This window comes from Amycolatopsis sp. FBCC-B4732, from assembly GCF_023008405.1.
GTDB classification, from domain to species: domain Bacteria; phylum Actinomycetota; class Actinomycetes; order Mycobacteriales; family Pseudonocardiaceae; genus Amycolatopsis; species Amycolatopsis pretoriensis_A.
The window spans coordinates 5,479,361-5,592,582 of record NZ_CP095376.1; the positions used below are offsets into that span (position 1 = coordinate 5,479,361).

The 113,222-nt window shown below is 71.6% G+C and carries 107 protein-coding genes and 1 pseudogene (2 of these 108 running past the window's edge); 54 read left to right on the forward strand and 54 right to left on the reverse strand.

What is annotated here, in order from left to right:
* Positions 1–1,008 carry the 5' portion of an amidohydrolase gene (locus MUY14_RS23545; RefSeq protein ID WP_247011877.1) on the reverse strand. 258 nt of this gene lie to the left of the window's left edge, so only the first 1,008 of its 1,266 coding nucleotides appear in the window; its start codon is at positions 1,006–1,008; its stop codon lies off the left edge, out of view.
* Between the two features lie 28 nt (positions 1,009–1,036).
* Here MUY14_RS23545 and MUY14_RS23550 point away from each other — a divergent pair, with 28 nt between their 5' ends.
* The 4 genes from MUY14_RS23550 (at position 1,037) to MUY14_RS23565 (ending at position 6,550) form a co-directional block, all read left to right on the forward strand.
* Complete coding sequence (locus tag MUY14_RS23550) at positions 1,037–2,542, forward strand: methyltransferase (protein ID WP_247011879.1); 1,506 nt, start codon at positions 1,037–1,039, stop codon at positions 2,540–2,542.
* A complete protein-coding gene (dtd, locus tag MUY14_RS23555) occupies positions 2,539–2,964 on the forward strand; it encodes a D-aminoacyl-tRNA deacylase (RefSeq protein ID WP_247011881.1) in 426 nt (141 codons plus the stop codon). The genes MUY14_RS23550 and dtd overlap by 4 nt, the downstream gene beginning before the upstream one ends.
* 287 nt (positions 2,965–3,251) lie before the next feature.
* Positions 3,252–4,280, forward strand: a complete 1,029-nt coding sequence (locus tag MUY14_RS23560; RefSeq protein WP_155542247.1) for a sigma-70 family RNA polymerase sigma factor — start codon at positions 3,252–3,254, stop codon at positions 4,278–4,280.
* Between the two features lie 617 nt (positions 4,281–4,897).
* Positions 4,898–6,550, forward strand: coding sequence for a fumarate hydratase (locus tag MUY14_RS23565; RefSeq protein ID WP_247011883.1), 1,653 nt, complete (start codon positions 4,898–4,900; stop codon positions 6,548–6,550).
* Between the two features lie 57 nt (positions 6,551–6,607).
* On the opposite strand, the gene MUY14_RS23570 is transcribed toward MUY14_RS23565, so the two are convergent.
* The 7 genes from MUY14_RS23570 to MUY14_RS23600 all read right to left on the reverse strand — a co-directional run bounded on the left by MUY14_RS23570 (position 6,608) and on the right by MUY14_RS23600 (position 12,481).
* Positions 6,608–7,288 carry a septal ring lytic transglycosylase RlpA family protein gene (locus MUY14_RS23570; RefSeq protein ID WP_247011885.1) on the reverse strand — a complete coding sequence of 227 codons (681 nt, stop codon included), beginning with the start codon at positions 7,286–7,288 and terminating at the stop codon, positions 6,608–6,610.
* Positions 7,289–7,389: 101 nt separating this feature from the next.
* Entirely contained in the window at positions 7,390–8,787 is a 1,398-nt protein-coding gene (locus MUY14_RS23575; RefSeq protein WP_247011887.1) for an MFS transporter, read from the reverse strand.
* A gap of 66 nt (positions 8,788–8,853) precedes the next feature.
* The gene (locus MUY14_RS23580) at positions 8,854–9,291 is read right to left on the reverse strand and encodes an SRPBCC family protein (RefSeq protein ID WP_247011889.1); all 438 of its coding nucleotides are present in this window, start codon (positions 9,289–9,291) and stop codon (positions 8,854–8,856) included.
* Positions 9,292–9,314: 23 nt separating this feature from the next.
* Positions 9,315–9,812 (reverse strand): hypothetical protein, encoded by a 498-nt coding sequence (locus tag MUY14_RS23585; RefSeq protein WP_315863292.1) that lies wholly within the window; start codon positions 9,810–9,812, stop codon positions 9,315–9,317.
* Between the two features lie 926 nt (positions 9,813–10,738).
* Positions 10,739–11,206: a hypothetical protein gene (locus MUY14_RS23590; RefSeq protein ID WP_247011892.1), complete on the reverse strand. Its 468-nt coding sequence runs from the start codon at positions 11,204–11,206 to the stop codon at positions 10,739–10,741.
* A 60-nt stretch (positions 11,207–11,266) separates the two neighbouring features.
* Positions 11,267–11,647 (reverse strand): DoxX family protein, encoded by a 381-nt coding sequence (locus tag MUY14_RS23595; RefSeq protein ID WP_247011894.1) that lies wholly within the window; start codon positions 11,645–11,647, stop codon positions 11,267–11,269.
* A 57-nt stretch (positions 11,648–11,704) separates the two neighbouring features.
* A complete protein-coding gene (locus tag MUY14_RS23600; RefSeq protein WP_247011896.1) occupies positions 11,705–12,481 on the reverse strand; it encodes a GntR family transcriptional regulator in 777 nt (258 codons plus the stop codon).
* A gap of 312 nt (positions 12,482–12,793) precedes the next feature.
* Between MUY14_RS23600 and MUY14_RS23605 the strand changes: the two genes are divergently transcribed.
* Positions 12,794–13,594 carry a trypsin-like serine protease gene (locus MUY14_RS23605; RefSeq protein ID WP_247011898.1) on the forward strand — a complete coding sequence of 267 codons (801 nt, stop codon included), beginning with the start codon at positions 12,794–12,796 and terminating at the stop codon, positions 13,592–13,594.
* Between the two features lie 40 nt (positions 13,595–13,634).
* Here MUY14_RS23605 and MUY14_RS23610 read toward each other — a convergent pair whose 3' ends face one another.
* Both MUY14_RS23610 and MUY14_RS23615 read right to left on the reverse strand, forming a co-directional pair.
* Positions 13,635–14,735 (reverse strand): nitronate monooxygenase family protein, encoded by a 1,101-nt coding sequence (locus MUY14_RS23610; RefSeq protein ID WP_247011899.1) that lies wholly within the window; start codon positions 14,733–14,735, stop codon positions 13,635–13,637.
* 14 nt (positions 14,736–14,749) lie between these two features.
* Complete coding sequence (locus MUY14_RS23615) at positions 14,750–16,366, reverse strand: acyl-CoA synthetase (RefSeq protein WP_247011901.1); 1,617 nt, start codon at positions 16,364–16,366, stop codon at positions 14,750–14,752.
* A 62-nt stretch (positions 16,367–16,428) separates the two neighbouring features.
* On the opposite strand from MUY14_RS23615, the gene MUY14_RS23620 reads away from it, so the two are divergent.
* The 4 genes from MUY14_RS23620 to MUY14_RS23635 all read left to right on the forward strand — a co-directional run bounded on the left by MUY14_RS23620 (position 16,429) and on the right by MUY14_RS23635 (position 20,460).
* Positions 16,429–17,217, forward strand: coding sequence for a crotonase/enoyl-CoA hydratase family protein (locus MUY14_RS23620; RefSeq protein ID WP_247011903.1), 789 nt, complete (start codon positions 16,429–16,431; stop codon positions 17,215–17,217).
* A gap of 81 nt (positions 17,218–17,298) precedes the next feature.
* Positions 17,299–18,276, forward strand: a complete 978-nt coding sequence (locus MUY14_RS23625; RefSeq protein ID WP_247011905.1) for a Zn-ribbon domain-containing OB-fold protein — start codon at positions 17,299–17,301, stop codon at positions 18,274–18,276.
* Positions 18,277–18,283: 7 nt separating this feature from the next.
* Positions 18,284–19,297, forward strand: coding sequence for a thiolase domain-containing protein (locus MUY14_RS23630; RefSeq protein WP_247011907.1), 1,014 nt, complete (start codon positions 18,284–18,286; stop codon positions 19,295–19,297).
* A complete protein-coding gene (locus tag MUY14_RS23635) occupies positions 19,294–20,460 on the forward strand; it encodes a thiolase domain-containing protein (protein WP_247011908.1) in 1,167 nt (388 codons plus the stop codon). Before MUY14_RS23630 ends, MUY14_RS23635 begins: the two co-directional genes overlap by 4 nt.
* Positions 20,461–20,527: 67 nt before the next feature.
* Here MUY14_RS23635 and MUY14_RS23640 read toward each other — a convergent pair whose 3' ends face one another.
* Positions 20,528–21,547 carry a YhjD/YihY/BrkB family envelope integrity protein gene (locus MUY14_RS23640; protein ID WP_247011910.1) on the reverse strand — a complete coding sequence of 340 codons (1,020 nt, stop codon included), beginning with the start codon at positions 21,545–21,547 and terminating at the stop codon, positions 20,528–20,530.
* A gap of 56 nt (positions 21,548–21,603) precedes the next feature.
* Positions 21,604–22,395, reverse strand: coding sequence for a transglutaminase family protein (locus MUY14_RS23645; RefSeq protein WP_247011912.1), 792 nt, complete (start codon positions 22,393–22,395; stop codon positions 21,604–21,606).
* Positions 22,396–22,430: 35 nt separating this feature from the next.
* Between MUY14_RS23645 and MUY14_RS23650 the strand changes: the two genes are divergently transcribed.
* Positions 22,431–23,012: a dienelactone hydrolase family protein gene (locus MUY14_RS23650; RefSeq protein ID WP_247011914.1), complete on the forward strand. Its 582-nt coding sequence runs from the start codon at positions 22,431–22,433 to the stop codon at positions 23,010–23,012.
* Here the strand turns inward: MUY14_RS23650 and MUY14_RS23655 are convergent.
* Positions 22,984–24,210, reverse strand: a complete 1,227-nt coding sequence (locus tag MUY14_RS23655) for a cytochrome P450 (protein ID WP_247011916.1) — start codon at positions 24,208–24,210, stop codon at positions 22,984–22,986. The genes MUY14_RS23650 and MUY14_RS23655 overlap by 29 nt on opposite strands.
* A gap of 231 nt (positions 24,211–24,441) precedes the next feature.
* On the opposite strand from MUY14_RS23655, the gene MUY14_RS23660 reads away from it, so the two are divergent.
* The 3 genes from MUY14_RS23660 (at position 24,442) to MUY14_RS23670 (ending at position 27,204) form a co-directional block, all read left to right on the forward strand.
* Entirely contained in the window at positions 24,442–25,599 is a 1,158-nt protein-coding gene (locus MUY14_RS23660; RefSeq protein WP_247011918.1) for a steroid 3-ketoacyl-CoA thiolase, read from the forward strand.
* Positions 25,600–26,301: 702 nt separating this feature from the next.
* Complete coding sequence (locus tag MUY14_RS23665; protein WP_247011920.1) at positions 26,302–26,472, forward strand: hypothetical protein; 171 nt, start codon at positions 26,302–26,304, stop codon at positions 26,470–26,472.
* A 3-nt stretch (positions 26,473–26,475) separates the two neighbouring features.
* Positions 26,476–27,204 (forward strand): Crp/Fnr family transcriptional regulator, encoded by a 729-nt coding sequence (locus MUY14_RS23670; RefSeq protein WP_247011922.1) that lies wholly within the window; start codon positions 26,476–26,478, stop codon positions 27,202–27,204.
* Between the two features lie 136 nt (positions 27,205–27,340).
* On the opposite strand, the gene MUY14_RS23675 is transcribed toward MUY14_RS23670, so the two are convergent.
* Complete coding sequence (locus MUY14_RS23675; protein WP_247011923.1) at positions 27,341–27,727, reverse strand: RidA family protein; 387 nt, start codon at positions 27,725–27,727, stop codon at positions 27,341–27,343.
* Between the two features lie 43 nt (positions 27,728–27,770).
* Between MUY14_RS23675 and MUY14_RS23680 the strand changes: the two genes are divergently transcribed.
* The 3 genes and pseudogenes from MUY14_RS23680 to MUY14_RS23690 all read left to right on the forward strand — a co-directional run.
* Complete coding sequence (locus MUY14_RS23680) at positions 27,771–28,568, forward strand: alpha/beta fold hydrolase (protein ID WP_247011925.1); 798 nt, start codon at positions 27,771–27,773, stop codon at positions 28,566–28,568.
* 66 nt (positions 28,569–28,634) lie between these two features.
* Positions 28,635–30,122, forward strand: a complete 1,488-nt coding sequence (locus MUY14_RS23685) for a hypothetical protein (protein WP_247011927.1) — start codon at positions 28,635–28,637, stop codon at positions 30,120–30,122.
* Between the two features lie 267 nt (positions 30,123–30,389).
* Positions 30,390–30,727 (forward strand): annotated as a pseudogene (locus MUY14_RS23690) (integrase core domain-containing protein); the annotation flags it as partial.
* Here the strand turns inward: MUY14_RS23690 and MUY14_RS23695 are convergent.
* The 4 genes from MUY14_RS23695 to MUY14_RS23710 are packed head-to-tail and all read right to left on the reverse strand — an operon-like array spanning position 30,724 to position 34,731.
* Positions 30,724–31,926, reverse strand: coding sequence for an amidohydrolase family protein (locus MUY14_RS23695; RefSeq protein ID WP_247011929.1), 1,203 nt, complete (start codon positions 31,924–31,926; stop codon positions 30,724–30,726). The pseudogene MUY14_RS23690 and the gene MUY14_RS23695 overlap by 4 nt on opposite strands.
* A complete protein-coding gene (locus MUY14_RS23700) occupies positions 31,923–33,338 on the reverse strand; it encodes a sodium:solute symporter (protein WP_247011931.1) in 1,416 nt (471 codons plus the stop codon). Before MUY14_RS23700 ends, MUY14_RS23695 begins: the two co-directional genes overlap by 4 nt.
* Positions 33,335–33,532, reverse strand: a complete 198-nt coding sequence (locus MUY14_RS23705; RefSeq protein WP_247011933.1) for a hypothetical protein — start codon at positions 33,530–33,532, stop codon at positions 33,335–33,337. Before MUY14_RS23705 ends, MUY14_RS23700 begins: the two co-directional genes overlap by 4 nt.
* 5 nt (positions 33,533–33,537) lie before the next feature.
* The gene (locus MUY14_RS23710) at positions 33,538–34,731 is read right to left on the reverse strand and encodes a M20 family metallopeptidase (protein WP_247011935.1); all 1,194 of its coding nucleotides are present in this window, start codon (positions 34,729–34,731) and stop codon (positions 33,538–33,540) included.
* 86 nt (positions 34,732–34,817) lie between these two features.
* Between MUY14_RS23710 and MUY14_RS23715 the strand changes: the two genes are divergently transcribed.
* Positions 34,818–35,852, forward strand: coding sequence for an Lrp/AsnC family transcriptional regulator (locus MUY14_RS23715; RefSeq protein ID WP_247011937.1), 1,035 nt, complete (start codon positions 34,818–34,820; stop codon positions 35,850–35,852).
* Positions 35,853–36,983: 1,131 nt separating this feature from the next.
* Here the strand turns inward: MUY14_RS23715 and MUY14_RS23720 are convergent.
* From MUY14_RS23720 to MUY14_RS23730, 3 genes are all read right to left on the reverse strand, one after another.
* Positions 36,984–38,360, reverse strand: coding sequence for a DUF1996 domain-containing protein (locus tag MUY14_RS23720; protein ID WP_247011939.1), 1,377 nt, complete (start codon positions 38,358–38,360; stop codon positions 36,984–36,986).
* Positions 38,361–38,634: 274 nt separating this feature from the next.
* A complete protein-coding gene (locus MUY14_RS23725) occupies positions 38,635–39,420 on the reverse strand; it encodes a zf-HC2 domain-containing protein (RefSeq protein ID WP_247011941.1) in 786 nt (261 codons plus the stop codon).
* A gap of 7 nt (positions 39,421–39,427) precedes the next feature.
* Complete coding sequence (locus tag MUY14_RS23730; protein ID WP_247011943.1) at positions 39,428–39,988, reverse strand: sigma-70 family RNA polymerase sigma factor; 561 nt, start codon at positions 39,986–39,988, stop codon at positions 39,428–39,430.
* Between the two features lie 230 nt (positions 39,989–40,218).
* Between MUY14_RS23730 and MUY14_RS23735 the strand changes: the two genes are divergently transcribed.
* From MUY14_RS23735 to MUY14_RS23755, 5 genes are read left to right on the forward strand one after another with little or no spacing between them, the layout of a single operon-like run.
* Positions 40,219–40,818, forward strand: a complete 600-nt coding sequence (locus MUY14_RS23735; protein ID WP_247011945.1) for a hypothetical protein — start codon at positions 40,219–40,221, stop codon at positions 40,816–40,818.
* Positions 40,802–41,599 (forward strand): DUF4142 domain-containing protein, encoded by a 798-nt coding sequence (locus tag MUY14_RS23740; RefSeq protein WP_247011948.1) that lies wholly within the window; start codon positions 40,802–40,804, stop codon positions 41,597–41,599. Before MUY14_RS23735 ends, MUY14_RS23740 begins: the two co-directional genes overlap by 17 nt.
* Positions 41,592–42,209, forward strand: coding sequence for a ferric reductase-like transmembrane domain-containing protein (locus MUY14_RS23745; RefSeq protein ID WP_247011950.1), 618 nt, complete (start codon positions 41,592–41,594; stop codon positions 42,207–42,209). Before MUY14_RS23740 ends, MUY14_RS23745 begins: the two co-directional genes overlap by 8 nt.
* Positions 42,209–42,439, forward strand: a complete 231-nt coding sequence (locus MUY14_RS23750; protein ID WP_086865695.1) for a ferredoxin — start codon at positions 42,209–42,211, stop codon at positions 42,437–42,439. The genes MUY14_RS23745 and MUY14_RS23750 overlap by 1 nt, the downstream gene beginning before the upstream one ends.
* A complete protein-coding gene (locus tag MUY14_RS23755) occupies positions 42,432–43,865 on the forward strand; it encodes an FAD/NAD(P)-binding oxidoreductase (RefSeq protein WP_247011952.1) in 1,434 nt (477 codons plus the stop codon). The genes MUY14_RS23750 and MUY14_RS23755 overlap by 8 nt, the downstream gene beginning before the upstream one ends.
* Before the next feature lie 298 nt (positions 43,866–44,163).
* On the opposite strand, the gene MUY14_RS23760 is transcribed toward MUY14_RS23755, so the two are convergent.
* A complete protein-coding gene (locus MUY14_RS23760) occupies positions 44,164–45,651 on the reverse strand; it encodes an MFS transporter (RefSeq protein ID WP_247011954.1) in 1,488 nt (495 codons plus the stop codon).
* Between the two features lie 75 nt (positions 45,652–45,726).
* Here MUY14_RS23760 and MUY14_RS23765 point away from each other — a divergent pair, with 75 nt between their 5' ends.
* The 8 genes from MUY14_RS23765 (at position 45,727) to MUY14_RS23800 (ending at position 53,215) form a co-directional block, all read left to right on the forward strand.
* Entirely contained in the window at positions 45,727–46,605 is an 879-nt protein-coding gene (locus MUY14_RS23765; protein WP_247011957.1) for a LysR family transcriptional regulator, read from the forward strand.
* A 308-nt stretch (positions 46,606–46,913) separates the two neighbouring features.
* The gene (locus MUY14_RS23770) at positions 46,914–47,357 is read left to right on the forward strand and encodes a helix-turn-helix transcriptional regulator (RefSeq protein ID WP_247011959.1); all 444 of its coding nucleotides are present in this window, start codon (positions 46,914–46,916) and stop codon (positions 47,355–47,357) included.
* A gap of 10 nt (positions 47,358–47,367) precedes the next feature.
* The gene (locus MUY14_RS23775; protein WP_247011961.1) at positions 47,368–47,778 is read left to right on the forward strand and encodes a VOC family protein; all 411 of its coding nucleotides are present in this window, start codon (positions 47,368–47,370) and stop codon (positions 47,776–47,778) included.
* A 151-nt stretch (positions 47,779–47,929) separates the two neighbouring features.
* Positions 47,930–48,187, forward strand: coding sequence for an AraC family transcriptional regulator (locus MUY14_RS23780; RefSeq protein ID WP_247011963.1), 258 nt, complete (start codon positions 47,930–47,932; stop codon positions 48,185–48,187).
* A gap of 34 nt (positions 48,188–48,221) precedes the next feature.
* A complete protein-coding gene (locus MUY14_RS23785) occupies positions 48,222–50,600 on the forward strand; it encodes an excinuclease ABC subunit UvrA (protein ID WP_247011965.1) in 2,379 nt (792 codons plus the stop codon).
* Between the two features lie 154 nt (positions 50,601–50,754).
* On the forward strand, positions 50,755–51,774 hold the full coding sequence (locus MUY14_RS23790; protein ID WP_247011967.1) for an acyl-CoA desaturase: 1,020 nt from the start codon (positions 50,755–50,757) through the stop codon (positions 51,772–51,774).
* Between the two features lie 9 nt (positions 51,775–51,783).
* The gene (locus MUY14_RS23795; RefSeq protein WP_247011969.1) at positions 51,784–52,845 is read left to right on the forward strand and encodes an MBL fold metallo-hydrolase; all 1,062 of its coding nucleotides are present in this window, start codon (positions 51,784–51,786) and stop codon (positions 52,843–52,845) included.
* 115 nt (positions 52,846–52,960) lie between these two features.
* Positions 52,961–53,215, forward strand: a complete 255-nt coding sequence (locus MUY14_RS23800; RefSeq protein ID WP_009075408.1) for a Smr/MutS family protein — start codon at positions 52,961–52,963, stop codon at positions 53,213–53,215.
* On the opposite strand, the gene MUY14_RS23805 is transcribed toward MUY14_RS23800, so the two are convergent.
* From MUY14_RS23805 to MUY14_RS23835, 7 genes are all read right to left on the reverse strand, one after another.
* Positions 53,216–53,815: a hypothetical protein gene (locus tag MUY14_RS23805; RefSeq protein ID WP_247011970.1), complete on the reverse strand. Its 600-nt coding sequence runs from the start codon at positions 53,813–53,815 to the stop codon at positions 53,216–53,218.
* A 120-nt stretch (positions 53,816–53,935) separates the two neighbouring features.
* Positions 53,936–55,063, reverse strand: a complete 1,128-nt coding sequence (locus tag MUY14_RS23810) for an alpha/beta fold hydrolase (protein ID WP_247011972.1) — start codon at positions 55,061–55,063, stop codon at positions 53,936–53,938.
* Positions 55,064–55,166: 103 nt separating this feature from the next.
* A complete protein-coding gene (hsaB, locus tag MUY14_RS23815) occupies positions 55,167–55,706 on the reverse strand; it encodes a 3-hydroxy-9,10-secoandrosta-1,3,5(10)-triene-9,17-dione monooxygenase reductase subunit (protein ID WP_247011974.1) in 540 nt (179 codons plus the stop codon).
* Complete coding sequence (gene hsaC / locus MUY14_RS23820; protein WP_247011976.1) at positions 55,703–56,614, reverse strand: iron-dependent extradiol dioxygenase HsaC; 912 nt, start codon at positions 56,612–56,614, stop codon at positions 55,703–55,705. Before hsaC ends, hsaB begins: the two co-directional genes overlap by 4 nt.
* A complete protein-coding gene (gene hsaD / locus MUY14_RS23825) occupies positions 56,614–57,459 on the reverse strand; it encodes a 4,5:9,10-diseco-3-hydroxy-5,9,17-trioxoandrosta-1(10),2-diene-4-oate hydrolase (RefSeq protein ID WP_247011978.1) in 846 nt (281 codons plus the stop codon). Before hsaD ends, hsaC begins: the two co-directional genes overlap by 1 nt.
* Positions 57,459–58,622: a 3-hydroxy-9,10-secoandrosta-1,3,5(10)-triene-9,17-dione monooxygenase oxygenase subunit gene (gene hsaA / locus MUY14_RS23830; protein WP_247011980.1), complete on the reverse strand. Its 1,164-nt coding sequence runs from the start codon at positions 58,620–58,622 to the stop codon at positions 57,459–57,461. The genes hsaD and hsaA overlap by 1 nt, the downstream gene beginning before the upstream one ends.
* A gap of 33 nt (positions 58,623–58,655) precedes the next feature.
* On the reverse strand, positions 58,656–60,254 hold the full coding sequence (locus MUY14_RS23835; RefSeq protein WP_247011982.1) for an FAD-binding protein: 1,599 nt from the start codon (positions 60,252–60,254) through the stop codon (positions 58,656–58,658).
* A gap of 197 nt (positions 60,255–60,451) precedes the next feature.
* Between MUY14_RS23835 and kstD the strand changes: the two genes are divergently transcribed.
* From kstD to MUY14_RS23865, 6 genes are read left to right on the forward strand one after another with little or no spacing between them, the layout of a single operon-like run.
* On the forward strand, positions 60,452–62,116 hold the full coding sequence (kstD, locus tag MUY14_RS23840; protein WP_247011984.1) for a 3-oxosteroid 1-dehydrogenase: 1,665 nt from the start codon (positions 60,452–60,454) through the stop codon (positions 62,114–62,116).
* Positions 62,113–63,249, forward strand: a complete 1,137-nt coding sequence (locus MUY14_RS23845; protein ID WP_247011986.1) for a Rieske 2Fe-2S domain-containing protein — start codon at positions 62,113–62,115, stop codon at positions 63,247–63,249. Before kstD ends, MUY14_RS23845 begins: the two co-directional genes overlap by 4 nt.
* Positions 63,246–63,503, forward strand: a complete 258-nt coding sequence (locus MUY14_RS23850) for a hypothetical protein (protein ID WP_247011988.1) — start codon at positions 63,246–63,248, stop codon at positions 63,501–63,503. Before MUY14_RS23845 ends, MUY14_RS23850 begins: the two co-directional genes overlap by 4 nt.
* Entirely contained in the window at positions 63,496–64,527 is a 1,032-nt protein-coding gene (locus MUY14_RS23855; RefSeq protein WP_247011990.1) for a ferredoxin--NADP reductase, read from the forward strand. Before MUY14_RS23850 ends, MUY14_RS23855 begins: the two co-directional genes overlap by 8 nt.
* 8 nt (positions 64,528–64,535) lie before the next feature.
* On the forward strand, positions 64,536–65,381 hold the full coding sequence (locus tag MUY14_RS23860; RefSeq protein ID WP_247011992.1) for a MaoC/PaaZ C-terminal domain-containing protein: 846 nt from the start codon (positions 64,536–64,538) through the stop codon (positions 65,379–65,381).
* A 57-nt stretch (positions 65,382–65,438) separates the two neighbouring features.
* Positions 65,439–65,891, forward strand: a complete 453-nt coding sequence (locus MUY14_RS23865; RefSeq protein ID WP_247011994.1) for a riboflavin kinase — start codon at positions 65,439–65,441, stop codon at positions 65,889–65,891.
* Between the two features lie 65 nt (positions 65,892–65,956).
* Here MUY14_RS23865 and MUY14_RS23870 read toward each other — a convergent pair whose 3' ends face one another.
* From MUY14_RS23870 to MUY14_RS23895, 6 genes are all read right to left on the reverse strand, one after another.
* Complete coding sequence (locus tag MUY14_RS23870; protein ID WP_247011996.1) at positions 65,957–66,841, reverse strand: DUF5134 domain-containing protein; 885 nt, start codon at positions 66,839–66,841, stop codon at positions 65,957–65,959.
* 88 nt (positions 66,842–66,929) lie between these two features.
* Positions 66,930–68,099 (reverse strand): lipid-transfer protein, encoded by a 1,170-nt coding sequence (locus MUY14_RS23875; RefSeq protein WP_247011998.1) that lies wholly within the window; start codon positions 68,097–68,099, stop codon positions 66,930–66,932.
* Positions 68,096–68,482, reverse strand: coding sequence for an acyl dehydratase (locus tag MUY14_RS23880; RefSeq protein ID WP_247012000.1), 387 nt, complete (start codon positions 68,480–68,482; stop codon positions 68,096–68,098). The genes MUY14_RS23875 and MUY14_RS23880 overlap by 4 nt, the downstream gene beginning before the upstream one ends.
* Entirely contained in the window at positions 68,479–69,387 is a 909-nt protein-coding gene (locus MUY14_RS23885) for a bifunctional MaoC family dehydratase N-terminal/OB-fold nucleic acid binding domain-containing protein (protein ID WP_247012002.1), read from the reverse strand. The genes MUY14_RS23880 and MUY14_RS23885 overlap by 4 nt, the downstream gene beginning before the upstream one ends.
* Positions 69,384–70,538: an acyl-CoA dehydrogenase family protein gene (locus MUY14_RS23890; RefSeq protein WP_247012004.1), complete on the reverse strand. Its 1,155-nt coding sequence runs from the start codon at positions 70,536–70,538 to the stop codon at positions 69,384–69,386. The genes MUY14_RS23885 and MUY14_RS23890 overlap by 4 nt, the downstream gene beginning before the upstream one ends.
* Before the next feature lie 5 nt (positions 70,539–70,543).
* Positions 70,544–71,593: an acyl-CoA dehydrogenase family protein gene (locus MUY14_RS23895; protein WP_247012006.1), complete on the reverse strand. Its 1,050-nt coding sequence runs from the start codon at positions 71,591–71,593 to the stop codon at positions 70,544–70,546.
* An 88-nt stretch (positions 71,594–71,681) separates the two neighbouring features.
* Here MUY14_RS23895 and MUY14_RS23900 point away from each other — a divergent pair, with 88 nt between their 5' ends.
* Positions 71,682–72,515: an alpha/beta fold hydrolase gene (locus MUY14_RS23900; protein ID WP_247012008.1), complete on the forward strand. Its 834-nt coding sequence runs from the start codon at positions 71,682–71,684 to the stop codon at positions 72,513–72,515.
* A 13-nt stretch (positions 72,516–72,528) separates the two neighbouring features.
* Positions 72,529–73,026: a nitroreductase family deazaflavin-dependent oxidoreductase gene (locus MUY14_RS23905; protein ID WP_247012010.1), complete on the forward strand. Its 498-nt coding sequence runs from the start codon at positions 72,529–72,531 to the stop codon at positions 73,024–73,026.
* On the opposite strand, the gene MUY14_RS23910 is transcribed toward MUY14_RS23905, so the two are convergent.
* Positions 73,010–74,395, reverse strand: a complete 1,386-nt coding sequence (locus tag MUY14_RS23910; protein WP_247012012.1) for a wax ester/triacylglycerol synthase family O-acyltransferase — start codon at positions 74,393–74,395, stop codon at positions 73,010–73,012. The two genes, MUY14_RS23905 and MUY14_RS23910, sit on opposite strands and share 17 nt — an antisense overlap.
* A gap of 64 nt (positions 74,396–74,459) precedes the next feature.
* Here MUY14_RS23910 and MUY14_RS23915 point away from each other — a divergent pair, with 64 nt between their 5' ends.
* A complete protein-coding gene (locus MUY14_RS23915; RefSeq protein ID WP_247012014.1) occupies positions 74,460–75,695 on the forward strand; it encodes an alpha/beta hydrolase in 1,236 nt (411 codons plus the stop codon).
* Between the two features lie 70 nt (positions 75,696–75,765).
* Here MUY14_RS23915 and MUY14_RS23920 read toward each other — a convergent pair whose 3' ends face one another.
* From MUY14_RS23920 to MUY14_RS23930, 3 genes are all read right to left on the reverse strand, one after another.
* The gene (locus tag MUY14_RS23920; protein WP_247012016.1) at positions 75,766–76,926 is read right to left on the reverse strand and encodes an SWIM zinc finger family protein; all 1,161 of its coding nucleotides are present in this window, start codon (positions 76,924–76,926) and stop codon (positions 75,766–75,768) included.
* The gene (locus MUY14_RS23925) at positions 76,926–80,204 is read right to left on the reverse strand and encodes an SNF2-related protein (RefSeq protein WP_247012017.1); all 3,279 of its coding nucleotides are present in this window, start codon (positions 80,202–80,204) and stop codon (positions 76,926–76,928) included. Before MUY14_RS23925 ends, MUY14_RS23920 begins: the two co-directional genes overlap by 1 nt.
* A gap of 76 nt (positions 80,205–80,280) precedes the next feature.
* The gene (locus MUY14_RS23930) at positions 80,281–82,326 is read right to left on the reverse strand and encodes an acyl-CoA dehydrogenase family protein (RefSeq protein WP_247012019.1); all 2,046 of its coding nucleotides are present in this window, start codon (positions 82,324–82,326) and stop codon (positions 80,281–80,283) included.
* Between the two features lie 146 nt (positions 82,327–82,472).
* Here MUY14_RS23930 and kstR point away from each other — a divergent pair, with 146 nt between their 5' ends.
* Positions 82,473–83,093: a cholesterol catabolism transcriptional regulator KstR gene (gene kstR, locus MUY14_RS23935; protein WP_247012022.1), complete on the forward strand. Its 621-nt coding sequence runs from the start codon at positions 82,473–82,475 to the stop codon at positions 83,091–83,093.
* A gap of 7 nt (positions 83,094–83,100) precedes the next feature.
* Here the strand turns inward: kstR and MUY14_RS23940 are convergent, their stop codons facing one another.
* Positions 83,101–83,931 carry an LLM class F420-dependent oxidoreductase gene (locus MUY14_RS23940; protein ID WP_247012024.1) on the reverse strand — a complete coding sequence of 277 codons (831 nt, stop codon included), beginning with the start codon at positions 83,929–83,931 and terminating at the stop codon, positions 83,101–83,103.
* 76 nt (positions 83,932–84,007) lie between these two features.
* On the opposite strand from MUY14_RS23940, the gene MUY14_RS23945 reads away from it, so the two are divergent.
* The 3 genes from MUY14_RS23945 (at position 84,008) to MUY14_RS23955 (ending at position 86,125) form a co-directional block, all read left to right on the forward strand.
* The gene (locus MUY14_RS23945; protein WP_247012026.1) at positions 84,008–84,709 is read left to right on the forward strand and encodes a class I SAM-dependent methyltransferase; all 702 of its coding nucleotides are present in this window, start codon (positions 84,008–84,010) and stop codon (positions 84,707–84,709) included.
* A gap of 52 nt (positions 84,710–84,761) precedes the next feature.
* Complete coding sequence (locus MUY14_RS23950) at positions 84,762–85,328, forward strand: hypothetical protein (protein WP_247012028.1); 567 nt, start codon at positions 84,762–84,764, stop codon at positions 85,326–85,328.
* A gap of 71 nt (positions 85,329–85,399) precedes the next feature.
* Positions 85,400–86,125 carry a hypothetical protein gene (locus tag MUY14_RS23955; RefSeq protein WP_247012030.1) on the forward strand — a complete coding sequence of 242 codons (726 nt, stop codon included), beginning with the start codon at positions 85,400–85,402 and terminating at the stop codon, positions 86,123–86,125.
* Here the strand turns inward: MUY14_RS23955 and MUY14_RS23960 are convergent.
* Both MUY14_RS23960 and icmF read right to left on the reverse strand, forming a co-directional pair.
* Positions 86,112–87,353, reverse strand: a complete 1,242-nt coding sequence (locus tag MUY14_RS23960; protein WP_247012032.1) for a hypothetical protein — start codon at positions 87,351–87,353, stop codon at positions 86,112–86,114. The genes MUY14_RS23955 and MUY14_RS23960 overlap by 14 nt on opposite strands.
* A gap of 155 nt (positions 87,354–87,508) precedes the next feature.
* Positions 87,509–90,772 carry a fused isobutyryl-CoA mutase/GTPase IcmF gene (icmF, locus tag MUY14_RS23965; protein WP_247012034.1) on the reverse strand — a complete coding sequence of 1,088 codons (3,264 nt, stop codon included), beginning with the start codon at positions 90,770–90,772 and terminating at the stop codon, positions 87,509–87,511.
* A gap of 144 nt (positions 90,773–90,916) precedes the next feature.
* Between icmF and MUY14_RS23970 the strand changes: the two genes are divergently transcribed.
* The 3 genes from MUY14_RS23970 to MUY14_RS23980 are packed head-to-tail and all read left to right on the forward strand — an operon-like array spanning position 90,917 to position 92,350.
* Positions 90,917–91,255 (forward strand): helix-turn-helix transcriptional regulator, encoded by a 339-nt coding sequence (locus MUY14_RS23970; protein ID WP_247025218.1) that lies wholly within the window; start codon positions 90,917–90,919, stop codon positions 91,253–91,255.
* Positions 91,248–91,694, forward strand: a complete 447-nt coding sequence (locus MUY14_RS23975) for an SRPBCC domain-containing protein (RefSeq protein ID WP_247012036.1) — start codon at positions 91,248–91,250, stop codon at positions 91,692–91,694. Before MUY14_RS23970 ends, MUY14_RS23975 begins: the two co-directional genes overlap by 8 nt.
* Positions 91,691–92,350 carry a DUF899 domain-containing protein gene (locus MUY14_RS23980; protein WP_247012038.1) on the forward strand — a complete coding sequence of 220 codons (660 nt, stop codon included), beginning with the start codon at positions 91,691–91,693 and terminating at the stop codon, positions 92,348–92,350. Before MUY14_RS23975 ends, MUY14_RS23980 begins: the two co-directional genes overlap by 4 nt.
* An 88-nt stretch (positions 92,351–92,438) precedes the next feature.
* On the opposite strand, the gene MUY14_RS23985 is transcribed toward MUY14_RS23980, so the two are convergent.
* The 4 genes from MUY14_RS23985 to MUY14_RS24000 are packed head-to-tail and all read right to left on the reverse strand — an operon-like array spanning position 92,439 to position 98,400.
* Entirely contained in the window at positions 92,439–93,002 is a 564-nt protein-coding gene (locus MUY14_RS23985; RefSeq protein ID WP_086861521.1) for an ATP/GTP-binding protein, read from the reverse strand.
* A gap of 28 nt (positions 93,003–93,030) precedes the next feature.
* Positions 93,031–93,747, reverse strand: a complete 717-nt coding sequence (locus MUY14_RS23990; RefSeq protein WP_247012040.1) for a DUF742 domain-containing protein — start codon at positions 93,745–93,747, stop codon at positions 93,031–93,033.
* Between the two features lie 7 nt (positions 93,748–93,754).
* A complete protein-coding gene (locus MUY14_RS23995) occupies positions 93,755–94,207 on the reverse strand; it encodes a roadblock/LC7 domain-containing protein (protein WP_247012042.1) in 453 nt (150 codons plus the stop codon).
* A complete protein-coding gene (locus MUY14_RS24000) occupies positions 94,204–98,400 on the reverse strand; it encodes a nitrate- and nitrite sensing domain-containing protein (RefSeq protein WP_247025219.1) in 4,197 nt (1,398 codons plus the stop codon). The genes MUY14_RS23995 and MUY14_RS24000 overlap by 4 nt, the downstream gene beginning before the upstream one ends.
* A 1,003-nt stretch (positions 98,401–99,403) precedes the next feature.
* On the opposite strand from MUY14_RS24000, the gene MUY14_RS24005 reads away from it, so the two are divergent.
* Complete coding sequence (locus MUY14_RS24005; RefSeq protein WP_247012044.1) at positions 99,404–99,841, forward strand: DUF485 domain-containing protein; 438 nt, start codon at positions 99,404–99,406, stop codon at positions 99,839–99,841.
* Positions 99,838–101,430 (forward strand): cation acetate symporter, encoded by a 1,593-nt coding sequence (locus MUY14_RS24010; protein WP_247012046.1) that lies wholly within the window; start codon positions 99,838–99,840, stop codon positions 101,428–101,430. The genes MUY14_RS24005 and MUY14_RS24010 overlap by 4 nt, the downstream gene beginning before the upstream one ends.
* A 21-nt stretch (positions 101,431–101,451) precedes the next feature.
* Here the strand turns inward: MUY14_RS24010 and MUY14_RS24015 are convergent, their stop codons facing one another.
* On the reverse strand, positions 101,452–102,018 hold the full coding sequence (locus MUY14_RS24015; RefSeq protein WP_247012048.1) for a TetR/AcrR family transcriptional regulator: 567 nt from the start codon (positions 102,016–102,018) through the stop codon (positions 101,452–101,454).
* A gap of 136 nt (positions 102,019–102,154) precedes the next feature.
* Here MUY14_RS24015 and MUY14_RS24020 point away from each other — a divergent pair, with 136 nt between their 5' ends.
* Positions 102,155–103,606 carry an MFS transporter gene (locus MUY14_RS24020; RefSeq protein ID WP_247012050.1) on the forward strand — a complete coding sequence of 484 codons (1,452 nt, stop codon included), beginning with the start codon at positions 102,155–102,157 and terminating at the stop codon, positions 103,604–103,606.
* Here MUY14_RS24020 and MUY14_RS24025 read toward each other — a convergent pair.
* The 5 genes from MUY14_RS24025 to MUY14_RS24045 all read right to left on the reverse strand — a co-directional run bounded on the left by MUY14_RS24025 (position 103,584) and on the right by MUY14_RS24045 (position 106,433).
* Positions 103,584–103,925, reverse strand: a complete 342-nt coding sequence (locus tag MUY14_RS24025; RefSeq protein ID WP_086857625.1) for a DUF3817 domain-containing protein — start codon at positions 103,923–103,925, stop codon at positions 103,584–103,586. The two genes, MUY14_RS24020 and MUY14_RS24025, sit on opposite strands and share 23 nt — an antisense overlap.
* A 10-nt stretch (positions 103,926–103,935) precedes the next feature.
* Positions 103,936–104,328 carry a hypothetical protein gene (locus MUY14_RS24030; protein WP_247012052.1) on the reverse strand — a complete coding sequence of 131 codons (393 nt, stop codon included), beginning with the start codon at positions 104,326–104,328 and terminating at the stop codon, positions 103,936–103,938.
* A 65-nt stretch (positions 104,329–104,393) separates the two neighbouring features.
* Positions 104,394–105,302 (reverse strand): lytic transglycosylase domain-containing protein, encoded by a 909-nt coding sequence (locus tag MUY14_RS24035; protein WP_247012054.1) that lies wholly within the window; start codon positions 105,300–105,302, stop codon positions 104,394–104,396.
* Between the two features lie 122 nt (positions 105,303–105,424).
* Positions 105,425–105,907 carry a helix-turn-helix transcriptional regulator gene (locus MUY14_RS24040; RefSeq protein WP_247012056.1) on the reverse strand — a complete coding sequence of 161 codons (483 nt, stop codon included), beginning with the start codon at positions 105,905–105,907 and terminating at the stop codon, positions 105,425–105,427.
* 358 nt (positions 105,908–106,265) lie between these two features.
* Complete coding sequence (locus MUY14_RS24045) at positions 106,266–106,433, reverse strand: hypothetical protein (protein WP_166641399.1); 168 nt, start codon at positions 106,431–106,433, stop codon at positions 106,266–106,268.
* A 104-nt stretch (positions 106,434–106,537) separates the two neighbouring features.
* On the opposite strand from MUY14_RS24045, the gene MUY14_RS24050 reads away from it, so the two are divergent.
* The gene (locus MUY14_RS24050) at positions 106,538–107,311 is read left to right on the forward strand and encodes a crotonase/enoyl-CoA hydratase family protein (RefSeq protein WP_247012058.1); all 774 of its coding nucleotides are present in this window, start codon (positions 106,538–106,540) and stop codon (positions 107,309–107,311) included.
* A 731-nt stretch (positions 107,312–108,042) separates the two neighbouring features.
* A complete protein-coding gene (locus tag MUY14_RS24055; RefSeq protein ID WP_247012060.1) occupies positions 108,043–108,573 on the forward strand; it encodes a GNAT family N-acetyltransferase in 531 nt (176 codons plus the stop codon).
* Here MUY14_RS24055 and MUY14_RS24060 read toward each other — a convergent pair.
* Entirely contained in the window at positions 108,570–109,706 is a 1,137-nt protein-coding gene (locus MUY14_RS24060) for a CaiB/BaiF CoA-transferase family protein (protein ID WP_247012062.1), read from the reverse strand. The two genes, MUY14_RS24055 and MUY14_RS24060, sit on opposite strands and share 4 nt — an antisense overlap.
* Positions 109,707–109,719: 13 nt before the next feature.
* A complete protein-coding gene (locus MUY14_RS24065) occupies positions 109,720–110,871 on the reverse strand; it encodes an acyl-CoA dehydrogenase family protein (protein WP_247012064.1) in 1,152 nt (383 codons plus the stop codon).
* A gap of 96 nt (positions 110,872–110,967) precedes the next feature.
* Here MUY14_RS24065 and MUY14_RS24070 point away from each other — a divergent pair, with 96 nt between their 5' ends.
* The 3 genes from MUY14_RS24070 to MUY14_RS24080 form a co-directional block, all read left to right on the forward strand.
* A complete protein-coding gene (locus MUY14_RS24070) occupies positions 110,968–111,585 on the forward strand; it encodes a TetR/AcrR family transcriptional regulator (RefSeq protein ID WP_247012065.1) in 618 nt (205 codons plus the stop codon).
* A gap of 61 nt (positions 111,586–111,646) precedes the next feature.
* Positions 111,647–112,675, forward strand: a complete 1,029-nt coding sequence (locus tag MUY14_RS24075) for a hypothetical protein (protein ID WP_247012067.1) — start codon at positions 111,647–111,649, stop codon at positions 112,673–112,675.
* 109 nt (positions 112,676–112,784) lie between these two features.
* Positions 112,785–113,222 carry the start of a succinic semialdehyde dehydrogenase gene (locus MUY14_RS24080; protein ID WP_247012069.1) on the forward strand. Its footprint extends 1,173 nt past the window's final position, so only the first 438 of its 1,611 coding nucleotides appear in the window; it begins with the start codon at positions 112,785–112,787; the stop codon falls past the right edge of the window.

Here is a 113,222-nt window from a genome sequence, read left to right on the forward strand (position 1 = left end):
CAGCACCACGTCGGCGCCGAAGCGGGCGCGGAAGACCTCGGTGAGGGCGTCGTTGGCGGCCTCGTCGTTCTCGGTGATCGGGTAGGCGCCGGACCGCTCGACGGTCGGCGGCTTCGGCGCCCCCGCCGTGGCCGCCTCGCCGTTGACGATCCGCTCGACCGCGGCCAGCACCCGCTCGCGGACGGCCTGGTCGAAGGACCGGACGTTGACCTCCAGGACGGCGTCGTCGGCGATCACGTTGCTCGCGGTGCCCACGTGCAGCGAGCCGACGGTGACCACGGCGGAGTCGGTGGCGGCGATCTCGCGCGAGACGATCGTCTGCAGCTTGAGCACCACCGACGCGGCCAGCACGGCCGGGTCGACGGTCGTTTCCGGGCGCGAGCCGTGCCCGCCGCGGCCGTGCAGGGTGATGCGCAGCGTGTCGGTCGCGGCCATGATCACGCCGGGGCGGGTGAGCACCCAGCCCGCCGGGCCGGGCACCAGGTGCTGGCCGAACACGACGTCGGGCTTGCCCGCGATGTCGAACAGCCCGTCGGCCACCATCGCCGACGCGCCGCCCGCGCTCTCCTCGCCGGGCTGGAACACCACCAGCAGCGTGCCCGACCACGTGTCCCGCCCCTTGGCCAGCAGCGCGGCGGCCCCGGAAAGCCAGGTCGCGTGCATGTCGTGGCCGCACGCGTGCATGACCGGGACGTCCTTGCCGTGCTCGTCGGTGCCGCGGGCGGTGCTGGCGTAGGACAGCCCGGTCTTCTCCTCGACCGGCAGCGCGTCGATGTCGGCCCGCAGCTGCACGGTGGGCCCCTCGCCGTTGCGCAGCACGCCCAAAACCCCGGTCCCGGCGATGCCGGTGTGCACCTCGTAGCCGTCGCGCTCCAGCCGCCGGGCGAGCTCGGCCGCCGTCCGGGTCTCGGCGAAGGAGAGCTCGGGGTGGCGGTGCAGGTCGATGTACAGCGCTTCGAGCTCGGGAAGCGCCGCGTCGAGCGGGGCGAGGACGTGTTCAAGGGTCACGGAAGCCATCGTGGCAGCATTACCCACCGTGAGCACGCGAAGCGTACTGCCCGACCTGAACGACGACGTCTGCGCGCGGCTGCGCGAAGCCTTCCGCCGCACCGGCTACGACGCCGACGGCGTGGTGGCCGCCCTCGGCGGGGCCGCGCACGCCGCGCTGGGCCGCGGGGAGCCGGTGCCCGCCGAGCGCGCCAGCCGCGACGCCGGCGAACTCGGCACGCTGATCCGGCTGTTCCTGCTCGGCGGCACCGAGCCGGAGACCGCGGTCAAGGCCGCGTTCGCGCCGCTGGCCCCCGAAGACGCCGTCGCCGCGGGGCTGCTGACCGCGGTCGCCGACGGGTACCGCGCCGGGCTCGACGTCCGCCCGCACGGCGACGAAGAGGGCTCCTGGTGGGTGGTCTCCGACCTCGACGCCGACGTCCTCGGCAGCACCGTGCCCGAGGACCACGTGCTCGGCGTCGGCCACGCGTCGCTCTCGCTGATCCGCGCCACCAGCCGCAACCCCGTCGGCACCCTGCTCGACCTCGGCACCGGCAACGGCGTGCAGGCGCTGCACGCGGCGCGGCACGCCCGGCGCGTGACCGCGACGGACGTCTCCGAGCGGGCGCTGGCGCTCGCCGCGGCGACGTTCCGGCTGAACGAGCTGGACGTCGAGCTGCTGCGCGGCGAGTGGTTCGCGCCGGTCGCGCGGCGGAAGTTCGACCAGGTCGTCTGCAATCCGCCGTTCGTGGTCGGCCCGGCGCGGGTGGACTACACCTACCGCGACTCGGGGCTGGCCGGCGACGACGCGAGCGCGCTGGTCGTGCGGCAGCTGCCGGGCTTCCTGAACGACGGCGGCGTCGGCCACCTGCTGGCTTCGTGGCTGCACACCGGCAAGGAGGACTGGGCCGACCGGGTGAGCCGCTGGCTGCCCGCCGAGACCGACGCGTGGTTCGTGCAACGCGACGTCGCCGACCCGGCGCTCTACGTCGGCACCTGGCTGCGGGACGCGGGCCTCGACCCGCGCTCGCCGGAGGGCCGGGCGAAGGCGGCGGCGTGGCTCGACTGGTTCGCGGCGAACGACGTCCGCGGCATCGGGTTCGGCTTCGTCACGCTGCGGCGGGCGGCCGGGGTGGGCTCCCCCACGGTGGTCTGCGAGGACCTGCGGCAGGCCTACGACGACCCGCTGGGACCGGAGGCGGCGGGCTGGCTGGACCGGGTGGAATGGCTGCGCGAATCGGGTGATTCATTACTCGATGTCCGTTTTGTGGTGCCCGACACGGTTTTGCTGGAAAGCGTCGAGGAACCCGGCGACGAAGGCTGGGCGACGTCGATCCGGCGCCTCCACCGCACCGACGGACCGGGCTGGCAGCACGAAGTCGACGAACTGGCGACGCGGCTCCTGGCGGGGTGCCGCGGCACGCTGCCGCTGGAGGACCTGATCGAGCTCCTCGCGGCCGCGCAAGGGCTCGAAGCTTCGGAGCTCGCGGCGGCCGCGTTGCCCGTCGTCCGCGAGCTCGTCCGGCACGGGATGCTCGTCCCGGCGGGGAAGTGAGGGCCGTCGCGGCCCGCGTCACCCGGGCCGACGTCACCGTCGAGGGCGAGGTCGTCGGCGCGATCGACGAGCCGGGTTTGCTGGTGCTGCTGGGAATCCACGTCGACGACGACGCGGCGAAGGCCGTGACCATGGCGCGGAAATTGCACGAGCTGCGCGTACTCCGTGACGAGGAATCATGCGCCACCGCGAATGCGCCACTGCTCGTGGTGAGCCAGTTCACGCTCTACGGCGACACGAAGAAAGGGCGGCGGCCGTCGTGGACGCGGGCCGCCCGCCCGGAGGTCGCCGAACCGTTGGTGGACGCCGTCGTGGCCGAGCTGCGCGGCCGCGGCGCCACGGTGGCCACCGGGCGGTTCGGGGCGATGATGGCGGTCTCGAGCGTCAATGACGGGCCGTACACGGTTCTCGTAGAGGTCTAGACCACGTCGGGATGGTTCAGATCCTGACGTGATTCACATGGGATTCTCAGGTTTCCCGGTCACGGAACGTTCTCAGCAAAAGCTCAGCAATGGTCGAGCAACCGGAGCGCGCCGGCAGCCGTCTCCTTTTCAGCGAGCCGGGAACGTTTTGGATACCCGGAGCGTTGTGCCAGATGTCCAGCCAAGCCGGCCGGACCGGCGTACCGGGATCCACAGGCCCCGGTCCGCGGGGCCGAACCGGCGGGACCACCGCAGCAGCACGTTCAGCCCGTGACCGGGGAGGCAGAATGTCAGTCCAGACTCTCGAACGCGAGTCGCGCGGGATTCGCGAGCGTATCCCGGCTCAGGTGTCCGAGGAGCCGGTGAGCGTGGGGGCGCTCGCCGACGGCGACCTCGACGCCCCGAGCCCCGCCGCCGACCTCGTCCGCGTCTACCTGAACGGCATCGGCAAGACGGCCCTGCTCAGCGCGGCCGACGAAGTCGAGCTGGCCAAGCGCATCGAAGCCGGCGTCTTCGCCCAGCACATGCTGGACACCGGGGAGAACCTCACCCCGAAGCGCCGCAAGGAGCTTTCCGCCCTGGTGCGCGACGGTCACGTGGCGAAGAACCACCTCCTGGAGGCCAACCTCCGCCTGGTGGTCTCGCTCGCCAAGCGCTACACCGGCCGGGGGATGCCGCTGCTCGACCTGATCCAGGAGGGGAACCTGGGTCTGATCCGCGCGGTGGAGAAGTTCGACTACTCCAAGGGGTTCAAGTTCTCGACCTACGCCACCTGGTGGATCCGCCAGGCCATCACCAGGGGGATGGCCGACCAGGGACGCACGATCCGGCTCCCGGTCCACCTGGTGGAACAGGTGAACAAGCTGGCCCGCATCAAGCGCGACCTGCACCAGCAGCTCGGGCGCGACGCGACCCACGAGGAGCTGGCGGCCGAGTCGGGCATCCCGGCGCACAAGATCTCGGACCTGCTCGACCACTCGCGTGACCCGGTAAGCCTGGACATGCCGGTCGGCACCGAGGAAGACGCTCCGCTGGGCGACTTCATCGAGGACTCCGAGGCGACCGACGCCGAGAGTGCCGTCATCTCCAGCCTCCTGCAGGACGACCTGCGCCGGGTGCTCTCGACGCTGGACGACCGCGAGCAGCAGGTCATCCGCCTCCGCTACGGCCTCGACGACGGCCAGCCCCGCACGCTCGACCAGATCGGCAAGCACTTCGGGCTCTCCCGCGAGCGCGTCCGCCAGATCGAGCGCGAGGTCATGTCGAAGCTCCGCCAGGGCGAGCGCGCGGACCGGCTCCGCGCCTACGCCAGCTGACCCGACCGTCTCCAGGGCGGGCGCACTCCGTGCGCCCGCCCTCTTTTTTTGGCGTGGGCCCAAGCCGACGACCAGGCATTCCGCGCGGCGCGAAAATTTTCCACGAAAACCGCGTTTTGCCTCCGACGAGCCTGGGTAGCAACCTTCCGCCGGCACCCGTTCGGCCGCGTTGACTTATGACTTCGGTCACGCCACATTCGTGGAGCGGCTTCGAGCACCGGCATCGGCCTCGCGACCGGGTGTGCACGCATCCGGGAGCTTCCCCCGGGAGGTCGGGTCCGTCGGGGTGGACCCGGCCTCCCGACCAGCTCCCGCAACGCACCGGCGGCACAACGCGAACGCACCGGGGCGGCACACGCGCACCCCCACCAGCCGGACCTCCCCGCAACCCCGATCCGAAGCCAGAACACGGCCGGCCGTAGTCACAATCGGGCTTCGGGGTTGTGGGGGACACCGAGCCCAGGGTTGCGGCAACCAAGCCCAGGGTTGCGGGAACCGAGCCCCCCAGCCGAACGCAAACCGCGTGGGGTGGCCCACAGTGACCGCATGCCTCTTCGGCGTGCCCTCCCCCGCCGCATAAGCTGACCGGATCCCGGAGCTGGCAAAGGAGCCTGGCAGTGCCGTCCACCACGTTTCAGCACACCGAAGTCCTCCCGCTGGGCAAGGACACCACCACCGAATACCGGCTGGTCACCGACCAGGGCGTCGAGACCGTCGAAGCCGCCGGGCGGACCTTCCTCAAGATCGATCCCGAAGCGCTCACCACCCTCGCGCGCACCGCCATCACCGACATCCAGCACCTGCTGCGCACGTCACACCTGAAGCAGCTGCGCGCCATCGTCGATGACCCCGAAGCCTCCGGGAACGACCGGTTCGTCGCCATGGACCTGCTGCGCAACGCCGCCATCTCGGCCGGTGGGGTGCTGCCCATGTGCCAGGACACCGGGACCGCCATCGTCGTCGGCAAGCGCGGTGAGGGCGTCCTGACCGGCGGGGACGACGAGCGCGCGCTCTCGCAGGGCATCTTCGACGCCTACCAGCAGCTCAACCTGCGCTACTCGCAGATGGCGCCGGTCACCTTCTGGGACGAGCGCAACACGGGCACCAACCTCCCCGCCCAGATCGAGCTCTACCACAAGGAGGGCGACGCCTCCTACGAGTTCCTCTTCATGGCCAAGGGCGGCGGCAGCGCCAACAAGACGTTCCTGTACCAGGAAACCAAGGCCGTCCTGAACCCGAAGCGGCTCGCCCGGTTCCTCGACGAGAAGCTGCGCAGCCTCGGCACCGCGGCCTGCCCGCCGTACCACCTCGCGATCGTCGTGGGCGGGATGTCGGCCGAGTTCAACCTCAAGGTCGCGAAGCTCGCCTCCGCGCGCTACCTCGACAACCTGCCGACCGAGGGCTCGGAGCTGGGGCACGCCTTCCGCGACCCGAGCCTGGAGCAGCAGGTCCTGGAGATGACCCGGCAGTTCGGCATCGGCGCGCAGTTCGGCGGCAAGTACTTCTGCCACGACGTCCGCGTCGTCCGGCTCCCCCGCCACGGCGCGTCCTGCCCCGTCGGCATCGCCGTCTCCTGCTCCGCCGACCGGCAGGCCAAGGCCAAGATCACCGCCGACGGCGTGTTCATCGAACAGCTCGAGCGCGACCCGGCGCAGTTCCTCCCCGAGGTCACCGAAGAGGACCTCTCCGACGACGTCGTGAGCGTCGACCTCAACCGGCCGATGGCCGAGATCCGCGCGCAGCTCTCGCAGCTGCCGGTCAAGACGCGGCTTTCGCTCACCGGGCCGCTGGTCGTCGCGCGCGACATCGCGCACGCCAAGATCGCCGAGCGCCTCGACGCCGGTGAGGGGATGCCGGACTACCTGAAGAACCACCCGGTCTACTACGCCGGCCCGGCGAAGACGCCCGAGGGCTACGCGTCCGGCTCGTTCGGGCCGACCACGGCCGGGCGGATGGACTCCTACGTCGAGCAGTTCCAGGCCGCCGGCGGCTCACTCGTCATGCTGGCCAAGGGAAACCGCTCGAAGCAGGTGACGGCCGCGTGCCAGGCGCACGGCGGCTTCTACCTCGGCTCGATCGGCGGCCCGGCGGCGCGGCTCGCGCAGGACTGCATCAAGAAGGTCGACGTCCTCGAGTACGCCGAGCTCGGCATGGAAGCCGTGTGGAAGATCGAGGTCGAGGACTTCCCGGCGTTCATCGTCATCGACGACAAGGGCAACGACTTCTTCGCCAGCACCGGCGACCCGGTGCTGCAGATCAGCTTCCGTTAGCACGCAGGGGAAGGGGACACCGGCCCGCCGCCGGTGCCCCCTTTCTTCCCTGCTCCCTCAGCCGACGCGCTCGATCCGCGCGCGCCGGATGAGGAACTTTCCGGGCTCCCGAACCTGTTCGAAGGCCGCGTTGTTGAGCAGCGTGCAGCTGCCCGACACCGACGTGACTTCCACCGTGGTGGACTTCGAGTTGTCCAGGTTCGTCACCTTCAGCCGGGTCCCCGCCGGGAACTGGTTGCTCGACGCGGCCGGTGAGCCGCCTTCGCCCGAGAGCGTCACGGTCGACCCCGCGCACACGACGTCGCCGGCGGCGCCGGTGTCCACTCCGGACTGGACCGGCTGCTGGTTCTGTTGCTGCGGCCGGCCTTGCTGCGCCGGGGCCTGCTGGGCCGGTGCTTGGGCAGCCGGGGCCTGCGCGCCTTGGCCGTTGCCCGCCACGACGTTCGCCGTGCACTCCGCGACCTGACGCCGCTGCTGGATCAGGTCGACCACCGCCTGCCGGTTGGCGATGCGCGCCGTCGACTGCGCGTCCGGGTTCGCCTGCTGGCCCGCGATGAAGTTCAGGTTGTTCTGCAGTGCGGTGTCGAGTCCTGCGCAGTTCTCCTTGGGAGCTTCGGCCGCGTTGCTCGCCGGGCTGCTCAGCGCGATCGCGGTCGCGGTGATGCCGGAAACGCCCAGCAACGCGGCCAGCCCGATGGTCGCCTGCTTGCGGTGCCGACCACTACTCAACCGGGGCATGCGCCCCTCCTCTCTGATCACCACCTCACTCCGGGACACGGCCCGATAACGAAGGCGGTTCACCGGATCCGCGAAATTTTCGACGGCTTCGACGGCGGAGTTCAGCCGACCGGTACGCCGTGGTCCGAACCATTGACGCGCGCGGCCGTGGCCAGCGCCCAGCGTCCGGTGGTGAGCAGGCCCAGCGCGAACACCAGCGCCCCGCAGACCGCGACGATCACCCAGGCCACCCGGTCCGCCGCGGGCGTCGCCGCCGCGACGACCGCGCCGATCACCGCCACGCCCAGGGAAGCCCCGACCTGGCGGCTCGTCGACGCCACCGCCGCCGCGAGACCCGCGCGCTCCCGCGGCATCCCCGACACCGCGGCGTTGGTGATCGGCGCGTTGAGCATGCCGAACCCGGCGCCGAAGCACACGTAACCCAGCACCAGCACCGGAATCGGCGTCGCCGGGCCGATCCCGGCGAGCACGAAGCCGGACACGGCGATCCCGGCGCCGGCGACCAGCAGCGGCAGCCGCGGCCCGCGGGCGGCGACCACCCGGCCCGACAGCGGCGCGCACACCGCCGTCACCGCGGCCATCGGCAACGTCAGCAAACCCGCGTGCAGCGCGGAAAACCCGCGGGTGTCCTGCAGGTACAGCGAGTTGAGGAAGAGGAACCCGGACAGCGCCGCGAAGCCGGTGACGGCGGTGAGCGTCGCGCCGGAGAACGGGACGCTGCGGAAGAACCTCAGTTCCAGCAACGGATCCGTGCGCCGCCGCTCATACGGGAGCAGGACGGCCAGCGCGATCGCGGCCACGGCGAAGCACCCGATGATCTCCGGCGACGTCCAGCCCGCGCCGCGGCCTTCGATGATCGCGTAGGTGAGCGTGGCCAGCAGCACGATGACCAGCAGCTGCCCGAACGGGTCGAGGCGGCGCGGGTGCGGCGAACGGGATTCGGGCACGAAGAACGCCGTCAGCACGATCGCGGCGACGCCGACCGGGACGTTGATCCAGAAGATCGAGCGCCAGCCCGCCCAGCCGACGAGCGCGCCGCCGACCACCGGCCCGACCGCCATGCTCAGCCCGACCACCCCGGCCCACACGCCGATCGCGCGGGCGCGCTCGCGGGGTTCGGTGAAGACGTTGGTGACGATGGACAGCGCGACCGGGTTCAGCATCGACCCGCCGATGGCCTGCAGCGCGCGGAAGGCGATCAGCGTCCCGACGTTGGGGGCGACGCCGCACAGCAGCGAGCCGAGGCTGAACAGCGCGAGCCCGGTCTGGAACGTGCGGCGCCGCCCGATCCGGTCGGCGGTCGAGCCGGACAGCATGAGCAGGCTCGCCAGCACGAGCGTGTACGCGTCGATCGTCCACTGCAGACTCGAGACGGACGCGCCCAGGTCTTCGCGGATCGCCGGCAGGGCGAGGTTCACGATCGTGTTGTCGAGCCCGACGATGAACAAGCTCAGACAGCAGACGGCCAGGACGACCCGGGGCCGGACGGGCTGGGGCACCGCACCCTCGCAAGTAGTTGCACGGACAATATTAAGCACTGTACAACTAATTGGGTGCGGGCCTCATCAGGCCGGGAACAGCTCCGTGAGCCGCGTGAGGGTCTTCTCGATGCCCTCGGCGTTCTTGCGCGGGAACGGGCTGAGCGTGATGGCCAGCGGGAACTTCGCCGTCGACCAGTCGAACGTCTCGGTGACCTCGGTGCGGCCGCCGTCGAGGGGTTCGAGGCGCCAGCGCCAGCGGTGGCCGTTGAAGTGCCGCCACGCGATCAGGCGGCCTTCTTCGAATTCGACCACGGTGTTGAGGATCTTGTAGGACGGGCCCAGCTTCATGTCCATGCCGAACGTGGCGCCGAGCGAGAGCCGGTCCGGACCTCCCGGCTGGGCGGCCCGGACCGTGCCGGATCCGTCGATGAGCGGGTGCTGGGCCGGATCGGCCAGGAGCCCGAAGATCTTCTCCGGGGTCGTGGCGACGATCGCGGTGCGTGAGACCTGGCGGCTTCCCATCACCCGAGCCTAGGCCAGGGTGATCACTTCGGCGGCGTGGTCTTCAGCACCACGGTGCGCTGGTCCAGCGGCGCGGCCAGCGCGACCGAGATCACCGGGTACCGGATGTCCATCGTGCACATCTGGCCGGTCTGGGCCTTGGTCTCGCTGAGGTTGACGACGACGTGGTCGCCCCCCTGCTCGGTCGCCTCGCCGAGGGCGTGCCCGCACCCGCCCTCCTGGGCGCGGATGTTGAGCACGGTGCCCCCGTTGGCCGTCCACACCTCGTGCGGGAAACCACTGGGCAAGGCGGTCGCATCGACCTTGGCCGGCGGCACCGGCGTACTGCCTTCGGGCACGGTGAGCCGCGGCTTGCCCGGCGGGTTCGCCGACGGCGTCCCGGGCAGCACCGACTCACTGGGCGACGTCGAAACGCTCCCTGTCGGCGCGGCGGAATCACCCCCGGCAGCGGGCTGGCTGGTGGGCATGTCCTGGCCGGCGCAGGCCGTCGCCATCAGCAGGAACGCGCCTGTCCCGACCACCTTCGCTAAGTACCTCATGCCCCGAAGACGGAATGGGTGAGGTGCGGGGTTGCACGGAAGATCGATCCGCTTGGATTCCGCGGCGAGCGCCCCAATGTGGCGTTCGGGCGGGGCCGGGCGCGGGCCGGGGCGGCGGGATCGGAGCGGCGGGCACTGCACGGCCGGGCCTCGGGCTGGGGCGAAGGTGGGATCGGCTTCGGCGGGACCAGGCGCGGCCAATCCTGGCAAGCCCGGCGCAGCCGGGTCGGGCCTCGGGCGGGGCGGGATCCGGGACCGCCCCGCCGGGTGAGCTCGCCCGGCGGGGCGGAGCGGGATCGGGTCGGACCTGGCGGGCCGGGCAAGCGTGGCCTGCCAGAAGGCGGGTCCGGGGCGAGCCGGCCGGGCGGGCTTGGGGCGGGGCGAGGCGGGATCGGGTCGGGCGTGGCCGGCCGGGTGAGCTCGACGCGACCAGCGAGCGGGTCGGGGGCGGGCCGAGCTGGAGGTCCGGAGGCGGCCGAGCTGGAGTGGGGCGGGCTTGGCGCGGGGCGGGGCGGGCCGAGCTGGGGTCGAGGCGGCCTTGGCGCGGGTGAGGTGGGGCGGCCTTGGCGCGGGGCGAGGCGAGCCGGGGCGGGGCGGCACTTTCACGTGAAAGTGCGCCGCCGAAGCTCCCGCGCGTGGTCCGGGAGGGCAGCCCCGGGCCTCCCGAGGGGCGCCCTCCCAGCGTTCGGGGCGAGGAGAGGCGGCACTTTCACGTGAAAGTGCGCCGCCGAAGCTTCCGGGCGTGGTCCGGGAGGGCAGCCCCGGGCCTCCCGAGGGGCGCCCTCCCAGCGTTCGGGGCGAGGAGAGGCGGCACTTTCACGTGAAAGTGCCGCCGAAGCTCCCGCGCGTGGTCCGGGAGGGCGGCCCCAGGCTTCCCGAGGGGCGCCCTCCCAGCGTCCGGGGCGGGGTCAGCCCTGGTGGAGCACCACCGTTCGGGTGCCGAGCGGCTCGGTCAGGGCCAGCGGGACCGTGATCTCGCGGATGTAGTCCGGGCACATCTGGCCCTTCTTCGCCGAGCTGACCGCGATCAGCACCACCACCTGCTGCGCGGTCTGCTCACCGACGCGCGCCGAGATGTGGCGGCAGCCGCCCTCCTCTGCCTGCAGGGTCAGTGTCTTGCCGTCGAGGCTGCGGGTCAGGCTGCGGGGGTAGCCCTCCGGCAGGGAACGGGCGTCGACCTGGGACTCCGCTATCACGTCGTCGCCCGGGGCGATGCCCTGTGTCGGGCGGCCGACCGTCTGGGACGGAGGCGGCGGAGCCGGCACAGAAGCAGACGAAGACGACGAAGGCGAAGACGACGTCGCGCCGGAGTCCGAACGGGCTCCGCACGCGGTCAGCGTCAGGAGCAGCAGGACCGTACCCAGCAGTGTGCGCATACCTGCCAGACGGACCGGACCCCGAAACGGTTGCATCCACCGGTCCGCCGGTCGCCGCCTTCACAGCCGGCCGGCCGCCACGAAGACGCAGAGCGCGAGGATCAGGGTGTTGACGCCGACGTTCCGCCATTCCGCCGGCCGGTGCCCCGCGATCGCCAGCCGACCGTGCATCGCCATGGCACCCACCATCACCACGGCCGGCCCGACGGCCGCCCAGCCGGTCAGCGCCGGCGCGATGCCCAGCAGCACCGGCAGGATCAGGCCCACCACCGCGAACAGCTCGCAGATCGCGGTCAACCGGATCACGGGCAGCGGGTAGGCGGCCGCGCCGGTCTGGCCGGTTTCCAGCATCCGCTCCCGTGACATGGTCGACTTGAGCGCGCCCGAGACGGCGAAGATCGCGGCCGGCAGTACCTGGCCGATCCACAGTGCGACGGTCATCGTGTCCTCCCAGTGGGTGTCACCGGAGGGACGAGGCGGCCGGGCGGAACGTGACAGTCAGTCCGTGCGGCCCAGTCGGGTCGAGAAGCTCAGCCGGTCACCGCGGTACAGCGAGCGCACGCGCTCGAACGGCACCCCGTCCGGCCCCCACGAAACGCGGTGCAGCAGCAGCATCGGCAGGGCCGGGTTGGTCCCGATCAGCAGCGCTTCCCGCGGGGTCGCCAGCACCGTCTCGACCCGCTCCTCGGCGCCGTCGAACACGACCCCGAGCCGCTCGCTCAGGCACGCGTACAGCGACTGCTCCGGGTCGAAGACGTCCAGCAGGTCCGGGAACCGCTCGACGAGGAGATATGTCGACTCCAGCCCGACGCGTTCCTCGTCGGCCAGCAGCACCCGCTCGAGGTGGAACACTTCGGCGTCCGACGTCACCTGCAGGTCGGCGGCGAGCGCGCTGCCGGCCAGGCGCCTCTCCAGCGTGATGACGTTGCGGCCCGGCCGGATGCCCTGGCGCCGCAGCCCTTCGGTGTAGCTGACCAGGGCCAGCGGCTGGACGAGCTTCGGGCCGGCGACGTACGTGCCGCTCCCCTGGCGGCGGCTGAGCTTGCCTTCGAGGACCAGTTCGCTCACCGCCTGGCGCACGGTCGCCCGGGACACCTCGAACCGTTCGCACAATTCCCGTTCGGTGGGCAGCACCGCGCCTTCGCCGAGTTCCGCGATCACCGCCAGCAGTTCGACCTTCACCGCGTAGTAGCGCGGGACGCGGCCGTGCGCGGGAATCCCGTCGAGCACGGGACCGTCGGCGGACAGGCGGGAATGGCGCGAAGGGGCGGGCACGGAATCGACCCTATTCGGTTCCCCGAGCACGGTGGTTCGCTGTGGCACGCAACACGGCCGTTACCCGGAGGATCACCCGGATGCGTTCGGCGCGATTTCCGCCGGTCCGGCGTTCACGGACGGGAAACAGCCGGTGAATTCCGGGGGCACCGCGCCCGGAACCGGACGCCGGGTACGCCGCCGGTGAGAAATCACCCAACCGCCCGAAAGATCCGAAGAAAGTCGGTTGTCCCGGTCTGTGACCACCTGGTGTAGTCATGGGGCCGCTCTCGAGCTCGGCTTCCACAGTGGACACTGGAAGGACTGATCCCCTTGGCTCCCAAGCGCTGGTTCACCCTGCTCAGAAACGTCGCCACCGCGGTGGCCGCGGTCGCCGCGGCGGCTTCGTTCGCCACTCCGGCGATCGCCGCCCAGCCGCCGTCCACCGACGTCGTCGGCGGGACGCGGGCCGCACAGGGCGAGTTCCCGTTCATGGTCCGGCTTTCCATGGGCTGCGGCGGGGCGCTGTACACCAACCAGATCGTGCTGACCGCCGCCCACTGCGTCAGCCGGACGGGGTCGAACACCTCGATCACGGCGACCGTCGGCGTCGTCGACCTGCAGAGCACGAGCGCCAAGAAGATCAAGTCGACCTACGTCTACCAGTCGCCCACCTACGGCACCTCGACCGGTGGCGACTGGGCGCTGATCAAGCTCGCGAGCCCGGTCACCGGCCTCTCGACGCTGCCGATCGCGACGACGTCGACCTACAACACCGGCACGTTCACCGTGGCCGGCTGGGGCGCGGCGACCGAGGGCGGCTCGCAGCAGCGGTACCTGCTGAAGGCGACCGTCCCGTTCGTTTCCGACTCCACCTGCCAGGCCCAGGGCGGCAGCTACCCCGACCTGATCCCGAGCGCGGAGATCTGCGCCGGCAACCTGACCGCGGGCGGGGTCGACACCTGCCAGGGCGACTCGGGCGGCCCGATGTTCCGCCGGGACAACAACAACGCCTGGATCCAGGTCGGCATCGTGTCCTGGGGTGACGGCTGCGCCCGGCCGCACGCCCCCGGCGTCTACACCGAGGTGAGCACGTTCGCGTCGAAGATCGCCGCGGCCGCCGCTTCGCTGTAACCGCTTCCGCGACGAGGGGGCCCGCCGCGGCGGGCCCCCTTCAGCGCGTCTTGTCCAACCGGGACAGTGCTTCTTCGTAACCGTTCACCAGGTCCGCGACGACGTCGGCGACCGGGCGGACCGCGTTCATCCGGCCCACGATCTGCCCGACCGGCATCGACACCACGCTCGGGTCGTTCGCCGCGTGGATCCGGTTGTGGGCGTGGGAAACCAGCAGGTTCTGCAGCGGCATCGGCAACGGCTCGGGCGCGTCCGCCGCGGCCCACGCCTCGGTCCACCGGGTCTTGAGCAGCCGCGCGGGCTTGCCGGTGTAGATCCGCGTCCGCACGGTGTCCGCCGAGGACGCCGCGACGAGCGCCTGCTGCATCGCCACCGACTCGCCCATCGTCTGCAGGTACTCCTCGGTGGCGAGCCACATCGAGCCCATCCAGACGCCGGACGCGCCCAGCGCGAGCGCCGCGGCCACCTGCCGCCCGGAACCGATTCCGCCGGCGGCGAGCACCGGCACGTCGACGGCGTCGACGATTTCCGGCACCAGCACCATGGACGCGATTTCCCCGGTGTGCCCGCCGGCTTCGTAGCCCTGGGCCACCACTAAGTCGACGCCGTTTTCGACGTGCCGCACCGCGTGCTCGGCCTTGCCGGCCAGCGCCGCCACCGGCACCCCGCGGTCGTGGCACTGGGCGATGACGTCGGCCGGCGGCGAGCCGAGCGCGTTGGCGATCAGCTTGATCGGGTGGTTGAGCGCGACCTCGACGTGCGAGCGCGCGACCGAGTGCAGCCAGCCGAGCACCCCCGCGCGTTCGTCGGTGTCGTCCGGCAGCGGCGGCACCGACAGGTCGCGCAGCACCTTGTCGACGAACGCGCGGTGGCCGTCCGGGATGTGCTTCGAGAGGTCGACCTGGGTGCCCTCGGCGGGAATCTTCGCCGGCATCACGATGTCGACGCCGTAGGGCTTGCCGCCGGTGTTCTCGTCCATCCAGGTCAGCACCCGGTCGAGCTCGGCCGCGTCGTTGAACCGGACGCAGCCGAGCACGCCGAGCCCGCCGGCGCGGCTGAGCGCCGCGGCGACGTGCTCCGAGGGCGTGAACCCGATGATCGGCAGGTCGATGCCGAGCCGGTCGCACAGGGGTGTCCGCACTTCTGGTGTCCTCCTCAGACGGGCTGGGCCGTCGCCGGTTCGTGCTCGGCGGCGTAGCGCTGGGCCCACGGGTAGTCCGGCTTGCCGCTGGGCGAGCGGCCGATCTCGGCGGCCAGCCAGACCGTGCGCGGCACCTTGTACCCGGCGATCTCGCCCCGCACGTGCTCCTCGAGCGCGGGCAGGTCCGGCTCGGCGCCTTCGCGGAGCTGGACGACGGCGGCGACGCGCTGGCCGAGCCGTTCGTCCGGGATGCCGATGACCAGGGCGTCGAAGACGTCGGGGTGCGACTTGAGCGCCCCTTCGACCTCCTCCGGGTAGACCTTCTCGCCGCCGGTGTTGACGCACTGGGAGCCGCGGCCGAGCAGCGTGACCGTGCCGTCCTCCTCGTAGCGGGCGTAGTCGCCCGGCACGACGTACCGGACGCCCTCGACCTCGACGAAGATCTTCTTGCTCTTTTCGGGATCCCCGTAGTAGCCGAGCGGGACGTGCCCGCGGCGCGCGATCAGGCCGACCGCGCCGGGCGCCGGCTCGACGAGCTTGCCGTCGTCGTCGACCAGGATCGCGTCCTTGCCGAAGCTGACCCGGGGGCCGGCGCTGTGGTCGGAGCCCTTGCCGACCATGCCGATCCCGGTGAAGCCGCTTTCCGACGAGCCGATGGCGTCGGTGATCACGGCGTTCGGGACCAGTTCGACGAATTCCTGCTTCACCGACTGCGAGAACAGCGCGGCGTGGCTCGACACGGCGACGAGCGACGAAGCGTCGTAATCACCCTCGCGGTAGGCCTCGATCAGCGGCCGCGCCATCGCGTCGCCGACGATCGTGAGGACCTGGACCTTGTTGTCCTGCACGGCTTTCCAGACCTCGTGCGCGTCGAAACGCGGCACGAAGACCACCGGGCTGCCGGTGAACAGCGCCCCGAACGCGGCCCACTGCGCGGCGCCGTGGATCAGCGGCGCGGCGGGCAGCCGGGTCAGGCTCCCGGCCTTGCCCTGCTCGGCGAGCGTCCACTCGTCCGGGATGTATTCGCCGGTGACGAAGTTGATGCCGCCGCCGAGCGCGCGCCAGACGTCCTCCTGCCGCCAGAGCACGCCCTTCGGGTAGCCGGTGGTGCCGCCGGTGTAGAGGATGTAGAGGTCGTCGTTGCTGCGTTCGCCGAAGTCGCGTTCGGGGCTCTGCGCTTCGAGCGCGGTTTCGTAGTCGACGCCGCCGTAGCTCCCGTAATCGCCGCCACTGCCGTCATCGATCACGACAACGTGTTTCAGTTTCGGCGTTTCGGGCAGGACGGCGGCGACCTTGTCGGCGTAGCTGCGTTCGTGCACGAGCGCGACGAGCTCGGCGTCGGTGAAGAGGTAGACGAGCTCGCCGTGCACGTAGCGGTAGTTGACGTTGACGGCGATCGCGCGCAGCTTGTACGCCGCGATCATCGCCTCCAAGGCCTCGATCGAGTTGCGGGAATAGACCCCGATGTGGGACCCGCGTCCCACGCCGTGCGCGGCGAGGTGGTGGGCGAGCCGGTTGGCCCGCGCCTCCAGTTCGGCGAAGGTGACCCGCCGGTCGCCGCACACGACCGCGACGCGCTCCGGCACGGCGTCGACGGCGTGCTCCAGAAGATCCGCGATGTTGAGTGCCACGCCCTCAAAGTAGAACATGTTATCGTTCTGGGCAATGGCACTGCTCCTTCAGGAGGTCTTCCGTGGGTGAACCGCACGCGCTGGTTTCGCAGGAGGGGCAGACCCTCGTCGTCACGATGAACCGGCCCGAGGCGCGCAACGCGATCACCGGCGAGATGATGGCGATCATGGTCGAGGCCTGGGACCGGGTCGATTCGGACGACTCGATCCGCAGCTGTGTCCTGACCGGCGCGGGCGGCGCGTTCTGCGCGGGCGCGGACCTGAAGTCGATGTCCCGCAACTCCCCTTCGGAGTCGTTCGCCTCGGGCAAGTTCAACCCCGCGCACATCCCGGGCCTCCTGAAGGGCCGCCGCCTGACGAAGCCGCTGATCGCGGCGGTCGAAGGCCCGGCGATCGCGGGCGGGACGGAGATCCTCCAGGGGACGGACATCCGGGTGGCGGGCGAGTCCGCCCGGTTCGGGGTGTCGGAGGCCCGGTGGGGCCTGTTCCCGATGGGCGGGTCGGCGGTGCGGCTGCCGCGCCAGATCCCGTACACGGTGGCCGCGGACATCCTGCTGACCGGCCGCCACCTGACCGCCACCGAGGCGTTGGCGATCGGCCTGATCGGGCACGTGGTGCCGGACGGGACCGCACTCGCGAAGTCCCTCGAGCTGGCTTCTTTGGTCAACGCGAACGGACCGGTCGCCGTGCGGGCGATCCTGCGGACGATCCGGGACGTCGAGGGCCTGCACGAGGAGGAGGCCTTCAAGCTCGACTCGCAGTACGGGATCGAGGTCTTCGCGTCGGAGGACGCGAAGGAAGGGCCACGGGCGTTCAGCGAGAAGCGCAAGCCCGAGTTCCGCGGCCGCTGACATGGAACACGTTCTCCTCGGATCAGGCCACTACGTGGAGGAACCTTGTCGATAGAACAAGAACATGTTTCACTCAACGGCGTGACCGAGACACCACTAGCGGCACCCCTCAACGTCGGCTTCGACTACACGCGCTCGACCGGGCCCGTCCTGGGCCGGTTCGTCAACGGCCTTCGCGAGCACCGGATCGAAGGCATCCGCGGGAGCGACGGGCGCGTGCACGTGCCGCCGGTCGAATACGATCCCGTGACCGCCGAACAGCTCGGCGAGTTCGTCCCGGTGGGCGAAGAGGGCACCGTCGTCTCGTGGTCGTGGTGCGCCGAACCCCTGGACGGGCAGCCGTTGCGCCGGCCGTTCGCCTGGGCGCTGGTCAAGCTGGACGGCGCCGACACCGCCATGCTGCACGCCGTGGACGCCGGTTCGCCGTCGAAGATCCACAGTGGACAGCGGGTGCGCGTGCGGTGGGCCGAGGAGGCCGTCGGGCACATCCGGGACATCGCCTACTTCCTGCCCGTGGACGCCGCGGACACCACGCCGACCGAGCCCGCTCCCCCGGTCGCCGCCCGGGACGAGGGTGCGCCGGTCAGCGTCGTCATCACGCCGGTGCACCTGAAGTACATGCACTCCGCGTCACCCGAGGAAAGCCGTTACCTGCGCGGGCTCGCCGAGGGCAAGCTGATCGGGCAGCGCTGCCCTGCGTGCGAAAAGGTCTACATCCCGCCGCGCGGGGCCTGCCCGACCGACGGCGTGCCGACCACCGAAGAGGTCGAACTCCCCGACACCGGCATCGTGACGACGTTCTGCATCGTCAACGTCCCGTTCCTCGGCCAGCGGCTCAAGCCGCCGTACGTGGCCGCGTACATCCTGCTCGACGGCGCCGACATCGCGTTCCTGCACCTCGTGCTGGGGTGCGACGCCCAGGACGTCAAGATGGGCATGCGCGTGCGGGCGGCGTGGAAACCCCGCGAAGAGTGGTGGACGTCGCTGGAGAACATCAGCCACTTCGAGCCGACCGGCGAGCCGGACGCGGCCTACGAAACCTTCGCCCACCACCTGTGAGGTCCTGATGCCAGACGTCGCCATCGCGGGCTTCGCCAAGGCCCCCAACGTCCGGGAGACCGAGGGGACCACCAACGGCGTCGAAATGCTCGTCCCGATCTTCGCCGAGGTCTTCGAAAAGACCGGCCTGTCCAAAGAGGACATCGGCTTCTGGTGTTCCGGCTCGTCGGACTACCTGGCCGGGCGCGCGTTCTCGTTCATCGCCGCGGTCGACGCGATCGGCGCGTTCCCGCCGATCCACGAGTCCCACGTCGAAATGGACGCCGCCTGGGCGCTCTACGAGGCCTGGCTGAAGATCAGGATGGGCGAGGTCGAGACCGCGCTCGTCTACGGCTTCGGCAAGTCCAGCGCCGGGCAGCTGCGCCGGGTGCTCGCCCTGCAGCTCGACCCCTACGTCGTCACTCCGTTGTGGCCGGACTCGGTTTCGATCGCCGGGATCCAGGCACGGCTGGGCCTGGAGGCCGGGCTGTGGTCCGAAAAGGACCTGGCCGAAGTCGCCGCCCGGGGCACCGCGAAGGACGTCAGCGAACTGCTCGACACGCCGTACGTCGCGGATCCGTTGCGCAAGCACGACATCGCGCCGGTCACCGACGGCGCCGCCGTGATCGTCCTGTCCACTGTGGAACGGGCACGGGACATCGTCGAGCGGCCCGCGGTGCTCGCCGGGATCGAGCACCGCGTCGACTCCCCCGTGCTCGGCGCCCGCGACCTGACGCGCTCGCCGTCCACCGAAGCGGCGGCGAAAGCCCTCGACCTGGACGGCGTCGACCTCGCCGAGCTGCACGCGCCGTTCACGCACCAGGAGCTGATCCTGCGGACCGCGCTCGGGCTCGGCGACGGCGTCGACGTCAACCCCTCCGGGGGCGCGCTGGCCGCGAACCCGATGTTCTCCGCCGGGCTCGCCCGGATCGGCGAGGCCGCGGCCCGGATCCACCGCGGCGAATCCCGCAAGGCCGTGGCGCACGCGACGAGCGGCCCCGCCCTGCAACAGAACCTGGTGACCGTGCTGGAGGCCCGATGACCAAGCAGCTCACCGCCGTGCTCGGCACCGGCCAGACACACCACCGCGCCAAGCGCGCGGACGTCTCGATGCCGGGCCTGCTGCGCGAGGCGATCGACCGCGCGATGACCGACGCCCAGGTGGGGTGGGCCGACATCGACGCCGTCGTGCTCGGCAAGGCCCCGGACCTGTTCGAGGGCGTGATGATGCCCGAGCTGTTCCTCGCCGACGCGCTGGGCGCGACCGGGAAACCGTTGCTGCGCGTGCACACCGCCGGTTCGGTCGGCGGGTCGACGGCGCTGGTCGCGGCCTCGCTCGTCCAGTCCGGCGTGCACCGCCGGGTGCTCACCGTGGCGTACGAGAAGCAGTCCGAGTCGAACGCGATGTGGGGCCTGTCGATCCTGCCGCCGTTCCAGATGCCGGTCGGCGCGGGCGCGGGCGGCTACTTCGCGCCGCACGTGCGCTCCTACATCCGGCGCTCCGGCGCGCCCGACCACGTCGGGGCGATCGTCGCGGCGAAGGACCGGCGCAACGGGGCGCTGAACCCGTTCGCGCACCTGAGCCAGCCCGACATCACGGTCGAGTCGGTGCGGGCGTCGCAGATGCTGTGGGACCCGATCCGCTACGACGAAACGTGCCCGTCGTCCGACGGCGCCTGCGCGATGGTGCTCGGCGACGAGGCCGCCGGGGACGCCGTCGAGGGCGGGGCGGCCTGGATCCACGCGACGGCGATGCGCACCGAGCCGACCACGTTCGCCGGCCGCGACCAGGTGAACCCCCAGGCCGGGCGGGACGCGGCGGCCGCGCTGTGGGCCGAGGCCGGCATCACCGACCCGATATCCGAAGTGGACGTCGCCGAGATCTACGTGCCGTTCTCGTGGTTCGAGCCGATGTGGCTGGAGAATCTGGGGTTCGCGCCCGAGGGCGAGGGCTGGAAGGTGACCGAGAAGGGCGAGACGGCGCTGGGCGGCCGGCTGCCGGTCAACCCGTCCGGCGGGGTGCTCTCGTCCAACCCGATCGGCGCGTCGGGCATGCTCCGGTTCTCCGAAGCGGCCAAGCAGGTCATTGGCCGCGCCGGCGACTACCAGGTGGACGGCGCGCGCCGCGCACTCGGCCACGCCTACGGCGGCGGCTCCCAGTACTTCTCGATGTGGCTGGTCGGCTCCGAGAAGCCCGGTTCCTGAACCGCACTTTCACGTGAAAGTGCGGCTTTGCGGTGCAAAGCGGAGCTTTCCCTACGAAAGTGCGGGGTCAGCGACGGGAGCGGCGCCAGCGCAGGGCCAGGAGGGTGCCGACCACGCCGGTGAGCACGCCGACCGTGGCCGGCACCGCGATCGGCGGGTCGACCACGACCACCGGGTTCAGCTCCACCGGCGCCGGCGGCTGGACCGGCGTCGGCGGCGCGTCGGAGCCGGTCGCGGTCCACGCCGTGACGTAGACGAGCAGCCGCGCGACCAGCGAGATGAAGAAGATGAGGCCGATCACCGAGCCGAACGCGATGCCGGTCGGCGAGTCGCCGATCAGCCGGAGGTAGAACCCGCCGGCCAGCTTGAGCGCCTCGAACCCGAGGGCCAGCGCGATCGCGCCGCGGACCGCGCTGCGCACGCCGACCTTCTGCCGCGGCAGCCGGGTCAGCACCCACAGGAACACCAGCCAGTCGGCGGCCAGCGACAGCGGCACCGAGGACGCCGAGACGAGCTGGTGTCCCCAGCTCGTGTCGTCGAAGCCGGCCAGCCGCAGCAGGTAGCCGCCGAGCGCGGTGCCGGAGATGGTGAGCGTGAACGACACCAGCAGCGCCGCGCTCAAGCCCACCAGCGCGAGCAGGTCGACGGCGATGAGCCGCAGGAGCGGCTGGTCGGAGCGGTTCTGCCCCCACAGCGCGGTCAGCGAGTCCCGCAGCGCGTTCATCCAGTTCCAGCCCGAGTAGAGGCCGATGACCAGACCGAACGCCCCGACGCTCGTCCGCTGCTCGACGAACCCGGTGAGCAGGTCGGTGGCCTTGTCGCCGAGCCCGCCGGGCAGCGTCGACACGATCGCGTGGACCATCGTGTCGAGCAGGTGCGGCTGACTGGCCAGCACGAACCCGGCGACCGACGAGGCGACCATCAGCAGCGGCACCAGCGACAGCAGGCTGAAGTAGGTGATCGAGGCGATGTAGTGGTAGCCGCCGGCGTCGATGTAGCGGTCGGCGGCGCGGGCGATGTGGTCCAGCCACCGGTACCGGGCGCGGGCCCGCGCCCAGGGGCTCGGGGCCTTCGGGGAACTCTTCACGGACTCTGTCTACCCAGCCGGAGGCCACTTCGCGCAGGCAACACGCGGTCGGCCCGTCAGCCGAGCGCCACCAGCTCCGGCCAGTGGTCCTCGGGCAGCGCCGCGTCCGTCGTCGCGAACACCGTGCTGCCCAGGAAGTCGAGCTCGCAGCCGAGGGTGGCGAGGAACGACGTGTCCGCGGCGTCGCGGCCGGTGGAGATGCGGAGCATGGTCTGGCGCGGCGCCAGGTGGGTGGCGTCGAAGACGTACCAGCGCCCGGCGATGCCGGCCTCGAAGACCGCGTGGAAGTCCATCGGCGACAGGCCGGGCGCGTAGACGCCGACGTAGCGCGCGGGGATGTCGAGGACCCGGCACAGCGCGATGCAGACGTGCGCGAAGTCGCGGCAGACGCCGGCGCCGGCCAGCAGGGTGTCGATCGCGTCGTCGGTCACCCGGCCCGAGCCGACCACATAGGACAGTCGCTCGTGGACGTACCGGACGATCGCGTCGACCTGCTTCTTGGTGCTGTCCAGGGCGAACAGCTCCGGCGGCACCAGCCCGGCGATCCGGTCGGACGGGCAGTACCGGCTCGGCCGGGTGAACACGGCGGCGTCGGCGAGCGTGACCGGCTCGGGTTCGGGCTCGCCCAAGACGCGCTCGGCGTGGTAGGCGACGCGGTGCTCCCCGACCGGCAGCTCGAAGACTTCGGCACGGGTCCCGTGCTCGAACTCGACGGACTCGCTCTCCCCGTGCCAGGACACGGTCAGCTCGTCGGTGTCGGCGCGCGCCGCGGCGACCGAGATCGCCGCCGGCCCGGGTTCGGTGACGCGGAAGGAGAACTCGACGTCGACCGTCGCTCGAGGGGCCATCGCCCCATGATGTCACCCTCGGGCACGATTGCCGGATGAGCGACGTCGTGGTTTTCCACTCGGTGCTGGGGCTGCGGCCCGTCGAACTCGGCTTCGCCGACCGGCTGCGGGCGGCCGGGCACGCCGTCACGACCCCGGATCTCTACGACGGCCGCACCGCGCCCGACATCGAAGCCGGATTCGCGCTGAAGGACGCCGTCGGCTGGGAAAACATCACCCGGCGAGCCCGAGGCGCGGTGCGCGACCTGCCCCCGGCGACGGTGCTGGTGGGCGTGTCGATGGGCGCGGGCGTCGTCGAGACGGTGCTGCCGCACCGGCCGGCCACCGCCGGGGTCCTGCTGCTGCACGCGCTGGGGAACCTGCCCGCCGCGGCCCGCCCCGGCCTGCCGGTCGAGGTGCACGTGGCCGACCCCGACCCGATCGCACCCCCGGCCCAGGTCGCGGCCTGGCGTGCGGCCACGGCCCGGGTGGGCGCCGATGCCCGGGTGCACACGTACCCGGGCATCGGCCACTTCTACACCGACCCGGACGGCCCCGACCACGACGAAGCCGCGGCGGAGCGCACCTGGGAGCGGGTCCTGGAGTTCCTCAGGCGTACCGAACCGGGTAGTGCTTGATCCCGTTGAGCCAGCTGGAGCGCAGCCGCACCGGCGGTGCCGCCTCCGTGATGCCCGGCATGACGTCGGCGATCGCGTTGAAGATCAGGTCGATCTCCAGGCGGGCCAGGTTCGCGCCGATGCAGTAGTGCGAGCCCGTGCCGCCGAAGCCGACGTGCGGGTTGTCCTCGCGGAGGATGTCGAACTTCTCCGGGTCGCCGAAGACCTCGTGGTCGAAGTTGGCCGAGCTGTAGAACATGCCGACGCGGTCGCCCTTGCGGATCTGCGCGCCGCCGAGCTCGGTGTCGCGGGTGGCGGTGCGCTGGAAGGCGACCACCGGGGTGGCCCAGCGGACGATCTCGTCCGGCGCCGTCTTCGGCCGCTGCTCCTTGAACAGCTCCCACTGGTCCGGGTGGTCCAGGAGCGCCTTCATGCCGTGGGTGATGGCGTTGCGCGTCGTCTCGTTGCCGGCCACGGCGAGCAGGATGACGAAGAAGCCGAACTCGTCCGAGCCGAGCGCTTCGCCGTCGACGTCGGCCTGGATCAGCTTCGTGACGATGTCGTCCATCGGGCACTTGCGGCGGTCCTCGGCCATGTTCCACGCGTAGCCGATGAGCTGCGCGGACGCCTCCAGCGGCGCGACCTCGTACTCCGGGTCGTCGTAGGCGACCATCTGGTTGGACCAGTCGAAGATCTTGAGCCGGTCCTCCTGCGGGATGCCGATCAGCTCGGCGATCGCCTGCAGCGGCAGCTCGCACGCGACGTCGGTGACGAAGTCGCCGGTCCCCTTCTTGCGGGCCTCGTGGGCGATCCGTTCCGCGCGGTCGCGCAGGGTGTCCTCGAGCTTCGAGATCGACCGCGGGGTGAAGCCCTTCGACACGATCCGCCGCAGCTTGGTGTGCTGCGGGGCGTCCATGTTGAGCAGCACCAGGCGATTCGCGTCGAGGTTGTCCTCGGTCATGTTCTCGTCGAAGCGGATGATGGCGGTCTTTTCCCGCGACGAGTACAGCGTGCTGTCGCGGGAGACCTCCTTGACGTCCGCGTGGCGCGAGACGACCCAGTAGCCGTCGTCGCGGAAACCCGCGGTGTTGTGCTTCTGGGGGTTCCACCACACCGGTGCCGTCCGCCGCAGCTCGGCGAACTCGTCCACCGGGAGTCGTTGCGCCAGGAGATCGGGATCGGTGAAGTCGAACCCTGCCGGGATGAGCGGAGCGGCCACGTTGCCTCCCACGGTTCGGCTTGGAACACGTTCTAGGTTGGATTGAAGCATACGGTGTTAACCAACGGAAGACCGTTAGTGAAACCCGTTAACTTGACCGATGAGGGCAGGTGAGCGTGCGCTCACCTGCCAAAGATCAACATAGTGTTGCGCCTGCGGCGGGTTGCGGTAAACAATAACTTGTTCTAGTTTTTGGATCAGTGAACAGTGTTTCCCGACGAAAGGGACGACATGGGCGTGCCGGTCATCGCCGAAGCCGTGCGGACCCCCATCGGCAAGCGGGGCGGGCTGCTGGCCGGCCTGCACGCGGCCGAGCTGCTCGGCGCCGCGCAGCTCGCGCTGACCGAGCGCGCCGGGATCGACCCGGCGCTGGTCGAGCAGCTGATCGGCGGCTGCGTCACGCAGGCGGGCGAGCAGTCGAACAACGTCACGCGCACGGCGTGGCTGCACGCGGGCCTGCCCGAGACGGCGGGCGCGACGACGATCGACGCCCAGTGCGGCTCGGCGCAGCAGGCCACCCACCTGGTCGCCGGCCTGATCGCGGCGGGCGCCATCGAGGTCGGCGTCGCGTGCGGGGTCGAGGCGATGAGCCGCGTCCCGCTGGGCACCAACCGCGCCGGCGCGTCCCCGCGGCCGTCGTCGTGGACGATCGATCTGCCGAACCAGTACGGCGCGGCCGAGCGCATCGCCGTCCGGCGCGGGCTGACGCGCGAAGACGTCGACGCGTTCGGCACGGCGTCGCAGGCCAAGGCGGCGGCCGCGTGGGCGGGCGGGCACTTCGACCGCGAAGTCGTGCCGGTGAAGGCACCGGTCCTGTCCCCCGAGGGCTCCCCCACCGGCGAAACCCGGCTGGTCGCCCGCGACCAGGGTCTGCGCGAAACGACGGTCGAGGGCCTGGCGCGGCTGAAGCCGGTGGTCGAGGACGGCATCCATACGGCGGGCACGTCCTCCCAGATCTCCGACGGCGCGGCGGCACTGCTCCTGGTGGATTCCGACCGGGCTTCGGCGCTGGGCCTGCGTCCCCGCGCGCGGATCTTGGCGCAGGCGCTGGTCGGCGCCGAGCCGTACTACCACCTGGATGGCCCCATCCGCGCGACCGAACGGGTGTTGTCCCGCACCGGGATGACGGTGGGTGACGTGGACCTGTTCGAGGTGAACGAGGCGTTCGCGTCGGTCGCACTGTCCTGGCAGCAGGTCGTGGGCCCCGATCCGGCGCGGGTCAACGTGAACGGCGGTGCGATCGCCCTCGGCCACCCGGTGGGCAGCACGGGCGCGCGGCTGCTGACGACGGCGTTGCACGAGCTGGAGCGCCGCGACGCGTCGACGGCACTGGTGACGATGTGCGCCGGCGGCGCTCTGGCGACGGCGACCATCATCGAACGGCTCTGACCGGCAGGAGCAAGCGAGCACGCCCCGGACGGGCCATCGACGGAGGGTGAACACGGGTTCGCGATCCGAACAACCCAGGAAATCCACACCCGAGGCGTCGACAGTGACGCAGGTCACATCAAGGTCAAACTTACGGTTCCGTAGGTTTGACCTTGCGCGCTTCCGAATTCCCCTCGTCACCCACGCCGCCGGAATCGATACCCGGCTACGGTGAGCAACAAACGTGAGCCGAGCCGGGGAACCACCCCCGGACCACGGCTCACGTCTTTTCCGCAGAAAGTCGGACTCGGCGAAGAGCACTGACCCTGCGCAGGGACGATGCTACCAATGGGCCAGTCGCAAAGTTTCAGTACTGGAAAGTTCGCGCCGATTATTTTGCTTACGACTCGCACTTAGTCCGAATTGTGGGAAAAAGATCCACATCGTTATGACCCACTACGGACGGTCATCACCTTGTCCGGAGACCGGCGAGATCAAGAGAGGTCACCCTTACTAACACCCATTTGGTTCACCAGCTTGTGACGCCGCGTAGCGCCTAGGCCAGGCCTCAGCCACCCTCTAAAGTACCCATTTACACCGACGAATGGCAGGCACCCCGACCAGGTGAGCTCCCCTGTCACCGCCGGCGAGGACTCGGCGAAGAACACCGGCGAAATGAGAGATGCGAACCTGATGGTACAGACCAGTCATGATCCCTTGGCAGTGATCACCTTTTCGATCGTCGTCATCTTCTACCTCGCGTTGATCGCGTACCTGGCCCGATTGCTGCTGGCCCGTCCGACGCGGCACCCGGTTCTTTTCCTCGGGGCCGTGACCTCGCTCGTCGCCACGCTCCCGGTGGTCATCGACGCGCTTTCCGCGGCGGTGGCCTGACCCATGGCCAGCTCACCCAGCGGGGACCGGCAGACGTGGGACGTCCTGCAGCAGCTGTCGGTGCAGGACTACTCCGCTCTGCGACGAGCCGGGCAGATGCTCTCCTTCAAGGCCGGCACGATGCTGGGCAACCAAGGTGATCTCGACACGCCGGTGTACTTCCTCCAGACCGGGATCGTCAAGGTGGGGCGCACGGCCCTGCCCGGCAGCGCGGAGGTCATCGTCGACGTCAGCGGGGCCGGCGACGTGCTGGGCGCCGAGGCCTGTCTCCGCGGCAAGCAGAGTCACGTGTCGTTCAAGGCGACCAAGGACGTCACGGCGCTCGAGGTGCCGCGAGCCGCCTTCCTGCGGTACCTCGAACACCACCCGCGAGCGGCCGTCCGGCTGATGGCGGCCGTCGCCGAGCGGGCCCGGGTCCGCGACGCGACGCTCGCCTTCGCCGCGCACAAGGTCCACGACCGGCTCCTGGCTTTCCTCTACCGCCAGGCGCAGCGCCACGGGACCGAGGTCGACGCCGGCACCATTTCCCTCGACATCGGGTTCCGGCTGGCGGACATCGCGGCGGCGATCGGCGGCTCCATCGCGTCCGTCAGCACGGAACTGGACAAGCTGAAGACGGCCGGGCTGGTCGAGACGCGCTACAAGGGCATGCGGGTCAAGAAGGAGGTGTTTCGCGACCACCGCAAGCTGCTGAAGGCGGAGCCCTACTTCGCCGACGAACAGCCGGGGTGAACGCAGGCGACGCGCGAGTTCGCCGGGTCCACCTCGCTGGAGCATGCGGCACCCTCCGTCTCGACTGTGACGTGCGGGAGTCGTCCCGGCGGTCCGGCCCGTTACAAGATCACGCGGCGACCATCACCGAACGGCTCTAGCCCGGCAGGTGGGCGTCCACCTCGATTTCGATCTTCATGCGCGGGTCCGCCAGGCCGCACTCCAGCATCGTCGCGGCCGGGCGGACTTCCGCGAACGCCTTGCGCAGCACCGGCCAGCAGGGCTCGAAGTCCGCGCGGGAAGGCAGCAGGTAGCGGACCCGGACGACGTCGGACAGCGTGCAGCCCGCCTCCGTCAGCGCCGCTTCGATGTTGCGGACGCATTGAGCCGCCTGCTCGACGACGTCGTCGGAGATCGCCATCGCCGGGTAGTCGAAGCCCGTCGTGCCCGAGACGTACACGCGGTCGCCGTGGACGACCGCGCGGGCGTAGCCGATCTGTTCCTCGAAGGTGGAGCCGCTCAGGATCGCTCGACGTTCGGTCATGCCGCGCACATTAGCTTGTGGCCCTTGTGCTTCACTTCGATGCATGATCTCGGAGAGCCGCTGCCCGGTTCCGGACGGGGAGCTCCTCGTCCGCCGCGGTGGCGAGGGCCCGGCGCTGCTGCTGATCCCGGGCGGCACCGGGGCGGGTGACTCCTACCGCGCGCTGGCGAAGCAGCTCTACGCGGACTACACCGTGATCACCTACGACCGCCGCGGCCACTTCGGCAGCACGGACACCACCACCGGCCCGGTCCCGGTGTCGCTGCAGGCCGACGACGCGCTCGCGGTGCTGGACCACGCGACCGACGGCCCGGCACTGGCGTTCGGCACGAGCGCGGGCGCGCTGATCGGCCTCGACCTGGTCGCCCGCCACCCGGACCGCGTCACGGCCCTGGTCGCCCACGAACCCCCGGCGGTGCACCTGATGCCGGACGCGGGCAGCTGGCTCGAAGCGGCGGCGGAACAGGTCCGCCTGGCCCGCGCGGGCCAGCTGATGACCGCGGTGACGCGCTTCGCGGACGCGATCGCCGGCGCGGCCCTGCCCGACCTGCCCAACCTGCGGCTGCCGCACGAGGCCGACTGGATCCGCCTGTTCGACCGCGAGCTGACGGAGTTCTTCGACTACCTCCCGGACCTGCGCGCCCTGCGCCGCGCGAGCACGGAGATCTTCCCGGTGGCGGGCGAGGGCAGCCGGGGGCGCTACCACTACCAGCCGGCGAAGATCCTGGCGCTGGAACTGGGTTTGCCGTTCTCGGAGGTGCCGGGGGCGCACCTGGCGCCGCAGCGGAACCCGGCGAAGTTCGCGGCCGCGGTGAAGGATCTGCTCAGCCCGGAGGCGTGACTCGGCACCGGACCCGGGGCTACGGTGGGAAGTTCAGCCCGCGAGCACCCGGGACCAGGGAGTCGCATGGCGCAGGCCGTCCAGCTGCACCTCAACCAGGCGCTCATGCGGATCCCGCGCCGGGCGGAGAGCGCCGACCGCTCGACGCTGGCCGCCACCTACGTGGCCGCGGGGTCCTTCTCCGCGCTGATCAACTCGGCGGACCACCAGATCCTCTTCGGGCGCCGCGGTACCGGCAAGACCCACGGGCTGCTGCACCTGCAGGACCTCGTCGAGCGGACCGGGGACGTGGCGCTCTACCTCGACCTGCGCACGATCGGGTCGACCGGGGGCCTGTACGCCAACGAAGCGCTCGCCCCCGCCCAGCGCGGCACGCAGCTGCTGGTGGACACCCTCGAAGCGGTCCACGACCAGCTGCTCACCCTGGCCGTCGACGGGCAGGTGCCCGACCCGGACGGGTTCCTGCACGGCCTCGACGCGCTCGTCGCCGCCTCGACCGAGGTCGAGGTCGTCGGCGAGACGGAGCAGGAGCAGACCCGCGGTGCGGCCGACGAGCGCCGGAGCGGGCTGGAGGCGTCGCTGGGCCGCGCGGCCGGTGTCCGGGGTTCTCTGCGGCACAACGCTTCCACGACCGCGTCCAGCCGGCGCAAGCGCACCGGGGTCGAGCAGCACCGCGTCCTGTTCGGGCCGCTGAGCCGGGCACTCCAGGCCGTCGCGGACGGGATCCGGCCGGCCCGGCTGTGGCTGCTGCTCGACGAATGGAGCAGCGTCCCGCTCGACCTGCAGCCGTTCCTCGCGGATCTGGTGCGGCGCGGCGTCCTGCCGATCCGCGGCATCACGGTGAAGATCGCCGCCATCGAGCACCGCGCCCGGTTCTTCGTCCCCGTGCACGGCGACTACCTGGGGATCGAGGTGGGCTCGGACGCCGCTTCCACGGTGAGCCTCGACGACGCGCTGGTGTTCGACGAGTCGCGGGAGCGCGCGCAGGCCTTCTTCCGCGAACTGTTCTCCCGGCACGTCCGGCCGGTCCTGGAAGCGATGGTGCGCCCGGCACCCGATGCCGCGGAAGCGTTCCGGGACGGCGCGTTCGCCGAGCTCGTCCGGGCCGCGGAGGGGGTCCCGCGCGACGCGATCAACATCGCCGCGCTCGCCGCGCAGCACGCGCACGCGGACAAGATCGCCGTCGCCCACGTGCGCCGGGCCGCGCGGGACTGGTACCTGCGCGACAAGCGGGTCGCGCTCAGCAGGCACGAGGACGCCGACCGGCTGCTGGCCCGCCTGGTCGACGAGGTCGTCGGCCGGCGCAGGTCCCGGACGTTCCTCCTGCCCACCGCGGACCGCCCGCCCGCGATCGACGCGCTGTGCGACGCGCGCCTGCTGCACGTCCTGCGCCGGGGTGTCGTCGACCCACGCCGTCCCGGCCGGTCCTACGACGGCTTCGCCATCGACTACGGCTGCTACGTCGCGCTGCTCACCGACGACACCAAAAACGTCCCGAACGACGTCTTCGCCTTCGACAAGGCCGTCGTCGACCTCACCCGGCTGGGCGGCTAGGTGTGGTGTCCGGGGAGGTCGTCCCGGGTTGAGGCGGTGATGGCCTGTCGCACCGACAGGTGAAGGCCTCCAGAGGTGAAGTGGAGCTGTTGGGGAACCGCTTCACCCACCGGAGGCCTTCGTGTCCCCCCTGACCCCACGCACCCGGCTACGACTGGCCCCCCGGTCGTCGAGCAGGGCCGGACCTGCACAGCGGCGGCGAAGATGTTCGCGGTCACCGCCAAAACCGCCCGCACATGGGCCGACCGCTACCGCAAAGAACCGGTCGGTGTCCTTCACCGCGCGCTCACCTGGTCGCCGACCACGGCGTCACCGTCGAACGCGTGTCATCGGACAACGGCGCCTGCTACCGCTCCCCGGCCTGGCGCGAGGCCGGCACCGAGCTGGGCATCACCCCGAAACGAACCCGGCCCTGCCGGCCACAGGCCAACGGCAAAATCGAGCGCTTCCACCGCACCCAGGCCGAAGGCTGGGCCTACGCCCGCTTCTACCCCTCCGAGGACCACCGCCGCTCAGTCCTGCCCGGATGGCTGCACTCCTACCATCACCACCGACCCCACCCCTCCACCGGAGGCAAGCCACCCCTCACCCGGCTGGGCGGCTAGACCACCCGGACGCCGTCCTTCCAGACCTCGCGGATGTTCGAGGCCAGCGCCGGGAAGTCGTACGGGTCGCCCGCCACCACCACGACGTCCGCGCGCAGGCCCGGCTCCAGGCGGCCCAGCTCGCCGTCCAGGCCCATCAAGCGGGCCGCCGACGACGTCGTCGCCTCCAGGACGTCCGCCGGGGGCATGCCGCACGCGGCCATCAGGGCCAGTTCCTCGAGGTTCGTCCCGTGCGGGCCCACGCCGCTGTCCGTGCCCATCGCGATGCGGACGCCCGCCGCGTACGCGCGGCGGACCGAATCGCGGTGCACCTCCACCACTTCGCGGGCCTTCGCCACCACCGCCGCCGGGAGGTCGACGCCCGCGTCGGCCGCGCGGACCACGTTGACCGGGGCGATCAGGGTCGGGACCAGCCAGGTGCCGTGGCCGAGCATCAGCTCGATCGCCTCGTCGTCGAGGTAGATGCCGTGCTCGATGGAGCGGACGCCCGCGCGGACCGCGTTCTTGATGCCCGCCGCGCCCTGGGCGTGCGCCATCACCGGGCGGCCCTGCATCGACGCCTCGGCGACCAGTACCTCCAGCTCCGCCGGGGTGAACTGCGAGTGCCGCGGGTCGTCACGCGGGGACAGCACGCCGCCGGTCGTGCAGACCTTGAGGACGTCGGCGCCCGCGCGCAGCAGCGTCCTGGCCACCCGGCGCATCTCGTCGGGGCCGTCGACCGTCGCGTCCGGGCGGCCCGGGTGCGGCACCAGCAGCGGCACGCACAGCCCGGACGGGTTCCAGCTGTCGCCGTGGCCGCCGGTCTGGCTGATCAGCCCGATCGAGATCTGCAGCCGCGGCCCGGGGATCAGCCCGTCGTCGACCGCCTGCTTGATGCCGAGGTCCGCGCCCGAGGCGTCGCGGACCGTCGTGATGCCCAGCCCGAGCGTCGCCCACAGGTTCCGCGCGGCTTCGTAGAACTGGTAGGAGAACGGCTTCTGCACGCGCGCCAGCAGCCCGATGTCCGACACCGTGACGTGCACGTGGCAGTCGAACAGCCCGGGCAGCAGCACCGAGCCCGAGCAGTCGACGCTCTCGTCGCCGTCCAGGTCCGTGCCCACGTCGACGATCCGGCCGTGCTCGACGACGACGTCCGCCGCCGCCGGCTCGGCGCCGGTGCCGTCGAAGACCGAACCGCCGGTGAAAACCGTCCGCGTCACGCCGCCTCCACGGGAGAAATCTGCCGCCGCGCGACGAGCGCGGCGAGGGTCAGCACGACGACGTTGACGCCGAGCCCGATCAGGCCCACGTTGACGGTGCCGACGAGGTGGGTGTCCACAAAGGTCAGCCAGATGACGACGAGCTCGCCGGCGATCAGCCCGGCGAACACCGGGCCCTTGCCGACGGGGACCCGCCGCAGGAATCCCAGCAGGTTCGCCGGGGCCAGCTGGACCGACCCCGAATAGGTCAGCAGCAGCAGGTTGGCCAGCAGGTCCGGCCGGAAGATGCCGAGCACGAGGGCAAGGGTACTCGCGAGCACAACCGTGCCGTGGTTGATCCAGAACTGCTTGCGGCCACTGCGGACGCGGACTATGTTGCGCGCCACCAGCGACGAGATGCCGATCAGGATCCCGGCGGCCGGGACCATCGCGGTGGCCGTCGCGGCGACCACGATGATGCCGGTCACCCAGCCGGGCAACGCGTCTTTCGACAGCGTCAGCAGTACGCCGTTCGGGTCACTCCCCTTCGGCACCACGAGGATCGCGGCGAAGCCCACGACCATCGGCAGCAGCAGGCACAGCTCGTACACCGGCATCCAGGCGTAGTTGCGCCGCAGCACCTTCGGATCGCGCGCGGACATCAGCGCCGGCCACGAGTGCGGCAGCGTCATCAGCCCGACGCCGATCGCGCTGACCAGCATGCTCGTCACGAACCAGACGTGGTCGTTCGCTCCACTGTGGACGATCAGCTTCTCCGGGTGCAGCTGCTCGATCTTGTGGAACACGCCCGCGATGCCGCCCGCGAAGTGCGTCGGCACCGCGATGATCAGCACGACCAGCGCGACCAGCATGATCCCGTCCTTGAAGTAGGACGTCGCCGCGACGCCGCGCAGGCCGGCCCACAGCACGAACGCGACCACCAGCACGCTGCCGGCGACCATGCTCAGCGTCCCGGAGGCGCTGTCGCCGGTGACCAGCCGGACGATCAGGCCCAGCCCGGTGATCTGCAGCTGCAGGTACGGCAGCACGAACACCACGCCGAGGACCGCCGACAGCGTCCCGAGCGCCCGGCTGGAGTAACGGTCCTCGAGGAAGTCGCCCTGGGTGAGGTAGCCGCGCTCCTTCCCCAGCGTCCACAGGCGTTTCGCGAGGAAGAACAGCACGACGTAGGCGATCGGCACGTACGGCAGCGCGTACATCGCGGCGACGCCGCCGGAGAAGGCGAGGCCCGCCATGCCGAGGAAGGTGAAGGTGGTGAACACCTCCCCCGCCTGGAGGAACCACATCGTCACGGCGCCGAAGCGGCGGCCGCCGACGGTCCATTCGGCCAGGTCCGCGGCCGGACGGCGGCGGCCGACGAAGCCGAGCACACCGATCAGCAGGATGCCGGCGAGGGTGAAGGCCAGGATCATCCTTCGTCCTCCGTCCCGCGCATCAGGCGTTCGGAGAGCAGCAGCGCCGGGGTGAACATCAGGCACCAGAAGGCGCCCCACACGACCATCCGCGGCAGCCCGAGCCACAGTCCGGTGGTGTTCACGAACGGCAGGAACGGCATCAGGACCAGCGCGACGACCGGGAGCAGCGGGGGCCAGTGGTAGCTGCGCACGCCGGTCACCCCGCCAGGAGCCCGAGCCGGCGGACGGCGAGCTCGGCCAGCAGCGCGGCGCCGTCGCCCAGGACACCGTCGTCGAAGCGGGCGCGCGGGGAATGGTTGTCCGGCGAGGATTCCGGGTCGCCCGGACAGGCGCCGAGGAAGAGGTACGCGCCGGGAACCCGTTCCAGCACGCGGGAGAAGTCCTCCGAACCGGTGATCGGATCGGCCATCTCGGTGAACCGCTCCTCGCCGAAGACGTCGCGGATCGTGTCGGCGACGAAGTCGTACGCGGCGGCGTCGTTGACCGTCGCCGGGTATTCCGGTTCGTAGGTGACTTCGACGTCGAGGCCGTGCGCCTGCGCGATGCCGCGGCACACCCGGACCGCGCGCTCCCCCACCCGGGCCGCGACCTCCGGCGAGAACGACCGCAGCGTCGCCTCGAACGCCGCGTCGTCCGGGATGATGTTGCGCCGGGTGCCGGCGTGGAACGTGCCGACCGTGACGACCACCGGGTCGAAGACGTCGAAGGTGCGCGTGACCATCGTCTGCAGCGCGGTCACCATCTCGCAGGCGGCCGGGATCGGGTCGAGGGCGTCGTGCGGGGACGAGCCGTGGCCGCCGGAGCCGAGCACGCGGACGGCGAGAGCGCCGGACGCGGCCATCAGCGTCCCGGGCCGGGCGACGAAGTGGCCCTTCGCGTAGCTCGAGGCCGAGACGTGCAGGCCGTACGCGGCGTCGACGTGCTTGCCGGAGGCGGTCAGCACGCCTTCCTCGATCATGTGGCCGGCGCCGTCCCAGCCCTCTTCGCCGGGCTGGAACATGAAGACGACGTCGCCGGGCAGGTCGTCCTTGCGGGCGGCGAGCAGCCGGGCCGCGCCGACCAGGCCCGCGGTGTGCAGGTCGTGGCCGCAGGCGTGCATCGCACCGTCGTGGGCGGAGCTGAACTCCTCGCCACTGGCCTCGGTGACCGGGAGCCCGTCCATGTCGCCGCGCAGCAGCACGGTGCCGCCGGGCTTGCCGCCGCGCAGGACGGCGGTGATCGAGGACAGGTTCTTGCCGAGGCTCACTTCGAGGGGCAGGCCGTCCAGCGCCGCGAGCACCCGTTCCTGGGTACGGGGCAGGTGGAGGCCGATCTCGGGGATGCGGTGCAGGTCGCGGCGGAGGGCGACCAGATCGTCGAGCAGGGCGGCGGCGTCCGAGCGCAGGGTCATCCGCAGATCATGCAAGTGTCGAGCACAATGGCCGGGGAAAAACACCGGAACCACCGATTCGGGGCCCGATGAGCGAAGAATCCGCCATGTTGGCCGAGCAGGACCTCAAACTGGTCGACGCGCTCCAGGCCGCGCCGCGGGCGTCGTGGTCGACGCTCGGCCAGGCGCTGGGCCTGGGCGCGGTGACGGCGGCACGGCGCTGGGACGCGCTGGTCGAGCGCGGGGACGCGTGGCTCACCGCGTACGTCGGCGGCGAGCTGACCGCGCAGCTGGCGCTGGCCTTCGTCGAGATCGACTGCGAACCGGGCACCGCGCTCCGGGTGGCGTCCGCGCTGGCCGACGACCCGCACGTGGTCACCGTCGAGTACCTGGCCGGGCCGTGTGACCTGCTCGTCCACGTCGTCGCGCCGACCCTGCGCGAACTCGGCGCGCACGTGCCCGCGGTGCCCGGCGTGGTGCGGGCGCGGACGGTGCTGTCGCCGCGGATGTTCACCGAGGGCAGCCGGTGGCGGGTCCGGGCGATCTCGCCGGGCCAGCGCGAGGCCCTTTCGGCGAAGCCGGCGAGGAACCGCGCGCCCCTGCGCTTCGGCGACGCGGACCGGGCGCTGATCTTGGCTCTGGGCGCGGACGCCCGCGCGTCGGCGGCGGCGCTGGCGGCTTCGCTGGGCGTCGGGGCGACCACGGTCCGGCGCCGCCTGGACGCCCTGCTCGGCCGCGGCGCGATCCGCATCCGGTGCGAGATCGCCCGCTCGGCCTCGCCGGCGCCGGTCACGGTGACGCTGTGGCTGCGGGTCCCGCCGGACAAGCTGGAGACGACCGCGCGATCGCTGGCGATGCTGCCGGAGGTCCGCATGTGCGCGGCGCTGACGGGAGCGGCGAACCTGATGCTGGTGCTGTGGCTGCCGTCCCAGCACGACACGGTGGCGGTGGAGGCGCTGCTCGCGGCGAAGCTCCCGTGGCTGGAGATCACGGCGCGGGCGGTGACGCTGCGGAGCGTGAAGCTGATGGGCCGCCTGCTCGACGCGTCCGGGCGCGGAGTGGGGCGGGTGCCGCTGGACTTCTGGGCCGCGGTCCCCGTGCCGGAGCACGGGGACCGCAGCGGGGACCGGTCCGGGGGATGAGGGGGGTGAGGTGGAGGGAAGCATCCACCGGACCGGGACTGGGGGAACCGGGAGCCGCTCCGGGCTGAGGGCGGCGGTCGACCGGTGCTGCGGAGTTCGGGTGGCTCTCGCCGGGTGGGATTCGCGGGCCGAGGGGCGGAGTTCACTTGGCCGACGGGGATCTCGCCGGCCGGGGCCTGGGTTCGCGGGGCTGAGGGGCGGATTCACGTTGCCGGAGGGGATCTCGCGGGGCGGAGGCGGAGTTCACGTTGCGGGGCGGAGATCTCGCTCGCCGGGGTGGGTTCGCGGGACTGAGGGACGGATTCGCTTTGCGGGACGGGGATCTCGCTGGCCGGGGCCTGGGTTCGCGGGGCTGAGGGGCGGATTCACGTTGCCGGAGGGGATCTCGCGGGGCGGAGGCGGAGTTCACGTTGCGGGGCGGAGATCTCGCTCGCCGGGGTGGGTTCGCGGGACTGAGAGACGGATTCGCTTTGCGGGGCCGGAATCTTGCTTGCCGGGGCTGGGGGCTCGCGGCGCTCACACCGCCGGCGGTGAAGCTCGCTTGCGGAGAAAGGGCTTCGCGAGCCGGGCCGGAGTGCTTGTCGATGGAGTCGGATTTCGCCTGCCGGAGGCGGAGCTTGCGACCCGGCGGAGTATCCGGGCCAAGGTGCGAAGTTCGTGAGATGGGGCGGAGTTCGTGAGCCGGATGGTGGAGCGGTGCTCGCGTCCACATTGGACGCTTCCACTGCGGAAGGTTGAGTCCCGGCACCGGTGGACGTGGGGGGTGAGGTGGAGGGAAGACGTCCACCGGGCCGGAACTCGCGGGGCGGGAAGTGGCTCCCGCCGGTTCCTCCTTCGCTGACCCGGCTGGCGCCCGGTCGGGGTGGGGGTGGGGAATCCCGGCCCGGCGGACTGGGGGTGAGGTGGAGGGAAAGCGTCCACCGGACCGGGGCTCGGGGCGGCGGAACCGAGCGGTTCCGCGGTTTTTCGGGGGGTGGTGCCACCGCCCCGGCGGACCGAAAGGGGGGTGAGGTGGAGGAAGGGTCCGCCGGGCCGGGGTTCGTGGGGCGGGTCGGTGCCCGCCGGGTGGAAAGACTGTCGCGAGTGGACTGGACCGCACTCACCGGGGATGTCCGGTGAGTGCGGGACGTCCTACTCGGCGCAGGCCTTGCCGGAGTTGACGCAGTTGACCAGGCGGCCCATGATCTGCTTGCTCATCACGTTCGCGAAGTCGTCGTGGTCGGAGCGCGGGTTGTGCTTCTCCTGGGCGAACGCGTCCACTTTGTACTGACCGTTCTGCTGGACGTCCTGCGGGACGTCGTAGACCAGCGTCACCTGCAGCTGCGGAACGTTCTTGAAGCCTTTGGGGCACTTGCCCTGCTGGTCGGCGAACACGATGTGCGTGCGGTGGTTGGCGCTGTCGGTGTTCTTGCCGTCCCAGCAGTTCGGGAAGCTGTGGATGCGCTCGACCTTGCTGCCCTGCGGGCAGATCGGGTACAGGTCGGTCAGCCGGTCCTCGAACCCGGTGCACGTCCAGCTGGGCCGGGCGTTCGCCGGGCCGTTGGTGCTCTGCTTGGCGTCGCCGTAGAGGACGCGCAGGCCGAGCGGCATCGCGACGACGTTCTGGGCGCCGCCGCCGATGAACTTCAGGGTCGCGGACTCCGGCTCGATGATCTCGCCGTCGTTGTCGCCGACCTCTTCGTTCTCGCCCTGCGGACCACCCAGCTCCTCGGCCGGCGGTGCCGCGGCAGTGCTGCTCTGGTTGCCGTTCTGGTTCTGGCCCCCGTTCTGCTGGCCGTTCTGGTTGTTCTGGTCCTGGTTGCGCTGACGGCGCTGGCGATCCTGCTGGCCGTTCTGGTCCTGGCCGTCCTGCTGCTGGGCGTTCTGGCCGTCGTTGCGCCCGGCGCTCGTGCGGCCACCGCCGCGGCCGTCGCGCTGCCGCTGGTCCTGCTCCTGCGCGGCCTGGGCGTCCTGGCCGCTCTGGTCCTGCTGGACGTCACCGGTCTTGCCCTGCTGCTTCTGCTGGGCCTGCTGGTTTTCGCTCGCGTTGGCCGCGTCGTCTTCGCGGTCGACGCGGATGACCGGCCAGAAGTAAGCGGACTGGTCACCGTTCTTGCAGGTGGTGTCGCCGGCGAGCAGGCTCTTCAGGCTCGAATCGGCGTCGGTGGTCACGTTGCCGACGTAGTCGTGCAGGTGCTGGGCACCGTTCTTGATCCCGGGCTGCGCGATGAAGTTGTCCGGGTTGTGGTGCGCGCCGTCCGCGTTCGTTCCACAGTCGACGGTGAAGGAGCCCTGGGCGCCCTTCTTCTTCAAGGCCGCGTTCACGTTGTTGCCGGCGGGAACCTTGTTGATGTCGATGAAGAACGACGGGTCCGCCGGGTCCGCGCTGGCCTCGCCCGTGCGGCCCGCGCTGACCGCGACCGCGAGTGCGCCGACGGCGATCGCCAGGCCGATCGCACCCATCGCGATCTTGGTTCGGCGGGCAACGCGGTGCTTGCCCGTCACGGGGGACCGAGAATTCCGGGCCATAGACTAGTTCACCTCGTTCGTTATTCCGGGCGCGCGCCGGTGGCGCGGCGGCCCGGGCAAGAACTACCGTTTGTTTGACGTCGAAATCGCGCGGAACCGGGGGGGTCGGGTGGTGCGGTTCCGCCGCGTCGATCTGCATCGGGGGATGCATTGGGGGATACGGGCCCCAGCGCCATGAGGTTCAAAAGCGACCGGTCCGTTATCTGTTCGTTATCTACCGGAACGCAACCGGGCAGCATTCATCCAGGTCATCGCGTTTTCGGGAAGAAAAGATTCAGCGCTGCACGGAAACGAGGACCGAGCCGTCGTCACCGCGGACTTCGAAGCGGCCGATCTGGTCCATCGCGAGGGAGATGGTTCCCTGCAGCCGCAACGGTTCGGGCGAACCCGGGATGCCGAACCCCTTGGGCGGCACCGCCCAGCTGGAGACCACGCGCTCGTCGCCCGCCGTCGAGATGGCGACCAGCTGGCACTTGACCGGGCCGACGATGCCGCGCAGCTCGAGATCGACGCGGCTGCCCCACTCCACGGGTGAGACCGTCACGAGGGCGTTGACCGCGGACCCGCCGCTGCCGCGCCCGTAGGTCTGGCCGCCGCCGGGCTGGACCGCGCCGGAGGCGGGTGGCGGCACGCTCGTCGCCAGGACGCTCGTCGCCGGCGCCTGCTTGGTGCTCGGGGCGGACAGCGAAGCGGGCGGGACGGCGTCGGCGGGCCGGACCGCCAGCGTCACGAGCGGGCCGGCCACGACGAGGGCGGCGGCCGCGGCGCCGGCCAGGAGGCCGAGGCGCTTGCGGCGGCGGCGCTTCACCGTGGCTTCTTCCATCAGGCCGCGCAGGACGCGCGGCCCGGGCGCGAGGGTGCGCGGGCTCGGCGCGGGCATCGGGGGTTCCGGCCAGCTGCGCTTGACCAGGTCGAGGACGTCCGGCAGCTGGTAGAGCTCGATCAGGTCGAGCTGGCAGTTCGGGCAGTTCATCAGGTGGGCTTCGAACTGGGAGTTCTCGGCCTCGCTGAGGACGCCGAGCACGTACGCGGCGACATCGGTGTGTGCGGACGCGGCCACCCTCAGCTCACCCCCGCTCACGCAGGGCCCGGCGCAGGGCGCGGACGGCGTGGTGGATGCGGGACTTGACGGTGCCGGGCGGTACACCGAGGGTCGCCGCGACCTCGTTCACGGTCCGGTCGCGCAGGTAGGTCTGCTGGATGGCCTCCCGCTGCTCGGGCGAAAGGCCCTGCAGCGCCTCGTAAACGATCATCGCGGCGAGCGTCCGGTCCGATTCGTCGGACACCGTGATCGCGTCGGATTCGATCTCCTCGAGCTCCTGGGGCCGGACACTGCGGCTGCGCCAGCCGTCGATGACGATCCGCCGGGCCACCGTGAACAACCAGGCACGCAGCATCTCCGGCCGGCGGTCGAGCTTGTCCGCGTTCCGCCACGCCTTGATCAGCGTCTCCTGCACGACGTCTTCGGCCCACTGCCGGTCGTGACCGGTCAGCCGCAGCGCGAACGCCATCAGCGACCCGCCGAACTCCTGGTAGAGCGCCTTCGCCAGATCATCGGAGGCGTCGTTGAGCTCGGCAGCGACTTCCTGATCTTGAGCGGGTCTCAGCGCTCGGGTGTGCCGTCCCACGCGGGACATCCTGGTGCTCCGGACGGCCCAAGTCCAGTACCAAACGGTCCCGAAACTTTTTTGAACCGTTTCCGTACCGTGTCCGTATCCCCTACCGAAGACCCCCGACAACGCGTTGTCCCCCGCAACGCTCCGCATCCACCCCGGACCAAATGTCCACTGTGGATCCTTCGCGCGCTTTTCCGTTGCACCTCACGGTACAGCGCGTAGTCATGCCCTCCGGAGGAGCAGTGATCCGCATTCCCCGAACGGCGGTCCCCGCCGCCGTGTGCCTCACCGCACTCGCCCTGCTCACCGCCTGTACCGCCGGCGCCGCCACCACCTCGGCCGGCGGGTACGCCGGCGGCGGCGCCGGGATGCAGATGCCCGGTATGCAGCAGGCCCCGATGACCATCGCGATGCCGCAGCCCATCACCGCCACGCCGAACGACCCGGCGAAGAGCCAGCTCAGGGCCGCGAAGACGTTCGACCTCGGTCCCATGCTCGTCGACGGGACCGGGTACGCCATCTACCGCTACGACAAGGACACGACCGACCCTTCGCGCTCGAACTGCACCGGTGCGTGCGCGGCCAAGTGGATCCCGGTCAAGGCCGGCGGCACCCTGCCCCCGATCGACGTCGACCAGGCGCTGATCGGCCAGATCACCCGCGACGACGGCACCCAGCAGCTCACCCTGGCCGGCTGGCCGCTGTACCACTTCGCCGGCGACAGCGAACCGGCCGACACCTCCGGCCAGGGCGCGGACCAGGCCTGGTGGCCGATGGCCCCGGACGGCTCCAAGATCACGCTGACCCAGGACCAGTGGAGGCAAAATGCTTTCGGCGTCTGAGTTCGCCGGGCCGGACTTCACGCTCCGGCCCGCCGCCGACCGCTCCCGGCCCCTGGTCCGGATCACGTTCGTGCTGGTCGCGGTGCTGACCCTGCTCGCGTCGGTGGCCGTGACCTCCACCGCCCAGACCGCCTCGGTTTCCGACACCGACGCGGTGCTGCTGACCAAGGTCCGCCAGGCCGGGCTCTGGGAGATGCCCTCGGGCATGATGGCGATGCAGAAGGGCAGCCCGATCGTCCAGGCCGTCGGCTTCGCGATCATGATGGACCACGGCCGCCTCGACGTCGCCACGCGCGCGCTGTCGCAGAAGCTGAACTCGCCGGTCCCCGACCAGCCCTCGGCCGAACAGCTCGGCTGGCTCGCCGAAGAGATGAACGCCTCCCCCGGGCCCGAGTTCGACCGCATTTTCGCCAACCGGCTGCGTGCGGCCCACGGCCAGGTGTTCGCGGTCCTCGCGCAGCTGCGCGCCGGCACCCGCAACGACGACGTCCGAGCCTTCGCGACCGTCGGCAACCAGGCCGTCATGCGGCACATGACGATGCTCGAAAGCACCGGGATGGTCGACTACACGGCGCTGCCCACGCCGGCCGTTTCCACCACCGCGGCGCCGGTCGGGCAGCCGCTCGGCCTCGACCCGTCCCAGATCGCCGTGGTGGGAGCGCTGTTCCTGCTCGTCGGCGGCGGCCTGTTCTACGTGCTGCGCCAGATCAAGGGCAACCGCGGCCGGGCCCGGGCGTCGCGCCGGCCGGCCGCCGTGAGAACCGGGAGCAGCCATGGTTGAGACCTGGCACGAAGCGACGATCTTCGTCACACAGCAGTTCCAGCCGAAGACGGACCCGGCGGCCCGCGGGCTCGCCGCGTTCGCCGCCCGTGCGTCCTACGCCGCCATGATGCTGACCCTCACCTGGGGGGTGCTCACCGCCACCGGCTGGGTGCGCACGGTCACCGGCCGCAAGGCGCTGCGCAGCTCGCACATGGTCCTGGCGACCGGGACGCTGATCTTCGGCGGCATCCACGCGCTCGGCTTCTTCTACCTGACCATCCAGCCCTACAGCCTGCAGTACCTCTTCCTCCCGTTCCTCGGCGGCCAGGAAGGCAGGCACATCGCCGGCATCGTCGGCTTCGAGGTCATGCTCGCCATCGCGCTCACCGCGGGCCTGCAGCGGTTCACCTCCTACCGCCGCTGGCTGTGGCTGCACCGCTGCGCGTACCCGGCGGTGGCGCTGACCGCGCTGCACGCCTGGTTCGGCTCGATCGCCAACGGCCACCTCGCCGTCGTCTGGCTGGGCGGCATCACGCTGCTCGTCCCGGCGGTCACGGTGTCGCTGCTGCGGTTCATGCCCGCGCGCACCCTCGAACGCATCGGACTAGTGGAAGAGCAGGTGGCGTGATGCCCTTCCGTCTGCCCGGCAGCGGGCCCCGGATCAGCGTCGACAACGACCGGTGCGAGCTCTACGGCATCTGCGCCATGGAGGCACCGGACGTGTTCGACCTCGGCCAGGACGGCCGCCTGCGCTTCCACACGCGGCTGCTGGACGAAACCACCATGGAACAGGCGAAGATGGCCGCTCGCTGCTGCCCGATGCAGGCGGTCGTGATGAGAGGGGACCTCGATGGCTGACGGCGACCGGATCGTCATCGTCGGCGCGGGCGTCGCCGGGCTGCGTGCCGCGGAACGCCTGCGGGAACAGAACTTCGACGGCGAGATCGTGCTCATCGGCGACGAAGCGCGCCGCCCGTACCACCGGCCGATGGTGTCGAAGGCGCTGGTGATGGGGACCGAACGGCCCAGCGACGTGGGCCTTTCGCACTACCTGCCCGACCTCGACGTGCACTGGCGCCTCGGCGCGCGCGTGACGCACCTGGACACCACCGAGCGGGTCGTGCACCTGCCCGGCGGCGAATCCCTCTGGTACGACGGCCTGATCGCCGCCACCGGCGTCTACCCGCGGCACCTGCCCGGGTCACCGCGGCACGACCCGCGCGTGCGGATCCTGCGCACGGTCGAGGACTCGATGGCCGTGCGGCGCTGCCTCAACGCCAGCAAGAAGCCGGCCGTCGTGATCGGCGCCGGCCTGATCGGCAACGAGTTCGCCGCGAGCATGCGGCACATCGGCCGGGACGTCACCCTGGTCGGGCACGCGAAGGCGCCGCTGCACCGCTTCGGCGACCGCGTCTCCAGCGGCGTCGTCGAGGCGCACCACGAGCACCGCGCGAACCTGGCGATGAAGAGCGAAGTCCGGCACTGGATCAGCACGAAGGACACCGTCGGGCTGCACCTGACGAACAACCAGCTGCTCGTCGCCAGCGTCGTCGTGCTCGCCATCGGCAGCGTCCCGTCGGTCGACTGGATGCGCGGCTCCGGCCTCGACATCAGCGACGGCGTGCTCTGCGACTCGAAGCTGTTCGCCGAGGGCGCTTCCGACGTCGTCATCGCCGGCGACATCGCGCGCTGGCCGAACCTGCGCTTCGACGAGACCCCGCGGCGGGTCGAGCACTGGATCAACGCCGTCGAGTCGGCCCGGCACGCGGCGGACAACCTGCTGCTGGGCCAGTCGAGCGCGAAGCCGTTCACCCCGCTCCCCCGCGCCTGGTCGACGTTGTACGACACCCGGCTGCAGATGTGCGGGATGCCGTCGCTGGCCGAGGACACCGTGACGCTCGCGGACGGCATCACCGGCTTCATCCGCGACGGCAGGCTCGTCGGCATCTCCGCGTGGGACAAGCCGAGGGCGATGCTCGACTGGATGGCCGAGCTCGACCGCCGGCTGCCCGCACCCGACTACGTGCCCGAGCCGGAACCCGCGCCCGTCGCGGAGGTCCCGGTCGTCGAGCCGTCGGTCGCCGCGCTGGCGGCCGAGGTACCGCCGGAGTTCGACAGCGGCTTCGACCACCAGGCCTTCGAGCGCGAGTTCGAAAGCGAGTTCGCCAACGACATCCCCACGACGGCGTTCCCCGCGCAGGCCCTGCCGACCCCGCCGACCACGGCGTTCGCCGCGCAGCCCGGAGCGGCGCTGCCGACGATGGCCATCCCGATGGGGAGGTAGTGAGAGCCGGGGCGGGGCTGCGCGCGGCGGCCCTGTCCCTTGCCGGTCACCACGCCCCCTCCGCGGCTGGGCGGTGTGGTGACCGGCCCCAACGTCCCCCTGCCCGTCTCGCGTTGAGGTAACGCCAGCGCCCGGCGGGCCAGGAGAGGGCCATCCCGAGGGAACCCGACGCCCCCGGGGTGGCCTTCTTCCGGCGCACCGGGCGGGGGCCCGGGGTCGACGCCGTGACGGGTTTACCGTCACGGCAACGGAACCGTGGGGGCCTTCGCGGCGGAAGGGTATGCCGCGGCGAAGGCCGTCACGGCTCCGGTCGGGGTTGCACCGGTGCACGGCCGTCCCGGGGGAACGGGAACCCTCGGGACGGTCTCCGCCACCAGGCTTCTCCGGCGACCAGCGCGCCGAGGACGAGCACGGCGACCCCGGCCACGCGCAGCCCGGCGTCCGTGCCCGCGACGAACGCCGTGACGACGTCCTGGGCCTGCCCGGTCCTGGCCAGCGCTTCGGCCACGGTGTGGGAACCGCGGGCGTCCGGCGGAAGTGCGGCGGCGAACCGGGCGGTCATGACCGTGCCGATCACGGCGACGCCGAGCGCGCTGCCGAATTCGCGGGTGGTGGCCTGCAGCCCGGTGCCGACGCCGGCCTGGGCGGGCGGCAGCGAGCCGGCGATCACGCCGGACAGCGTCGGCAGCGCCAGCGTCACGCCGATCCCGGTCAACACCAGCCAAGCCGCGTACTCCGCGTACGGCGTCCGCGCGTCGCTCGTGGACAGCCCGAGCAGGCCGCCGCCGACGAACGCGAAGGCGAGCGCCACCGTGGCGTCGAGGCCGATGCGCCGGGCCAGGCGCCCCACGTGCCGGCCGCCGAGGACGATCGGGATCGTCAGCGGGACGATCCCCAGCCCGGTCCCCAGCACGCCGAACCCCTTGGCGTACTGGAGGAACGACGCGTTGACGTAGAACAGCGCGAACATGCCGAAGAAGACCGTGGTCATGCCGAGGCAGGCGCTGCGCAGGCCCGCGATCCGGAACAGCCGGGGGTCCAGCAGCGGGTGCCCGGCCCTGAGCTCCCGCAGCGTCCAGGCGGTGAACAGCACCGCGGCACCGGCGAAGCCGGACACGACGACCGGGCTCCCCCACCCCGCTTCCGGGCCCTGGACGATCCCGACGAGCAGCGCGACCGACGCGCCGACGAGCAGCAGCGCGGCCAGCGGGTCGAGCGGGCGGTCGTGGCGCGAGGACACCGGCGCTTTCCTGGCCACCAGCGCGGCCGCGGCGAGGGCGGCCGGGACGGCGGCGGCGAACAGCCACCGCCACGAACCGGCGGTCAGCACCAGCCCGCCGCCGACGTTGCCGGCGACGCCGCCGATGCCGGTCATCGACGCCCAGGTGGCGATGGTGGCGGGCCGCCGCTCCGCGGGCACCGCGTGCAGCAGGACGGCGAGCGAGTTGGGCAGCACCGCGGCCGCGCCGACGCCGGTGAGCGCCCGGCCGGCGAGCAGCACGGCGACGTCCGGGGCGAGCGCCGACACCAGCGCGCCCGCCGCGAAGAGGACGAGGCCGGCCAGCAGGACGCCCTTGCGGCCGAACCGGTCGCCCGCGGCGCCGCCGGGGATGACCAGGCAGGCGAACACGACGACGTAGGTGTCGACGATCCAGACGAGCGCCGACGCGGACGGGTGCAACGCGCTCGCGGCGAGCATCGGGACGGCGAGGTTGACGGCCGCGACCATCCCGACGACGAGCACGACGCACGCGCACATCAGGGTGACCAGGTGCTTGAACTCCATGGGCCCGACGCTAAGGACGTCGTGGGGTGTCGTGCCACGCAACTTTGTCAAGGCAGGTTTGCGTACAGTGCAACCATGGACCTGAACCTCCTGCGCGTGTTCGACGCGCTGCTGCGGGACGGGAGCGTCACGGCGGCGGCCGAGCGCCTGAACCTGTCGATCCCGGCGACGAGCCGCGCGCTGGGCCGCCTGCGGCGGGCGATGAACGACCCGATCCTGGTGCGCGCCGGTCGGGGGATGGCCCCGACGCCGTTCGCGCTGCGCACCGCCCCGCGCGTGCGCTCGCTGCTGGAGGAGGCGTCGGCGCTGATCAGCACCGAGGTGGCGATCGCCGACCTCGAGCGCACGTTCACGATCCGCATCAACGACGGCGTGGCGGCCACCCTGGCCACGGCGGCGGCCGAAGCGACGGCGGCGGCCGCGCCGGGGGTCACGCTGCGGTTCGTGGCGGAGGGGACGGAAAGCGCGGAGGCGCTTCGCGACGGCTCGATCGACCTGGACATCGGCGTGGGCGAGCACGCGGCCCCGGACATCCACAGCACGGTGCTCTACCGCGAACGCCTGGTCGCGGCGGTGCGCGCGGACAGCCCGCTGGGCAGGCACCGCCGCCCGACGCTGGCGCAGCTGTGCCGCTACCCGCACGTGTCGGCGTCCCGGCGGGGACGGGCGCGCGGGCCGTTGGACGAGGTCCTGGCGGCGGCAGGGTTGCAGCGCCGGGTGGCGGCGGTGGTGCCGACGTCGGCGGTGGCGGCGCTGGTGGTGTCGTCGAGCGAGTACGTGGGGCTGCTGCCGCAGCGGCTGGCCGAGCAGCACGGCCCGGCGCTCGGCCTGCGGTGGTTCCCGGTGCCGGCGGAGCTGCCGGAAGTGGAGGTCCGGCTGTCCTGGCACGCACGGCTGGACGCGGACCCGCCGCAACGCTGGCTGCGGGAGACGATCACGGCCGCCCTCCGCTGACGCGCGCACGTGTGGCCGTGGTCCGGATGGCGTGAACGACCCTTTCACGACGTCCGGCGAGGTGAACGGGTCGTTCACGGCATCCCGGACCGGCACGGACGGGGCGGGCTCGGGCCGACGCGGGCGGGCTCCGACGTCAGGGGCCCCGGCAAAGTCGGATCGGAGCGGTCGGCCCGGCGGCCCGTACCGTCATGAACGAGTCGTTCATGTCATCCGGCGCCGTGAAAGGGTCGTTCATGGCGTCGCGACCGGGCCGCGCCGGGTCCGATCCGCTCCGCTCGCGCCGTCCGGTGTGGCACGATTCCCTCGTGACCAGCACCGCCGCCTCGGCGCAGTACCTGCGCGACCTCGCGCTGCTTCGCCGTGTCCGGGACCGGATCGATCGCGAGTACGCGCAGCCGCTCGACGTCGAAGCGCTCGCGAGCGGGGTGAACATGTCGGCCGGGCACCTCAGCCGGCAGTTCCGGAAAGCCTACGGAGAGTCACCGTACTCGTACCTCATGACGCGGCGGATCGAACGGGCGATGGCGTTGCTGCGGACCGGGGAGCTGAGCGTCACCGAGGTCTGCTTCACCGTCGGCTTCTCCTCGCTCGGCACCTTCAGCACCCGGTTCGCCGAGCTGGTGGGCGTGCCGCCGAGCGTCTACCGCGAGCAGCAGGCCGAGGCGACCGTCGGGATGCCGCCGTGCGTGGCCAAACAGGTCACCAGACCGATCAGGAATCGAGAAGCGCGACCGCAGGCGCACACATAGTGTGACGGCCATGGACGTCACCATTCACGCGAGCTTCCTGCCGCACACCGACCCGGAAGCGTCGCTCGCCTTCTACCGCGACCTGCTCGGCTTCGAGGTCCGCCAGAACGTCAAGTACGGCGCCATGCAGTGGATCACCGTCGGCCCACCGAACCAGCCGGACACCGCGATCGTGCTGTCGCCGGTGTCCGCGACGCCGGGGCTGACCGACGACGAGCGCCGCATGATCGCCGAGATGATGGCCAAGGGCACCTACGCCTCGGTCAACCTGGCCACCAAGGACCTCGACGCCCTCTTCGCGAAGCTCGAGGCGGGCAACGCCGAGGTCGTCCAGGAGCCGGTCGAGCAGCCCTACGGCATCCGCGACTGCTCCTTCCGCGACCCCGCCGGCAACCTGCTGCGCATCCAGGAGCTGCGCTGACCACGACCACGGCGCCGCCCGGCTACCGCGAAGTGCCACGTGACCGGCGGATCGCCGGTCTGCTCCCGGGGGACGCGCCGGCCGGCGTCGGCACAGGCATGCCGCTGGTCGCCCTGCTGAGTCCTCGGCCGCACACCGGAAAGGAACCGACATGTGCCTGAGCCTCGCCGTCGCCGCGCGAAAGCACCTGGCCGAATTGACGCTGCTGCGCCGCGTCCGCGACCGCATCGACCGCGAATGCGATCGGCCGCTCGACGTCGAAACGCTGGCGCGCAGCGTCGGCCTGCCGGTCACGCAATTCGTGCACCGGTTCCAGGAGGCCTTCGGCCTTTCCCCGCACGATTACCGGCGAGCCGCCGAAACCGTCAGGAATCGAGAAGCACGGGCCGCGCGGGCGAAAGCGGCGTGACCTCCGTGAACCCACCGAACGCTGGAGAACCCCGATGACCAAGCCCACGCGGAAGAGCGCGTCGCACACCGCCGACAGCCACGACCTGATCCGCGTCCACGGCGCTCGCGTGAACAACCTCAAGGACGTCAGCGTCGAACTGCCGAAGCGGCGCCTGACGGTGTTCACCGGGGTCTCCGGCTCCGGCAAGAGCTCCCTGGTGTTCAGCACGATCGCGGCCGAGTCGCAGCGGCTGATCAACGAGACCTACAGCACCTTCGTGCAGGGGTTCATGCCGACGCTCGCGCGGCCCGACGTCGACGTGCTCGACGGGATCACCACCGCGATCATCGTCGACCAGGAGCGGATGGGCGCGAACTCGCACTCCACCGTCGGGACCGCGACCGACGCGAACGCGATGCTGCGCATCCTGTTCAGCCGGCTGGGCACGCCGCACATCGGTTCGCCGCAGGCGTTTTCGTTCAACGTCGCCTCGATCAGCGGAGCCGGCGCGGTGACCATCGAGAAGGCCGGGCGGCAGATCAAGGAGCGCCGCAGCTTCAGCATCACCGGCGGCATGTGCCCGCGCTGCGAGGGCCGCGGCAAGGTCAACGACATCGACCTCACCGCGCTCTTCGACGAGACCAAGTCGCTCAACGAAGGCGCGATCACGATCCCGGGCTACAGCATGGAAGGCTGGTACGGCCGCATCTTCCGCGGCTCCGGCTTCTTCGACCCGGACAAGCCGATCAAGAAGTTCACCAAGAAGCAGTTCGACGACCTGGTGTACAAGGAACCGACCAAGATCAAGGTCGAGGGCATCAACCTCACCTACTCGGGACTGGTGCCGGCGATCCAGAAGTCCATGCTGTCCAAGGACGTCGACTCGATGCAGCCGCACATCCGCGCGTTCGTCGAGCGGGCGGTGACGTTCCAGACCTGCCCGGAGTGCGACGGCACGCGGCTTTCGGCGGAGGCCCGGTCGTCGAAGATCGACGGGATCAGCATCGCCGACGCGTGCGCGATGCAGATCAGCGACCTCGCCGGCTGGGTCGGGAAGCTCGCCGAGCCGTCGGTCGCGCCGCTGCTGGACGCGCTGAAGCACACGCTGGACTCGTTCGTCGAGATCGGCCTCGGCTACCTCTCGCTCGACCGTCCATCCGGGACGCTGTCCGGCGGGGAAGCCCAGCGCACCAAGATGATCCGCCACCTCGGGTCGTCGCTGACCGACGTGACGTACGTCTTCGACGAGCCGACGATCGGGCTGCACCCGCACGACATCCAGCGCATGAACGACCTGCTGCTGCAGTTGCGGGACAAGGGGAACACGGTGCTCGTCGTCGAGCACAAGCCGGAAGCGATCGCGATCGCCGACCACGTCGTCGACCTCGGCCCGCACGCCGGTTCCGCGGGCGGCGAGGTCGTCTTCGAGGGCACAGTGGACGGTCTGCGCAAGAGCAAGACCCTGACCGGGCGCCACCTGGACGACCGCGCGTCGCTCAAGTCCTCGGTGCGCTCACCGTCGGGTTTCCTGGAGGTGCGCGGCGCTGCGACGCACAACCTGCAGGACGTCGACGTCGACATCCCGCTCGGCGTGCTGGTCGTCGTGACCGGCGTGGCGGGTTCGGGCAAGAGCTCCCTGATCCACGGCTCGGTGTCCGGCGGCGAGGGCGTGGTGACGGTGGACCAGACCGGCATCCGCGGTTCCCGCCGCAGCAACCCGGCGACCTACACCGGCCTGCTGGAGCCGATCCGCAAGGCGTTCGCCAAGGCCAACGGCGTGAAACCGGCGCTGTTCAGCGCCAACTCCGAGGGCGCCTGCCCCAACTGCAACGGCGCCGGCGTCGTCTACACCGACCTCGGCATCATGGCGGGCACGTCGACCCCGTGCGAGGTCTGCGACGGCAAGCGCTTCTCGGCGGAGGTGCTGGAGTACACCTTCGGCGGCCGCGACATCAGCGAGGTCCTCGGCATGTCGGTCACCGAGGCCCAGGAGTTCTTCGCCGACGGCGACGCGAAAACCCCGGCGGCGCACAAGATCCTGACGCACCTGTCCGACGTCGGCCTCGGCTACCTCACGCTCGGCCAGCCCCTGACGACCCTCTCGGGCGGCGAGCGCCAGCGCATCAAGCTGGCGACGCACATGGCGGAGCACGGCGGGGTGTACGTCCTGGACGAGCCGACGGCGGGCCTACACCTGGCCGACGTCGAGCAGCTGCTCGGCCTGCTGGACCGCCTGGTGGACTCCGGCAAGTCGGTGATCGTGATCGAGCACCACCAGGCGGTGATGGCCCACGCGGACTGGATCGTCGACCTCGGCCCGGGCGCGGGCCACGACGGCGGGAAGATCGTGTTCGAGGGCACGCCGGCGCAGCTGGTGAAGGCGCGGAAGAAGACCCTGACGGGCCGTCACCTGGCCGAGTACGTGGGCTGACCGAAGCACCCCGATGTGGCGTTCGGTGCGTCGGACGCCACCAACGCCACCTCGGGGCGCTCGCATACCAGCGCGGCCGGTAGGGCTGGCCCCCCGAAAGTGCCGGGAGCCCACCGCATTCCGCTGGAGCCCGCGGTCGTGAAGACTCGGGTGGGTGACCGCAGACAACCTCGTGCGCACCGGGAGCGACTTCGCCCGGCTGAGCCACCGCATCTCCGCCGCCGGCCTGATGGCGCGCCGTCCCGGCTACTACGCCCTCCGGATCTCCGTCGTCGCCGGGCTCTTCGCCGGCGGGTGGGTGGCGTTCGCCTTCCTCGGGAACTCGTGGTGGCAGCTCGCCGTCGCGGCGTTCACCGCCGTCATGTTCGGGCAGATCGCGCTGCTCTCCCACGATCTCGCGCACAAGCAGGTGTTCCGGCGCCGCCGGCCGACCGAGGTCGCCGGGATGGTGGCGGGCAACCTCGGGGTCGGGATGAGCTACGGCTGGTGGATGGACAAGCACACCCGCCACCACGCCAACCCGAACCACGAGGAGCTCGACCCCGACGTCGACCCGGACATCCTGGTGTGGTCGAAGGACCAGGCGCGCGCCAGCCGCGGGGTGGCCCGGTTCATCGGGCGCTACCAGGCGTTCCTGTTCTTCCCGCTGCTCACCCTCGAAGGGCTGAACCTGCACTGGTCGGGGATCCGCGCGGTGCGCAAGCCGGGACTGCGCCACCGCAAGACCGAGGCCGCGTTGCTCGTCGCGCACCACGTCCTGTACTTCGGCGCGCTGTTCACCGTCCTCTCCCCCGGCATGGCATTGCTGTTCTTCGCCGTCCACCAAGGACTGTGGGGTGTCTACATGGGGTCGATCTTCGCGCCGAACCACAAGGGCATGCCGACGCTGACCGGGCCAGCCGGGCTGGACTTCCTGCGCAAGCAGGTGCTGACGTCCCGCAACGTCCGCGGCGGCCTCGTCACCGACGTCGCGCTCGGCGGCCTCAACTACCAGATCGAGCACCACCTGTTCCCCAGCATGCCGTCGCCGCACCTGCGGCGGGCGCAGCCGATCGTCCAGGCCTACTGCGCCGAGCTCGGTGTCCCCTACCTGCAGACGAGCCTGGTCGAGTCCTACCGGCAGGCCCTCACCCACCTGCATGAAGCTGGGGCCCCTCTCAGGAACCGTTCGTAGACTCGGGTCATGAGGAAGACGATCGCGGCCCTGCGGGACCTGCCGGCGGCGTTCGGCGCGAAGGCGTCCGGGGCGCGAGCCGAGCGGATGCGCTCTTCGCCGCAGTTCGACGGCAAGGTGTTCCGCAACGTCGCCCCGCGCCACCCGATGACGGCGGCGTCGATGCGGACCATCTTCCGCGAGATGTTCTTCGGCGAGCACCGCGAACTGCGCAAACCGGGCGGCGCGGTCCCGCTGGTCGCGGCGGCCCCGGTCGACTCGGCCGAGGGCGTGCACCTGACCTGGTACGGCCACGCGTCCACGCTGGTCGAGCTCGACGGCGCCCGCGTGCTGCTGGACCCGGTGTGGAGCGAGCGCGTGTCCCCCGCGGCGTTCGCCGGCCCGCGCCGGCTGCACGAACCGCCGGTGCCGCTGTCGGGCGTCGGCCGGGTCGACGCGGTCGTCATCTCCCACGACCACTACGACCACCTGGACCTGGCCACCATCCGCGAGCTGGTGACGTCGACGACGGCGCCGTTCCTGGTCCCGCTCGGGGTCGGCGCGCACCTGGAACGCTGGCGCGTGCCGGCCGCCCGGATCATCGAACTCGACTGGCACGAAGAGGCCGAGGTGGCGGGTGTCCGCTTCGTGGCGACGCCGGCCCAGCACTTTTCCGGCCGCGGCATCTCCAACGACGGCACACTGTGGACGTCGTGGGCGCTGCTGGGCCCGTCCCACCGGGTGTTCTACAGCGGCGACACCGGCTACTTCGACGGCTTCGCGAAGACCGGCACCGAACTCGGCCCGTTCGACGCGGCGCTGATCCAGATCGGCGCGTACGCCCCGCTGTGGCCGGACATCCACATGACACCGGAGGAAGGCGTCGCGGCGGGCCTCGACGTCCGCGCGAAGCTGCTGGTCCCGGTGCACTGGGCGACGTTCCAGCTGGCGATGCACCCGTGGGGCGAGCCGGCGGACCGCGTGTGGCGCGAAGCGAAGGCGGCCGACCTGGACCTGGCGATCCCCCGCCCGGGCGAGCGCATCGACGTCACGGCACCCCCACCGGTGGACGGCTGGTGGCAGGCACTGTGACCGGCGGGCGAACGGGCGTTGCCGCGCGCGGGCACCACGGGTGAGGATGGGCGGGAGACCGACCTGACGAGCGCGCCCGAGGGGCCGCGGGCGTCGGCCGAGCACGGGAGCGCGTGTGAAGCTCAAGCTGGACCTGCACGACATCTACAACCGCGGCGGCGAGATCGACCGGGCCCTGCGCGCGGTCATCGACGAGGCCGTCGCCAAGAAGGCGCCGCTCGTCGAGATCATCCCCGGCAAGGGGTCGGGTCAGCTGAAGAAGCACGTGCTGCGGTTCCTCGAGCGCAAGGACGTCAAGGCGCTCTACCACCGGGTCGAGAAGGACAAGGACAACTTCGGCCGGGTGTTCGTGCACTTCCGCTGGAAGTGATCAGAACCGGGTGTCGTGCCGGGTTTCGGCCCACGCGCGGTCCCACGCCGCCGAGTGGAGGCGGCCCAGGACGAACCGGCCGGCGCCGTACAAACCGGCCAGGGAGCCCGTGATCGCGACCCACAGCAGGATCGCCGCGAAGACGCCGTCGGCCGCCGACGTCGACGGGGACAGCGGCTCCGCAGTCAGTTCGCCGCGCTGGTCGAGCCAGACGGACACGCGGGTGCCGGCCGGGCTGCCCGCGTCGGCGAGGACGTCGCCGGTGTGGCGGGCGCCGCGGGTGTCGAACCAGGCGGCCTGGACCGTCGTCTGGTCGGCCGGGGCGCCGGCGCCGTCGGTGCTGTAGGTCTGGCTGGGCGCCGCGGCGAGGGAGACCGCCGTCGCCGGGTGGCGGGTCGTGCGCTCCTGCTCGGCGCGGGTGGTCTGCGCGGCGTAGGTCTCGGAGCCGAACGCCGCCGCGAACGGCACGGCCAGCAGCGCGCCGGCGATCACCAGGAGGAGCAGGAGGGACTCGAACCGGTCGCCCGTGCGCGCCAGCGGGTTGCGCCCGGGGTGCAACCGGCGCCGGAACCGGGCGATCCGTCCGCTGGGCCTGCGCATGCGCGACTCACTCCTCCCAGAAGACGTCATCTCGATAACAGTGTGCGCGCAGGGGCTCGACTTTTTCTCGCGAATGGGATGCGGCCCACCTGTGAACCGGTGCACAACCACCCGGTCGTGCTAACTCGCCGCGATCGCCGAGCACAGCGCGTGAGCGATTTCCCGTCCGGTGACGTCGGTGTGGCTCCGCACGAAGCGGTCCGCGCGGAGGTTGTGCGGCACGCCCGGCCGCCAGCGGTAGGTCCCGGTCACCGGGACCAGCTCCGTGGTGACGGCTTCGGCGGTCCGCTGCGCGCCGTCGTGGCCCATGGCGCCGTACGGCGCGTCCCCGATCCGGGCCGCGATCGCGTACGGGACGCCGACGACGAAATCGGCGGCGGAGTGCGTGACCAGGATCGGCCCGCGCACGACCCGCTCGTCCAGCACGTGGCGGAACACGCCCGCGCGGCCGCCGCCCCAGTCCGCGGCGAAGCCGAAGTGGGAAAACGCGGCCTGCAGCAGGGTGAGCGTCGCCAGCGAGCCGGCCGGGAGCGAGCCGGCGGCCGCCGTCACCAGCCGCGCGCCGAAGCTGTGGCCGACGAGGTGGATCTGCGGCCCGCCGGGCGACGTCGCCAGCAGCGGCGCGAGCCCGCGGACGCCCACCTCGTCCGCGCGGGCTTTGAGCTCGTAGCAGGCGAGGAAGTCGAGCAGGTGCGTCGCCGCGGCCTTCCCGAGGCGGTCCATGACGGTGCCGCCGGGGAGGGTGAACAGCTGCGTGGAGGCGTCTTCGTGGTCGTCCGCGCCGCGGGTGGCGACCGACAGCAGCGCGGCGGCGAACGCGGTGCGCGCGGTGGCGCGGACCGGCAGCGCCGGGACCAGGTCGGCGGCGGCGTCGATGGTGAGCCGCTGGCCGGGCACGAGGTCCCGCAGCAGATCGAGCCGCTCCGGCAGCCCGGCGTCCGGCCCGGCGGTTTTCCGCGACGGCCACAGCACGCCGACGAGGGCGATCCCCCGCCCGGCCCCGCCGACCGACCGCATCGACCCGGCGAGGGCCGAGCAGAGCAGGCGCGCGACCAGGTGACCGTCGTTCCAGCCGTGGCAGAGGACGACGAGATCGGTGACGCCCGGGGCGCCGGCCAGCTCCCGAACGGCCGCACCCCGGTCCCCGACGAGCTCACCGGCCGGGCCGAATTCGACCTCGGCGGCCGGGAAACCGCACCACTGCACGAGCTCCTCCTCGGGCGACGACTCCGGGAAAGTCGCGCGCACCTCGGCGCCCGTTACGGGAAACGGGCCGCGGGGTGCAGCCCGCCTCGAACCGGAACCCCGGCCCGCGCACCCGAGCGCAGCGGGCGGCAACCGTGGCCGCCGGTCAGAGCCAGTCGTCCGGGCGGGGCCACGGCATCAGCGCCGCCAGTGCGTCCCGCGCCGGCTCGGTCACCGCGTAACGGCCCCGGTGGAACAGCAGCGGCCGCGCCTCCGAAGGCGCACCCAACGCCGTGACCCGGCCGATCACGACGTAGTGGTCCCCCGCCTCGTGCACCGCCTCGAGAGAACAGTCGATCCACGTCAGCGCGCCGTCGAGCAGCGGCGCCCCGGACGGGGCCGGCGTCCAGGCGACCCGGGCGAACTTGTCCGCACCCCGGGCACCGAACACCGCGCTGATCTCCTGCTGGTCCTCCGCCAGCACGTTGACGGCGAACCGCCCCGCCGCGGCGAGAACCGGCCAGGTCCGCGAAGTCCGGGCCGGGCAGAACAGCACCAGCGGCGGATCCAGCGACAACGCGGCGAACGACTGGCAGGCGAACCCGGCGAGAGTGTCGCCGTCCCGGCCGGTGACCACCGTGACTCCCGTGCAGAAGTGCCCGAGCACGCTGCGGAAGCCGGCCTGGTCGACCGCCATCGCGGTCATGACCCGGGCGGCCGCGCACCGACCGAGAAGTCGTGTCCCCACAACGAAACCGCGGTGCTTTCGCGAGCGATCCAGTTGTCGTCGTCGACCTGGCGGCCTTCGCACCCGAACTCGACGTCGAAGCCACCCGGGGTCTTCATGTAGAAGGAGAGCATCAGGTCGTTGACGTGCCGGCCGAGGGTGGCCGACATCGGGACCTTGCGGCGGATCGCGCGGTCGAGGCACAGGCCGACGTCGTCGGTGTTCTCCACCTCCACCATCAGGTGCACAATCCCGCTCGGCGTGGGCATCGGCAGGAACGCCAGGCTGTGATGGCGCGGGTTGCAGCCGAAGAAGCGCAGCCACGCGGGCGCGCCGTCGGCGGGACGGCCGACCAGCTGCGGTGGCAGGCGCATCGAGTCGCGCAGCCGGAAGCCGAGGACGTCCCGGTAGAACCGCAGCGACGCCTCGTCGTCCTTTGTGGACAAAACGACGTGCCCGAGACCCTGCTCGCCGGTCACGAACTTGTGGCCGTACGGGCTCACCACGCGCCGGTGCTGCAGCGCGACGCCGTGGAACACCTCCTGGGTGTTGCCGGACGGGTCGTCGAAGCTGATCAGCTCGTCGACGCGCCGGTCGGCGAGTTCGTCGGGCGTGCCCTCCTTGTACGGCACGGACGCACTGTCCAACCGGGACCGGATCTCGGCCAGTTCGCCGGCGTTCGCGGCTTCCCACCCGGTGACGGCCAGCCGGTCGGCGGAACCGGGTGAGACGACCAGCCGTGCCGGGAAGTCGTCCATGCGCAGGTAAAGCGCGTCCGGGTCGGTGCCGCTGCCTTCGACCATGCCGAGCACCTTGAGCCCGTACTCGCGCCACGCGGCCATGTCGGTGGCTTCGACGCGCAGGTAGCCCAGTGACCGGATGCCCATCAGGAACTCCCGAGGAAGTCGAGGGCCAGCCGGTTGAACTCGTCGAACTTCTCCAGCTGGGCCCAGTGCCCGCAGCCGCCGAACACGTGCAGCTGCGCGCGCGGAATCGTCTTGCACGCCACCAGCGCGCCGTCCAAGGGATTGACGCGGTCCTCGCGGCCCCAGACCAGCAGCACGCGCTGGCGCAGCCGGTGGGCTTCGCGCCAGAGCATGCCTTCTTCGTAGGTTCCGGGCTGGGCGAACGACATCCCCATCGCGCGCATCGCGGCCAGGGACTCCGGGGTGTTCGCCGCGGCGAAGCGGTCGTCGATCAGCTCGTCGGTGATCAGCTTCTGGTCGTGGACCATGATGCGCAGGAACGCTTCCATGCGCTCACGGCTGGGGTGGGCCGCGAAGCGGCCGAGGTTCTTGACGCCTTCGGTGGGGTCCGGCGCGAACAGGTTGACGCTCAGCCCGCCCGGCCCCATCAGCACCAGCCGCCCGGCGCGCTTGCCGTGGTTCAGCGCCAGCCGGACCGCCGCGCCGCCACCGAGGGAATTGCCGACGAAGTGGGCGCGCTCGATCCCCAGTGCGTCCATCAGCCCGGCGACGGCGTCCGCGCTGTGCCGGAAGTACTGCGGGTGCTCGGTCGGCTTGTCGGAGCGGCCGAACCCGGGCTGGTCGACGGCGATCGTCCGGTAGTGCTTGGCGAACTCCGGCAGGTTGCGCCCGAAGTTGCTCCACGCCGACGCGCCGGGCCCGCCGCCGTGCAGCAGGATGACCGTCTCGGCGTGCTCGGCGCCCGCTTCGTGGTAGTGCAGGTTCAGCGAACCCGCACGGACGTACTTGCCTTCCGGAGCGGCCATCAGTACATCGCGTTCTCGACGGGGAGCCCGAAGGCGCCGGTGCCGAACATGACGTAGGCGCGCTCGGCGTCGTTCGCCGCGTGCACCCGGCCCGCGTGCGCGTCGCGCCAGAAGCGCTGGATCGGCGTGCCGCGCTGGATCGCCCGGCCGCCGGAGTTCTCGAAGAGCCGGTCGATCGCGGCGATCGCGCGTTCGGTGCCGCGCACCTGGTCGCGCCGGACGCGCAGCCGGAGATCGGTGGGCAGCCGCTCCTCGCGCTCGGCCAGTTCGTACAGCTCCTCGATGTTGCGGGTCAGCTGCAGCCACGCCGCGTCGATTTCGCTGGCCGCCTCGGCGATCCGCACCTTGGCGAACGGGTCCTCTTTGGACTGTTCACCGGCGTACGCGGCCCGCACGCGCTTGCGCTGGTGCTCGACGTGCGCGTCGTAGGCGCCTTGGGCCATGCCGATGATCGGCGCGGTGATCGTGGACGGGTGCACCGAACCGTACGGCAGCCGGTACAGCGGCCCGGGGTTGATCGCCTGGCCCGGCACCTTGCACTTCGACGTCGCGATGAAGCTGAGCGCCCGGTGCTGCGGGATGAAGACGTCCTCGACGACGATGTCGTTCGACCCCGTGCCGCGCAGGCCCACGGTGTCCCAGACGTCCACGATCGCGTAGTCCGCGATGGGCAGCAGGTAGGTGCAGAAGTCGACCGGCTTGCCGTCCTTGAACGCGGGTCCCCCGAGCAGCACCCACGTGCAGTGGCCGGAGCCGGAGGAGAAGCTCCAGCGGCCGGAGAGCCGGTAGCCGCCTTCGACGACCTCGGCCTTGCCCATGGGCGCGTACGACGACGAGATCCGCACGTCCTGGTCCGCGCCCCAGACCTCTTGCTGGGCCTGCTGGTCGAACAGCGCCACGTGCCACGGGTGGACGCCGAGGATGGAGGCGACCCAGCCGGTGGACCCGCACGCGCTCGCGATCAGCTTGACCGCGGTGTAGAAGCTCACCGGGTCGGTTTCGAGGCCCCCGAAGGACTTCGGCTGCAGCATCTTGAAGAACCCGGTCTCCTGCAGGGCCTTCACGGACTCCTCGGGGACGTTCCGCGCGTCCTCGGTGTCCTGGGCCCGTTCCCGCAGGACCGGCAGGAGGTCCCGGACCCCGGCGATCACCTGCTCGTTCATGCGCAGTCCTCTCTCGCGTTCACTGCGCCAAGACTAGAACACGTTCTCGTTTTTGTCGAGAACACCCTGCGCCAGCGCGCTGTTGATCCCCGCCCTGCGGCCGGAAAACACGCAGTCGGCCAGGGACAGACCGCTCACGTAGGACCTGGAACAGATTCCCACGGCGGTGCGCCCGGCGGCGTAGAGGCCCGGGATCGGCGCCCCCGCCGCGTTCCGCACCGCGCCGGTGTCCTCGTCCACGACCAGGCCGCCGAGGGTCAGCATCGGCGTCGGGTAGCCGAGGTTCGGCCGTACCGAGATGTCGATGAGCGAGTACGGCGGGTGCGCCAGGCGCCGCGCGAACTCGGCGGGCTTGCCCACCGGATCGCGATCGCCGTGGTAAGCCTCGACGCTGGCGCGCAGCCCCTGCGGGTCGACGCCGGCCTTGCGCGCCACCTCTTCGACCGTCGCGCCGGTCACGCGGCCGCGGCGCAGCAGGTACCGCAGCTGGAGGCCCTGGAACCACTGGCTTTGCGCCTTCGTGTCCCGGCGGGCGTCGGCCACGACCGGCGCGTCGACGAGCAGCCAGCCCCGGCCCCCGTGCTCCTCGATGAGCTTCTCCCCGACCGCGGCGCCGTACCGGGATTCGTCGATGACCCGGCGGCCCGCGGCGTCCACGATGATCCCGCCGAGGAACGCGCTGGGCGGGGTGATGAACCGCCACGCGGAGATCCGGCCGAGCTCGCCGGTAACCCCGCCGGCCTCGACGCCGAGGCGGATGCCCGATCCGTCGTCGGCGGAGGTGCCGAGCGGGAGCCCGCCGCGGTACGCCGGCGCGTGTTCACGCACCAGCTCGCGGTTCGCGATGAACCCGCCCGCGGCGAGCACGACCCCGCGCCGGGCGGAAATCCGCAGCTCACGGCCGTGCTGCCGTTCGAGGCGCGCGACCCGCCGGTGCAGCGACCGGCGCAGCGACGGCACGTAGATCCCGGGCTTCGCGGCGTACTGCGCGAGCCGCCGGTGCCGGGCCCGCACCCCGGCGGGCGCGTCGCGCAGCGTGTCGGCGACGACCCCGGTGACGCGACCGTCCTCCTGGGCCAGCGAGCGCACGCGTGTCTGCGGCAGGACTCGGATCCCGCGCTTCGCCACGGCTTCCTTGAGCCGGGTCATCAGCAGCTTTCCCGAGGTCCCGGGCCCCTTGACGCGGTGACCGCGCGGGGCGGGCTTCGCCGCGTCGCGGAAGCCGCCGGCGGCCTCGCTGCCGGAGTAGTACAGGTAGTGGGCATCGCTCGGATACGACGTCTTGTACGGGCACAGGCTGCCTTCGAACGGCACGCCGTTGCCTTCCAGCCAGGTGATCATCTCGCGACTGCCCTCGCAGAACCGCCGCAACGTCCCTTCGGCGACGACGTCGCCGGCCTCGAGCCGCAGGTAGGCGTACATGGCGTCGACCGAGTCGTCGACGCCGGCGTCGAGCTGCTGGGCGGTCCCGCCGCCCGCGTAGACCACGCCCCCGCTGACCGCGCTGGCGCCACCGCCGTCGAACCGCTCGACGATGACGACGTCGGCTCCCGCGTCGGCCGCTTCGAGGGCGGCGCAGGCGCCGGCCGCTCCGAGCCCCACGATGACCACGTCCGCGACGAGTTCGTCCATGGTCGGTACCCTAGAACTGAAACACGTTCTCGTCTATGGTGACCGAAAGCGTCTCTCAACTGGATACTCGTCTTGTGGAACACGTTACCGATACGGCCGAAAAGCAGGCGGGTGCAGACCGGTGGCGACCCGCTCACCGGCAGCTGTTCCGCCGTGGCTGTCGGCCGGATCGGTAACCATCGACACAGTGAGGTGGCATGACGGAGCAGTTCGACGTCGTCGTCGTCGGCAGTGGCGCCGCCGGGATGACCGCCGCGCTGGCCGCGGCTCACCGCGGTCTGAGCGTCGTAGTCCTCGAAAAGGCGGCCTGCTTCGGTGGCTCGACCGCCCGCTCCGGCGGCGGGGTCTGGCTGCCAGGCAACCACGCTCTGCGCGCCGCCGGGATCGACGAACCGCCCGAGCGGGCTCGTGAGTACCTGGCCTCGATCGTCGGCGACGTCGTGCCGGCCGTCCGGCGGGACGCGTTCCTCGGCCACGGCCCCGAGGTGCTGAAGTTCGTCTGCGACCACACGCCGCTGAAGTTCCGGTGGGTGCGCGACTACAGCGACTACCACCCCGAAGCGCCCGGCGGGCGGCCCGGCGGCCGGTCGGTCGAGCCGATGGCCTTCGACGGCAAGCTGCTCGGCGCCGAATTGGCCCACCTCGAACCGCCGTACAGCGCTCCCCCGCTCGGCGTGCCGATCACCCAGGCCGACTACCGCTGGCTGAGCCTCCTGGCCCGGCACCCGCGCGGCAGCGCCCGGCTGCTTTCGCTGGGCGTCCAGTGGATCGCGGGGAAGCTCCGCGGGCAGCGGCTGCTCAGCATGGGGCAAGCGCTTGCGGCCGGCCTGCGGGTGGGCCTGACCAGGGCGGGCGTCGACGTCCGGCTGAACACGCCGCTGGTCGACCTGCGGGTCGAGGGCGAGCGTGTCACCGGGGTCGTCACCCCGGACGGCGTCGTCGGGGCCCGGCGCGGCGTGATCCTCGCCAGCGGCGGCTTCGAGCAGAACCTGGAGATGCGCGAGAAGTACCAGCGCGCGCCGATCGGCGTCGACTGGACCGTCGGCGCCGCCGCCAACACCGGCGACGGCATCACCGCCGGCATCCAGCTCGGCGCGGCGCTCGACCTGATGGACGACGCCTGGTGGGGGCCGACGCTGCCGCTCACCGGCGGCCCCTGGTTCGCGCTGGCCGAGCGGTCGCGCCCGCGCAGCATCATGGTCGACGCGCGCGGCGAGCGGTTCGTCAACGAGTCCGCGCCGTACGTCGAGGCGGTGCACGCGATGTACGGCGACGGCGACGGGCCCGGCGAGCACATCCCGACCTGGCTGCTGTTCGACCAGCGCTACAAGGACCGCTACATGTTCACCGGCATCGGGCCGCGCCAGCCGCTGCCCGGCCGCTGGTTCAAGGCCGGGATCGCGGCGAAGTCGTCGACGCTGGCCGGGCTGGCGGCGAAGATCGAGGTGCCGGCCGACGCGCTCGAAGCCACGGTGACCCGGTTCAACGGCTTCGCCCGCACCGGCGTCGACGAAGACTTCCGGCGCGGGGTCAGCAAGTACGACCACTACTACGGCGACCCGCGCAACAAACCCAACCCCAGCCTCGGCCCGCTCGACAAGGCTCCGTACTACGCGGTGAAGATCGTGCCCGGCGACCTGGGCACGAAGGGCGGGCTGCGCACCGACGAACAGGCACGCGTGCTGCGCGAGGACGGCTCGGTGGTGCCCGGGCTGTCCGCCGCGGGCAACGTCAGCGCGGCCGTGATGGGCCGGACCTACGCCGGCCCGGGCGCGACCATCGGCCCGGCCATGGTGTTCGGCTACCTTGCGGCGACGCGGCTGGCGAACGAAGATCAAGGCACCACGGGAGGCGAGCGATGACGCAGGAGTCCGTACGCACGATCTACGCCGGTGAGCCGCCGGCCCGGTTCGCCCGCGGCTGGCACTGCCTCGGCCTGGCCGAGCGGTTCCGCGACGGGAAACCCCACGCCGTCACGGCGTTCGGCACGAAACTCGTGGTCTTCGCCGACTCGAAGGGCGGCCTCAACGTCCTCGACGGCTACTGCCGGCACATGGGCGGGGACCTCACCCAGGGCAGCGTGAAGGGCGACGAGGTCGCGTGCCCGTTCCACGACTGGCGCTGGAACGGCAAGGGCAAGTGCGTCTCGATCCCCTACGCCAAGCGGGTTCCGCTGCGCGCGCGGACGCGGTCGTGGACGGCGCTGGAGCGGAACGGCCAGCTCATGGTGTGGCACGACCCGGAGGGCCACCCGCCGCCGGACGAGCTCGCCATCCCGGAGATCGAAGCGGCCGACAGTCCCGAGTGGAGCAACTGGACCTGGGACTCGATCTTCATCGACGGGTCCAACTGCCGCGAGATCATCGACAACGTCGTCGACATGGCGCACTTCTTTTACATTCACTACGCCTACCCGACGTACTTCAAGAACGTCTTCGAAGGCCACATCGCCACGCAGTACCTCAACACCAAGGGCCGCCCGGACATGGGCATGGCGTCGAACTACGGCGGCGAGGACAACCTGCTGCGCTCGGAGGCGTCGTACTTCGGGCCGTCCTACATGATCAACAAGCTGGTGAACTCGTTCCAGGGCTACGAAATCGAGAGCGTGCTCATCAACTGCCACTACCCCGTGACGCCGACGTCGTTCGTGCTGCAGTACGGGATGAAGGTCAAGAAGCAGCACGGGCTCACCGACGAGCACGCGGACAAGATCGCGGCGAAGCTGGCCAAGGGCATCGGCGCCGGCTTCCTGCAGGACGTCGAGATCTGGAAGCACAAGACGCAGATCGACAACCCGCTGCTGTGCGAAGAGGACGGTCCGGTCTACCAGCTTCGCCGCTGGTACCAGCAATTCTACGTCGACGCGGCCGACGTCACCGAGGACATGACCCGGCGCTTCGAGTTCGAAGTGGACACTTCGAAGGCGAACGAGGCGTGGGCGGCCGAGGTGGCGGAGAACCTGGCCCGCCGGAAGACCGAGGCGGAAGTGTGACCACCGCCGAGCAGACCGAGTTCCTCGCGGGCGGGCTGCGACCGCACGAATGCCGCAGCTGCGGGACGTGCGTGCTGGTGAAGAAGAACAGCATCCAGCACACGAGCATCCAGTGGACGTCCCGGCCCGCCGAGACGTGCCCGGTGTTCGCCGACGCGGACGGTCCTTCGGCGCTGCTCGACACGTGCCCGAAACTGGCCGACAGCATCGGCGACGCCGTGCGCGACGGCACGCTGGCGGTGGCCGATGGCTGAGCGGGTCTACACACTGACGGTCGCCGACGTCGTCGTCGAGACGCCGGACGCGCGGTCGGTGGTCTTCGAGGTCCCGCCCGAACACGCTGCGGCCTTTTCCTACACGGCCGGGCAGTTCCTGACGCTGCGGATCCCCAGTGACCGGACGGGTTCGGTGGCACGCTGCTACTCACTGTCGAGCGCGCCGCACGAGAACCGCGTGCAGGTGACGGTCAAGCGCACCGACGGCGGCTTCGGGTCGAGCTGGGTCTGTTCCTCGCTGCGGCCCGGGATGCAGGTCGACGTGCTGGCGCCGGCGGGCGTGTTCTGCCCGGCGTCGGTGGACGAAGACTTCCTGCTGTTCGCCGGTGGCAGCGGCATCACGCCGGTGATGGCCATCCTCAAAACGGCGCTGGAGACCGGATCCGGGCGGGTCGTGCTGGTCTACGCGAACCGCGACGAGAACTCGGTCATCTTCGCGGGCGAGCTGGCGTCGCTGGCCAAGCGCCACGGCGACCGGCTGGTCGTCGTGCACTGGCTGGAAAGCGTCCAGGGCCTGCCGGACGTCTCGCAGCTGCGCGGGCTGGCGTCGGCGTACACGTCGCACGAGGCGTTCCTCTGCGGGCCGGCGCCGTTCATGGCCGCCGTGCGGGAGGCGCTCGGGCAGCTCGGCGTGCCCCGGGACCGGGTGCACGTCGAGAAGTTCACGTCGCTGACCGGAAACCCGTTCGAGGACGTCGTCGCCGAGGAAGAGCCGGAGTCCGGCGAAGCACCGGCGTCGCTGACCGTTTCGCTGGACGGTGACACGCGGTCGATGGCGTGGCCGCGGCAGCGCAAGCTCCTCGACCACCTGCTGGCCGCGGGCATGGACGCGCCGTACTCCTGCCGTGAGGGACAATGCAGCGCGTGCGCGTGCCGGGTGGTCTCGGGCGAGGTGAAGATGCTGCACAACGAGGTCCTCGACGCCGAGGACATGGCGGACGGCATCGTGCTGGCCTGCCAGTCGCTCCCGGTCACCGACGACGTCTCGATCAGCTACGAATAGGAGCCCGCGTGCCCATCAACCCCGACGTCGCGATCGGCGCCGAGATCGGCGAGGTGAGCTTCGCCTGGACGTCGTCGGACGTGCTGCTCTACCACCTGGCGCTGGGCGCGGGGCCCGGTGAGCTGCGCTACACCTACGAGCGGGACCTGGTGGTGCTGCCGACGTTCGCGACGGTCGCGGCCAACCTGCGCGTGTTCGAGCCGCCGGCGGTGTCGTTCCCCGGTGTGGAGATCGACCTGGCGAAGGTGCTGCACGGCAAGCAGGAGATCACCCTGCACCGGCCGATCCCGGTGTCCGGCAAAGCCGTGGCCCGCTCGCGGGTCGCGGACGTGTACGACAAGGGCAAGGCCGCGGTGGTCGTCCAGGAGGTCGCGGTGACCTCGTCCGACGGGAGTCCGTTGTGGACGGCCCGGTCGAGCATCTTCGCCCGCGGCGAAGGCGGGTTCGGCGGCTCGCGGGGTCCGTCGGACCGCATCGAGTGGCCTTCGCGCGAGCCCGACGTCGTGCTCGAGACGCCGACGCTGCCGCAACAGGCGCTGCTGTACCGGCTGTGCGGCGACCGCAACCCGCTGCACGCCGACCCCGAGTTCGCCAAGGCGGCGGGCTTCGACCGGCCGATCCTGCACGGGCTGTGCACGTACGGGATCGTCGCGCGGGTGCTGGTCGACGAGTTCCTCGACGGCGACCCGGCCCGCGTGGCGTCGTTCGCGACGAAGTTCGCCGGCGTGGTCTTCCCCGGCGAGACGCTGCGGATCCGCGTGTGGCGCGAGGACGGCAGGCTGCTGGTCACGACGTCGGCGGCCGAGCGCGACGACGCCCCCGTGCTGGCGGACACGGTGCTGTCCACGCTCTGAACCCCCGCCCGCGCGCCCGCTACCGTGGAGGGGAGCGACTCGGGAGGACGGAACGCGATGCCGGAATACTTCGTGGTGCGGGGAACGGTCGAATCGGGCGACAAGCGCGGCCGTGAGCTGGGCTTTCCCACGGCCAACATCGCCCTGCGCGACCAGGACGGCTCCGTGGGCGACGGCGTGTGGGCGGGCTGGGTCCGCCGAGCCGACGGAACCCCCATCCCGGCCGCGATCTCGGTCGGCCGCCGCCCGACGTACTACGGCGCGGACGGCTACCGCCTGCTGGAGGCCCACCTCCTCGACTTCACCGGCGACCTCTACGACGAGACGCTCGTGGTGTGGCTCGGCTCGCACCTGCGCGACCAGGAGAAGTACTCCTCGGCCGAGGACCTGATCACGGCGCTGAAGAACGACATCGCGACGGCGACCCAGTGGACGCTCACCCACCCGGCCACCGCCCTGCCGGCCGCCGAGGACAGCCCCCTGGGCGAGGTCCGCCGCCTCACCACCTGATCCGCGCGGGTCGCGAGCGGGAAACAGGGTTGGAACACTGTTTCCCACTCACGAGCCCGCGGGCGTCAGAGTGCCGAGGCGAGGAGCAGGTAGCCCATGCCGGCGCCCATCGCCACCCGGCAGATCGCGCGCGAAGCGTGCCCGGAGCCGGCGGCGGTCGCCGTGCCACCGATCGAGTGCAGGGCATGCCCGGTCGCATGCGGTGCCTGCCCGGTCGCGCCGCCGATCGCCCGCAGGGCTCGCCCGGCTGTACCGCCGATCGCATGCGGGGCCTGCCCGGCTGTGCCGCCGATCGCATGCGGGGCCTGCCCGGCTGTGCCGCCGATCGCATACGGGGCCTGCCCGGCCGTGCCGCCCATCACATGCGGGGCCTGCCCGGCCGCGCCGCCGATCGCATGCGGGGCCTGCCCGGCTGTGCCGCCGATCGGGCGCGAGGCGTGCCCGGAGTCGGCCACCGTCGCCGCGCCGCCGATTGCGGGTGAAGCGTGTCCGGCCGTCGTCGCCGTGCCGCGGAGGGCGATCACCCCCGTGCGGACCGCGTCGGCCACGAAATACCCCGCCGCCGCCACCGCCGGCAGCGGCAGGGCCAGCCGGGTGTCCATTGTGGACATCGTCAGCCACGGGCCGTGCGTGCCCGGGTGCGGCATCGCCGTCACCATGTAGAACATCGCCGCCGCCGAGAGGGCGTGGTGGGCGCAGGAGCGCCCCCGCCACCAGGCCGCCGTGAACCAGCCCGTCGTCAGCACCAGCACCGCCTGCCAGCCCGCCGCCGGAATCGGGCCGCCGACCGGGGAGACCATCGCCACCATCGCGACCACCAGCAGCAGCTCGGCCAGGTCGCCGTGGCGGAGGCCGTGGCCCAGCCGCGCGTAGTCGAGGCGGACCAGCCGCAGCACGCACGGCAGCGCCAGGGCCGCGAACACCGCCATGAGCGCCCAGTCGACGACCATCGCGCGCTGTCCTCACTCTCCGTCGTGGGTGATGTCTCCACCGTGACACCCACGACGGCCGCGCACCAGCCGTCAATGAGGTGACGCCTCAGTCACCCGTCAGGATGAGTCCGCTGGTCGGCACGCCCGTGCCCGCCGTGACCAGCACCCGGGACGCGCCGGTGACCTGGTTGACCGCCGTGCCGCGGACCTGCCGGACGCCTTCGGCGATGCCGTTCATGCCGTGGATGTAGGCCTCGCCGAGCTGGCCGCCGTGCGGGTTGAGCGGCAGCGCGCCGTCGAGTTCCAGCGCGCCGCCGGCGATGAAGTCCTTCGCCTCGCCGCGGCCGCAGAAGCCCAGCTCCTCCAGCTGCATCAGGACGTACGGCGTGAAGTGGTCGTACAGCACCGCGACGTCCACATCGGACGGTCCGAGCCCGGACTGGCCCCACAGCTGCCGCCCGACGACGCCCATCTCCGGCAGCGCGGCCAGGTCGTCGCGGTAGTAGCTGGTCATCACGTACTGGTCCGGCCCGCTCCCCTGGGCCGCCGCGGCGATCACCGCCGCCGGCCGCGCGAGGTCGCGGGCGCGCTCCACGCTGGTGACGACCAGCGCGACGCCGCCGTCGCTCTCCTGGCAGCAGTCGAGCAGGTGCAGCGGCTCGGCCACCCAGCGCGACGCCTGGTGCTGCTCCAGGGTGATCGGCCGCTCGTGGAACCACGCGTTCGGGTTGGTCGCCGCGTGCTTGCGGTCGATCACCGCCACGCGGCCGAAGTCCTCGCTGGTCGCGCCGTAGTCGTGGAGGTAGCGCTGCGCGACCATCGCCACGGTGGCCGCCGGGGTCGCGATGCCCATCGGGTAGTGGAAAGCGTTGTCCACCCCCGACGAGTTCACCTGGCCGGCCGCGGCCGGGGACACCTGGCCGAACCGCATCCCCGAGCGCTCGTTGAACGCCCGGTACGCGACGACGACGTCCGCGACCCCGGTCGCCACCGCCATCGCGGCCTGCTGCACGGTCGCCGCCGCCGCGCCGCCGCCGTAGTGGATGCGGCTGAAGAACTTGAGCTCCGGGATGCCGAGTTCCCGCGCCACCGCGATCTCCGCGTTGCCGTCCATGGTGAACGACACCAGTCCGTCCACATCGGACGGCGAGAGCCCGGCGTCGGCGAGTGCGTGCGAGATGCATTCGGCCGCCAGCCGCAGTTCGCTGCGCCCGGAGTCCTTCGAGAACTCGGTCGCGCCGATCCCGGCGATGGCCGCCTTGCCCGAGAGCGTCACGGGAGGGTCACCTCCACGGTGCCGGCGACGTGCTCGCCGAGTGAGTCCACACCGGACACCGACACGACGACGTCGTTGCCGTCGGCGGACACCACCCGGCCGGTGAAGGTCAAGGTGTCGTAGGCGTAGCAGGGCACCCCGAGCCGGATCTTGACCGAGCGGATGAGCGCCTCCGGCCCGGCCCAGTCCGAGACGAACCGCTGCACCAGGCCGGTGTCGGTGAGGATGTTGAGGAAGATGTCCTTCGAGCCGCGCGCCACCGCCGCGTCCCGGTCGTGGTGCACGTCCTGGAAGTCGCGGGTGGCCAGCGCCGTGCTGACGACGAACGTCGGTGTCGTCTCGATCGTCAGCGGCGGCAGTTCCGTTCCTTCGGCGACGGTCATCGGGCCACCTTCCACGCGGGCAGGGTCAGGTCGTCGTCGACCCGGACGAACGCGGCCACCACCGGCAGTCCGATGTGGACTTCCTCCGGCGCGGCGTCGAGCAGCTCCGCCATCACCCGGACCCCTTCTTCCAGTTCCACCAGTGCCACGACGAACGGGAGGTCCTTGCCCGGCACCGGCGGGTGGTGGTGCACGACGTAGGAGAACACCGTCCCGCGGCCGCTCGCGACGACGTAGTCCGGCTTGGCGTCGAGCGCGCCGTCCGGCGGCATCGGGCCGGGCGGGTGCCGCAGCGTCTCGCCCCAGCGCTGGATGCGCAGTTCGCCCCGGCGAAGACCGTCCCAGAAGAACTCGGTGTCCTTGCTGATCACCGGCCGCAGCACCGGCGCCGCCGGCGGCTTCGGCGCGGGCGGCCGGAACTTGAGGACGCGGAACATCATCTCCGCGACGGCTTCGCCCTCGACGTACCAGGTCATCCGCGTGGTGACGAACCAGCCTTCGCCGAGCGCGGTCTTCTTCGGCCCGACGACGTCTTCCAGTTTCGTCCGCGCTTCCACCTGCTCGCCCGGCCGCAGGTAGCGGTGGTAGGTCTGCTCGGAGTTCGTCGCGACGACGGACGTGAACCCGGCTTCGTCCAGTAACTCCATCATCAGGCCGAGCGGGTCGTCGCTGCCGCGCGGGACGTTCAGCCCGCCCATCGTCCACACCTGCGCCATCGCGGGCGGCGCGACCAGTCCCTTGTGGACACTCTGCGCGGCGAACTCCGGGTCGGTGTAGACCGGGTTGGCGTCCCCGATGGCCTCGACCCAGTTGTTCACCATGGCCTGGTTGACCGGGTCCCGCGCCAGGCGCGGCGCGCACTCCCCGCGGGCGGCGATTTCCCGGGCGGTTTCTTCGATGGTCATCGCGGCACCCTCGGCAGGCCCAGGCCGATCGACGCGATCAGCTCCCGTTGGATTTCACTGACCCCGCCGCCGAACGTCAGCACGATGTTGCGCTTGGCGCAGACGTCCAGCCACTCGGCCAGCTCGGCGGTGTCCGGATCGGCCGGATCGCCGTGGCGGGCGACGAGTTCTTCGAGGTTCCGGCCGATCCGCTGGATCACCTCGGAGCTGAACACCTTGGTCGCCGACGCGTCGCCGACCACGACCGGCGCGGTCGCCGAAGACACCGCGACCTGCCAGTTCAGCAGCTCGTTCACCCGCGTCACCGCCATCGCTTCGGCCAGCACGGCCCGCACGTCGGCGAGGTCGAGCAGATCGTGGGCGGCGGCCCAGGCGCGCACGCGGTCGTACATCCCGCCGATGCGCCCGGCCGGTCCGAGCATCACGCGCTCGTGGTTGAGCTGCGTCGTGATCAGCCGCCAGCCCTCGTTCTCCTTGCCCACCAGCCGGTTCACCGGCACGCGAACGTCCGAATAGTACGTCGCGTTGACGTGGTGGGCGCCGTCGCAGGTGATGATCGGCGTCCACGAGTAGCCCGGATCTCTGGTGTCGGTGATGAGGATCGAGATGCCCTTGTGGCGGGGCGCGTCGGGCGCGGTCCGGACGGCGAGCCAGACGTAGTCGGCGTCGTGCCCGCCGGTGGTGAAGATCTTCTGGCCGTTGACGACGTACTCGTCGCCGTCGCGCACCGCCGTCGTCCGCAGCGCCGCGAGGTCGGTGCCGGCTTCCGGTTCGGTGTAGCCGATCGCGAAGTGGATCTCCCCGGCGAGGATCTTGGGCAGGAAGAAGGACTTCTGCTCGTCGGTGCCGAACTGCTGCAGCGTCGGCCCGACGGTCTGCAGCGTCACCGACGGCAGCTGGACGTCGGCGCGCGCGGCCTCGTCGACGAACAGGTGCTGCTCGATCTCGCCGAAACCCTGCCCGCCGTCCTCCTTCGGCCAGCCGACGCCGAGCCGGCCGTCGCGGCCCATCCGGCGGACGATCTCGCGGAACACCGGTCCGTGCCGCTCCCGCCGCATTTCCCGGCGTTCCTCCGGGCTGATCAGCCCGGCGAAGTACGCGCGGAGCTCCGCGCGCAGGTCCTTCTGCGCCGCGGTCAGTTCGACGTGCATCCCGCTCACCCCGCCACTCGTTCGCCGAGCCTGCCGAGCCGGTGCGCGGCGCCGCCGAGCGCCCGGCCGAGATCCTTGACCGCCGACGAATACCGGTGCAGCGGGTAGGTTTCGTCGACGCCGACACCGCCGTGCAGGTGGTGGCAGGTCGCGAGCGCCTTCGGGGCTTCCTCGGCGAGCCAGTAGGCGGCGATGTCCAGTTCGGCGTCCGCGTCGAGGCCGGCGGCCAGCCGCCACACCGCGGACGTCACGGCGAGGTGCACGGTGCGCGCGGCGACGTAGACGTCGGCGATCTGGCCCGCCACCGCCTGGAAGGCCGCCAGCGGACGGCCGAACTGGGCGCGTTCGCCGACGTGCTTGACGGTGAGCGCGAGGGCGCCGGCCACCAGCCCGTCGCCGAGCGCGAGCGCGCCGGCCAGCGCGAACCGGTGCAGCGCCGCGACCGCGCCCCGGTCGAAGAGCAGGTCGGTCTCTTCGACGGCGACGTCGTCGAGCCGCAGGGTGCACTCCGGCGTCCCGGCCGAGTTCCGCGTGGGAACGAGCGTGACGCCGTCGGCGCGCGGGTCGACCAGGTAGACGGCGGTGCCGTGCGGAGTGGTCACCGGCGTGAGGATCCGGGTGGCTTCGGCGGCGTACGGGACCGCCGTCTTCACGCCGTCGAGCAGCCACTTCCCGTTGGCCGCGCGCGCGGAGGCGGCGGGGTCGGCGGTCAGTGGCGTGGACGGCTCGTGCAGCGCCGCGGTGAGCAGCCCTTCCCCGGCCGCGACCGGCGGCAGGAACTCCGCGCGCTGGGCGGGCGTGCCGAGCGTCTCGACCGGCAGGACGCCCAGCGCGAGCGCGGCGTACGCGGGCACCGGCGCGGCGGCCCGGCCGACCTCGGTCAGGACCTGCGCGACTTCGGCGACGCCCAGGCCGTCGCCCTCGAGATCGGGGGGCAGCGCGAGCGCCAGCAAGCCCGATCCGGCGAGGGCGCGCCAGGGATCGTCTTCGGCGCCGAGCACTTTCGCGGCCAGCGCGGCGATCTCGCTCTGCGTGTCGTCAAGGGTGAAGTCCACGCCCGACCTCCGGCTCGGCGCAATACTGGAACATGTTCTAGTCTTAGCCGGAATGGACCGGCGCGGCAACCCCCGGAGGTGCAGCGGCATGGCGGCGACGCGGCGGCTGGTCACCGTGCCGCCCACGGCGGGCGTGCCCGACCCGGTTCCCCTCGAGCTGCCCGGCCGCGGGCGGACGGTGGTCACCGACGTCGGCCCGCGGGACGCGCCCGCGCTCGTCTTGCTGCACTCCGTGGCCTGCACCGGCCTGCTGACCTGGTATCCGGCACTGGCCGGGCTGGCGCGTGATCACCGCGTGGTCGTGTTCGACCAGCGGTGGCACGGCCGGGGCATCCGCTCGCCGGAGTTCCGGCTCGCCGACTGCGCCGGGGACGTGACCGCGGTCGCGGACGCGCTCGGCATCGGCCGGTTCGCGCTCGCGGGGTACTCGATGGGCGGGCTGGTCGCCCAGCTGGTCGCCCGCGCCGAGCCAGAACGTGTTACCGGTTTGGTGCTGTGCTCGACCGCGAGCACCTTCCGCCGCGGGCTGCGGCAGCGCGTCGCGCTCGACGTCTTCGGCCGGACGGTGCGGCAGCTGCGCGAGCGCGTGAAGCTGCCGGTCGTGCCCGCGGCCCCGCTGCGGCGCGTCGAGGACCACCGGTGGGGGCTGCGGGAGTTCCGCTCGACCAAGCCGTGGGAGATCGCCGTCGCCGTCGACGAGATCGGCCGGTTCGACTCGACGCCGTGGCTCCACACCTTGCGGCTGCCCACGGCGGTCGTCGTGACCGGCCGGGACCGGTTCATCGCGCCCCACCACCAGCGGTCGCTCGCCCGCCGGATCCCGGGCGCGGCCACCTACGAAGTCGCGGCCGGGCACGCCGCGTGCGTCCTGGCCGCCGACCGGTGGGTACCCGCCCTGCTCGCCGCCGTCCACTCCCTCTGAGGAAGGAACCACGATGGGACGCTTCAGCCTGCCGGAGCAGAAACCCGACGGCCTCGACTCGCCGGTGACGGCGAAGGTCATGAAGTACGGCGCGAAGGCGCAGGTCGCGGTCTTCAAGCTGACCGGCGGCCGGATCGGCAGCACCTGGCGGGTCGGGGCCGGGTTCCGCAAGCCGGTGCCGACGCTGCTGCTGGAGCACCGCGGCCGCAAGTCCGGGCGCCGGTTCACCACCCCGCTGCTCTACCTGCGGTCCGGCGGGGACGTCGTCATCGTCGCCTCGCAGGGCGGGCTGCCGCGGCACCCGCAGTGGTACTTCAACCTGCGGGCGGACCCCGAGACCCGCATCCACCTGAGGGGACGCCGGGACGTCCCGGTGACGGCCCGCGTCGCGGCGCCGGCCGAACGCGCCGAGCTGTGGCCGCGCCTGGTCGAGCTCTACGCGGACTTCGCGAAGTACCAGGCGTGGACCGACCGGGAGATCCCGGTCGTCGTGCTCAGCCCGCGGCCTTGAGCAGCTGGCCGAGGGCCTCCGGCAGCGCGCCGGCGAGCGGCCAGAGGTCCTTGACCAGCTCGCGCGCGCCCAGCAGGCCGACGTGCACCTTGCCCGCGTTGGACAGCACGGTGACGTTCAGGCCCGCGCCGTGGAAGACCGGGCCGAGCGGGTAGAGGCCGGTGATCCGCGCGCCGAGGAAGTACAGCGGCATCGGCGGGCCGGGCACGTTGGAGACGACCAGGTTGTGCACCACCGGGTGCTTCTCGGCCAGGCGCAGCGCCGAGTACGCGCGCACGGCGAGGCCGAACGCCGTCGCGGCCGAGAACTGCGCCCAGTCCTGCAGCATGTCGGCGTCGATGTCGTGGTGGTGGTCCTTCGAGAGCCGGTTGGCCTCGGCGAGGAAGAACACCCGCGCGGCCGGGTCGGGCAGGTGCGTCGGGAGCGAGGCGAAGAACGCGGAAACCTTGTTGCTGCCGTGGTCGCGCTCGGTCCGGTCGTGCACCGAGACCGGGACGGTCGCGACCAGCGGATCGTCCGGCAGCTCACCGCGCGCTTCGAGGAACTCGCGCAGCGCGCCGGCGACGAGCGCGAGCACGACGTCGTTCACCGTGACCCCGAAGGCGTTCTTGACGCTCTTGACCTCGTCGAGGTCCAGCTGGGCGAACGCGACGCTGCGGTGCCCGGTGATCGTGCCGTTCAGCGACGTCCGCGGCGCGGTGAACGGGATCGGCATCCCCTTGCCCCGCAGGGCTTTCCCGAGCCACCGCGGCACCAGCTCCAGCAGGCCGGGCAGCAGCCGGACCACTTCGGCGGGCCGTCGCACGACGTTCCCGGCGCCCTCGCGGAGCAGGTCCAGCGGCGAGGGCGCGGCCGGGTTGCGCGGCTGCTCGATCGCCGGGGCGGGCGCGTCGGGCTCCAGGCCGGCGAGGTGGGTGATCAGGCTGGCGCCGCTCACGCCGTCGACGCTGGCGTGGTGCATCTTCAGCAGCACGGCGATCTGCCCGTCGGCCAGTCCTTCGATGACGTGGAGCTGCCACAGCGGCTGCGCGCGGTCGAGCTGCTGCCCGGCGATGTGCGCGCACAGCTCGGCCAGCTCGGTGCGGTCGCCGGGGGCCGGGACGCCGATGCGGTGCACGTGGTGGTCGAGGTCGAAGTCGTCGTCCTCGATCCACACGGGATGGCCCAGGTTCCAGAGGGGATTGTGCAGTTTGCGGCGGAACGCCGGGATCAGCGCGACGCGTTCTTCGAGCCGCGCCTTGAGTTTCGCGAAGCTGTAGCCGCCGGGGACGGTCGAGCCGTCGAGGGTGAGCAGCCCGCAGACGTGCAGGACCTGGGACGGCGTCTCGAGGTACAGGAAGCTCGCGTCGAGGCCGCTCAGTCTCTGCATGGCGCCAGGGTAAGCCACTTCCGGTGAGCGGCGCGTCACCCTACTCACCGGTATCATCGCGCTGGTGCAGCCGAACTTCCTGATCCGCCGCGCGGTCCAGCTCGGTCTGGCGGCGAACGCGCTCCGCCCCCTGCGGGCCCGCTCGACGACGATCCCGGTGTTCTTCGCCGGGTGGCTGACCGCCGAGCTGGCGCCCCAGCTCCTGGCCCTGACCGCGGCCGACACCGCGCTCCACCTGGCCCGCCACGGCGCCCGCGACCGCTCGACGCAGGCGGGCCTGGCCATGGCCGCCGCGTCCGCCGCCGGCCTGGGCGCGCTGATCCGCACGGGCCACGGCGCCCGCGAAGAGATCGAGGGCGCGCTGACCGCGGCGCTCGGCGAGGACTACGCGGCCGAGCTGGGCCGCTCCGACCTCGGCCTCCCGTGGAGCGAGCTGGCGCTGCCGTTCCGGATGGGCGCCCCGGACGTCCGGGTGGACCGCAACATCGCGTACGCCCCGGGCGGTAAGCGGTTCCTGCTCGACGTGTACCGGCCCGCCGAGCCGGTGTCCGGTGCCCCGGTGCTGCTGCAGGTCCACGGCGGTGCGTGGGTGATCGGCAACAAGGAGGAGCAGGGCCGCCCCCTGATGCGCTACCTGGCCCGCCGCGGCTGGGTGTGCGTGGCGATCAACTACCCGCTCTCCCCCACCCACCGCTGGCCGGCGCACATCGTGGCGGCGAAGCAGTCGCTGGCGTGGATCCGTTCACAGATAGCGTCGTACGGCGGCGACCCCCGTTTCGTCGCGGTGACCGGCGGTTCGGCGGGCGGTCACCTGTCGGCGTTGCTGGCACTGTCGCAGAACGACCCGGCGCTGCAGCCGGAGTTCGAGGACGCGGACACGAGCGTCCAGGCCTGCGTCCCGCACTACGGCGTGTACGACTTCGCGGCGACGTCGGGTTCGCGCGCGAGTCAGTACCGGCTGGAGAGCCTGCTCGCGAGGCGCGTGTTCGCCCCCGACCGCGACCCGGTCAACCACCTGGACGACTACATCGCGGCCTCACCGATGGACCGGGTGAGTTCGGACGCCCCGCCGTTCTTCGTGATCCACGGCCGCGACGATTCGCTGGTCCCGGTGCGCGAGGCCCGCGAGTTCGTCCGCCGGCTGCGGGAGAAGTCCCGGCAGCCGGTGGCGTACGCGGAGCTGGCGGGAGCGCAGCACGCGTTCGACGTGTTCACGTCGGTGCGGAGCGCGCACGTGGTCCGCGGGGTGGCCCGCTTCCTGGACCACACGTACAACGTCTGGAAGGCAGCGAACCGGTAGGCGCCGGCCGGGGCCACGGGGTCGGCCGGCGCTTACCGGTGGGCGCCGAGCCGGTGAGCGCCGGGGCCGGTCAGTAGGCCAGGTCCACCGGGCTTGCCGAGGGCGGGCCGTCCAGGCGCCAGTCCGTTCCCGCGCGGGTGAAGCGGTACCAGCGGGCGTCCTGGCCGTAGCGCAGCTGCACCTCCCCCTGCGTGAGGCGGTTGCGCCAGATCTTCGGGCGGCCGGGGAGGCCCGCGTCGGCCAGGATGGCTTGGGCTTCGGCCAGGGGACCCGGGCCGGGTTGCCATGTGTCGCGCAGGGCGGCCAGGCCGCCGCGGCCGGCTTCGCGCCAGGCTTCGGCCCAGCGGGTCAGGTCTCGGGGTGGGACGCCCGCCGCCGCGGCGAGGGTGGTGATTTCCGGGGCGGTGCGGGTGGCCGCGCGGCGGGCCAGGTCCTCTTCGAACGTCAGCTCGGCCGCCGTCACGCCGCCGATCAGGAGATCGCGGGCCAGGGAAGCCGCGTCCGCCGCCAGGGTCGACAGAGCGGCCGCCGTCCAGCCCGTGGCCGGGGGTGGGTCGAGGTCGAGGGTCGCCGGGGGACCCGCCGTGCGGGGCGGTGGGGGTAAGGCCGGAATCGGGCCTGGCCGCCGGGTGTAGGCCGCCCGCGGGGTGAGACCTTCGTCCGCGGCTTTCGGCAGCTTCGGTTTCTCCGCGCGAGACGGCGACCGGCGGGCGCGCAGCTCGGCCAGGACGTCGGCCCGCGGGCGGCCGCGCAGCAGGAACAGTGTGAAGGGGTCGCGGTCCACCTCGTCGGCGACCAGGTAGTACACCGCGGCGACGTGCTTGCACGGGTTCGCCGAGTCCGGGCACGAGCACCGCGGCCGCAGGTCGCCCGGGCCCGGCAGGAGGTCGGCGCCCGCCTCCCGGGCCTGCTCGGCGAGCGCGGCCGGCAGCTCGCCGTCGAGCAGCGCCGCCGCGTGCCCGAGCTGCGTGCCGACGACGCCCAGCAGCGTGTCCCATTCGCCGTCGGTGAAGGTGCGCATGGTGATGGTCACCTTGTAGGGCTGCGGCCGGCTGCCGCGCACCCGCGCCGTCATCACGCCGGCGCCGAAGTGCAGCTCGGTGACCGTGCCCTTGCGCGCGTACGTGCGGCCGCGGGGCAGCCGGTTCGGGTCGAGTTTCGCGCGTTGTTCGAGGGCCTCGACCCAGGCGCGGCCCCACCAGGTGGTGCCGAAGTTCCGCCGGGGTGGCATCACCCGCTCCCGAGCCGGACCAGGTCGGCGAGGGCGTCGTCGGACAGTTCGGTGATCCAGTCCTCCCCCGCGCCGACGATCGACTCGGCCAGCCCGCGCTTCTTTTCGAGCACCTCCGCGATCCGCTCCTCGAGGGTGCCTTCGGCGATCAGCCGGTGCACCTGGACGGGCCGGTCCTGCCCGATGCGGTAGGCACGGTCGGTGGCCTGGTCCTCGACGGCGGGGTTCCACCAGCGGTCGTAGTGGATGACGTGGGTGGCGCGGGTCAGGTTGAGCCCGACCCCGCCCGCCTTCAGCGAAAGCAGGAACACGGGGATCTCGCCGGCCTGGAACCGGTCGACCATGTCCTCCCGCTTCGACGGCGAGCTGTCCCCCGAGAGGACTTCGGTGGGCAGGCCGCGCTCCTTGAGGCGGCGTTCCAGCAGGCGGCAGAGCTGAACGTACTGGCTGAACACCAGGACGCTCTCGCCTTCGTCGAGGATCACGTCCAGGAGTTCTTCGAAGGCGGCGAGCTTGCCGGAGCGGCCGGTGAGCGCGCCGTGCGGTTCTTTGAGGAACTGCGCCGGGTGGTTGCAGATCTGCTTGAGCTCGGTGAGCAGCTGCAGCACCTGCCCGCGCCGCTTGATGCCCTGCGTCTCGCGGATTTCGGCGAGGTTCTCGCGCACGACGGCCTCGTACAGGGTGGTCTGCTCGGCACTGAGCGGCACGAACCGATCGGTCTCGGTCTTGCGCGGCAGCTCCGGCGCGATGTCCGGATCGGACTTGCGCCGGCGGAGCAGGAACGGCCGCACGGTGGCGGCGAGCCGCTCGGTGACTTCCTTGTCGCGGTCGCGTTCGATCGGCCGTGCGACGGTGCGGCGGAAGCGGTCGAGCGGGCCGAGCAGGCCGGGGGTGGTCCAGTCCACAATGGACCAGAGTTCGGTGAGGCGGTTTTCGACCGGGGTGCCGGTGAGGGCGACCTTGGCTCGCGCGGGGATCTTGCGGAGTTCCTTTGCCGTGGCGGACAGCGGGTTTTTGACGTGCTGCGCTTCGTCCGCGGCGACCAGGCCCCAGTCCACTTCGGACAGCGTTTCGCGGTCGCGGCGGAGGACACCGTAGGTGGCGAGGACGACTTCGTCGGGGGCGAGGTCGTCGAGGTGGCGGCTGCCACCGTGGAACCGGCGGACGGGGATTTCGGGGGCGAAGCGGGCGAACTCGCGCTCCCAGTTGCCGAGGAGGGAAGTGGGGCAGAGGACGAGAGTGGGCCCGCCGGTGAGCGGGGTCTCGGCGCCGGCGGGCCCGGGCTCGGCACCGGCAGCCGGGGCGACGGCGGCGGGCACTGACGGGGCATCCGTGCCAGCGGGCTGGGACTCGGTAGCGGCAGGCGGGGCATCGGCGTGGGCAGACCGAGGCATGGCGGCAGGCCCGGGCTCGGCACCGGCAGCCGGGGCGACGGCGGCGGGCACTGACGGGGCATCCGCGCCAGCGGGCTGGGACTCGGTAGCGGCAGGCGGGGCATCGGCGTGGGCAGACCGAGGCATGGCGGCAGCGGGTGGGGCATCGACGCCGGTAGGCCGAGGCATGGCGGCAGCGGGTGGGGCATCGGCGCTGACAGACCGGGGCGCGGACCGTGGGAGGTCTGCGCCGGGCGGCGGGGCATCGACTGCGCCGCTGGGTGAGGTCGGCAGGGACTCGGCGGCAGCGAGCGAGGCCTCGGCGCCGGCGGGTCGAAGCTCGGCCGGGGTCGGCGGGGGCTGGGGGCTGGGCAGCCGGGCTGGTGCGAGTCGCTCGGGCCGGCCAGGGACAGGCTGGGCCAGGGCTCGGCGGTGCAGGTGGAGAGCGATCAGCTGGATCGTCTTCCCCAGCCCCATGTCATCCGCCAGGCAAGCACCCAGGCCCAGGCCGGTCATCGTCGCCAGCCAGGCCAGGCCCGCCTGCTGGTACGGCCGTAGCGTCGCCTGCAACCCCGGCGGCGTCACGACTTCCGACGCCGCCCGGTCGCGGAGGCGAGAGGCCAGATCGCCCAGCACCGGTGGGGCCGCGAACTCGACGCGCTCGCCGTCCAGTTCCAGCTCGCCCGTCAGGGCCGCCGCCAGGGCTTCGCCCGCCTCCAGTTTGCGGGTGCGGCCGCGGACGCGGGCCAGCAGCTGGGGGTCCACCCGGACCCACTGGCCGCGCAGGCGGACCAGGGGGCGCTTCGCCTCGGCCAGTGCCGCGACCTCCGCCTCCGTCAGCTGCTCGCCGCCCAGGCTGAGCTGCCAGCGGAACTCCAGGAGGCTGCGCAGGGCGAACTCCGGTCCCGCGACGCTCGCCGGGGCCTGGGTCGCGCTCGCCTTCGCCTTCACCTCGCCCGCGAACAGGCCCTTCGACCAGAGCACCTCGATGCCCGCTCCGCCCAGGTCGCGGGCGCCGTCGGCGAGCAGGTCGACGACCTCGTCGTCGGACAGGACCAGCGACGCCGGTGCGGGCTCGGCCAGCACCCGGCCCAGTGGCGCCCACGCTCGCGCGCCGCGGCGCAGGCCCAGCAGGAGCTGGGTCTCGACCTGGTCGCCGAGGCGGTTCAGGACCGCGTCCGGGGCGTCCCACAGCGTCGACGCCTCCACCACCAGGCTCGGCTCGGCCAGGCTGCGGACCGCCAGCACCCCCGCGAACGTGTCGTCGTCCAGGCCCTCGACGCGCAGCAGCACCTGCACGCCCCGCGGCTCGCGCGCCTCCAGCTCGGCCAGCCAGGCGGCGCCGTCCGGGCCGAGCAGGGCCGGTTCGCGGGCCGCGAACGCCGGGTCGCCGGCGCCGACCGGGGCCGCCGGGCTGCGGACCAGCAGGTCGGCCGTCGCGTCCCAAAGCGCGCGGACCAGGGAATCCGGGGAGTGCAGGCGGATGCGTTTCAGCCCGGTCAACGGCAGCGCGTACGCCTCCGGTGGCAACGCGCCGGCGAGCCCGCGCAGCAGCTCCTCGTCCGCCGCGTCGAGCGGGCCGATCCGCCAGGCCGCCGCCCCGGCCGGGGACACGGCCGGGCGCAGCCGCCCCCTCGCGACGAGGTTCACCCCCGCGTTGACCGCGGCCGACCACGCCGCGACGGCCGGGCTCGCCGCCTCCCCCACGGCCAGCAGCCGCGGCAGCGCGCGTTCGAGGGGCACCAGCTCCGCGTCGACCTTCGTCCGCGCGAACTTGGCGCCCCGGGGCAGGACGAGCTCGATCGTGGTCCCGCCGGCCACGTCGTCGCCCCACAAGGCCAGCACGCCTTCCCGCGGGGGATCCGCGGGGAGGTAGGTGGCCTGGGTGTCTGCGCTGAACTCCACGACGGCAACGCTAGAACACGCCACCGACAGTTTCGGCCCGGGCGGCACGAACGGTCCTTTCGCGCCGCCCGGAAGATCAGCGCGGCAGGCCGAGAAGCCGTTCGGCCGTCAGCGAAAGCAGCACCTGGGTGGTCCCGCCGGCGATCGACAGGCACCGCGTCAGCAGGAACTCGCGCTGCGCCGCCCCGTCCGCGAGCAGCGCAGCGCTGCCGGCCAGCTCGACGGCGAACCCGGCGACGTCCTGCCGGTGCCGCACCCCGAGCAGCTTCCGCACGCTCGACTCGGCCCCGGGATCCTGCCCTCCGAGCCGCCGCAACGCCGCCCGCAGGTCCAGCACCGACCCCGCGACCCCGTCCGCCACCAGGGAACCGAGCCGGTCGAGCGCGACATCGTCGAGCGAAGAAGGATCCATTGTGGACACGAGCGTCTGCACGCTCTCGCCGACCGCGGACCCGCTCCCGATGGCCACCCGCTCGTTCGCCAGCGTCGTGCGCGCGAGCCGCCAGCCGCCACCCGGCGTGCCGACCACGTCGGCGTCCGGCACGAACACGTCGTCCAGGAACACCTCGTTGAACACGGCGTCGCCGGTGATCTCCCGCAACGGCCGCGTGGTGATGCCCTCGGCGCGCATGTCGACCAGGAAGTACGTGATGCCCTTGTGCTTGGGCACGGCCGGGTCGGTGCGGGCCAGGCAAATCCCCCAGTCCGCTTCGTGCGCCAAGGACGTCCACACCTTCTGACCGGCCAGCCGCCAGCCGCCGTCGACGCGCCGGGCCGCCGTCCGCAACGCGGCCAGGTCAGAGCCCGCACCGGGCTCGCTGAAGAGCTGGCACCACGTGAGTTCACCCCGGAGGGTGGGCCGGGCGAACCGCTCGCGCTGCTCGTCGCTGCCGTGTTCGAGGATCGTCGGCACCGCCCACGCACCGATCACCAGGTCCGGGCGGCGCACCCCGGCTTCGGCGAGCGCGGCGTCGATCCGCAGCTGCTCCGCGGCGTCGGCGCCCCGGCCGTACGGCGGGGGCCAGTGCGGGGTCAGCAACCCGGCGTCGGCCAGCGCGACCCGCCGCTCGCCGTCGGGCAGCGCCGCGATCCGCGTCACCTCTTCGCGCAGCGCGGGATCGTCGCCGACGTCGACGTTCAGGGTGCGTTCGGACCCCTCGAGCGCCAGCGACGCCGCCCGCCGCCGCCACGTCCCGGTGCCGCCGAGCCACTGCCGCAGGGCGACCGCGCGGCGCAGGTACAGGTGCGCGTCGTGCTCCCAGGTGAACCCGATGCCGCCGAGGACCTGGACGCAGTCCTGGGCGTTGGCGACGGCCGCGTCGAGGGCGACGACGGCCGCGCTCGCGACCGACAGCGGGTGCTGCCCGGACGCCGCGTCCCAGGCCAGCGCTTCGGCCGCTTCGGCCCGGCAGAGCATCTCGGCGCACAGGTGCTTGATCGCCTGGAACGCGCCGATCGGCTTGCCGAACTGCTCGCGCACCTTGGCGTATTCGACGGCGACGGTCAGGCACCGCCGCGCCACCCCCGCCGCCTCGGCCGCGGCCAGCGTCGCCGCGAGGGGCGCGACCGGCGGCAGGGTGAGCACGTCGGCGCGGACACCGGAGAAGCGGACACGCGCCAGCGGACGCGAGAAGTCGAACGCTTCCAGGGGCTCGACCGTGACGCCCGGGGTGTCCGGCGCGAGGAGCACGTGCCCGCCGCCGGCCGGCACCAGGAGCCACGTCCCGGCGTCGACGCCGGGCACCGGGCCGGTGACGCCGTCGTCGAGCGAAGGCGCCTCCAGCAGCACGGCGAGGGTCGCCTCGCCGTCGGCCAGCGCGGGGAGGAGTTCCTTCGCAGCGGGGATCCCGGCGAGCAGGAGGCCGCCGAGCGCGGTGCCGAGCAGCGGCCCCGGCACGAGTTCCTCGGCAGCGGCGGCGAGGCCGGCGGCGAGATCGGCGATACTGCCGTCGGCACCGCCCGCTTCACCGGGCAGTGCGACGCCGAGCAGGCCGAGCTCGGCGAACCCGCCGGGAATCCCGGTTTCCGCCGCGCGCACCGCCTCTCGCGGGTGGTGCGCCGCGGACCAGGCGTGGATCGCCTCGGCCAGCGCGGCCTGTTCGTCGGTGAGCGCGACCGGCATCGGGCCTCCTCGCGGGACAGGACACTACTCGCGAGTGTAGAACGTGTTACAGTTTTTCGGCCAGTGGGTCGATTGTTGAACGTTTCGCCAGGACAGGTACTCTACGTCATGAACTGGAACAAGTTCCGAAGGACGGGGGGACTCCGATGCCCGGCAAGACCAAGGCGCGCGGCAACGGCCTGAGCGCGATCGGCGCCGACGAACTCGGTTCGGCCGCCCAGCGCGACCGCCGGCGCCGGATCATCGACGCGACCCTCGCCCTGGCCTCGAAGGGCGGCTACGACGCCGTCCAGATGCGGGCCGTGGCCGAGAAGGCCGACGTCGCGCTCGGCACGCTGTACCGGTACTTCCCGTCGAAGATCCACCTGCTCGTTTCCGGGCTGGCGCGTGAATTCGAGCGCGCGCAGGAGAAGCTCGAGCGCCAGGCCATCCCCGGCGAGACGCCCGCCGAGCGGCTGATGTTCGTGCTCGGCCGCAACACTCGCCTGATGCAGCGCGACCCGCACCTGACCGAAGCCATGGTGCGGGCCTTCATGTTCGCCGACACGTCCGCGGCCGCCGAGGTCGAGCAGGTCGGGATGCTGATGGAGAACATGTTCGCCAAGGCGATGGGCATCGACGAGCCCACCGAGGCCGACCGGGACATCTTCCACGTCGTCGCCGACGTCTGGATGGCGAACCTGGTGGCCTGGGTGACCCGCCGTGCCTCCGCGGCCGACGTCGCCAACCGCCTCGAGCTGTCGGTCCACCTGCTGCTGGACAAGTAGCCGCCGGTCAGCGGTGCGCGGCGGCCACCTCCGCCAGCTCGTCGAGGGCCTTGAGCGTCTCCGCTTCCGGCAGCGTGTCCAGCAGGAACGTGTACCGCTCGACGCCGGCCTCGCGGAAGCCGTCGATCACCTTCGGGATCGTCGGGCCGCCGAAGACCGCGAACTGGACGTCTTCGCGCCCCTGCTCGGCCAGCCAGCGGCGGACGCGCTGGGCCTCCTGGTACTTCGTGTAGCCCCGGAGCAGCCAGCCGTCTCCGTACTTGGCGAGCCGGTTGAGCGCGGCTTCGCTCTCGCCGCCGATGTAGATCGGGACGTGCGGCTTCTGCACCGGCTTCGGCCAGCTGAAGATCGGGTCGAGGTCGATGTGCTCGCCGTGGAACTCGGCCTCGTCCTTCGTCCAGATCTCCTTGAGCGCGGCCAGCTGCTCGTCGATCAGCGCGCCGCGCGTCTTCGGGTCGGTGCCGTGGTTGCGCATCTCCTCGCGGTTCCAGCCGACGCCGACGCCGAACAGCGCGCGCCCGTCGGAGAGCAGGTCCAGCGACGCGACCTCCTTGGCCGTGTGGATGAGGTCGCGCTGGATCAGCAGGGCGATCCCGGTGCCGAGCAGCAGTTCCGACGTCGCGGTGGCCGCGGCGGTGAGCGCCAGGAACGGGTCGAGCGTGCGGTAGTACACGCGCGGCAGGTCTCCCCCGCCCGGGTAAGGGGTTTCCCGGCTCACCGGGATGTGCGAGTGCTCGGCCAGGAACAGCGAGTCGAAGCCGCGTTCCTCCAGTGCCGCACCCAGTACGTCCGGGCGGATGCCCTCGTCGGTCACGAACGTCGAGATCCCGAATTTCATGCTCCAGGAGTACCACCGTCTTGACAGCGGGTGCACGATGAAGTCATCTCATCATACGTTGAATAAGGGGGCGGTCATGGACGTACAGGGCCTCGACTTCGAGGAGCTCTACCAGGGCACCACGCCGATCGGCCGGAAGATGCCGTGGGACCTGGGCGCGCCGCAGCCCGCGGTGGTCGCGCTGGCCGACGCCGGCGAGTTCGGCGGCGACGTGCTCGACATCGGCTGCGGGCTCGGCGACAACTCCGCGTTCCTCGCCTCGCGCGGCCTGCGCGTGACCGGGCTGGACGGCGCCCCGTCGGCGATCGCCCAAGCCAGTGCGCGCGCCGCCGAGAAGGGCCTCGACATCGAGTTCGCCGTCGCCGACGCGACGAAGCTCGAAGGGTACGAAGGCCGGTTCGACACGGTCCTCGACAGCGCGCTCTACCACTGCCTGAGCGAGGAAGAGCGGCACAGCTACCTCGCCGCGTTGACCCGCGCGGCGCGGCCGGGCGCGCGGCTGCACCTGTTCGCCTTCTCGACGGAGCTCCCGGACGCGTTCCCGGCGCCGTACCTGATCAGCGAGGCCAACCTGCGGGAGACGGTCGGCGAGAACTGGACGATCGAGGTCCTCGAGCCGACGCTCTACACGACGTCGATGGACCCGGAGGAGCTGCGGCAGAGCGTCCGGGTGGTCCTGGACGCGGACCCGGCCGGGCTGCAGGCGATGAAGACCGACGCGGACGGGCGCGTGCTGGTCCCGGTCTGGCGGCTGAAGGCGGTACGTTCGGCCGGGTGATCGGGGCGCGCAACGGATGGGCCTGCCGTCAGCCTGACGCTACGATCGTCGAATGCTTTCGCAGACCAGTGGCCTACTGCGCCAGCTCGCCGACAGCATGGTCGCCGACAATTCCTTGAGCGCGAACGTGCAGCAGCACGAGGACCAGGTTCGCTCGGCCGCCGAAATGGATCACCGGGTACGTGCGGCAAACCTGACAGATCTGCTGGGCGAAAGCGGAAATCCGCTGATCATGGTCACCCGCACGTTCTCGGCTGCTCCGCACATCGCGAACTGGACGCGCGGTCTCGACGCGACGTCCGTGGCTTCGGACCTCACCACGGGTCGCTCGGTCGCCGAGGTGGCACTCAGGTACGGATTCGCTTCGATCGAGGCGGCGACCGAGGGACAGCCGGGTTTTCCGATCGAGATGATGACCAAAACGCTGCGGGCCGAGCTCTCGCTCCCCCGGGCGTCGGCGGAGCGGGTGGCTTCCCATTTCGTCGCCGCCTACCTGCTTCTTCACTTCATCACAACCGCCAAGGCGAGTTTCTCGGCCGTGGCACTGCGCGACAGTTGCGCACAGCTGGCGGGCGACGACGACCCGGTCACCCGTCTGGTGACGGCGCTGTGGGCATGATCATCGAATCGGGGCTCGTGCCGCGGTCCGCGGCGGAACCCTGTGCCGATCGGCTGATCGAGGGCCGGTACTTGGTCGGCGTCGCGGACGGAGCCACGCGGAAGTCCTGGGACACCGGCCCCGACGGGGCGGCCCTGGCCGAAGCGATCGCAGGGCACCTGGCCGGCATCGCACGAACCTGCCCCGCTCGTGAAGTCGTCGATTCGGCGACGGAGGTGGTGGAGAAACTGCTGGCCGCGGACGGAGTCGCGGCGGGATCGGGCTCCGCCGTGTCCTTCTGCGTGCTGCACACCGGACGCCAGGAGGTGTGGCGAGTCGGCGAGGCGCGGCTCATGCTGGACGGCGAGCCGGTGCGACCACGTCGTTCCGGCGAGCGGATCGTCGCCGAGGCCCGCGCCCTCGTCCTCAGACACAGGTTGGCCGCAGGCGCCGCCGTAGCCGACCTGTGCGCTGAAGATCCCGGCCGCGCCGCCGTGCAGGAACTGCTCAAGGCACTGACCGGCTTGCGCAACCACCAAGACGACCCCGCGGGCTTCGGAGCGCTGGACGGCCGTCCGGTGCCGGACCGCTTCGTCGAAGTGATCCCCCTCCCGCGGGGCACCCGGGAAGTCGTGATCACGACCGACGGCTATCCGGAGCCCGCACCCACCTTGGCCGAGGCTGAGCGCCTGCTGGCCGAGCGCCTGGCGCGAGACCCGCTGATGATCGATCCGCCGGAGACGAAGGGGCTGCGCCCGGCCGCCAACTCGTTCGACGACCGGGCCTACGTGCGGCTCGGCCGCGTCACCCCAGCTTGAGCCACGCCGCTGCGGCCGGCGCGTCCCGGTGCAACCATTGGCGCAGCAACTGAATGGTGATGTAAAGCGGAAACGCCAGCTCACCATTGCTGCCGTAGCGGCGCTCGACGGCGTCCAGCGCTCCCAAGAGCCCAGGGACGCCGTCTTTCGGGTCGAAGCGTTCAGCGAGCTGGTCGTCGACGTAGCGCCGCTCCATTCCCCTCACCTTGGGCTCGACCGGCCCGAGCGAAGCCACCCCGTAGAACTGGGGCTTGCCGCCCCAAGCGGTAACCCGGCCGTAGCCGATGATCTTGATGTTCTCGGGTCCGTGGCGCTGGTCGCCACGGAGTCCCATCTCCTCGACCATCTCGCGCCACATCGTGTACTTCACGAAAGAACACAGGTCGCGGCACCGAGGCGGCGGCTCCGGCCGGCTCCTCCGCCGTCCCTCTTCGGCCACCAGGTCCTGCCAGTCGGCCGAACCACTACCGGAACCGATGATCAGGCCCCCGTTCATGATGTTCTTGTTGGCCTGCCGCTGCAGCAGCAACCGCCCCTCGGAGATGGCCAGGACATCGGCGCCGATGTGGTTGGAGCAGGTGCTCAACGGGAGCCGGGGAAGCGGCCCTCGGCCATCCGGACCCAGATCCGGGAACTCCAGGTACTCGTGCGCTGCGTGGTGCTCGCGGTATTCGTAAAGCGCCAGGCGGTTGGTCACGAGAAACGCCGAGTAAGTGGTCCGCCGGACTTTGGCCGTCGTGATGCCCGCCTCAAGGTCCGACTCCAGGCGAACCTTGTCCTCGTCGAAGTCGAGGGTGGGAACCTTGAGCTTGCGCACCGTCTCGTGCTCCGCCGAAGGCGGACGCCACATCTTGTGCTGCTTCTCCAGCGTGATGAACGGGTCGGTCGTCAACTCGGCGTCCAGCACCGGGTCGTGGACCGCTTGAGAGCCCTCGAACTCGATCTTCTCCCACGAGTCATAAGGACTCTTGTAGGGGAGCTGCAAAGGTCTCTGCCGGAGCTTCGACTCGATGGTGAGGATCTTCTTGAGGTCCTTGTACACCTTCTCGGAGATGTCGATCAGCTCCTTGGCGGCAACGGCAATGGTCAGCCCGACAAGGATCCAGAACGAAGCCGAGCGCGGCACCAGTATCTCAACAATCAGGAGGAAGATGCCCACCGTCAGTTTCAGCGGCCGCTGTTGCACGAAGGCCCATGCTCGCCACAGACCGATCCTCAGTTGGATCATGCATACCTCCACCCCGCCTTCGCGCAGTTGCCGTCACAGTCGCCGAAACTGTCCAGCACGTTACGCAAAGACGAACTTCAGGTATACAAACAAGGAAGAGTCGCGGTTGTGCGGCGTCTTGGCAGCGGATCAGCGACGTTCGACGGCCGCAGAGCTCAGACGTTCCGCCGGTACTGGCCCCCGACCTCGAAGAACGCCTCCGTGATCTGGCCCAGTGAACACACCCGCGCCGCGTCCATCAGCACCCCGAACAGGTTCCCGCCCCGAGTCGCCGCTTCGCGCAGCGCCTTCAGGGCCTGCTGGGCCTCCTCGTGGTGACGGTGCTGGAAGTCCGCCAGGCGCTCCAGCTGGGACTTCTTCTCGTCCTCCGTCGCGCGGGCCAGTTCGACCTCGATGTCGTCCTCGCCCGCGTTCGGGTTGCGGAAAGTGTTGACGCCGATGATCGGCAGGGAGCCGTCGTGCTTCTTGCGCTCGTACAGGATGGACTCGTCCTGGATCCGGCCTCGCTGGTAGCCCGTCTCCATCGCGCCCAGGACGCCGCCGCGCTCGGAGATGCGGTCGAACTCCGCCAGGACCGCTTCCTCGACCAGGTCCGTCAGCTCGTCGATGACGAACGAACCCTGCAGCGGGTTCTCGTTCTTCGACAGGCCCCACTCCTTGTTGATGATCATCTGGATGGCCATCGCGCGGCGCACCGACGACTCCGACGGCGTCGTGATCGCCTCGTCGAACGCGTTGGTGTGCAACGAGTTCGCGTTGTCGTACAGCGCGCACAGCGCCTGCAGCGTGGTGCGGATGTCGTTGAAGCTCATCTCCTGCGCGTGCAGCGAGCGCCCGGACGTCTGCACGTGGTACTTGAGCTTCTGCGACCGCTCGTTCGCGCCGTAGCGGTCGCGCATCGCCACCGCCCAGATCCGGCGGGCCACCCGGCCGAGGACCGAGTACTCCGCGTCCATGCCGTTGGAGAAGAAGAACGACAGGTTCGGCGCGAAGCAGTCGACGTCCATCCCGCGCGCCAGGTACGACTCGACGTAGGTGAAGCCGTTGGCCAGCGTGAAGGCCAACTGCGAGATCGGGTTCGCACCGGCCTCGGCGATGTGGTAGCCGGAGATCGACACCGAGTAGAAGTTGCGCAGGTGGTGCTCGATGAACCACTCCTGGATGTCGGCCATCATCCGGAGGCTGAACTCGGTGGAGAAGATGCAGGTGTTCTGGCCCTGGTCTTCCTTGAGGATGTCGGCCTGCACCGTGCCGCGCACGTTCTGCAGCGTCCACGAACGCAGCTCGGCGGCCTCGGCGTCGGACGGCTCGCGGCCGTGCTCGGCGCGGAACGCGTCGAGCTTCTGGTCGATCGCGGTGTTGAGGAAGAAGGCCAGGATCGTCGGCGCCGGGCCGTTGATCGTCATCGACACCGAGGTGTTCGGCGCGGTCAGGTCGAAGCCGTCGTAAAGGGCCTTCATGTCCTCGACCGTCGCGATGGACACGCCCGACGTGCCGACCTTGCCGTAGATGTCGGGGCGCGTGTCGGGGTCGTGGCCGTACAGGGTCACGGAGTCGAACGCCGTCGAGAGCCGCTTCGCCTCGGAGTCGGCCGAGAGCAGCTTGAACCGGCGGTTGGTGCGGAACGCGTCGCCCTCGCCGGCGAACATCCGCGCCGGGTCCTCGCCCTCGCGCTTGAACGGGAAAACGCCCGCGGTGTAGGGGAAGTACCCCGGCAGGTGCTCGCGGCGCAGGAACGACAGCAGCTCGCCGTCCTCGGTGTACCGCGGCAGCGCGACGCGCGGGATCCGGTTGCCGGACAACGTGTCCCGCCACAGCTGCGTGCGCAGCTCCTTGTCGCGGATCTTCACGACGAGCTCGTCCTGGCGGTATTCCTCGGCCAGCTCGCGGAAGCGCTCGAGGAGCTTTGTCGATTCGCCGTCCACATCGGACTCGGCGGCGGCGAGCAGCCCGTCCAGCGCGTCGGTCGACGCGTCCACCTTGGACAGTTCGGTCTTCGTCAACGCCAGCGCGTTGCGCTTGCGGACCGCGGCGACCTGCTGCTCGGTCTTCGCGTGGTAGCCGCGCACGGAGTCGGCGATCTCGGCCAGATACCGCGCACGGTTGCCGGGGATGATCGTCGAGGCGTCCGTGGACACCTTGCCTTCCACACGGGGCAGCGTGCCCGAAGAAACGGTCAGCCCGCGCTCGGCCAGCATGCCGCGCAGGTGCTGGTACAGCGCCGTGACGCCGTCGTCGTTGAACTTCGCCGCGCTCGTGCCGTACACCGGCATGTCCTCGGGGCCCTCCGAGAAGGCCTCGCGGTTGCGCACCAGCTGGCGCGCGACGTCGCGGCGGGCGTCCTCGGCGCCGCGGCGCTCGAACTTGTTGATCGCGACGACGTCGGCGAAGTCGAGCATGTCGATCTTCTCCAGCTGCGACGCGGCGCCGAACTCCGGCGTCATCACGTACAGCGACTCGTCCACGAAGTCGACGATCCCGGCGTCGCCCTGGCCGATGCCCGGCGTCTCGACGATCACCAGGTCGTAGCCGGCGGCCTTGCAGGCCAGGATCGACTCGCGCAGCCCGGCCGGGATCTCCCCCGACGTCGTGCGCGTGGCCAGCGAGCGGAAGAACACCGGCGCTGTGCCAGTGCCTCCAGGGCCGGCGGGCCCGTTGTCGAGGCAGTTCATCCGGATGCGGTCACCGAGCAGCGCGCCGCCGCCCTTGCGCCGCGACGGGTCGACCGCGAGCACCGCGATCCGCAGCTTGTCCTCCTGGTCGAGGCGGAAGCGGCGGACCAGCTCGTCGGTGAGCGACGACTTGCCGGAGCCACCGGTGCCGGTGATGCCGAGCACCGGGACCGTCCGCCCGGACGCGGCTTCGGTGATGCCGTCGAGCAGCTCGCCGGGCAGCCGTCCGGCCGCCAGCTGGGTGATGACCCGCGAGAGCGCGGGGACGTCCCCGGAGAGCACCTTGTCCAGCGCCGGGCCCTCGGCCGCGAGGTCGGTGTCGCAGGCCACGATCATCGAGTTGATCATGCCCGGCAGGCCCATCTCGTAGCCGTCTTCGGGCGAGAAGATGCGGGCGACGCCGCGCGAGTGCAGCAGGTCGATCTCCTCGCGCACGATCACCCCGCCCCCGCCGCCGAAGACCTTGATGTGGCCGGCGCCGCGCTCGCGCAGCAGCTCGACCAGGTACGAGAAGTATTCGACGTGCCCGCCCTGGTAGGCGGAGATGGCGACGCCCTGGACGTCTTCGGCGATGGCGGCGGTGGCCACCTCGTCGACCGAGCGGTTGTGGCCGAGGTGCACGACCTCCGCGCCCTGCGACTGCAGGATCCGCCGCATGATGTTGATCGACGCGTCGTGGCCGTCGAAGAGGCTCGACGCCGTGACGAACCGGACGGGGTGCGCGGGGCGGTACAGCTCACTGCTCATCCCCTAAAAATACTTTGACTTCCTACTGTTGGAAACCCGAGGACCAGTGACACGGCTCTCAGCACCGCTCGCCGCAACCTTGACAATGCGCTGCTGGGTTCTATGTTTAACGTAGTCGTTAATTAACAAGGTGCTGAAATGACGATGCCCACGGACCACCTGAGCCGCACGTTCGCGGCCCTCGCCGACCCGACCCGGCGCGCCATCCTCGCCCGGCTTTCGGCGGGCGAGGCGACGGTGAACGAGCTCGCCGAGCCGTTCCCGATGAGCCTGCCCGCCGTCTCGCGGCACCTCAAGGTGCTGGAGCAGGCCGGGCTCATCACCCGCGGCCGCACGCGCCAGTGGCGGCCCTGCCGGCTGGCGGCGAAACCCCTTGAAGACGTCGCCGACTGGGTGGCGGCCTACCGCCCGTTCTGGGACGACGGGTTCGACCGCCTCGACGAGCACCTGCGCTCGCTGAGGAGCGGGGGCGAGCGTGCCTGAGCTGACCATCACCCGCGTCTTCGACGCGCCCCGCGAGCTCGTCTTCGCCGCCTGGACCGACCCCGACCAGCTGGCGAGCTGGCTCGGTCCGCACGGCTACACCGGCTGCGCGGTCACGCTCGCGACGCGGCCGGGCGGCGCCTGGCGGGCGTGCATCCGCTCCCCCGAAGGCGACGAGCACTGGATGCACGGCACCTACCGCGAGATCACCGCCCCCGAGCGGCTCGTGTTCACCTTCACCTGGGACACCGAGGGCGACCTGCGCGCCGAGACCCTCGTGACGATCGACTTCGCCGATCTGGACGGCAAGACGGAGATGACCTTCGTCCAAGCCGGCTTCCCCGCCGCCGCCGACCGCGACGACCACCACGGCGGCTGGACCTCCAGCTTCGACGACCTGGCCGGCTTCATCCACCACCGAGGAGAGGAAGACCGATGACCGCCACCCAGCACGCCCTGCCCGAGATCGTCTCGCCGGAGGAGTGGCAGGCCGCGCGCGACGCACTGCTCGTCAAGGAGAAGGAGCACATGAAGGCGGCGGACCACCTCGCCGCCGAACGCCGCCGGCTGCCGATGGTGCCGTTCACGAAGCCGTACGTCTTCGAGTCGGCGGAGGGGAAGAAGAGCCTGCTGGACCTGTTCGACGGACGGCCCCAGCTGATCGTCTACCACTTCATGCTGCACCCGGGCGACGAAGCGGGCTGCCCCGGCTGCTCGCTGCTCGTCGACAACATGCCGCACCTGGCCCACCTGCACGACCGCGACGTCACGCTCCAGGTCGTCGCGCCGGCGACGCTCGCCGAGATCGAGAGCTACAAGGGCCGGATGGGCTGGGACGTGCCGTGGGTGTCCGCGCACGGCAGCGACTTCACCGAGGACTGCGGCGTCGGCATGGGCTTCGGGATCAGCGTGTTCCTGCGCACCGGCGACGACGTGTACCGGACGTACTTCACCAGCAACCGCGGCGGCGAGATGTTCCTCGCCTCGCACCGCTACCTCGACGTCACGCCGCTGGGGCGGCAGGAGGCGTGGGAAGAGGAGAGCCGGGGCGACGACGGTCCCGGCGCCTGGTGGCGCCGGCACGACGAATACTGACGCCTGCCCGCGGGCGGGCGACGACGGCCGACGATCCACCGGGTGTGCGCGGCGCCGGGCCCGGGGTGTTCCCCGGGCCCGTGCGGCGTCAGCGGGCGTTGGCCGCCCGCAGCGCGATCCACTGCCGCATGGCGTACTCGACCAGCGTGATGAGCGTCTGCTTGGTCGACTCGCGGTCCCGCGCGTCGCAGCGGACGATCGGGATGTTCGGGTCGATCGACAGTGCCTCGCGGACGTCGTTGATGTCGTGCTCCAGCACGCCGTCGAACGTGTTGACGCCGACGATGTACGGCAGTCCCCGGTCCTCGAAGAAGTCGATCGGGGCGAACGAGTCCGCGAGCCGGCGCGTGTCGGCGAGCACCACCGCGCCGATCGCGCCGCGGACGAGGTCGTCCCACATGAACCAGAACCGCTGCTGGCCGGGAGTGCCGAACAGGTAGAGGATCAGGTCCGCGTCCAGGGAGACGCGCCCGAAGTCCATCGCCACCGTCGTCGTCGACTTGCCCGGCGTGTGGTCGAGGTTGTCGACGCCGACACTGGCGTCGGTCATCATCGCCTCGGTGGTCAGCGGCACGATCTCCGACACCGACCCGACGAAGGTCGTCTTCCCCGCTCCGAAACCGCCAGCCACCACGATCTTGGCGGATGTCATGGTCGGGGGCGCGGTGTCCCGCGGTGCCTTATAGCCGACGGAGTCCACTCAAAACCCTTTCCATCAACACCAGATGTGCCTCGGCGCCGTCATTGCCCGTAATCGTCTTGTGCACCGTGACCAGCCCCGCGTCGGCCGCGTCGCTGATCAGCACCCGGGCCACACCCAGTGGCACCCGCAAGGCCGACACGATCTCGGCGACCGAACGGGGGGTCCGGCACTCTTCCATGATCGAGATGCACTCGATCTGCTCCGCGGCCACTTCGGGGAAGCCACCGGTGGCAGCGTAGTCCTTCGCGGAGATCAGTGTCTCCAGCTCCAGGGCGTAGTTTGCCCGAGTGCGGCCGCCGGTCAGCGCGTAGGGCCGGACGATAGCCGTCAGCTCCTCCGGCGCGGGCGGCTGCTCGAACACCGCGGGCATCACGAACTCGCCGCTGGGTGGCCCCGGATCGAACAAACCACCAGGTCGCGGGCTGTCCCCGTCGGTACTGCCGGGTGGAGAGACTAAAGAGGTCACGCGATCTCCTGGGTCGGCCGACGGCGCGGGCGCCGGCGGTTCCGCGGCCGCGTGCGCACCGGCGGCCGGGGGTGGCGGGGACTCCTTGCTCTTCTTGCGCTTCCGGCGGGCACGGCCGGAATCCAGGGTGAACCCGTTGAGGACGTCGGCGAACGTGCCGTCGTCCTCACGCCCGGCGGGCTGCTGGCCCTCGGGTGGTTCGCCGTTGAATCCGGACCCCGTGCTCATCGCGCCATCATCCCACCGGTTCGCCGATCAGCGACCCACCGGAGCCCTGAAGCTGGGCGCGCAGCTCCGGCGTGAGGATCTGGCCGACCCGGTCCACGAGCATCGTCATCTCGTAGGCGACCTGGCCGATGTCGCAGTTGGGGGCGGCGAGGATGGCGAGGCAGGACCCGTCGCTGATCGACATCAGCACCATGATCCCGAGTTCCATCTCGACGACGGTCTCGTTGACCGCGCCGGCCTCGAAGCAGCGGGCGGCGCCCTGGGTGAGGCTGACCAGACCCGAAGCGACCGCGGCGAGCTGGTCGGCCCGGTCGAGCGGGAGCCGGTTCGACGCGGTCAGCAGCAAGCCGTCCGCCGAGACGACCACGGCGTGGGCCACGCCGGGCACCCGCTCCGCGAAGTCGTTCACCAGCCAGCCGAACTGGTTCTGCGTCGGCTGGGCGCTACTCGGCGAGTTCATTCACCCTCCAGTGTCTCGTGGTTGGTCTCGGCCGCCTGTGCGGTGCGGTGGCGTCCACGCTCGATGCCCTGCTGGAAGCTCCGCAGGCGGCCGCGCACGTCGTGCGCGTCCCGTTGTGGTCGGGGAGCCGTGGCTCCGGTGGGCGGTCCGGCGCTGCCCGGAAGCAGCTGCTCCCCGCGACGGCGCCGGGGCAATCCTGCCGAAGTGAATGTGGCGGGTGCCGACTGGGACACCGCTTGCACCGCCCGCCACCCGTCATCGGTCCCGAAGTTCCACTCGGTGGTGACCTCGACGGCGGAGGTTTCCTCCCGGGGGACGGGGGCTTCGGGGGTCTCCGGGGTTTCCGCCCCGGCGCCGCGGCGGGAGGGCAGCGACGACGGCGGAGTGCTGGGGCGGCCGGTGGCGGTGGGGACCTCCGGCTCGTCGGACGGCGGTTGCGCCGGGGGGTGGAGGTCGGTGGCCGGTGGGGGCGCGGTCTGGCCTCGCTGGGGCAGGCCGTCCGGGGCGCCGGGCGGGATCGGCTGGGGCACGCCGTTCGGCTGGGCGCCCGCCTGGCCGGGCTGCAGCAGGCCGTCCGGCTGAGCACCCGCCTGGCCCCGCTGAGGCAGCCCGTTCGGCTGGGCACCGGCTTGGCCCGGTCGGGGCAGGCCGTTCGGCCGCCCCGGCGGAAGCAGACCGTTCGGCAGGGCACCCGCCTGACCCGGCCCGGGCTGACCGTTCGGCTCAGCGCCCGCCTGACCCGCCCCGGACTGGCCGTTCGGCTCAGCGCCCGCTTGACCCGGCTGAAGCAGACCGTTCGGCAGAGCACCCGCCTGACCCGGCCCGGACTGACCGTTCGGCTCAGCGCCCGCCTGACCCGGCTGAAGCAGACCCTTCGGCAGGGCACCCGCCTGACCCGGCCCGGACTGACCGTTCGGCTCAGCGCCCGCCTGACCCGGCTGAAGCAGACCGTTCGGCAGGGCACCCGCCTGACCCGGCCCGGGCTGGCCGCTCTGGGCCGGCGGCGACTGGCGGCGGGGTTGGGGCAGGCCGTTCGGCTGGGAGCCGGCGGGCTGCCTGTCGGTGCCGGTGGGCGGGTGCGCGGCGGAAGCGCTCTGATGGGCCGCTGTCTCCGGCTGCGGGCCGGTCGACTGGTCCGCGCTTGCCTGCGTGGCCGGAGCGCCCACCGCCCGCTCGTCGGTGCCCGGCTGGTGCGCAGGCGAAAGACCCGCTGCCTGCTGAGGTGCCGGATCGCCCGCGCCCGGCTGGAAGGCCGAGGCGACCCCGCCCGGCTGGCGTGCCGGAGCGGTCGTGCCCGGCTGGGCGGCCGTGGCCGGTGTCGCGCCCTCGGTGCCGGCTGCTTGGGGCTTCGACTGGCGGGCCTGCTGGCGGCCGCGGGTCACGCCCTGTTGGAAGCTGCTCAGGCGGCCTCGGACGTCCGCCGGGTCGCGGACCGGGAGTTCCGGGCGGGACGGCGCCGGGGTGGGGGCGGCCGGGGGCGGGACCGCGCTGCCCGGCATCAGCTGCTCGCCTCGGCGGCGGCGCGGGAGGCCCGCCTCCGTGAACGCCGTCGGGGCGGCCTGGGACCGGGCCTGGACCGTGCGGAAGTTCTCGTCGCTCGCGAAGTCCCAGCTGCGTCGCTCCTGCGGTTCCGCTTCCGCCGCGGCCGGTTCCTCGGCCGAAGGAGCCGAGGCAGGAGCCGAAGGAGCAGGAGTGACCGGGGTCGCCGGAGCGGCGGCCGGCTTGTCCTCGCGGAACCACGCCGACAGCATCTCGTCGAAGATCGGGGTCGTCTCCGACCGGTCCGGGGCCGGCTCGGGGGCCGGGGCGGCCGGCGGGGTTGCCGTTGCCTGCCGCCACCAGTCGCTCAGCGTCGTCTCGTTGGCGGAGAACAGGTCCTTGCCCGCCGGCAGCTCGTCCGGCTTCGGCTGCTTCGGCGGCTGCGGGGGCACCGGCAGCACCGCGGGCAACGTCGGGCGCGGCGGCGACGGCGGGGTGTCGTCGTCCTTCGGGAGGGGCGCGAACAGCGCCGTCCCGGAGATCTCCAGGTCCGAGGGCGGGCGCGGGTCCGAGAGGCCCGCGAGGTCGCTCGCCGACGGCCAGCGCTCCTCCCCCATCGCCGGCTGCTGCGGGACGACCGGGCGCGGGCGGGAGTGGCCGTTGACCTGGCGGCGCGGCAGGCGGTTGCCCGCCGCGGGGCTGGCCGGGTGCTGTTGGAGGGCGCCGATCGGGCCGGTCGCCGGGCCGTCGGTCACCGGCATCACCAGGTCCGCCGGGACGACGACCGTGGCGCGGACGCCGACGATGTCCTTGCCGCCGTGCAGCGAGACCCCGATGCGGTGCCTGCTGGCCAGGCGGCCGACGACGAACAAGCCCATCCGGCGTGAGGTGGCCAGGTCGACCGACCCCGCTTCGGTCAGCCGGGTGTTCGCCTCGGCGACCTCGGCCTCGTTCATGCCGATGCCCTTGTCGAGGATGTCGATGTTGAGCGAGCCGTCCTCGCCCAGCCGCGACGCCACCGTCACCGACGTCTCCGGCGCGGAGAACGCCGTGGCGTTGTCCAGCAGCTCGGCGACCAGGCGCATCAGGTCGCTCGCCGCGTAGCCGACGATCCGCGCCGGGGGCGGCGGCTGGACCTGGACCCGCTGGTACTGCTCGATCTCCGACACCGCGGCGCGCAGCATGTCCGTCGTGCCGACCGGCTTCCCCGACCGGCGGCCCGGCTCGGCGCCCGAGAGCACCATCAGGTTCTCGTTGTTGCGCCGCATCCGGGTGGCGAGGTGGTCGAGCTGGAACAGCGTCGCCAGCTGGTCGGCGTCCTCCTCGTCCCGCTCGAGCTGCTCGATCAGCTGCAGCTGCCGCTGGACCAGGCTCTGGCTGCGCCGCGAAAGGTTGACGAAGACGCTGCCGTAGCCGGTGCGCATCGCGGCCTGCTCGGTCGCCAGCCGCAGCGCCTGGTGGTGCACCTTGTCGAACGCGCGCGCCACCTCGCCGACCTCGTCGTCGGTCTGCACCGGGACCGGCCGGACGTCGGTGCCCTGCGCGCGGCCCTCCTGGATGTTGCGGACGGCCTCCGGCAGCGCGTTCTCGGCGACGTCGAGGGCGCTGCGGCGCAGCACCTTCAGCGAGCGCAGCAGCTGGCGGGTGATGAGGAAGACGACCGCGACGGCGAGCACCATCGCGCCGAACAGCAGCACGGCGAGCAGGCCCGCACCGCTGCTGGACTCGTCGACCAGCTCCGCCGACGTCGCCGACGCCGCCCCGCCGAGCCGGTCGGCGACCTGCCCGATCTGCGTGCGCATCGCGCCGGACGCGGCGTTCCAGTCCTGGGGCGACAGCGTCCGGAAGGCGTCGTCGACCGCGCCGCTCGGCGCGTTCAGCACCGACTCGACCATCCGGGCGCGGCTCTGCGCCTGCGAGCCTTCGGCGATGGCCGCGAAGTCGCGCTGCAGCGTGTCGCCCGCCGCGGAGCGGAAGTCGACGAGCCGGTCGCCGAGGCGCAGCTCGGCGGCGCGGAGGGTGGCGAGCTCGCTCGGCGACAGCCCGGCGCGCGCGATGCCGAAGGACACCAGCGCCTGGCTGACCGACACCTGCTCGCCCGCGACGAGGAGCTCGTGCAGCCCGGCGGGGGTGCCGCCGAGCGTGCCGTCACCGGCGCCCGCGGTGGCCGCGGTGTCGAGGGCGACGAGCGGCTTCGCGAGGTCGGAGAACGCCGTGATGGCCTGGCCGGGGTCGAGCTGGCCGCCGTCGACCTGGCGGCGCAGGAAGTCGAGGTTGCCCAGCTGCGAGGTGGCGGCGCCGGCGGCACCCGCGACGCCCGGTTCGATGGCGGCCGCGCGGGACTGGGCGGCGGTGAACGGGCCGACCGCCGCGTCGGTGGCCTTGCGGGCCGCCGCGAGTTCGGGGGTGCCGCCGACGGTGCCGTCGGTCAGCATCGCCGCGGTGACCGTGCGCTCCTGCTGCAGGGCGCCGGTGAGCGCGCGGACCTGGCCGCCGAGCGCGACGAGCCGGTCGAGCCGCTGGTATTCGTCCGAGCGGCCGACCTGGGCCGCGATCGTCGTGATGCCGAGCACCAGCGCGATGACGATGGGCACGACGGTGACGGCCGAAAGCTTGACGGGGAGGCTCCAGTCGCGCCAGTGCACGAGCGCGTGCCACAGGGCCTTCCCCTTCGACCGCCGGGGCGCTCGGCCGAGCAGCTCCCCCACGGGCACCTGACCTTCTCCTGCAACGGTCACGTGAGTGACTCCCTGTCCGGCGTCATGAATCCGCGTCGGCGGCGCGGCGTGCCGGCTCGCGGCGGGCGCCCGGACGGCCGCGCCGTCCGCACCCTGCCACTTCGCCGTCGCCCTCGCTCGCCCCCGGCAGCCCCGCCGTCCGCGCGTCCGTTTCCGGGCAGGCACCACCCCGACGTCCCGTGCAAGGGACTGTGCACGTGCACGTCGCAAGTTGCGTTCTGCACGGTTGTCGAGATCAACTTTATCGGTGCCAATCGATCGCTGCGGTCAGCTGGGCCAAAGAATCGTACCCCCGCGGTCGGGCCGGTCAATTTTGTCGTCCGCTCGGGCGCTGACCTGCGAAAAGCGGAGCACCGGCCGAGAACCCCGCCGATCCCGCTCCCAAAGGGGGAATTCCGGTTACCGGACACGCCTCACCCAGGCATCCAGTCGTCACCCGATTAGTCCAGACAGGGGAGCAGCATACCTCGGACGATCTACACTCTGTACCCCCAACGGGTGGGTCAAGTCTCAAGATGTGCCCGATCTTGTGGCGTTGCGGCCTGCCGTGACCCGACCTGGTGATTTCTGACGAGAACCCGCGCCCACCAGTGGATCTTCGCCGCCACGCCCGCCGCGAGAGGACCCTCTTCGGCGCTATCGGACCTTACTTCGCCTACCCGGAGTGATCGAAGGTCACCCGAGCCCCGCCCGGTTACCTCGTTCGCCGCAGCGTAGGCCGAACGCGACAACGTCGCGTCACAATTCTTCTCATCATTACGAGTGATCTGCCCGTGATCTCGCCACCGAAAGCGCATTCGACGGATTCGACGGGAAACCGAATACCCGGCGCTGCCGGACCCGGAACCGCCCGGCCGCCTTCGGACTCCGCCGGACGGCGTAGTTACGATGTTCGCCTCGCAGACCGCAAGGGCGGCCGGCGCCCCGCCGCGGGGCACCGCGTCCCGCCGCCACGCCAGGCTCTCTGCCGGAGGCACCCATGTACGACGTCGCGCGACCAGCGACGGGCAACGCCCTCGAGGAGACCGGCCGGATGCCGGCCCTCTTCAGCGGGGAGCGCCCGCCGGGCGCCCCGCAGCGGCGGCCCGCCGCCCCCACCGGCCCCGACTACACCGGGATCCAGGCCAGCCGCGAGTTCGTCGCGCTGCGCCGCCGGTTCCGCGGGTTCGTCTTCCCGATGAGCCTCGCCTTCTTCGCCTGGTACATGACGTACGTGCTGCTGGCCGCCTACGCGCACGACTTCATGAGCCGCAAGGTGTTCGGCCAGGTCAACGTCGGCATCGTGCTCGGCATCGGCCAGTTCGCCAGCACCGCGCTGGTCACCTGGCTCTACCTCCGCTACGCGCGCCGCCAGGTCGACCCCCGCGTGGCCGAGCTGCGCGCCCGCGCGGGCGTGCCGGAAGGGCCGCGCCGGTGACCGCCCTCGCCGCGGGCGGGGTGCCCGCCAGCAACCCGATCGTCAACACGGCCGTGTTCGCCCTGTTCGTCGCCATCACGCTTTACGTCGTCTACCGGGCCAGCAGCCGGAACTCGTCGACGTCGGACTACTACGCCGCGGGCAGCGCGTTCACCGGCCGCCAGAACGGCATCGCCCTCTCCGGCGACTTCCTGTCGGCGGCGTCCTTCCTCGGGATCGCCGGCGCCATCGCGATCCACGGCTACGACGGCTTCCTCTATTCGATCGGCTTCCTCGTCGCCTGGCTGGTCGACCTGCTGCTGATCGCCGAGCTGCTGCGCAACACCGGCCGCTTCACGATGGGCGACGTGCTCAGCTTCCGGATGAAGCAGCGCCCGGTCCGCGCGGCGGCCGCGACGTCGACGCTGGTCATCTCCTTCTTCTACATGCTGGCGCAGATGGCGGGCGCCGGCGGCCTGGTGGCGCTGCTGCTGAACGTGCACTCCAAGCTCGGCCAGGCGCTGGTGATCGGCGTCGTCGGGCTGGTCATGGTGCTGTACGTGCTGGTCGGCGGCATGAAGGGCACCACGTGGGTGCAGATCATCAAGGCGACCATCCTGCTGCTGTGCGGCGCGCTGCTCACCGTGTTCCTGTTCGGCAAGTTCGGCTTCTCGTTCTCGAACCTGCTCTCCTCGGCGGCCGAAAACAGCCCGCTCGGCGACAAGCTCCTCGAGCCGGGCGGCTCGTACGGCAAGAACGGCACCACCAAGCTGGACTTCGTCTCGCTCGCGCTGGCGCTGGTCCTCGGCGCGGCGGCGCTGCCGCACGTGCTGATGCGCTTCTACACGGTGCCGAACTCCCGTGAGGCGCGGCGAAGCGTCGTCTGGGCGACGGCGTGCATGTTCCTCTTCTACCTGTGCACGCTGGTGATCGGCTTCGGCGCGGCCGCACTGGTCGGCGCGGACGAAATCAAGGCCGCGCCCGGCGGCGAGAACTCGGCGGCGCCGCTGCTGGCCCTGCACGTCGGCGGGACGCTGCTGCTGGGCATCATCGCCGCGGTCGCGTTCGCGACGATCCTCGCGGTCGTGGCCGGGCTGACGATCACTGCGTCGGCCTCGTTCGCCCACGACGTCTACGCGAACATCTTCAAGCGGGGCAAGGCGGAGCCGGCCGACGAGGTCCGGGTGGCGCGGCTGACCGCGATCGTCGTCGGGGTGTTCGCGATCGTCGGCGGCGTCCTGGCGAACGGGCAGAACATCGCGTTCCTGGTGGCGCTGGCGTTCGCGGTGGCGGCGTCGGCGAACCTCTCGACGCTGCTCTTCTCCTTGTTCTGGAAGCGGTTCAACACGACCGGCACGCTCTGGGGCATCTACGGCGGCCTGATCGCGTGCCTGCTGCTGGTGCTCTTTTCGCCGGTCGTCTCGGGCTCGCCGGACTCGATCTTCAAGGGCATCGACTTCGCCTGGTTCCCGCTGAAGAACCCGGGCCTGGTCTCGATCCCGTTCTCGTTCCTGTGCGGGTTCGTCGGCACGCTGGTCGGCAAGCCGAAGGCGGACGCCGAGAAGCAGGCCGAGATGGAAGTCCGTTCCCTCACCGGCATCGGCAGCTGAGCCCCGCCTGGGCGGCCTGCGTCAGACGCGCAGGCCGTCCAGGATCACGGCCAGCACCCGCCTGCCGTCCTCCGGGCTGCAGTTGCGCACCGCCATCCCCGCGCCGTGCCCCAGCCGCAGCACGTCGACGCCCTCGATGTCCGCGCGGATCAGCCCCGCGTCCTGAGCGGCGTCCACCAGCACCCCGGTCGCTTCGCGCAGCCGCTTCTGGCAGTACTGGAACGTCTCGGAGCCCGAGTCGATCGACTCCTTGAGGAACGTGGCCAGCTTGTGCCGCTCGACGACCCAGGTGACCTGGTCGGTCAGCCACGCTTCCAGCGCCTCCCACGGCGGCAGCTCGTCGTGCAGCGCGAACGCGCGGTCGGCGAGCACTTCGATCTCGTCGCGGTAGACCGCTTCGAACAGCTTCTCGCGGGTCGGGAAGTGCCGGTAGAGCGTCCCGGCCCCGACTCCCGCCTTCTTGGCGACGTCGTCCAGCGGCACGTCGGGACCCTGCGCGGTGAAGAGCTGCTTCGCCGTCGCGACGATGCGCTCGTAGTTGCGCTTTGCGTCCGCCCGCATCGGACGGACCGCGTCACCACCCGGCATCCCGGCCTCCTCACCACGTAACCGGAGAGATTCTCCGAATTCACTTGCGCATCCGGAGACGCTCTCCATATTATCGCGTCGTGTCCAAGTGGAGAAACTCTCCACTTACCTTCGTGCTCCTTTGGGGGAGTATCCCTTGTCGCAGCAAACGCTCCACCGCGCGCCCGTCCCGGCGCCGGCCCACCGCAGCGGGCTGGTCCTCGCGATCATCCTGACCTGCCAGCTCATGCTCATCCTCGACGCGACCGTGATGAACGTCGCACTCCCGCGCATCCAGGCCGACCTGGGGTTTTCCCCCACCGGCCTGTCCTGGGTGATGACCGCCTACAGCCTCGTCTTCGGCGGCCTGCTGCTGCTCGGCGGCCGGGCGGGCGACCTGTTCGGGCGGCGCCGGATGTTCGTCGCGGGCACCGCGCTGTTCACCCTCGCCTCGCTGGCCGGCGGCCTCGCCGACTCGGCCGCGCTGCTCATCGCCGCCCGCGTCCTGCAGGGCGTCGGCGCCGCCATGGCCGGGCCGAGCACCCTGGCCCTGGTCACCACGACGTTCACCGAGGCCAAGGCCCGCGTCCGGGCGCTCGCGCTGTTCTCCGCGATGTCCAGCGGCGGCTTCGCGATCGGCCTGATCGTCGGCGGCCTGCTCACCGAGTGGATCTCGTGGCGCGCCGCGCTGTTCATCAACGTCCCGTTCGGGCTGGCGATCGTGCTCCTCGCCCCGAGGTTCGTCCCCGAGCCGCCCCGCCGGCGGGCCCACCTGGACCTGCCCGGCGCGATCACCGGCACCTTCGGCGTCGGCGCGCTCGTGTTCGCCTTCACCCACGCCGCGTCCGACGGCTGGGGCAGCCCGGTGACGCTCGGCTCGCTCGCCGGCGGCCTGGCGCTGCTGACGGCGTTCGTCGTGATCGAAGCCCGGACCGCGTTGCCGCTGGTCCCGCTGCGCCTGTTCGCCGACCGCAACCGCAGCGCGGCCTACGTCAACTTCTTCCTCGGCCCGATGGCGATGATGTCGATGTTCTTCTTCCTGACGCAGTTCATGCAGGACATCCGGCACTACGCCGCGCTGGCCACCGGGTTCGCGTTCCTGCCGATGGCGGCGCTGATCTTCACCATGAGCCGGCTCGTGCCGCGGCTGCTCCCCCGCTACGGGCCGAAGCCGCTCGCGATCACCGGTTCGCTGATGATGGTCGCGGGCGTCGGCTGGCTCGCCACGCTCACCACGAGCAGCGCGTACTTCCCCGCGTTGCTGGGTCCGCTGCTGCTCATGGGGCTCGGCGCCGGGCTGGCGTTCGCGCCGCTCAACGTGATCGTGATGGCCACGGTGCCCAGCGAGGACGCGGGCGCGGCGGGCGGCGTGCTGCAGACGATGCAGCAGGTCGGCAGCACGCTCGGCCTGGCCGTGCTGATCACCGTGTTCGGCTCGGTCACCCGCTCGGCGGGCTCGGCGGGCTCGGCGGGCTCGGCGGGCGCCCAGCTGACGGTCGACGGGATGACCGCCGCGTTCGGGACGGCCGCGGTGTTCGCGGCCTGCACGTTCCTGGTGGCGCTGACGTTCCGCCGCCAGGCCGCGGCTACAGCTTCTGCCCGGCCTTGACCTTGTGCGTCACCCGGCGCTCGACGAGGAACGAGACGAACGGGACGCAACCGGCCAGCAGCACCAGCACGGTGCCCTTGATCGACCAGCGGGCCTTGATCGCCAGGTCGATGGTCAGCACCAGGTAGATCATGTAGAGGACGCCGTGGATGGGCGAGTACACCGCAGACGGCGTCGGGTTGTCGAAGCCGTAGCGCAGCACCATCACGAAGCAGAGGCCGAGCAGCCCGACGCCGGTGACGTAGGCGGCGGTCCGGAACCGGACCAGGGGGCCGGCGAGCGGCACCGCTGTCCGGGCGCCTTCGGTGCTGGTGGTCATCGGGTCGTCCTCACTCTGCGGCCTGCTGGTCGCGGGCGTTCAGCTCGCGCAGGTAACGGTTGTACGCGGCCAGCTCCTCGTCCTCGTCCGAGACGTGGGTGTCCGGACGGGGGCGGGGGGCGGGCACTTCGGCGACGGGCGCCGGCTTCTCGTCCGCGGTGCCGTCGGCTTCGGCCTTCAGGCGCAGCTGGCGGATCCGCCAGAACATGAAAGCCGGGAAGAGCCCGAACAGCGGCCACTGCAGGACGTAGCCGAGGTTCTGGAAGGTGCCGTTCGCCGAGGTGAAGCGGTCCCACTGCCACCAGGCGAGCCCGCAGCAGACGAGCAGGCTCACCAGGCACGTCGCGGCGATCGCGATCCGGCGCCCCCAGGGGGACGCGGCCGGCGGAGGAGTGGCTGGCACGGCGTCGACGCTAGCACTGGCCGGCTGAGCGGCGACGGCCGACCGCGTGCCGGGTGGCGCCGCTCTCAGCCCTGCTTGCGAACCGACTGGGCGCCCTTCGCGTAGCCGTCCGCGAGGCCGAATACCTTCTGCGCGTACTCCGTCGAGTTGTTGTACGACAGGATCCCGGCCCACCAGCCGCTCGGGCTCGCCATGTCGCGGCCGCCCGCGCACAGGTAGCGGGCCGCCGCCAGGGCCGCGTCGTCGATCTGCTGGGGGTCGCCGAGGCCGTCGCCGTTGCCGTCGGAGGCCCACTTGCGCCAGGTGCTCGGGATGAACTGCATCGGGCCGACCGCGCGGTCCACCCCGGCGTCGCCGTCGTAGCGGCCGCCGTCGGTGTCGCCGATCGCCTGGACGCCCGAAGAGCCGTCGAGCGGGACGCCGATGATCGGCTTGGACGGGCGGCCGTCCGCGCCGAGGACCGCGCCCGCGTACTGGCCGTGGTTCGACTCGATGCGGCCGATGCCGGCCAGCGTCGCCCACGAGATCTTGCACTTCGGCTGGTCCGCGCGCATCGCCAGCTCGGCGTTGCCGTACGCGGACAGCGCCCGCGCCGGGACGCCGGTCACGGCCGCGACCTGGCTCGCCCACTGCGACAGCGTGGCCGGGCCGGTACTGCGGGCCTGCTGCGGAGAAGTCTGCTGCTCGGCCCCGCCCGCGACGGCGCCACCGGCCGGGGCGACCGACCCCGGGCGGACGTCGGCCGCCTTGACCTGCAACGCGGGGATTTCGGTGGTGAGGGGGCTCGCCTCGGGCGTCGAAGCGCGGGTGACGAGCCAGATCCCGCCGCCGGCCACGGCCAGCACGGCGAGGACCACGATCAGCCGGGTGAGCACGGCCACACCGGACGAGCGCGGTGCCGGTGCGGCGGGGGCGGCTTCCTCGACGCTCGCGTCGATCGGGTCGTCCTCGGTGTTTCCGGTACTGGTGCGCACGTAACTCCGGTCCTCCAGCGTGGTGTCGACGAAGTGTCAACGAGCCCGCGCAGGTTAGCGTTACGCGGGTCGTCCCGATCGTCTCACCACACCGGATCACCCGGCCGAGTGAAAGCGTCCCGTCAGGCGGACTTCTGCTGCCGCGCGAGACGCGCGACGCACCAGGCCGGGGCGCTGCCGCGACGGAGGTGCTGCAGGACGGTCATCGGCCCGAGCCGGCGGCTCAGATCGGACGGCGCGAGACCGGCCGCCCGGTAGTCGAGGGCCCGCTGGTCGAGCGGGCTGATGCCGGCGTCCCACCACTCTTCGGCCTCGGCGACGCCGCCGACCATCTGCCACCAGCCCGCGGCGGCGGTGAGGAGCTCTTCCGGCACGTCCGGCAGCCGGCTGCGCATCGCGGCGAGGTAGCCGGGGTCGGCCGACTCGACGGGGACGAACCGGGACTGCCCGGTCCGGGCGCGCTGGCCGGGGATGCCCGGAGCTTGCGGCGGCGCGTCGGCCAGCCACGCGTTCGCGATGCGGTCGACCTCCTGCTCTTCGGGGGTCTGCTCGCGCTCGGCGGCCCATTGCCGGATCAGCGCGTCCACTCCGGGATCTCCGGTCATCCCTGCCTCCTTGTAGGTCCCCGACGGACAGGCCCTGACGCCTGTCCCACGCGGTGGTGCCGCACGCACCAACCTGCACCTGCTGAGTGGAAACTGCCTGCGTACCGGGGGTCTCCGGGGGGAGGGCGAACCACCCGATCACGCAATGTGAGCACCGTAGGGCCGGGGTGGTCCCCTTCGCCAGACCCCGGCTGCCACGAATTCGCCGACCTGCGCGTTTTCAGCCGCAATCCACCCGGATGGTCGAGTGCTGGGGTCCGAAATCCGGGATTGGTGACGTTGCGTGATTTACCGTCCGTTAACACGCACGGTAGCCACCGGCGCCGCCCGTGGCGGTGCCGGTGCGCGGGTGTCGAAGTCAGGAGAAGAGCGTCCGGAAGAACGTCACGATCGCTTCGGCGCCGTCCTTGAGCCAGCCGAGCACGCGGTGCACGAAATCGGCGGACTGGGTGGGCTGGGTGATCAGGAAGAACAGCACGATCGCCACCACCCCGACGATCAGGACCTTCTTCATGCCGCCCGACATGCGCTTCCTCCCGGCTCGCCGATCCCCGTCCCGGGAGTGGCCACCCCAATACTCTAGGGAAGGCGTGCCCGGAAGACACGCCGGTCAACCCTCGAGGAGCGCCGATGCCCCGGAACGTGCTGGTCGAGCACGACGGACCCGTCACCACGATCACGATCGACCGGCCCGCCGCGCGCAACGCCGTCGACGGGCCCACCGCGGCCGAGCTGGCCGACGCCTTCCGCGCGTTCGACGCCGACCCGGCCGCCGCCGTCGCGGTGCTGACCGGCGCCGGCGGCGCGTTCTGCGCGGGTGCCGACCTCAAGGCGATCGGCACCGACCGGGTGAACCGAACCCACCCGGACGGGGACGGCCCGATGGGCCCGACCCGGCTGGCGCTCGGCAAGCCGGTGCTCGCGGCGGTGCACGGGCCGGCCGTCGCGGGCGGGCTGGAACTGGCGCTGTGGTGCGACCTGCGGGTCGCGGACGCGACGGCGGTGTTCGGCGTCTACTGCCGCCGCTGGGGCGTCCCGCTGATCGACGGCGGCACGGTGCGCCTGCCGCGGCTGATCGGCCAGTCACGGGCGATGGACCTGATCCTGACCGGACGGGCGGTCGAAGCGGACGAGGCGTTCTCGATCGGCTTGGCCAACCGCTTGGTGCCGGCGGGCGAGGCGGTCACGGCGGCGCAGGAGCTGGCCCGGCAGCTGGCGGCGTTCCCGCAGGCGTGCCTGCGCGGCGACCGGCTGTCGGCGCTGGCGCAGTGGGGAAGCTCCGAAGAGGACGCGCTGACGGCGGAGTTCGCGGCGGCGATGGGAACGGGCGTACTGGCGGCGGAGGCGGTGGAGGGCGCGGCGCGGTTCGCGGGCGGCGAAGGACGGCACGGCAGCTTCGGCTGACCCGCATCGGCTCCCGCACCGGCCGCGGTCCGCGACAGCGGCGCAGGGCTTCGGCGGCCCCGCGCCGGGGGGCGATGGCCGGACCGCACCGCAGCAGCCCTGCACCGAGTACCGGTCCGCCGCAGCGGCGACGGGGCAGGGGCTTCGGCGGCGCCGGGACCGCGGGCGCAGCGGCTCCCGCACCGGCCGCGGCCCACGACAGCGGCGCAGGGCTTCGGCGGCCCCGCTCCGGGTGGGCAGTGGTCGGACCGCCGCAGCAGCGGTCTGCACCGAACGCCAACGCCGGCGAGGGGCCTCGGCCACCCCGCTCCCTGCGAGGGCGGTGGCCGGACCGCGGGTGCGGCGGCTCCCGCACCGAGCACCGGTCCGCGGCACCGACGCACGGGCCTCGGGCCCACCCGCTCCGGGCGGGGGCGATACCGGACCGCCCCACCTCAACTCCCGCGCCGAACACTGTCCGCGGCACCGGCGGCGGCACCGCAGCTTCGGCTGACCCGCGCTGGGCCGGGGTGCCCCGCGCCAGGGGTGGCCGCGACTGCCGGGCCCGCGCGCATCGCGCTGCGCACCGAACGCAACGCCGACCCGCGCCAAGCCTTCCGTCGGCGCGAGGAAAGTTCCTTCCAGCGCAGCCGAGCAGACGGAAACTCACCGTGTGCGACGGCGCGTCACCTGAGGGGCTGGATCACGCGTCGGGGGCGCGGTTCCGGTCGAGCGGCCGATAAGGTCGGCGGATGGACGGCGATGTCTCCAGAGTCGTGCTCCGGCCGGTGGCCGAGGCCGATCTCGAGTTGCTCGATCGGCTGACCAACGATCCCGTCGCCGCGGGTGAGCACCAGTGGTTCGGGTGGCACGATCCCGGTTACCTGCGCCGCCGGTGGCACGAGAGCGGGATGCTCACCGCCGACAGCGGCATGCTCGTGCCCGCTCTCGGTGGCCGTGTGCTCGGCGTCGTCTCGTGGCACCGGACCCGGACCGGGCCGGCGGCCTACTGCTGGAACGTCGGCCTCGTGCTGGCCCCGGAAGCGCGGGGCCACGGCTACGGCACCGAGGCGCAGCGGCTGCTCGCCGAATACCTCTTCGCGCACACGCAGCTGAACCGCGTCGAAGCGACGACCGAGGTCGGCAACCGCGCCGAACAGCGCTCGCTCGAGAAAGCCGGCTTCACCCGCGAAGGCGTCCTTCGCGGGTACGACTTCCGGAACGGCGAGTGGCGCGACCACGTCATCTACTCGGTCGTGCGCTCCGACCTCTCGCGGAACTAGGCGATCGCGCCCGCCGCGCGCAGGGCGTCGAGGTCCGTGACGCCCAGCTCCGCCAGCACGGCTTCGGTGTCGGATCCCTTGACGCGCGGGGCTTCCGGCGTCTCCGGCGGGGTCCGGTCGAACCGCGGTGCCGGGGCCGGCTGGACCATGCCGCCGATGTCGACGAACGTGCCGCGCGCCGCGTTGTGCGGGTGCGACGCGGCTTCTCCCGGCGCCAGGACCGGCGTCAGGCACGCGTCGGTGCCCTCGGCGCGCGCGACGAGGTCGTCGCGCGTGTACTTGCCGATCGCCGTCGCGAGGATCTCGCGCAGCTTGGGCCACTGCGTCTTGTCCACGTGCAGCGGCAGCGACTCCGGGTCCAGCTCCAGGACCTTGACCAGGTCGCCCCAGAACCGCATCTCGATCGCGCCGACGGCGACGTACTTGCCGTCCGCGGTCTCGTAGGTGTCGTAGAACGGGGCACCGCCGTCGAGCATGTTGTCGCCGCGGCCGCCGCCCCACAGGCCGGCCGCGGCCATGCCGTGCAGGCTCGTGGTGAGCAGCGCGGCGCCGTCGACCATCGACGCGTCGACGACCTGGCCGCGCCCGGACGTGGTCCGCTCGTACAGCGCCGCGAGGATGCCCATCGCCAGCAGCAGGCCACCGCCGCCGAAGTCGCCGACGAGGTTGAGCGGCGGCACCGGCCGTTCACCCGCGCGCCCGATCGGTTCGAGCGCGCCGGAGATGCCGATGTAGTTGATGTCGTGCCCGGCCGCCGTGGCCAGCGGCCCGTCCTGGCCCCATCCGGTCATCCGGCCGTAGACGAGCCGCGGGTTGCGCGCGTGCACCGCCTCCGGGCCGAGCCCGATCCGCTCGGCGACGCCGGGGCGGAAGGGCTCGATGAGGACGTCGGCGGTGTCGCACAGCTTCAGCACCAGCTCGACGCCTTCGGGCGTCTTGGTGTTGATGCCGACCGACCGGCGGCCGCGGGCGAGCGGGTCGGTCGGGATGCCGAGCACGTCCTCCCCCGGCTTCGCGCGGTCGACGCGGACGACGTCGGCGCCGAGGTCGGACAGGATCATCGTGGCGAAGGGCCCGGGCGCGAGACCCGCGAGCTCCACCACCTTCAGGCCGCTGAGCGGACCTGCTTTCATGACTGAGGTCCCTTCAGAGCGTGCGGGAGATGATTTCCTTCATGATCTCGCTGGTGCCGCCGAAGATCCGCGAGATGCGGACGTCGGCCCAGGCACGCGCGATCGGGTATTCGGTCATGTAGCCGTAGCCGCCGAAGAGCTGCACGCAGTCGTCGATGACCTTGTTGACCCGCTCGGTGGTCCACAGCTTCGCCATCGCCGCGCCCTGGACGTCGAGCTCGCCCTTGAGGTGCCGTTCGATGCACTGGTCGAGGAACGCGCGCGAGACGGCGGCTTCCGTGGCCGCCTCGGCGAGGGTGAACTTCGTGTTCTGGAAGTTGAAGATCGGCCGGCCGAAAGCCGTGCGCTCCTTGGTGTACTCGAGCGTGAGGTCGACCGCGGCCTCCAGCCCGGCCACCGCGGTGACGGCGATGATCAGCCGTTCCTGGGGCAGCTGCAGCATCAGCTGGAAGAAACCCTGGCCTTCGGCGTCGCCGAGCAGGTTGGCGGCGGGCACGCGGACGTCGTCGAAGAACAGCTCGGCGGTGTCCTGGCCCTTGAGCCCGACCTTGTCGAGGACGCGGCCGCGGCGGAAGCCGGGGGTGTCGGTCTCGACCACGACCAGCGAGACGCCTTGGGCGCCCGCATCCGGGTCGGTCTTCACCGCGACGACGACGAGGTCGGCGTGGAAACCGTTGGTGATGAACGTCTTGGCGCCGTTGATGACGTAGTGGTCGCCGTCGCGGACCGCGCGGGTCTTGATGCCCTGCAGGTCGGAGCCGGTGCCCGGTTCGGTCATCGCGATCGCGCCGACCAGCTCGCCGCTGGCCATCTTCGGCAGCCACTCGCGCTTCTTCTCTTCGGAGGCGTACGCGCTCAGGTAGTGCGCGACGATTCCGTTGTGGACGGTCACGCCCCACGCGCTGTCACCCGAGCGGGCCTGCTCCTCGTAGAGGACGGCCTCGTGCGCGAAGGTGCCGCCGCCCCCGCCGTACTCCTCGGGGATCGACAGGCAGAGCAGCCCGACCTCGCCGGCCTTGTTCCACAGCTCGCGGTCGACCTTCTTCTCGGCCGCCCAGCGCTCCTGGTGCGGCACGAGCTCCTTCTGCATGAACGACCGCGACAGTTCGCGGAGGTCTTCGAGCTCGGTCGTGCTCCAGGAGCTCTTCGGCAGTTGCAGCGGCACGGGACACCCTCCTGCTGGAAAACATGACGATCAGCATGTAAGTTCTCTGCGGAATGTACATCCGTACCGGCCTGTAGGTAAAGCAGGGAGGCCGAAGTGACCTCGACGGCGCACCGGACCCAGGCGCAGCGACGCGAGCAGACCCGCACGGCGCTGCTCGACGCCACCATCGACTGCCTGGTCGACGTCGGCTACGCCCGCACGTCGGTGCAGGAGATCTGCGCCCGCGCGGGGGTGTCGAAGGGCGCGGTGCAGCACCACTTCACCGCGAAGGCCGAGCTGATGGCGGCCGCGGTCGAGCACCTCACGACGAAGCTGCGCCGCCGGCTCGCGGCCTCGCTGGACGAGCTGCCCAGCGGCGGGACCGGGGTCGCCGCGGCGATCGACCTGCTGTGGACCGGCTACTCGGGCACGCTCTCGACCGCCGTCACCGAGCTGTGGGTCGCCGCCCGCACCGATCCCGAGCTGCGCGCGGCCATCCGCCCGGTCGACCGCGCGCTCGGGCGCGCCACGCTGGAGCACGTCACGCAGGTCGCCGGCGAACTCCCGCCCGAGCGCGCCGAAATGCTGTTCTGGCTCACCGTGAACCTCACCCGCGGGCTGGCACTGGACGCCGAGCTCGGCGGCGACCCGGACCGGCGCCGGCAGCTGCTCGAGGAGTGGAAGCGCATCGCCGTCCTGCTCTACCAGGACGCCGCCACTGCTCCGAGCTGACGAACCCCTTATCCGCGGCCGTCGAATCGTGGTCCAATCCCCCGGACAGAGGGGAGCCACCATGACCGCCGCTCCGCACCCTTATCCCTACGGCCCGCCCCCCGCGCGGCCGCCCGCCGATCCCGGCGGCTTCTTCCGCTTGCTCGCCGGGATGTTCGGCGCCGTGGCCGCGGCGCTCGTGGTGGCCGGGTCGTTCCTGCCGCAGACGTCGTTCGAGCAGGTCGTCGACGGCAAGGCCGAGACCAGCCAGACGATCAGCGCCTGGTCGCGGTCGTTCTCCGTCGAGCCCGGCGAGGAAGCGAAGAAGTTCTACGAGAACACCCACGTCGCGCGCTACGGGATCCCCCTCACCGCCGGCGCGGTCGTGCTGCTGGCCGGGGCCGGACTGGCCTTCGCGGGCCGGCGGCGCTCGGCGGGCCCGGGCGTCCGCGACCTCGGGCGGACGGCGCTGGTGGCCGGCGGCGCCGGGGTGGCCGGTGCGGTGTGGATGCTCGGCATGGACGTCTCGGCGACGTTGAGCTACGAGTCCGGCGAGGGCACCATCCAGTCGCACTACGCGACCGGGACGGGGTTCTGGGTGCTGCTCGGCGGTGGCGCGGTCGCGGTGGTGGCACTGGTGTTCGCGGTGCTGGCCGGCCGGCGCGCCCCCGCCACGGCCGGTCCCGGTGGGCCGCCGGGGCCCTACCAGCAGCAGTCGCGGCCGTACCCGGTGCCGCCGCAGCAGCAGTACGGTGCGCCGCAGTTCCCGAGGCAGGCTTACGGCGGCCAGGGGTACGGCGCGCCCCAGTCCCAGCCCTTCCCCGCACAGCCTCAGGCCGGGCCGTACGGCGCACCGCAGTCCCAGCCGTTCCCGGCGCAGCAGCCGCCCACCCCGGCGCACGGCACACCGCAGCCCTTCGGCGCCCAGCCCTACGGCGGCGCACCCGCGCAGCCGGCTTCCGACCGGGCCGAGGACGAGCCGGTGTCCGGCGACCTGTCGTCGCGGCTCGACGACGCCCACGGCGGCGCGACCCAGGCCCACCCGCCGCCGAAGCAGGAGCCGACCGAGCCGACGTACCAGCTGCCGCCGCTGAACCCGCCCAATACGTGAAAGATATTCACATCAGACTGGACATCTGACGTACCGACGGTATGGTGTACTCGTCGGTAACCCCTGCGCGGCGTCGTGCGGACTCCGGACGCCGCGGAACGGAGACGTCATGACCAGCACGACCCCCGCGAACGCCGTCGAAGACACGCCTTTGCCGCCGACCGTCGGCGGCGTCGCCGGGGCGCCCGGCTCGGCGCGGGCGGCCCAGCTCGTCGCCCGCGTGGCCGGGGGCGCGGACTCGGCGCCGATCCGGATGCGCGCGCCCTTCACCGGGCAGCCGATCGCGACGCTGCCCCAGGCCACCGACGCCGACGTCCGCTCGGTGTTCGACGGCGCGCGCACGGCCCAGCGGGCGTGGGCGGACCGCTCCCCCGCCGAGCGCGCCCGCGTGCTCACCCGCCTGCACGACCTCGTGCTCGACCGCCAGGACGAGGTGCTCGACCTGGTCCAGGTCGAAGCGGGCAAGGCCCGGCTCGACGCGTTCGACGAGGTCAGCGCGACCGCGCTGGTGGCGGCCTACTACGGCAAGCACGCGGCGAAGTTCCTC

Coding starts and splice junctions, on each gene's coding strand:
- MUY14_RS24055 (WP_247012060.1), top strand. CDS start 108,043: ATGGACGGCGATGTCTCCAGAGTCGTGCTCCGGCCGGTGGCCGAGGCC.
- MUY14_RS24075 (WP_247012067.1), top strand. CDS start 111,647: ATGACCGCCGCTCCGCACCCTTATCCCTACGGCCCGCCCCCCGCGCGG.
- MUY14_RS23700 (WP_247011931.1), bottom strand. CDS start 33,338: ATGATCCTGGCCTTCACCCTCGCCGGCATCCTGCTGATCGGTGTGCTC.
- kstR (WP_247012022.1), top strand. CDS start 82,473: ATGCCCGGCAAGACCAAGGCGCGCGGCAACGGCCTGAGCGCGATCGGC.
- hsaC (WP_247011976.1), bottom strand. CDS start 56,614: ATGGGCATCCGGTCACTGGGCTACCTGCGCGTCGAAGCCACCGACATG.
- MUY14_RS23845 (WP_247011986.1), top strand. CDS start 62,113: ATGACGCAGGAGTCCGTACGCACGATCTACGCCGGTGAGCCGCCGGCC.
- MUY14_RS23855 (WP_247011990.1), top strand. CDS start 63,496: ATGGCTGAGCGGGTCTACACACTGACGGTCGCCGACGTCGTCGTCGAG.
- MUY14_RS23590 (WP_247011892.1), bottom strand. CDS start 11,206: ATGCGCACACTGCTGGGTACGGTCCTGCTGCTCCTGACGCTGACCGCG.
- MUY14_RS23670 (WP_247011922.1), top strand. CDS start 26,476: ATGGCCAGCTCACCCAGCGGGGACCGGCAGACGTGGGACGTCCTGCAG.
- MUY14_RS23775 (WP_247011961.1), top strand. CDS start 47,368: ATGGACGTCACCATTCACGCGAGCTTCCTGCCGCACACCGACCCGGAA.
- MUY14_RS23760 (WP_247011954.1), bottom strand. CDS start 45,651: ATGGAGTTCAAGCACCTGGTCACCCTGATGTGCGCGTGCGTCGTGCTC.
- MUY14_RS23920 (WP_247012016.1), bottom strand. CDS start 76,926: ATGCCACCCCGGCGGAACTTCGGCACCACCTGGTGGGGCCGCGCCTGG.
- MUY14_RS23880 (WP_247012000.1), bottom strand. CDS start 68,482: ATGACCGTCGCCGAAGGAACGGAACTGCCGCCGCTGACGATCGAGACG.
- MUY14_RS24050 (WP_247012058.1), top strand. CDS start 106,538: ATGCCCCGGAACGTGCTGGTCGAGCACGACGGACCCGTCACCACGATC.
- MUY14_RS23595 (WP_247011894.1), bottom strand. CDS start 11,647: ATGACCGTCGCACTGTGGATCGGCCAGGTACTGCCGGCCGCGATCTTC.
- MUY14_RS23910 (WP_247012012.1), bottom strand. CDS start 74,395: ATGCAGAGACTGAGCGGCCTCGACGCGAGCTTCCTGTACCTCGAGACG.
- MUY14_RS24060 (WP_247012062.1), bottom strand. CDS start 109,706: ATGAAAGCAGGTCCGCTCAGCGGCCTGAAGGTGGTGGAGCTCGCGGGT.
- MUY14_RS23960 (WP_247012032.1), bottom strand. CDS start 87,353: ATGATCCAACTGAGGATCGGTCTGTGGCGAGCATGGGCCTTCGTGCAA.
- kstD (WP_247011984.1), top strand. CDS start 60,452: ATGACGGAGCAGTTCGACGTCGTCGTCGTCGGCAGTGGCGCCGCCGGG.
- MUY14_RS23570 (WP_247011885.1), bottom strand. CDS start 7,288: ATGCCCCGGTTGAGTAGTGGTCGGCACCGCAAGCAGGCGACCATCGGG.
- MUY14_RS24025 (WP_086857625.1), bottom strand. CDS start 103,925: ATGACCACCAGCACCGAAGGCGCCCGGACAGCGGTGCCGCTCGCCGGC.
- hsaD (WP_247011978.1), bottom strand. CDS start 57,459: ATGGCCGCTCCGGAAGGCAAGTACGTCCGTGCGGGTTCGCTGAACCTG.
- MUY14_RS23680 (WP_247011925.1), top strand. CDS start 27,771: ATGATCTCGGAGAGCCGCTGCCCGGTTCCGGACGGGGAGCTCCTCGTC.
- MUY14_RS23900 (WP_247012008.1), top strand. CDS start 71,682: ATGGCGGCGACGCGGCGGCTGGTCACCGTGCCGCCCACGGCGGGCGTG.
- MUY14_RS23870 (WP_247011996.1), bottom strand. CDS start 66,841: ATGGTCGTCGACTGGGCGCTCATGGCGGTGTTCGCGGCCCTGGCGCTG.
- MUY14_RS23720 (WP_247011939.1), bottom strand. CDS start 38,360: ATGGCCCGGAATTCTCGGTCCCCCGTGACGGGCAAGCACCGCGTTGCC.
- MUY14_RS23635 (WP_247011908.1), top strand. CDS start 19,294: ATGACCAAGCAGCTCACCGCCGTGCTCGGCACCGGCCAGACACACCAC.
- MUY14_RS23675 (WP_247011923.1), bottom strand. CDS start 27,727: ATGACCGAACGTCGAGCGATCCTGAGCGGCTCCACCTTCGAGGAACAG.
- MUY14_RS23755 (WP_247011952.1), top strand. CDS start 42,432: ATGGCTGACGGCGACCGGATCGTCATCGTCGGCGCGGGCGTCGCCGGG.
- MUY14_RS23785 (WP_247011965.1), top strand. CDS start 48,222: ATGACCAAGCCCACGCGGAAGAGCGCGTCGCACACCGCCGACAGCCAC.
- MUY14_RS23740 (WP_247011948.1), top strand. CDS start 40,802: ATGCTTTCGGCGTCTGAGTTCGCCGGGCCGGACTTCACGCTCCGGCCC.
- MUY14_RS23940 (WP_247012024.1), bottom strand. CDS start 83,931: ATGAAATTCGGGATCTCGACGTTCGTGACCGACGAGGGCATCCGCCCG.
- MUY14_RS24015 (WP_247012048.1), bottom strand. CDS start 102,018: ATGCCGGGTGGTGACGCGGTCCGTCCGATGCGGGCGGACGCAAAGCGC.
- MUY14_RS23950 (WP_247012028.1), top strand. CDS start 84,762: ATGCTTTCGCAGACCAGTGGCCTACTGCGCCAGCTCGCCGACAGCATG.
- hsaB (WP_247011974.1), bottom strand. CDS start 55,706: ATGACCGCGATGGCGGTCGACCAGGCCGGCTTCCGCAGCGTGCTCGGG.
- MUY14_RS23905 (WP_247012010.1), top strand. CDS start 72,529: ATGGGACGCTTCAGCCTGCCGGAGCAGAAACCCGACGGCCTCGACTCG.
- MUY14_RS23650 (WP_247011914.1), top strand. CDS start 22,431: ATGAGCGACGTCGTGGTTTTCCACTCGGTGCTGGGGCTGCGGCCCGTC.
- MUY14_RS23560 (WP_155542247.1), top strand. CDS start 3,252: ATGTCAGTCCAGACTCTCGAACGCGAGTCGCGCGGGATTCGCGAGCGT.
- MUY14_RS23580 (WP_247011889.1), bottom strand. CDS start 9,291: ATGGGAAGCCGCCAGGTCTCACGCACCGCGATCGTCGCCACGACCCCG.
- MUY14_RS23630 (WP_247011907.1), top strand. CDS start 18,284: ATGCCAGACGTCGCCATCGCGGGCTTCGCCAAGGCCCCCAACGTCCGG.
- MUY14_RS23715 (WP_247011937.1), top strand. CDS start 34,818: ATGTTGGCCGAGCAGGACCTCAAACTGGTCGACGCGCTCCAGGCCGCG.
- MUY14_RS23970 (WP_247025218.1), top strand. CDS start 90,917: ATGCCCACGGACCACCTGAGCCGCACGTTCGCGGCCCTCGCCGACCCG.
- MUY14_RS23660 (WP_247011918.1), top strand. CDS start 24,442: ATGGGCGTGCCGGTCATCGCCGAAGCCGTGCGGACCCCCATCGGCAAG.
- MUY14_RS23835 (WP_247011982.1), bottom strand. CDS start 60,254: ATGGACGAACTCGTCGCGGACGTGGTCATCGTGGGGCTCGGAGCGGCC.
- MUY14_RS23805 (WP_247011970.1), bottom strand. CDS start 53,815: ATGCGCAGGCCCAGCGGACGGATCGCCCGGTTCCGGCGCCGGTTGCAC.
- MUY14_RS23995 (WP_247012042.1), bottom strand. CDS start 94,207: ATGAACTCGCCGAGTAGCGCCCAGCCGACGCAGAACCAGTTCGGCTGG.
- MUY14_RS23885 (WP_247012002.1), bottom strand. CDS start 69,387: ATGACCATCGAAGAAACCGCCCGGGAAATCGCCGCCCGCGGGGAGTGC.
- MUY14_RS23765 (WP_247011957.1), top strand. CDS start 45,727: ATGGACCTGAACCTCCTGCGCGTGTTCGACGCGCTGCTGCGGGACGGG.
- MUY14_RS23745 (WP_247011950.1), top strand. CDS start 41,592: ATGGTTGAGACCTGGCACGAAGCGACGATCTTCGTCACACAGCAGTTC.
- MUY14_RS23980 (WP_247012038.1), top strand. CDS start 91,691: ATGACCGCCACCCAGCACGCCCTGCCCGAGATCGTCTCGCCGGAGGAG.
- MUY14_RS23685 (WP_247011927.1), top strand. CDS start 28,635: ATGGCGCAGGCCGTCCAGCTGCACCTCAACCAGGCGCTCATGCGGATC.
- MUY14_RS23780 (WP_247011963.1), top strand. CDS start 47,930: ATGTGCCTGAGCCTCGCCGTCGCCGCGCGAAAGCACCTGGCCGAATTG.
- icmF (WP_247012034.1), bottom strand. CDS start 90,772: ATGAGCAGTGAGCTGTACCGCCCCGCGCACCCCGTCCGGTTCGTCACG.
- hsaA (WP_247011980.1), bottom strand. CDS start 58,622: ATGAACGAGCAGGTGATCGCCGGGGTCCGGGACCTCCTGCCGGTCCTG.
- MUY14_RS23990 (WP_247012040.1), bottom strand. CDS start 93,747: ATGAGCACGGGGTCCGGATTCAACGGCGAACCACCCGAGGGCCAGCAG.
- MUY14_RS23945 (WP_247012026.1), top strand. CDS start 84,008: ATGGACGTACAGGGCCTCGACTTCGAGGAGCTCTACCAGGGCACCACG.
- MUY14_RS23750 (WP_086865695.1), top strand. CDS start 42,209: ATGCCCTTCCGTCTGCCCGGCAGCGGGCCCCGGATCAGCGTCGACAAC.
- MUY14_RS23645 (WP_247011912.1), bottom strand. CDS start 22,395: ATGGCCCCTCGAGCGACGGTCGACGTCGAGTTCTCCTTCCGCGTCACC.
- MUY14_RS24005 (WP_247012044.1), top strand. CDS start 99,404: ATGTACGACGTCGCGCGACCAGCGACGGGCAACGCCCTCGAGGAGACC.
- MUY14_RS23865 (WP_247011994.1), top strand. CDS start 65,439: ATGCCGGAATACTTCGTGGTGCGGGGAACGGTCGAATCGGGCGACAAG.
- MUY14_RS23890 (WP_247012004.1), bottom strand. CDS start 70,538: ATGCACGTCGAACTGACCGCGGCGCAGAAGGACCTGCGCGCGGAGCTC.
- MUY14_RS24045 (WP_166641399.1), bottom strand. CDS start 106,433: ATGTCGGGCGGCATGAAGAAGGTCCTGATCGTCGGGGTGGTGGCGATC.
- MUY14_RS24040 (WP_247012056.1), bottom strand. CDS start 105,907: ATGACCGGAGATCCCGGAGTGGACGCGCTGATCCGGCAATGGGCCGCC.
- MUY14_RS23985 (WP_086861521.1), bottom strand. CDS start 93,002: ATGACATCCGCCAAGATCGTGGTGGCTGGCGGTTTCGGAGCGGGGAAG.
- MUY14_RS23710 (WP_247011935.1), bottom strand. CDS start 34,731: ATGACCCTGCGCTCGGACGCCGCCGCCCTGCTCGACGATCTGGTCGCC.
- MUY14_RS23795 (WP_247011969.1), top strand. CDS start 51,784: ATGAGGAAGACGATCGCGGCCCTGCGGGACCTGCCGGCGGCGTTCGGC.
- MUY14_RS23930 (WP_247012019.1), bottom strand. CDS start 82,326: ATGCCGGTCGCGCTCACCGACGAACAGGCCGCGCTGGCCGAGGCGATC.